The 112,830-nt window shown below is 63.5% G+C and carries 101 protein-coding genes and 3 pseudogenes (2 of these 104 cut by a window edge); 48 read left to right on the top strand and 56 right to left on the bottom strand.

Annotated features, from left to right (window positions below; all coding sequences use genetic code 11):
* The 4 genes in view from NCS67_RS20405 to NCS67_RS20390 are tightly spaced (at most 31 nt apart) and all read right to left on the bottom strand, a layout consistent with a single transcriptional unit that may run on beyond the window.
* Positions 1 to 1,792, bottom strand: partial view of a (Fe-S)-binding protein gene (locus NCS67_RS20405; RefSeq protein WP_175982382.1) — the 5' portion only. Its footprint begins 125 nt before the window's first position; 1,792 of the gene's 1,917 nt are visible here — the first part of the coding sequence; it begins with the start codon at positions 1,790 to 1,792; the stop codon falls past the left edge of the window.
* A gap of 14 nt (positions 1,793 to 1,806) precedes the next feature.
* Positions 1,807 to 3,870, bottom strand: coding sequence for an NADH:flavin oxidoreductase (locus tag NCS67_RS20400; protein WP_250436319.1), 2,064 nt, complete (start codon positions 3,868 to 3,870; stop codon positions 1,807 to 1,809).
* A gap of 28 nt (positions 3,871 to 3,898) precedes the next feature.
* A complete protein-coding gene (locus NCS67_RS20395; protein WP_008354152.1) occupies positions 3,899 to 4,429 on the bottom strand; it encodes a DUF5943 domain-containing protein in 531 nt (176 codons plus the stop codon).
* A 31-nt stretch (positions 4,430 to 4,460) separates the two neighbouring features.
* A complete protein-coding gene (locus tag NCS67_RS20390) occupies positions 4,461 to 5,432 on the bottom strand; it encodes a dipeptidase (RefSeq protein WP_008354153.1) in 972 nt (323 codons plus the stop codon).
* A gap of 409 nt (positions 5,433 to 5,841) precedes the next feature.
* On the opposite strand from NCS67_RS20390, the gene NCS67_RS20385 reads away from it, so the two are divergent.
* A complete protein-coding gene (locus NCS67_RS20385) occupies positions 5,842 to 6,837 on the top strand; it encodes a GlxA family transcriptional regulator (protein WP_008354155.1) in 996 nt (331 codons plus the stop codon).
* Positions 6,838 to 6,841: 4 nt separating this feature from the next.
* On the opposite strand, the gene NCS67_RS20380 is transcribed toward NCS67_RS20385, so the two are convergent.
* The gene (locus NCS67_RS20380) at positions 6,842 to 7,651 is read right to left on the bottom strand and encodes a GNAT family N-acetyltransferase (RefSeq protein WP_250436318.1); all 810 of its coding nucleotides are present in this window, start codon (positions 7,649 to 7,651) and stop codon (positions 6,842 to 6,844) included.
* 728 nt (positions 7,652 to 8,379) lie between these two features.
* Positions 8,380 to 9,576, bottom strand: coding sequence for a formaldehyde dehydrogenase, glutathione-independent (gene fdhA / locus NCS67_RS20375; protein ID WP_008354157.1), 1,197 nt, complete (start codon positions 9,574 to 9,576; stop codon positions 8,380 to 8,382).
* 227 nt (positions 9,577 to 9,803) lie between these two features.
* Between fdhA and betI the strand changes: the two genes are divergently transcribed.
* Genes betI through betA form a run of 3 tightly spaced genes read left to right on the top strand, consistent with a single transcriptional unit; the run spans position 9,804 to position 13,603 of the window.
* On the top strand, positions 9,804 to 10,391 hold the full coding sequence (gene betI / locus NCS67_RS20370) for a transcriptional regulator BetI (RefSeq protein WP_008354158.1): 588 nt from the start codon (positions 9,804 to 9,806) through the stop codon (positions 10,389 to 10,391).
* Between the two features lie 29 nt (positions 10,392 to 10,420).
* The gene (gene betB, locus NCS67_RS20365) at positions 10,421 to 11,890 is read left to right on the top strand and encodes a betaine-aldehyde dehydrogenase (RefSeq protein WP_175982380.1); all 1,470 of its coding nucleotides are present in this window, start codon (positions 10,421 to 10,423) and stop codon (positions 11,888 to 11,890) included.
* Positions 11,891 to 11,902: 12 nt separating this feature from the next.
* Positions 11,903 to 13,603 carry a choline dehydrogenase gene (betA, locus tag NCS67_RS20360; RefSeq protein WP_250436317.1) on the top strand — a complete coding sequence of 567 codons (1,701 nt, stop codon included), beginning with the start codon at positions 11,903 to 11,905 and terminating at the stop codon, positions 13,601 to 13,603.
* Between the two features lie 177 nt (positions 13,604 to 13,780).
* Here betA and NCS67_RS20355 read toward each other — a convergent pair whose 3' ends face one another.
* Genes NCS67_RS20355 through NCS67_RS20325 form a run of 7 tightly spaced genes read right to left on the bottom strand, consistent with a single transcriptional unit; the run spans position 13,781 to position 21,116 of the window.
* A complete protein-coding gene (locus tag NCS67_RS20355; RefSeq protein ID WP_008354170.1) occupies positions 13,781 to 14,047 on the bottom strand; it encodes a hypothetical protein in 267 nt (88 codons plus the stop codon).
* The gene (locus NCS67_RS20350; RefSeq protein ID WP_250436316.1) at positions 14,044 to 14,487 is read right to left on the bottom strand and encodes a dihydroneopterin aldolase; all 444 of its coding nucleotides are present in this window, start codon (positions 14,485 to 14,487) and stop codon (positions 14,044 to 14,046) included. Before NCS67_RS20350 ends, NCS67_RS20355 begins: the two co-directional genes overlap by 4 nt.
* Positions 14,484 to 15,137 (bottom strand): sarcosine oxidase subunit gamma, encoded by a 654-nt coding sequence (locus NCS67_RS20345; RefSeq protein WP_250436315.1) that lies wholly within the window; start codon positions 15,135 to 15,137, stop codon positions 14,484 to 14,486. The genes NCS67_RS20350 and NCS67_RS20345 overlap by 4 nt, the downstream gene beginning before the upstream one ends.
* On the bottom strand, positions 15,127 to 18,129 hold the full coding sequence (locus NCS67_RS20340; RefSeq protein WP_008354174.1) for a sarcosine oxidase subunit alpha family protein: 3,003 nt from the start codon (positions 18,127 to 18,129) through the stop codon (positions 15,127 to 15,129). The genes NCS67_RS20345 and NCS67_RS20340 overlap by 11 nt, the downstream gene beginning before the upstream one ends.
* Positions 18,126 to 18,425 (bottom strand): sarcosine oxidase subunit delta, encoded by a 300-nt coding sequence (locus NCS67_RS20335; RefSeq protein ID WP_175982376.1) that lies wholly within the window; start codon positions 18,423 to 18,425, stop codon positions 18,126 to 18,128. The genes NCS67_RS20340 and NCS67_RS20335 overlap by 4 nt, the downstream gene beginning before the upstream one ends.
* A gap of 20 nt (positions 18,426 to 18,445) precedes the next feature.
* Entirely contained in the window at positions 18,446 to 19,690 is a 1,245-nt protein-coding gene (locus NCS67_RS20330) for a sarcosine oxidase subunit beta family protein (RefSeq protein WP_008354176.1), read from the bottom strand.
* Between the two features lie 31 nt (positions 19,691 to 19,721).
* Entirely contained in the window at positions 19,722 to 21,116 is a 1,395-nt protein-coding gene (locus NCS67_RS20325) for an L-serine ammonia-lyase (RefSeq protein ID WP_008354177.1), read from the bottom strand.
* Between the two features lie 367 nt (positions 21,117 to 21,483).
* Here NCS67_RS20325 and NCS67_RS20320 point away from each other — a divergent pair, with 367 nt between their 5' ends.
* The 3 genes from NCS67_RS20320 (at position 21,484) to NCS67_RS20310 (ending at position 23,838) form a co-directional block, all read left to right on the top strand.
* Positions 21,484 to 21,798 carry a hypothetical protein gene (locus tag NCS67_RS20320; RefSeq protein ID WP_033535841.1) on the top strand — a complete coding sequence of 105 codons (315 nt, stop codon included), beginning with the start codon at positions 21,484 to 21,486 and terminating at the stop codon, positions 21,796 to 21,798.
* A gap of 137 nt (positions 21,799 to 21,935) precedes the next feature.
* A complete protein-coding gene (locus NCS67_RS20315) occupies positions 21,936 to 23,024 on the top strand; it encodes a GlxA family transcriptional regulator (protein ID WP_175982375.1) in 1,089 nt (362 codons plus the stop codon).
* Positions 23,025 to 23,073: 49 nt separating this feature from the next.
* Positions 23,074 to 23,838, top strand: a complete 765-nt coding sequence (locus NCS67_RS20310; RefSeq protein WP_008354180.1) for a class II aldolase/adducin family protein — start codon at positions 23,074 to 23,076, stop codon at positions 23,836 to 23,838.
* Positions 23,839 to 23,868: 30 nt separating this feature from the next.
* Here the strand turns inward: NCS67_RS20310 and NCS67_RS20305 are convergent, their stop codons facing one another.
* The 7 genes from NCS67_RS20305 to NCS67_RS20275 form a co-directional block, all read right to left on the bottom strand.
* Positions 23,869 to 24,804: a choline ABC transporter substrate-binding protein gene (locus NCS67_RS20305; protein ID WP_250436314.1), complete on the bottom strand. Its 936-nt coding sequence runs from the start codon at positions 24,802 to 24,804 to the stop codon at positions 23,869 to 23,871.
* Between the two features lie 94 nt (positions 24,805 to 24,898).
* Positions 24,899 to 25,891 carry a GlxA family transcriptional regulator gene (locus NCS67_RS20300; protein ID WP_008354182.1) on the bottom strand — a complete coding sequence of 331 codons (993 nt, stop codon included), beginning with the start codon at positions 25,889 to 25,891 and terminating at the stop codon, positions 24,899 to 24,901.
* Positions 25,892 to 25,906: 15 nt separating this feature from the next.
* Complete coding sequence (gene choW, locus NCS67_RS20295; protein WP_008354184.1) at positions 25,907 to 26,809, bottom strand: choline ABC transporter permease subunit; 903 nt, start codon at positions 26,807 to 26,809, stop codon at positions 25,907 to 25,909.
* On the bottom strand, positions 26,802 to 27,980 hold the full coding sequence (locus tag NCS67_RS20290) for a quaternary amine ABC transporter ATP-binding protein (RefSeq protein WP_008354185.1): 1,179 nt from the start codon (positions 27,978 to 27,980) through the stop codon (positions 26,802 to 26,804). The genes choW and NCS67_RS20290 overlap by 8 nt, the downstream gene beginning before the upstream one ends.
* A gap of 456 nt (positions 27,981 to 28,436) precedes the next feature.
* Complete coding sequence (locus tag NCS67_RS20285; protein WP_008354186.1) at positions 28,437 to 28,589, bottom strand: hypothetical protein; 153 nt, start codon at positions 28,587 to 28,589, stop codon at positions 28,437 to 28,439.
* A gap of 252 nt (positions 28,590 to 28,841) precedes the next feature.
* The gene (locus NCS67_RS20280) at positions 28,842 to 29,819 is read right to left on the bottom strand and encodes a hypothetical protein (RefSeq protein ID WP_250436313.1); all 978 of its coding nucleotides are present in this window, start codon (positions 29,817 to 29,819) and stop codon (positions 28,842 to 28,844) included.
* Positions 29,820 to 30,009: 190 nt separating this feature from the next.
* Positions 30,010 to 30,693: an MgtC/SapB family protein gene (locus tag NCS67_RS20275; RefSeq protein WP_008354188.1), complete on the bottom strand. Its 684-nt coding sequence runs from the start codon at positions 30,691 to 30,693 to the stop codon at positions 30,010 to 30,012.
* Positions 30,694 to 30,817: 124 nt separating this feature from the next.
* Between NCS67_RS20275 and NCS67_RS20270 the strand changes: the two genes are divergently transcribed.
* Complete coding sequence (locus tag NCS67_RS20270) at positions 30,818 to 31,930, top strand: AGE family epimerase/isomerase (protein WP_250436311.1); 1,113 nt, start codon at positions 30,818 to 30,820, stop codon at positions 31,928 to 31,930.
* A 6-nt stretch (positions 31,931 to 31,936) separates the two neighbouring features.
* Here the strand turns inward: NCS67_RS20270 and NCS67_RS20265 are convergent, their stop codons facing one another.
* A complete protein-coding gene (locus NCS67_RS20265; RefSeq protein ID WP_008354190.1) occupies positions 31,937 to 33,478 on the bottom strand; it encodes a methyl-accepting chemotaxis protein in 1,542 nt (513 codons plus the stop codon).
* A 271-nt stretch (positions 33,479 to 33,749) separates the two neighbouring features.
* Here NCS67_RS20265 and NCS67_RS20260 point away from each other — a divergent pair, with 271 nt between their 5' ends.
* Positions 33,750 to 34,190 (top strand): PaaI family thioesterase, encoded by a 441-nt coding sequence (locus NCS67_RS20260; RefSeq protein WP_008354191.1) that lies wholly within the window; start codon positions 33,750 to 33,752, stop codon positions 34,188 to 34,190.
* 72 nt (positions 34,191 to 34,262) lie between these two features.
* On the opposite strand, the gene NCS67_RS20255 is transcribed toward NCS67_RS20260, so the two are convergent.
* The 6 genes from NCS67_RS20255 to NCS67_RS20230 are packed head-to-tail and all read right to left on the bottom strand — an operon-like array spanning position 34,263 to position 39,472.
* Positions 34,263 to 35,111: an ureidoglycolate lyase gene (locus tag NCS67_RS20255; protein WP_175982371.1), complete on the bottom strand. Its 849-nt coding sequence runs from the start codon at positions 35,109 to 35,111 to the stop codon at positions 34,263 to 34,265.
* Positions 35,112 to 35,152: 41 nt separating this feature from the next.
* Complete coding sequence (locus NCS67_RS20250; protein WP_250436309.1) at positions 35,153 to 35,896, bottom strand: SDR family oxidoreductase; 744 nt, start codon at positions 35,894 to 35,896, stop codon at positions 35,153 to 35,155.
* A 43-nt stretch (positions 35,897 to 35,939) separates the two neighbouring features.
* Positions 35,940 to 36,785 (bottom strand): amidohydrolase family protein, encoded by an 846-nt coding sequence (locus NCS67_RS20245; protein ID WP_175982390.1) that lies wholly within the window; start codon positions 36,783 to 36,785, stop codon positions 35,940 to 35,942.
* Between the two features lie 8 nt (positions 36,786 to 36,793).
* Positions 36,794 to 37,843, bottom strand: coding sequence for an aldo/keto reductase (locus tag NCS67_RS20240; protein WP_250436307.1), 1,050 nt, complete (start codon positions 37,841 to 37,843; stop codon positions 36,794 to 36,796).
* Between the two features lie 34 nt (positions 37,844 to 37,877).
* Positions 37,878 to 39,146 carry a UxaA family hydrolase gene (locus NCS67_RS20235; protein WP_175982369.1) on the bottom strand — a complete coding sequence of 423 codons (1,269 nt, stop codon included), beginning with the start codon at positions 39,144 to 39,146 and terminating at the stop codon, positions 37,878 to 37,880.
* Positions 39,147 to 39,154: 8 nt separating this feature from the next.
* A complete protein-coding gene (locus NCS67_RS20230; RefSeq protein ID WP_250436304.1) occupies positions 39,155 to 39,472 on the bottom strand; it encodes a UxaA family hydrolase in 318 nt (105 codons plus the stop codon).
* 211 nt (positions 39,473 to 39,683) lie between these two features.
* Here NCS67_RS20230 and NCS67_RS20225 point away from each other — a divergent pair, with 211 nt between their 5' ends.
* Positions 39,684 to 40,481, top strand: a complete 798-nt coding sequence (locus NCS67_RS20225; RefSeq protein ID WP_502801866.1) for an IclR family transcriptional regulator — start codon at positions 39,684 to 39,686, stop codon at positions 40,479 to 40,481.
* A gap of 93 nt (positions 40,482 to 40,574) precedes the next feature.
* Complete coding sequence (locus NCS67_RS20220) at positions 40,575 to 41,120, top strand: hypothetical protein (protein WP_008354201.1); 546 nt, start codon at positions 40,575 to 40,577, stop codon at positions 41,118 to 41,120.
* On the opposite strand, the gene NCS67_RS20215 is transcribed toward NCS67_RS20220, so the two are convergent.
* Positions 41,117 to 43,516 (bottom strand): GNAT family N-acetyltransferase, encoded by a 2,400-nt coding sequence (locus tag NCS67_RS20215; protein WP_239295341.1) that lies wholly within the window; start codon positions 43,514 to 43,516, stop codon positions 41,117 to 41,119. The genes NCS67_RS20220 and NCS67_RS20215 overlap by 4 nt on opposite strands.
* A gap of 333 nt (positions 43,517 to 43,849) precedes the next feature.
* Here NCS67_RS20215 and parA point away from each other — a divergent pair, with 333 nt between their 5' ends.
* From parA to NCS67_RS20205, 3 genes and pseudogenes are all read left to right on the top strand, one after another.
* Positions 43,850 to 44,512: a ParA family partition ATPase gene (gene parA / locus NCS67_RS20210; protein ID WP_175982366.1), complete on the top strand. Its 663-nt coding sequence runs from the start codon at positions 43,850 to 43,852 to the stop codon at positions 44,510 to 44,512.
* A 24-nt stretch (positions 44,513 to 44,536) separates the two neighbouring features.
* Positions 44,537 to 44,642: pseudogene (locus tag NCS67_RS32100) on the top strand (ParB/RepB/Spo0J family partition protein); the annotation flags it as partial.
* A gap of 77 nt (positions 44,643 to 44,719) precedes the next feature.
* A pseudogene (locus tag NCS67_RS20205) lies at positions 44,720 to 45,601 on the top strand (ParB/RepB/Spo0J family partition protein); the annotation flags it as partial.
* A 77-nt stretch (positions 45,602 to 45,678) separates the two neighbouring features.
* Here the strand turns inward: NCS67_RS20205 and NCS67_RS20200 are convergent.
* Entirely contained in the window at positions 45,679 to 47,025 is a 1,347-nt protein-coding gene (locus tag NCS67_RS20200; RefSeq protein WP_008354205.1) for a replication initiation protein, read from the bottom strand.
* Between the two features lie 1,741 nt (positions 47,026 to 48,766).
* On the opposite strand from NCS67_RS20200, the gene NCS67_RS20195 reads away from it, so the two are divergent.
* On the top strand, positions 48,767 to 49,966 hold the full coding sequence (locus NCS67_RS20195; protein ID WP_250436303.1) for a DNA-binding protein: 1,200 nt from the start codon (positions 48,767 to 48,769) through the stop codon (positions 49,964 to 49,966).
* Between the two features lie 24 nt (positions 49,967 to 49,990).
* Here NCS67_RS20195 and NCS67_RS20190 read toward each other — a convergent pair whose 3' ends face one another.
* A complete protein-coding gene (locus tag NCS67_RS20190; protein WP_250436301.1) occupies positions 49,991 to 51,019 on the bottom strand; it encodes a tyrosine-type recombinase/integrase in 1,029 nt (342 codons plus the stop codon).
* A gap of 186 nt (positions 51,020 to 51,205) precedes the next feature.
* Here NCS67_RS20190 and NCS67_RS20185 point away from each other — a divergent pair, with 186 nt between their 5' ends.
* Positions 51,206 to 52,630 (top strand): DUF2252 domain-containing protein, encoded by a 1,425-nt coding sequence (locus NCS67_RS20185; RefSeq protein WP_250436300.1) that lies wholly within the window; start codon positions 51,206 to 51,208, stop codon positions 52,628 to 52,630.
* 65 nt (positions 52,631 to 52,695) lie between these two features.
* On the opposite strand, the gene NCS67_RS20180 is transcribed toward NCS67_RS20185, so the two are convergent.
* A complete protein-coding gene (locus NCS67_RS20180) occupies positions 52,696 to 53,052 on the bottom strand; it encodes a DUF2471 family protein (protein ID WP_250436299.1) in 357 nt (118 codons plus the stop codon).
* Positions 53,053 to 53,316: 264 nt separating this feature from the next.
* On the opposite strand from NCS67_RS20180, the gene NCS67_RS20175 reads away from it, so the two are divergent.
* Positions 53,317 to 53,505, top strand: coding sequence for a CsbD family protein (locus tag NCS67_RS20175; protein ID WP_008354211.1), 189 nt, complete (start codon positions 53,317 to 53,319; stop codon positions 53,503 to 53,505).
* Between the two features lie 131 nt (positions 53,506 to 53,636).
* On the opposite strand, the gene NCS67_RS20170 is transcribed toward NCS67_RS20175, so the two are convergent.
* Positions 53,637 to 54,239: a helix-turn-helix domain-containing protein gene (locus NCS67_RS20170; RefSeq protein ID WP_250436298.1), complete on the bottom strand. Its 603-nt coding sequence runs from the start codon at positions 54,237 to 54,239 to the stop codon at positions 53,637 to 53,639.
* Positions 54,240 to 54,394: 155 nt separating this feature from the next.
* Between NCS67_RS20170 and NCS67_RS20165 the strand changes: the two genes are divergently transcribed.
* On the top strand, positions 54,395 to 55,597 hold the full coding sequence (locus tag NCS67_RS20165; RefSeq protein ID WP_250436297.1) for a glycine C-acetyltransferase: 1,203 nt from the start codon (positions 54,395 to 54,397) through the stop codon (positions 55,595 to 55,597).
* Positions 55,598 to 55,666: 69 nt separating this feature from the next.
* Positions 55,667 to 56,704, top strand: a complete 1,038-nt coding sequence (gene tdh, locus NCS67_RS20160) for an L-threonine 3-dehydrogenase (RefSeq protein WP_008354214.1) — start codon at positions 55,667 to 55,669, stop codon at positions 56,702 to 56,704.
* A gap of 10 nt (positions 56,705 to 56,714) precedes the next feature.
* Here the strand turns inward: tdh and NCS67_RS20155 are convergent, their stop codons facing one another.
* A complete protein-coding gene (locus NCS67_RS20155; protein ID WP_034472270.1) occupies positions 56,715 to 57,353 on the bottom strand; it encodes a YceI family protein in 639 nt (212 codons plus the stop codon).
* Between the two features lie 180 nt (positions 57,354 to 57,533).
* Here NCS67_RS20155 and NCS67_RS20150 point away from each other — a divergent pair, with 180 nt between their 5' ends.
* Entirely contained in the window at positions 57,534 to 58,052 is a 519-nt protein-coding gene (locus NCS67_RS20150; protein ID WP_250436296.1) for a hypothetical protein, read from the top strand.
* Positions 58,053 to 58,396: 344 nt separating this feature from the next.
* Positions 58,397 to 58,888: a phosphate-starvation-inducible PsiE family protein gene (locus tag NCS67_RS20145; protein ID WP_008354218.1), complete on the top strand. Its 492-nt coding sequence runs from the start codon at positions 58,397 to 58,399 to the stop codon at positions 58,886 to 58,888.
* A 33-nt stretch (positions 58,889 to 58,921) separates the two neighbouring features.
* On the opposite strand, the gene NCS67_RS20140 is transcribed toward NCS67_RS20145, so the two are convergent.
* Both NCS67_RS20140 and NCS67_RS20135 read right to left on the bottom strand, forming a co-directional pair.
* A complete protein-coding gene (locus tag NCS67_RS20140; protein WP_008354219.1) occupies positions 58,922 to 59,164 on the bottom strand; it encodes a hypothetical protein in 243 nt (80 codons plus the stop codon).
* Between the two features lie 214 nt (positions 59,165 to 59,378).
* A complete protein-coding gene (locus tag NCS67_RS20135; protein WP_033535848.1) occupies positions 59,379 to 60,272 on the bottom strand; it encodes a LysR substrate-binding domain-containing protein in 894 nt (297 codons plus the stop codon).
* Between the two features lie 132 nt (positions 60,273 to 60,404).
* On the opposite strand from NCS67_RS20135, the gene NCS67_RS20130 reads away from it, so the two are divergent.
* The 4 genes from NCS67_RS20130 (at position 60,405) to NCS67_RS20115 (ending at position 65,711) form a co-directional block, all read left to right on the top strand.
* Positions 60,405 to 61,586: a M20 aminoacylase family protein gene (locus NCS67_RS20130; protein WP_008354221.1), complete on the top strand. Its 1,182-nt coding sequence runs from the start codon at positions 60,405 to 60,407 to the stop codon at positions 61,584 to 61,586.
* A gap of 16 nt (positions 61,587 to 61,602) precedes the next feature.
* Positions 61,603 to 62,919 carry an MFS transporter gene (locus NCS67_RS20125; protein ID WP_034472267.1) on the top strand — a complete coding sequence of 439 codons (1,317 nt, stop codon included), beginning with the start codon at positions 61,603 to 61,605 and terminating at the stop codon, positions 62,917 to 62,919.
* A 142-nt stretch (positions 62,920 to 63,061) separates the two neighbouring features.
* Positions 63,062 to 64,777, top strand: coding sequence for an IlvD/Edd family dehydratase (locus tag NCS67_RS20120; RefSeq protein ID WP_008354222.1), 1,716 nt, complete (start codon positions 63,062 to 63,064; stop codon positions 64,775 to 64,777).
* Positions 64,778 to 64,790: 13 nt separating this feature from the next.
* The gene (locus tag NCS67_RS20115) at positions 64,791 to 65,711 is read left to right on the top strand and encodes a dihydrodipicolinate synthase family protein (RefSeq protein WP_008354223.1); all 921 of its coding nucleotides are present in this window, start codon (positions 64,791 to 64,793) and stop codon (positions 65,709 to 65,711) included.
* Between the two features lies 1 nt (position 65,712).
* On the opposite strand, the gene NCS67_RS20110 is transcribed toward NCS67_RS20115, so the two are convergent.
* A complete protein-coding gene (locus NCS67_RS20110; RefSeq protein WP_175982358.1) occupies positions 65,713 to 66,699 on the bottom strand; it encodes a bifunctional helix-turn-helix transcriptional regulator/GNAT family N-acetyltransferase in 987 nt (328 codons plus the stop codon).
* Between the two features lie 351 nt (positions 66,700 to 67,050).
* On the bottom strand, positions 67,051 to 67,440 hold the full coding sequence (locus tag NCS67_RS20105; protein ID WP_175982357.1) for a hypothetical protein: 390 nt from the start codon (positions 67,438 to 67,440) through the stop codon (positions 67,051 to 67,053).
* Positions 67,441 to 67,638: 198 nt separating this feature from the next.
* Here NCS67_RS20105 and NCS67_RS20100 point away from each other — a divergent pair, with 198 nt between their 5' ends.
* From NCS67_RS20100 to NCS67_RS20085, 4 genes are all read left to right on the top strand, one after another.
* Positions 67,639 to 68,301, top strand: coding sequence for a response regulator (locus tag NCS67_RS20100; RefSeq protein WP_008354227.1), 663 nt, complete (start codon positions 67,639 to 67,641; stop codon positions 68,299 to 68,301).
* Positions 68,298 to 69,677 (top strand): ATP-binding protein, encoded by a 1,380-nt coding sequence (locus NCS67_RS20095; RefSeq protein ID WP_008354229.1) that lies wholly within the window; start codon positions 68,298 to 68,300, stop codon positions 69,675 to 69,677. Before NCS67_RS20100 ends, NCS67_RS20095 begins: the two co-directional genes overlap by 4 nt.
* 78 nt (positions 69,678 to 69,755) lie before the next feature.
* Positions 69,756 to 69,980 carry a hypothetical protein gene (locus NCS67_RS20090; protein WP_239295342.1) on the top strand — a complete coding sequence of 75 codons (225 nt, stop codon included), beginning with the start codon at positions 69,756 to 69,758 and terminating at the stop codon, positions 69,978 to 69,980.
* Positions 69,981 to 70,041: 61 nt separating this feature from the next.
* Positions 70,042 to 71,088 (top strand): Gfo/Idh/MocA family protein, encoded by a 1,047-nt coding sequence (locus NCS67_RS20085; RefSeq protein ID WP_250436295.1) that lies wholly within the window; start codon positions 70,042 to 70,044, stop codon positions 71,086 to 71,088.
* 21 nt (positions 71,089 to 71,109) lie between these two features.
* Here the strand turns inward: NCS67_RS20085 and NCS67_RS20080 are convergent, their stop codons facing one another.
* Complete coding sequence (locus NCS67_RS20080; RefSeq protein WP_250436294.1) at positions 71,110 to 71,964, bottom strand: class I SAM-dependent methyltransferase; 855 nt, start codon at positions 71,962 to 71,964, stop codon at positions 71,110 to 71,112.
* A 153-nt stretch (positions 71,965 to 72,117) separates the two neighbouring features.
* Here NCS67_RS20080 and NCS67_RS20075 point away from each other — a divergent pair, with 153 nt between their 5' ends.
* A complete protein-coding gene (locus tag NCS67_RS20075; protein ID WP_250436292.1) occupies positions 72,118 to 73,131 on the top strand; it encodes an AraC family transcriptional regulator in 1,014 nt (337 codons plus the stop codon).
* Between the two features lie 36 nt (positions 73,132 to 73,167).
* The gene (locus NCS67_RS20070; RefSeq protein WP_250436290.1) at positions 73,168 to 74,052 is read left to right on the top strand and encodes a bifunctional helix-turn-helix transcriptional regulator/GNAT family N-acetyltransferase; all 885 of its coding nucleotides are present in this window, start codon (positions 73,168 to 73,170) and stop codon (positions 74,050 to 74,052) included.
* Here NCS67_RS20070 and NCS67_RS20065 read toward each other — a convergent pair.
* A complete protein-coding gene (locus tag NCS67_RS20065; RefSeq protein ID WP_250436288.1) occupies positions 74,003 to 74,962 on the bottom strand; it encodes a LysR family transcriptional regulator in 960 nt (319 codons plus the stop codon). The genes NCS67_RS20070 and NCS67_RS20065 overlap by 50 nt on opposite strands.
* Before the next feature lie 99 nt (positions 74,963 to 75,061).
* Positions 75,062 to 76,471 (bottom strand): MFS transporter, encoded by a 1,410-nt coding sequence (locus NCS67_RS20060; protein ID WP_008354237.1) that lies wholly within the window; start codon positions 76,469 to 76,471, stop codon positions 75,062 to 75,064.
* A gap of 267 nt (positions 76,472 to 76,738) precedes the next feature.
* On the opposite strand from NCS67_RS20060, the gene NCS67_RS20055 reads away from it, so the two are divergent.
* Both NCS67_RS20055 and NCS67_RS20050 read left to right on the top strand, forming a co-directional pair.
* The gene (locus NCS67_RS20055) at positions 76,739 to 77,506 is read left to right on the top strand and encodes an IclR family transcriptional regulator domain-containing protein (RefSeq protein ID WP_008354238.1); all 768 of its coding nucleotides are present in this window, start codon (positions 76,739 to 76,741) and stop codon (positions 77,504 to 77,506) included.
* A gap of 236 nt (positions 77,507 to 77,742) precedes the next feature.
* On the top strand, positions 77,743 to 77,886 hold the full coding sequence (locus tag NCS67_RS20050; protein ID WP_160172899.1) for a hypothetical protein: 144 nt from the start codon (positions 77,743 to 77,745) through the stop codon (positions 77,884 to 77,886).
* Positions 77,887 to 77,897: 11 nt separating this feature from the next.
* On the opposite strand, the gene NCS67_RS20045 is transcribed toward NCS67_RS20050, so the two are convergent.
* Both NCS67_RS20045 and NCS67_RS20040 read right to left on the bottom strand, forming a co-directional pair.
* Entirely contained in the window at positions 77,898 to 78,569 is a 672-nt protein-coding gene (locus NCS67_RS20045) for a hypothetical protein (protein WP_250436279.1), read from the bottom strand.
* Positions 78,569 to 79,051: a glycoside hydrolase family 108 protein gene (locus NCS67_RS20040; protein WP_008354240.1), complete on the bottom strand. Its 483-nt coding sequence runs from the start codon at positions 79,049 to 79,051 to the stop codon at positions 78,569 to 78,571. The genes NCS67_RS20045 and NCS67_RS20040 overlap by 1 nt, the downstream gene beginning before the upstream one ends.
* Positions 79,052 to 79,452: 401 nt before the next feature.
* Here NCS67_RS20040 and NCS67_RS20035 point away from each other — a divergent pair, with 401 nt between their 5' ends.
* The 3 genes from NCS67_RS20035 to NCS67_RS20025 are packed head-to-tail and all read left to right on the top strand — an operon-like array spanning position 79,453 to position 82,031.
* Positions 79,453 to 79,839 carry a tellurite resistance TerB family protein gene (locus tag NCS67_RS20035; protein WP_250436278.1) on the top strand — a complete coding sequence of 129 codons (387 nt, stop codon included), beginning with the start codon at positions 79,453 to 79,455 and terminating at the stop codon, positions 79,837 to 79,839.
* Positions 79,840 to 79,869: 30 nt separating this feature from the next.
* Positions 79,870 to 80,457 carry a universal stress protein gene (locus NCS67_RS20030; protein WP_250436277.1) on the top strand — a complete coding sequence of 196 codons (588 nt, stop codon included), beginning with the start codon at positions 79,870 to 79,872 and terminating at the stop codon, positions 80,455 to 80,457.
* Positions 80,415 to 82,031, top strand: a complete 1,617-nt coding sequence (locus tag NCS67_RS20025; RefSeq protein WP_250436276.1) for an alkaline phosphatase D family protein — start codon at positions 80,415 to 80,417, stop codon at positions 82,029 to 82,031. The genes NCS67_RS20030 and NCS67_RS20025 overlap by 43 nt, the downstream gene beginning before the upstream one ends.
* A gap of 7 nt (positions 82,032 to 82,038) precedes the next feature.
* Here the strand turns inward: NCS67_RS20025 and wrbA are convergent, their stop codons facing one another.
* A complete protein-coding gene (wrbA, locus tag NCS67_RS20020) occupies positions 82,039 to 82,641 on the bottom strand; it encodes an NAD(P)H:quinone oxidoreductase (protein ID WP_008354244.1) in 603 nt (200 codons plus the stop codon).
* Positions 82,642 to 82,800: 159 nt separating this feature from the next.
* Here wrbA and NCS67_RS20015 point away from each other — a divergent pair, with 159 nt between their 5' ends.
* Together NCS67_RS20015 and NCS67_RS20010 are read left to right on the top strand one after the other, a co-directional pair.
* On the top strand, positions 82,801 to 83,439 hold the full coding sequence (locus tag NCS67_RS20015) for a LysE family translocator (protein WP_250436275.1): 639 nt from the start codon (positions 82,801 to 82,803) through the stop codon (positions 83,437 to 83,439).
* A gap of 88 nt (positions 83,440 to 83,527) precedes the next feature.
* Complete coding sequence (locus tag NCS67_RS20010) at positions 83,528 to 84,814, top strand: FUSC family protein (RefSeq protein ID WP_250436274.1); 1,287 nt, start codon at positions 83,528 to 83,530, stop codon at positions 84,812 to 84,814.
* A 1-nt stretch (position 84,815) separates the two neighbouring features.
* On the opposite strand, the gene zwf is transcribed toward NCS67_RS20010, so the two are convergent.
* The 5 genes from zwf to NCS67_RS19985 all read right to left on the bottom strand — a co-directional run bounded on the left by zwf (position 84,816) and on the right by NCS67_RS19985 (position 90,669).
* The gene (gene zwf / locus NCS67_RS20005; RefSeq protein ID WP_033535836.1) at positions 84,816 to 86,291 is read right to left on the bottom strand and encodes a glucose-6-phosphate dehydrogenase; all 1,476 of its coding nucleotides are present in this window, start codon (positions 86,289 to 86,291) and stop codon (positions 84,816 to 84,818) included.
* 174 nt (positions 86,292 to 86,465) lie between these two features.
* Positions 86,466 to 87,365: a LysR family transcriptional regulator gene (locus tag NCS67_RS20000; protein ID WP_008354248.1), complete on the bottom strand. Its 900-nt coding sequence runs from the start codon at positions 87,363 to 87,365 to the stop codon at positions 86,466 to 86,468.
* Positions 87,366 to 87,434: 69 nt separating this feature from the next.
* Positions 87,435 to 89,519, bottom strand: coding sequence for a 2Fe-2S iron-sulfur cluster-binding protein (locus NCS67_RS19995; protein WP_250436273.1), 2,085 nt, complete (start codon positions 89,517 to 89,519; stop codon positions 87,435 to 87,437).
* 61 nt (positions 89,520 to 89,580) lie between these two features.
* Entirely contained in the window at positions 89,581 to 90,210 is a 630-nt protein-coding gene (locus NCS67_RS19990) for a glutathione S-transferase family protein (RefSeq protein WP_250436272.1), read from the bottom strand.
* A 156-nt stretch (positions 90,211 to 90,366) separates the two neighbouring features.
* Complete coding sequence (locus tag NCS67_RS19985) at positions 90,367 to 90,669, bottom strand: hypothetical protein (RefSeq protein WP_008354251.1); 303 nt, start codon at positions 90,667 to 90,669, stop codon at positions 90,367 to 90,369.
* A 276-nt stretch (positions 90,670 to 90,945) separates the two neighbouring features.
* On the opposite strand from NCS67_RS19985, the gene NCS67_RS19980 reads away from it, so the two are divergent.
* On the top strand, positions 90,946 to 92,934 hold the full coding sequence (locus tag NCS67_RS19980; protein ID WP_008354253.1) for an AI-2E family transporter: 1,989 nt from the start codon (positions 90,946 to 90,948) through the stop codon (positions 92,932 to 92,934).
* Here NCS67_RS19980 and NCS67_RS19975 read toward each other — a convergent pair.
* From NCS67_RS19975 to NCS67_RS19960, 4 genes and pseudogenes are all read right to left on the bottom strand, one after another.
* Positions 92,931 to 93,164 (bottom strand): hypothetical protein, encoded by a 234-nt coding sequence (locus NCS67_RS19975; RefSeq protein WP_008354254.1) that lies wholly within the window; start codon positions 93,162 to 93,164, stop codon positions 92,931 to 92,933. The two genes, NCS67_RS19980 and NCS67_RS19975, sit on opposite strands and share 4 nt — an antisense overlap.
* A gap of 44 nt (positions 93,165 to 93,208) precedes the next feature.
* Positions 93,209 to 94,768, bottom strand: a pseudogene (locus NCS67_RS19970) (methyl-accepting chemotaxis protein).
* Positions 94,769 to 94,922: 154 nt separating this feature from the next.
* Positions 94,923 to 95,717, bottom strand: coding sequence for a 3-hydroxybutyrate dehydrogenase (locus NCS67_RS19965; protein WP_008354256.1), 795 nt, complete (start codon positions 95,715 to 95,717; stop codon positions 94,923 to 94,925).
* Between the two features lie 745 nt (positions 95,718 to 96,462).
* Positions 96,463 to 97,863 carry a GntP family permease gene (locus NCS67_RS19960; RefSeq protein ID WP_008354257.1) on the bottom strand — a complete coding sequence of 467 codons (1,401 nt, stop codon included), beginning with the start codon at positions 97,861 to 97,863 and terminating at the stop codon, positions 96,463 to 96,465.
* Positions 97,864 to 98,170: 307 nt separating this feature from the next.
* Between NCS67_RS19960 and NCS67_RS19955 the strand changes: the two genes are divergently transcribed.
* Positions 98,171 to 99,625, top strand: coding sequence for a sigma-54 interaction domain-containing protein (locus NCS67_RS19955; protein WP_008354258.1), 1,455 nt, complete (start codon positions 98,171 to 98,173; stop codon positions 99,623 to 99,625).
* A 93-nt stretch (positions 99,626 to 99,718) separates the two neighbouring features.
* Complete coding sequence (locus NCS67_RS19950) at positions 99,719 to 99,985, top strand: hypothetical protein (RefSeq protein WP_008354259.1); 267 nt, start codon at positions 99,719 to 99,721, stop codon at positions 99,983 to 99,985.
* 4 nt (positions 99,986 to 99,989) lie between these two features.
* Here NCS67_RS19950 and NCS67_RS19945 read toward each other — a convergent pair whose 3' ends face one another.
* Both NCS67_RS19945 and NCS67_RS19940 read right to left on the bottom strand, forming a co-directional pair.
* The gene (locus tag NCS67_RS19945; RefSeq protein WP_250436271.1) at positions 99,990 to 100,559 is read right to left on the bottom strand and encodes a lipocalin family protein; all 570 of its coding nucleotides are present in this window, start codon (positions 100,557 to 100,559) and stop codon (positions 99,990 to 99,992) included.
* A 646-nt stretch (positions 100,560 to 101,205) separates the two neighbouring features.
* Positions 101,206 to 101,445, bottom strand: a complete 240-nt coding sequence (locus NCS67_RS19940) for a DUF4148 domain-containing protein (RefSeq protein ID WP_250436270.1) — start codon at positions 101,443 to 101,445, stop codon at positions 101,206 to 101,208.
* 499 nt (positions 101,446 to 101,944) lie between these two features.
* Here NCS67_RS19940 and NCS67_RS19935 point away from each other — a divergent pair, with 499 nt between their 5' ends.
* Positions 101,945 to 102,496, top strand: a complete 552-nt coding sequence (locus tag NCS67_RS19935) for an NADPH-dependent FMN reductase (protein ID WP_008354262.1) — start codon at positions 101,945 to 101,947, stop codon at positions 102,494 to 102,496.
* A gap of 65 nt (positions 102,497 to 102,561) precedes the next feature.
* Here the strand turns inward: NCS67_RS19935 and NCS67_RS19930 are convergent, their stop codons facing one another.
* Entirely contained in the window at positions 102,562 to 103,923 is a 1,362-nt protein-coding gene (locus NCS67_RS19930) for a hypothetical protein (protein WP_250436268.1), read from the bottom strand.
* Between the two features lie 178 nt (positions 103,924 to 104,101).
* Positions 104,102 to 106,360, bottom strand: a complete 2,259-nt coding sequence (locus NCS67_RS19925) for a hybrid sensor histidine kinase/response regulator family protein (protein ID WP_502801869.1) — start codon at positions 106,358 to 106,360, stop codon at positions 104,102 to 104,104.
* Between the two features lie 785 nt (positions 106,361 to 107,145).
* Between NCS67_RS19925 and NCS67_RS19920 the strand changes: the two genes are divergently transcribed.
* The 6 genes from NCS67_RS19920 to shc form a co-directional block, all read left to right on the top strand.
* The gene (locus NCS67_RS19920) at positions 107,146 to 107,514 is read left to right on the top strand and encodes a response regulator (RefSeq protein ID WP_008354266.1); all 369 of its coding nucleotides are present in this window, start codon (positions 107,146 to 107,148) and stop codon (positions 107,512 to 107,514) included.
* Positions 107,507 to 108,130, top strand: a complete 624-nt coding sequence (locus tag NCS67_RS19915) for a chemotaxis protein CheC (RefSeq protein WP_008354267.1) — start codon at positions 107,507 to 107,509, stop codon at positions 108,128 to 108,130. The genes NCS67_RS19920 and NCS67_RS19915 overlap by 8 nt, the downstream gene beginning before the upstream one ends.
* 3 nt (positions 108,131 to 108,133) lie before the next feature.
* Complete coding sequence (locus tag NCS67_RS19910) at positions 108,134 to 109,075, top strand: sensor domain-containing diguanylate cyclase (RefSeq protein ID WP_008354268.1); 942 nt, start codon at positions 108,134 to 108,136, stop codon at positions 109,073 to 109,075.
* 248 nt (positions 109,076 to 109,323) lie between these two features.
* Complete coding sequence (hpnD, locus tag NCS67_RS19905; RefSeq protein ID WP_250436266.1) at positions 109,324 to 110,172, top strand: presqualene diphosphate synthase HpnD; 849 nt, start codon at positions 109,324 to 109,326, stop codon at positions 110,170 to 110,172.
* Positions 110,172 to 111,446 (top strand): hydroxysqualene dehydroxylase HpnE, encoded by a 1,275-nt coding sequence (gene hpnE, locus NCS67_RS19900; RefSeq protein WP_008354270.1) that lies wholly within the window; start codon positions 110,172 to 110,174, stop codon positions 111,444 to 111,446. Before hpnD ends, hpnE begins: the two co-directional genes overlap by 1 nt.
* On the top strand, positions 111,446 to 112,830 hold the 5' portion of the coding sequence (gene shc / locus NCS67_RS19895) for a squalene--hopene cyclase (protein ID WP_008354271.1). Its footprint extends 595 nt past the window's final position; only the first 1,385 of its 1,980 coding nucleotides appear in the window; it begins with the start codon at positions 111,446 to 111,448; its stop codon lies off the right edge, out of view. Before hpnE ends, shc begins: the two co-directional genes overlap by 1 nt.

Here is a 112,830-nt window from a genome sequence, read left to right as displayed (position 1 = left end):
TCGCATCCGCGATGCGGATATCGGGAATGCGCTGCTTGCCGGGGATATCCGTCAGCGGCGCACCGCCGCCACCGCCGCAGCAACGCGCGCGCATGCCATGACGCTCCATCTCGACGACCTTGATGCCAATGGTCTTCAGCAACTTGCGCGGCGCTTCCGTCTCGCCGTTGTAGCGGCCGAGATAGCACGGATCGTGGTACGTGATTTTCTTGTCCGCGAGCACGGCGGCGGCCTTCGGCGTGAGCTTGCCGCTCGCGACGAGCTCCGCCATGAACGCCGTGTGATGCTGCACTTCGTAGTAGCCGCCAAGCGCGCGATATTCGTTGCGCAAGCTATGCAGCACATGCGGATCGGCCGTGACGATGCGACGGAACTGGTATTGCGACAGCGTGTTCATCAGCTTCGATGCGCATTGCTGGAACGTGGCTTCGTCGCCGAGACGCCGCGCCGTGTCGCCCGTATCCGTTTCGACGCCGCCGAGCACCGCGTAATCGACGCCCGCCTTGTTCATCACTTTGGCGAGCGCGCGCAGCGTGCGCTGATAGCGCATGTCGAATGCGCCTTCGCCGGCGATCAGCAGAACATCGACAGGGCGTCCCGGCTGCGCGACCTGCACTTGCAAATCCACCGACCAGTCGTAGCGCGCGCCGATATCGAAACCGTTCTGACTGCCGGTCTCGCGCAGGTTCGCGAGCGTGATCGGGCCTTTGCCGGGCACATCGCCTTCGACGAGCGTTTGATTGCGGCGCATGTCGACGATCGCATCGACGTGCTCGATCAGCATCGGGCACTCCTGCACGCACGCGCGGCACGTCGTACACGACCAGATCGTGTCCGCTTCGATCATCTGCGAGATGAGCGGCTTGGCCGGACCGCCGGAATGCCTGCCGACGGGAATGCCGGGTGTCGGGCTACCCGCGTATTGCGAGTCCGATCCGCCGACCATGCCGACGACCAGATCCTGAATCAGCTTCTTCGGATTCAACGGCTGACCCGATGCGAACGCGGGACACGCGGCCTCGCACTTGCCGCACTGCACGCAGGCATCGAAGCTCAACAACTGATTCCAGCGAAACTCGACCGGCTTGCCGACGCCATATTCCTTCGCATCGAGCACGGGCTTCTTGAGCGCCGTCGGCGGCACGACTTCGCGTTCGTTCTCGTCCTTCGCGTGAAAACGCTCCTGACGCGGATGAAAGGCGAGATGCAGCAGACCCGCCATCGCGTGCTTCATCGGGCCGCCTTGCGCCGCGCCGAAGGTCATCGTGTACGCGCCCGCCGCGATCAGCAACGCGACGATGATCGCGAGCGCGCCGGACATCCACGATGCAGGCAGCAGCATGAACAACGCGAGACCGAGCGCGAACGAACCGAGCAGCAACGGCAGGCTGTCCCACGGTCCATGCGACAGACGCGCGGGCACGTCCTTCGCGCGACGCCGCTTGTACACGAACATCGCACCGACGAACATGATGATCGCCGCGAGGAAGATCGCGCGGTCGAGCCACACCGAATAGATCGCGAGACCGTAGTTGATGAAGACGAGCGCCATCGCGAGGATCGCGCCACCCGCGGTCGCGACGTGCGTCTTCGCGATATATGGATCGCGCGCCACGACATGATGCAGATCGACGAAATAGCGCTTCGGAATGGTCAGCAGATTCGCCCATCCATAGGCGCCGGCCGTCGTCGCGCGGCCTTCGCGCCAGTACGCTGCGCGCTTGAGCAAGGCGAACGCGAGGCCCGCCATCGAAAGCCACAACAGCGCGGTGATGACAAACACGGGGTTCATCGTCGAATACCTCGTCAGAAGTCTTTGCAGAGGCGCAGCGAATCGTAGATCGCGCTGTGGATGTTGTGCATCGAGATGCAGTCGCCGACGCGGAACAACAGGAAGCGTCCGTTGCCGAGCTCTTCGCTCAACGACGGCTGCGGTAGCGATGCGAACAGCGTGTGCACGTCGATCTGTCCGCGATTGAGCGACTCGGGCTTGAGCTTCCAGTAGAGCGCGTCGTTCGGCGTGATGCCGTTCTCGATCACGACCTGATCCACCGCGCGCTCTTCCTGCTCTTCCGTGTACTCGTTGCGGATCACGGCGATCTTCTTGCCGTTTTCCTCGTAGACCTTGTCGAGCCAGTAGTTAGGCGTATGAATGACGCCTTGCGCATAGAGACGGCGATAGAAGATCGGGAACGTGGTGCCGCCGGTGTCGTCGGCGACTTTGACATCGGGCGTGACGATCTCGACGTTATTGCCGCGCGACGCGATGAAGTCCGCTACGCCCGCGCCCGCATGAGTCGATACGCCGTCGTAGACGAGCACGTTCTTGCCCGGCTCGACCTTGCCCGAAAGAATGTCCCACGAACTCACGGCGAGACCTTCTTCGACGCCCCACGCAGGAACCTGTTCGGTGAACGACGAACCGCCCGTCGCGAGCACGACGATGTCCGGCTTTTCGGCCATGATCATCTTCTCGTCGGCGGCGACACCGAGACGGCGATCGACGCCGAGGCGCTTCGTTTCCATGTCGAACCAGCGCACGATGCCGGCCATTTGCTCGCGCTGCGGCGCTTTCGCGGCGAGCATGATCTGACCGCCGACATAATCGTTCTTCTCGAACAGCACGACATCATGACCACGCGAACGCGCGACGCGCGCCGCTTCGAGACCGGCAGGCCCCGCGCCGACCACGACAACCTTGCGCTTCGGCCCGCGCGTCTTTTCGATGACGTGCGGCATCGTCTGTTCGCGCGATGTCGCGGCGTTCTGCACGCACAAAACGTCGAGACCGTTGTACTGGCGATCGATGCAGTAGTTCGCGCCGACGCACTGCTTGATTTCGTCTTCGCGGCCATCGCGAATCTTGATGACCATATGCGGATCGGCGATCTGCGCGCGCGTCATGCCAACGAGATCGACCATGCCGTTTGCAAGCAGACGCTCGGCCTGTCCTGCATCGCGAATGCTTTGCGCATGCATGATCGGCAGCTTCACGACCGACTTGATGCCCGCGGCGAGATGCACGAACGGCTCGGGCGGCAGCGCCATCGGCGGCATGCAGTTGGCGAGCGTGTTGTGCGTATCCGCGCCCGAACCGATCACGCCGACATAATCGATGAGGCCGCTTTCGGACATCGCCTGCGCGATCTCCTTGAGGTTCTCGTGCGAGAGACCGTCTTCATGAAATTCGTCGCCGCACATGCGCAGGCCGACGCAGAAATCCGCGCCCACTTCTTCACGCACGGCCTTCAGCACTTCCATCCCGAAGCGCAGACGATTCTCCAACGAACCGCCCCATTCATCGGTACGGAAGTTGGTGCGCGGGCTCCAGAACTGATCGATCAAATGCTGATGCGCCGCCGAGATCTCGATGCCGTCCATGCCTGCATCCTTCACGCGCCTCGCGGCCGCCGCGAAGTCCTGGATGATGCGCTTGATCTCTTCCACTTCGATGATCTTCGCGTTGCCGCGATGCACCGGCTCGCGCACGCCCGACGGCGACATCAGATGCGGCCAGTGCTCGCCGTGCCATGCGGAGCGGCGGCCCATGTGCGTCGCCTGAATCATGATGAACGCGCCATGACGATGCATGGCTTCGGCGAGACGCGAGAGCGGATCGATGACCTTGTCGGTCGCGAGGTTCACCGACTTCCACCAGCCTTGCGGACTGTCGATCGACACCGGGCTCGAACCGCCGCACACGGCGAGGCCGACGCCGCCCTTCGCTTTCTCCTCGTAATAGCGGATATAGCGGTCGCCGGGCAGACCGCCCGGTTCGGCATAGACCTCCGCGTGCGCGGTGCTGACGATGCGGTTGCGCAACGTGAGCTTGTTGAGCTGAAGAGGCTTGAAAAGGTTCGGGTAACGCATCGCGATCGACCTCGGAGTTGAGCTTTGCTTACAGCGGCGACACTTCAAATACGCAATGCGAATGGCCTTCCGCCGCGCATTGGGTTTCGATCGACTTCGAGCGCGGACCTTTCTTCGCACTGTCGGGAGCCGTGTCGTTCACCCAGTCCATCGCGCCCGCGAACCAGCCCGCGAACATGTAGCAGAGCTTGCCCTCTTTGCCGGGCTGCGCGAGCACGAACGACGAGTTATGCAGATGAATGCGCGCATGCGATGTCGCAGGATCGGCTTCGACGATCGTGAAGAGTCCCCATCCACGTTGCGACAGGCGCTTCAGGTAATGCTCGAAGCACGCCATGCCGCTGATGCCGTGCTTCTCGGCTTCCTTGTCGCACCAGTGATACGCGGACTTGTAGCCGGCCTTGTAGAGAATCTCGGCATACGTATCGCGGCCGAGCGCTTCTTCGACGGCGACGTGATTGTTCGTGAAGAAGTGGCGCGGCACGTAGAGCATCGGCAGCGCGTCGGTGGTCCAGACGCCGGTTTGCGGATCGACATCGATAGGCAGTTGCGGTTGCATCGCGGGGTTCCTGTTTATTTGTCGTTGACGGTCAGACGTTCCAGACTTCGCCGAAGAAGCGCATCCAGTTTTCGCCCATCACTTTCTTGATGCGCGATTCGCTCCAGCCGGCCTTTTCCATTGCAGCGGTGAGGTTCGGGAATTCGCCGATCGTGCGAATGCCTTCCGGATTCACGACCTTGCCGAAGTTCGTCAGGCGGCGATAACGGCCCTTGTCGTGCGTGATCCAGTCGAAGAATTCGGTGCTATAGCCTTGCGTGAAGTCCGTGCCGATACCGACGTTGTCTTCGCCGATGACATCGATGGTGTATTCGATCGCTTCGAGATAGTCATCGACCGTTGCATCCGGGCCTTTCTTGAGGAACGGCGAGAACATCGTCACGCCGACGAAGCCGCCCGCATCGACGATCTCGCGCAGTTGATCGTCGCTCTTGTTGCGCGGATGATCCTTGAGTCCCGACGGACAGCAGTGCGAGTACGTGACGGGCTTCTTCGAGCAGGCGATCGCATCGGAAGACGTCTTTGCGCCGACGTGCGAGAGATCGACCATAATGCCGACGCGATTCATCTCGTGAATCACTTCCTTGCCATAACCCGACAGACCGCCGTCCGGTTCATAGCAACCCGTGCCGACGAGGTTCTGTGTGTTGTAGCAAAGCTGGACCACGTTCACGCCCAGCTCCTTGAACACTTCGATATAGCCGAGGTTGTCCTCGAACGCATACGAGTTCTGGAAGCCGAAGATGATGCCGGTCTTGTTTTCCTTCTTTGCGCGCAGGATGTCGTCGGTCGTGCGGACGAGCGTGAGAATTTCGCTGTATTCGCGGATCTGCTGCTTCATTTCCGCGATGTTGTCGATGGTCTTCTGGAAGTCTTCCCACACCGACACGGTGCAGTTCACGGCGGTGACGCCGCCCTTTCTCATGTCTTCGAACACGGAGCGCTCGAACTTCGAGATGTTAAGTCCGTCGATGATGATGCTGTCGTTGTGGAGGGTGCTCATCGTGGTGTGCTCCGTGTCGCCTGAGAGGTGGGGGTCGTTCGACGTCGCTTTCGTCGTTGCGTCTATTCTTGACTTTCGCCCTGCCGGTCAATTTACGAATTCAGACGTGTTCTTTACCTTTTCCGACATGCGCGTCTGTTTTCGACAAGTGGCGAATTCCTTTTCGGTGTAGCAAATTTTTGTGTGGGCTGTTGCACTGCATCGGAACGATCGTGCGCTGCTGCAGTGCATGTCTTGCGGCGCGTGGCCCCGCGTCAGTGCGAGCGCGCAGCGGAGCATGCGCGATGCCCTTCATCGATCAGGGTTTAGCCTGATGGCATGGTAGTTGCACTCGCAACCAAAATTGCAAGCGTGGTAAGCGCCGCGCATGACGGCGCCACTCAATAGATTCCAAGGAATCAGTTCTCACATGTCCTCCGATCGCACGGCGTCGCTGTCACACTTCGCGTTCATGCCGCTTCCCAACTTCACGATGATCGCGTTCACCAATGCGATCGAAGTCCTGCGCATGGCGAACTACTTGACGGGGCAGCCGTTGTATCGCTGGTCGATCGTGAGTCCGGAGGGCGGGCCGGTGACGGCGAGCAACGGGCTTTCCGTCGATACCGGTCCGGTGGAATGCGTCGGGCAGCCCGACATCGTGTTCGTGGTCGGCGGCATCGACGTGCAGCGTGCGACTACGCCCGCGCATCTTTCTGCCTTGCGCCGTTTCGCGCGCACGGGCAGCGTGCTCGGCTCGCTTTGCACCGGCACGTATGCATTGGCGCGCGCGGGCTTGCTCGCCGGCTATGCGTGCGCGATTCACTGGGAAAACATGTCGGCGCTTAAAGAAGAGTTTCCCGACACGCGCTTTCTCAAAGAGCTGTTCGTGGTCGATCGCGATCGCGTGACGTGTACGGGCGGCGTCGCGCCGCTCGACATGATGCTGAACTTGATCGCGGCACGCGTCGGCACGGCGCGGGTGACACAGATCGCGGAGCAGTTCATCGTCGAGCATGTGCGCGATACGAGCGCGCAGCAGCGGATGCCGCTCGTCGCGCGTCTGGGGTCCGCGAACAAGTCGCTCTTCGAAGTCATCTCGCTGATGGAGAACAACATCGAAGAGCCGTTGTCGCGCGAGGAACTGGCGCGGCTCGCGGGCATGTCGCAACGGCAACTGCAGCGGCTATTCCGCGAACATCTCGGCATGACGCCGACGCATTACTATCTGACGTTGCGCTTGCGGCGCGCGCGTGAATTGCTGCTGCAGACCGACATGTCGATCATGCACATCACGATGGCGTGCGGTTTTCAGTCGGCGTGTCATTTCTCGAAGAGCTATCGCGATGCGTTCGGCACGGCGCCGACGCGCGAGCGGCGCAAGCAGGTGCCGCCGCTGGCTGCCGTTCCCGCGATGGTGGCCTGAGCGTTCAGATCGCCATGTGAAGGCGCGTTTCGCAGACTTCGCATCCGCCGAGTCTTTCGGTGCGGAACACGCCGTCCAGTGCAAAGCCGAGCGCCTTGTAGAAGCGCAGGCCGTGCACGTTTTCTTCGAGCGCCCAGAGCGTCATTTCCCGATAGCCTTCGCTTGCCGCGGCGTTGATCGCTTCATCGATCAGCATTCTTCCCGCGCCCTGGCGCCAGTGTGCCGGGTCGATATAGATGGCTTCGATTTCGGCATCCGTTCTGCCTTTGTCGTTATCGCGTGACGGGCCCCATGCGATCCATCCGAGCATGATGTCGTCGCGTTCGGCGAGCATTATGCGGGGCATGCCGCGCGCGATCAGCTCGGACCAGAGGGCACGGCGTTTCGGAATGGAAAGCGAATTGAGGTATTCGGCGGGGAAGATGGAACGATAGGCGGCCTGCCAGGCCTTCACGTGGATGCGCGCGATTTCCGCAGCATCGGAGGGGGCCGCCAGGCGGAAGGAAAGCGCGGTTCGGAGGTAATCGGCCTTCATGCGTCCTAGTATGACGCGGTTTTCTTGCTTTTTGCCTTGTGGTTTTCGCTTGGTTCGGGTTTTGCCGGATGCCGGTTTCTTCCGGGAGCCGGTTTGGCTTGGCGTGGGTTTCGCCGGAGCCCGGGTTGGGTTGGCTTGGCTTGGTTTCGCCGGATCCCGGGTTGGGTTGGCTTGGCTTGGTTTCGCCGGAGCCCGGGTTGGGTTGGCTTGGCTTGGTTTCGCCGGAGCCCGTTTTCGCGTCGGTCTATTAGCACTGCCCCTGTGCGGGGCGGCACTCACTTTCTTTGCTGCTGCAAAGAAAGTAAGCAAAGAAAGCAGCTTCCGATACGCCCGCGGTCACACGCAATTTGGGTAGTCCTCTCGTCGTTCGTGGGCTGCCTAAGGAGTGCCCTCATAGGCCCCATCGGGCTCGGCTCGCGCACGGTCTGCCACATCGCATCACACACGAAACTGGTTCAGCACCAAATAGCTCCAGCCCGCTCCGCGGCCGACCGGTCCATCGGGGATGCATGTGCTTCTCTACTAACGTCTCAATCTCGCTGCACTTGCCGCACGTTGGTTTCCCTTGCATACCGGGCGGCAGCGCGTAGCGCTGTGCCGAAGCTCTTTCGTGCTGAACCAGTGTCCTCAGCGTTTTCGGGCGGCAGACCGTGCGCGAGCCACGCCCGATTAGGTGTTTGAGGGCACTCTTTAGGCGAGTGCCGCCTGTGACGAGAGGACTACCCAAATTGCGTGTGACCGCGGGCCTGAAAAGCTGCTTTCTTTGCTTACTTTCTTTGCAGCAGCAAAGAAAGTGAGTGCCGCCCCGCACAGGGGCAACGCTAATAGACCGCCACGAAAACGGGATCCGGCGAAAAGAAACGAAACGCCAAACCCAGCTTGGCAGCGGCAAAGAAAGTAGGTGCCGCCCCGCACGGGGGCAGTGCTAATAGACCGACGCGATAACGGGATCCGGCAACAACAAGAAAACCGAAGGCCCCCAACCCGCGGGGGGCAAAAACAAAGGCTCAAGCCGCCTTCAACAACCCATGCGGATCGATAACAAACTTCCTCGGCGCTCCGCCATCAAACTTCCGATACCCATCCGGCGCTTCATCGAGCGAAACCACCGTCACATTGACGATATCGGCAATCGGCAACCGATCCCACAAAATCGCCTGCATCAGATTGCGGTTGTACTTCATGACCGGCGTCTGCCCCGTATGGAACGAATGCGACTTCGCCCAGCCCAGCCCGAAGCGAATGCTCAAACTCCCCTTCCTCGCCGCAGCATCGACCGCACCGGGATCGTCAGTCACGTAAAGACCCGGAATCCCGATCGCGCCCGCCGCCTTCGTAATCTCCATCAGCGAATTGAGCACCGTCGCGGGCGCTTCGTGACCGGCATCGCTGCCGTGACCGTGCGCTTCGAAACCCACGCAATCGACCGCGCAATCCACTTCCGGCTTGCCGAGAATCTGCTCGATCTGCTCGCCGAGCGTCGCATCCTTCGACAGGTTGATCGTCTCGAAGCCCATCGCGCGCGCATGCGCAAGACGCTCCTCGTTCATGTCGCCGACGATCGTGCAAGCCGCGCCCAGCAAGCGCGCCGACGCAGCCGCCGCCATCCCGACCGGCCCCGCGCCCGCGATATACACCGTCGAGCCCGGCCCCACGCCCGCCATCACCGCGCCGTGGTAACCCGTCGGAAGAATGTCGGAGAGGCAAGTCAGATCGCGGATCTTGGACATCGCCTGCGCTTTGTCGGGAAACTTCAGCAGATTGAAGTCCGCGTACGGCACCATCACGTATTCCGCCTGACCGCCGATCCAGCCGCCCATGTCGACATAGCCATACGCGCCGCCCGCACGCGACGGATTCACGTTCAGGCACACGCCCGTATGCTGCGCCTTGCACGTCGGACAACGGCCGCACGCGACGTTGAATGGCACCGAAACCAGATCGCCGATGGCAAGCGTCTCGACATCGCGCCCCACTTCGATCACTTCGCCCGTAATCTCATGGCCGAGCACGAGGCCGACTTCCGCTGTCGTGCGGCCGCGCACCATGTGCTGATCCGAGCCGCAAATGTTCGTGCTGACGACCCTCAGAATGACGCCGTGGCCGATGTCCCGCCCGCGTGGATCGACCATCTTCGGATAGTCGATGGATTGCACTTCGACCTTGCCCTGCCCCAGATACACGACGCCGCGATTGCTGCTCATTGATCGTCTCCTTGTTTCGTGGACGGCATGCGCGAACCATCCGACCGATGACCGCGCCCGTGCAACGAGGGTAGCGCTCTCGCGACGCCGCGACTCGCACTCAATGCGACGCACGTTTGACTGAAACCGACATCGCGCGCAGAAATCCTTTCGACCCGGTTTTTATTGATTGACCGTTCAAAATAAAAAAAATAGTATCGGCGCACATCGTCAGTCACGAAAAGACCATGCCCAAGCTCGGAATGCGCGATATCCGCCGCGCGCAACTCATCGACGCCACGTTGCATACCATCGACCAATCTGGACTTTCCGGCGCGACGCTCGCTTCGGTCGCGCAGCGCGCGAGCACGTCGACGGGCATCGTCAGCCATTACTTCGGCGACAAGGACGGTCTGCTCGAAGCCACGATGCGCCATGTGCTGCGCTCGCTATGGCAAGGCACGTCGCGCCGCCGCAAAGCCGCGAAGCCCGATCCGCGATCGAAACTGCGCGCGGTCGTCGCGGCGAATTTCGATGTCGAACAGGTGAACGGGCCCGTCATGAAAACCTGGCTCGCGTTCTGGTCGGAAAGCATGCACAAGCCGGAATTGCGCCGGCTGCAGCGCGTGAACACGCGGCGTCTGCATTCGAACCTGTGCGCGGATTTCGCGCGTGCCTTGACGAAGCCCGCCGCGCGCCGCGCCGCAAGCGGCCTCGCCGCGCTGATCGACGGCCTGTGGCTGCGCGGCGCGCTGGCCGGCGAGCCGTTCGACACGAAGGGCGCGCTGCGGCTCGCTTACGAATACATCGACCTCGTGCTGGAAGCGCACGGCTGATTAATCACATTCAAGGAAAGGAGCGCGACATGTCCGCATTCGGAGAGCAACGGCTTTATATCGGCGGCGAATACGTCGATGCGACAAGCGGCGAAACCTTCGACACGCTCGATCCCGCTACCGGCGAAACGCTCGCGCGCGTGCAGCGGGCGTCGCAGGCGGATATCGATCGCGCGGTGAAATCGGCGCGCGAAGGCCAGCGCGAATGGGCCGCGATGACCGCGATGCAGCGCTCGCGCATCCTGCGCCGCGCGGTCGATCTGCTGCGCGCGCGCAACGACGAACTCGCCGCGATCGAAACACGCGATACCGGCAAGCCGATCGCGGAGACGCGCGCCGTCGATATCGTCACGGGCGCGGATGTCATCGAGTATTACGCGGGGCTCGCGACGGCCATCGAAGGTGAGCAGATTCCGCTGCGCGAATCGTCGTTCGTTTATACGCGGCGCGAACCGATCGGCGTGTGCGCGGGCATCGGCGCGTGGAACTATCCGATTCAGATCGCGTGCTGGAAATCCGCGCCCGCGCTCGCGGCGGGCAACGCGATGATCTTCAAGCCGAGCGAAATCACGCCGCTGACTGCGTCGAAGCTCGCGGAAATCTATACGGAAGCGGGCGTGCCCGCGGGCGTCTTCAATGTCGTGCATGGCGACGGACGCGTCGGCGCGATGCTCGCGGAACATGCGGGCATCGAGAAGATATCGTTCACGGGCGGCGTCGAAACCGGCAAGAAAGTGATGGCGCGCGCGGGCGGATCGACGCTGAAGGAAGTGACGATGGAACTCGGCGGCAAGTCGCCGCTCATCGTATTCGACGACGCCAACCTCGAACGCGCCGCCGATATCGCAATGAGCGCGAACTTCTTCAGTTCCGGACAGGTATGCACGAACGGCACGCGCGTGTTCGTCGAACGCGGTGTCATCGGCAAGTTCGAAGCGCTCGTGATGGAGCGCGTGAAGCGCATTCGCATCGGCGCGCCCGATGATCCGCGGACGAATTTCGGGCCGCTCGCGAGCGCCGCGCAGTTGCAGAAGGTGCTGACGTATATCGAGAGCGGCAAGCGCGAAGGCGCGCGGCTCGTCGCGGGCGGTGGGCGCATGACCGACGGCGCATTCGCGCGCGGCCAGTACGTCGAGCCGACCGTGTTCGCTGATTGCCGCGATGACATGCGCATCGTGCGCGAAGAAATTTTCGGACCTGTGATGAGCATCCTCGCGTTCGATGACGAAGACGAAGTCATCGCGCGCGCCAACGATACCGACTACGGCCTCGCGGCGGGCGTCGTGACGGAGAACCTGTCGCGCGCGCATCGCGTGATTCATCGGCTCGAAGCGGGCATCTGCTGGATCAATACGTGGGGAGAGTCGCCGGCGGAAATGCCCGTCGGCGGATACAAGCAATCGGGCGTCGGGCGCGAAAACGGCATCGTCACGCTGAGCGCCTTTACGCGCATAAAGTCCGTGCAGGTCGAGCTCGGTCCCTATCAGCCTGTGTTTTAAGGAGCATGTGCGATGAGCGCGAACGAATACGATTACATCATCGTCGGTGCGGGATCGGCGGGCAACGTGCTCGCGTCGCGTCTCACGGAAGACGAAGACGTGACGGTGCTGCTGCTCGAAGCGGGCGGGCCGGATTATCGCTTCGACTTTCGCACGCAGATGCCTGCGGCGCTGGCTTATCCGCTGCAAGGGCGGCGATACAACTGGGCGTATGAAACCGAGCCCGAGCCGCATATGAACAACCGTCGGATGGAGTGCGGGCGCGGCAAGGGGCTGGGCGGATCGTCGCTGATCAACGGCATGTGTTATATCCGCGGCAATGCGCTCGATTACGACAACTGGGCGTCGATGCCCGGTCTCGAGAACTGGAGTTATCTCGACTGTCTGCCGTATTTCCGCAAAGCGGAGACGCGCGATATCGGACCGAATGCGTATCACGGCGGCGATGGTCCCGTGCATGTGACGACGAGCAAGCCCGGCAACAATCCGCTTTTCGCCGCGATGGTCGAGGCGGGCGTGCAGGCGGGTTATCCGCGTACCGAGGATCTCAACGGTTATCAGCAGGAAGGCTTCGGTCCGATGGATCGCACCGTGACCGCGAAGGGACGTCGTGCGAGCACGGCGCGCGGATATCTGGATCGCGCGAAGCATCGTGCCGGGTTGACCATCGTGACGCATGCGATCACGGATCGCGTGTTGTTCTCGGGTAAGCGGGCTATCGGCGTTGCTTATCTGCATGGCGGGCAGCGCGTGACGGCGCATGTGCGGCGCGAAGTGCTCGTGTGCAGCGGCGCGATTGCATCGCCTCAGTTGTTGCAGCGCTCGGGCGTCGGACGGTCTGACTGGCTGAACGAGTTGGAGATTCCTGTCGTGCATGATCTGCCGGGCGTCGGTGAGAACTTGCAGGATCATCTCGAGATGTACATGCAGTACGAATGCAAGGAGCCGGTGTCCTTATATCCGGCGTTGCAGTGGTGGAATCAGCCGGCGATCGGGCTCGAATGGATGCTGAACGGGACGGGCATCGGCGCGAGCAATCAGTTCGAAGCGGGCGGCTTCATCCGCACGCGCGACGAGGATCTTTGGCCGAACATCCAGTACCACTTTCTTCCGGTCGCGATCAATTACAACGGCTCGAATCCGATAAAGATGCATGGGTTCCAGGCGCATGTCGGATCGATGCGCTCGCCGAGTCGGGGGCGCGTGAAGCTCAAGTCGCGCGATCCGAACGCGCATCCGAGCATTCTTTTCAACTACATGGCCGATCCGCTCGACTGGCGTGAGTTTCGCGATGCCATTCGGATTACGCGCGAGATCATGCGGCAGCCGGCGCTCGCGCGATATCGCGGGCGGGAGTTGCATCCGTCGGATGATCTGCAAAGCGATGCGGAACTCGATGCGTTCGTGAGGGCGAAGGCGGAGACGGCTTTTCACCCTTCGTGCTCGTGCAAGATGGGTTATGACGATATGGCTGTCGTCGACGGCGAAGGACGCGTGCATGGGATGGAAGGATTGCGCGTCGTGGATGCGTCGATCATGCCGCAGATCACGACCGGGAATCTCAATGCGCCGACGATCATGTTGGCGGAGAAGATTGCGGATCGGATTAGAGGCGTTGCTGCGTTGGGGCGGGCGGAGACGGCTTATTTTGTGGCGCGGGGGAAACGGGCGCGGGAGGTGGTGGGGGCGAAGGGGGGGTTGGTGGGGGTTTGAGGTGGGAGCTCCGCTTGGGCGGAGGGGGCTAACGGGGGTTGTAGGTGTGTGGACACAAATCGGGTCTATCTCCGCGCATGCGGAGGAACCACTGCGGCACCCATGCCGCCATGTGGCACGCCAAGGTCTATCTCCGCGCACGGCTCGATCGTCGCATTCCTCCGCCCCCGCGGAGCTTCAACTCCCCCCAAACCTCCCCCTAGCCGCCTCCACCACCCTAACCACCGCCTCCGCGCTCAACCGCGCCGCCACGACCCTCACATACTCATGATGCCTGGCCTCTAACGGCGCATCGAGATACTGCGCATGCAGATACCGAATCAACGCAATCCGCCGATGCTTCAGCGCGATACTTCGATCCAGCAGCTTAAGCGCCGCATCCGCATCATGCTTCTTGCATGCACGTTCGGAGAGCTGCGCAGCCGAATCACGCGACGCGTTCATCGCCGGACTACAGCCGCATCCCACGCATCGACGCGCAACCGCCAAGCATCGAAATCCGCCCGACGCCAGTCGAGTTCAAGCCCAAGCCGCTTCGTGCCCTCACGAATCTTCGGCTTGTGCAGCACCAAAGTAAGCGCATCCAGCGCCGGCCACTCTTCGAACGACAACGCGGCGATCTCCACCGCGAGCGTCTCCAGCAAGCGCGTATGCGCCTTCCCTTCAAGAAACGCGCTCACCCGATTGCACCACGCCTCGTAATCAATGAGACCATCGTCCGATTCATGCGGCATGCCGCGATAACGCAGGCTCGCATCGATGCACACGGGCTGCGGCCCTTCATGCTCATGCTCATACAAGCCGACGCGCGTCTCCACGATCAACTCATCGACGATCACACGCCAGCCCAGGCCACCCGCGGCAAGCGGTTCGAACGGCTTCATGAGAGCAACGGCGCGGCGGCGTCGAGCATCATCTTCACGAAGTAATCGGCGAAGCTGCGGCGCACGATTATCTCGAAGCGATCGCCGCCCAGCGGCACGAGCGTAAGCGATGCCTTGAAGTAATGGCTCTGCGCGCATTGCCCTTCGCCGAAAACCTTCGGATGCAGATCGAGCGGACAACCGCGCGAAAGCACGTCACGCGTCTTCGGTCCGTCGATTTCGAGCACCGTATAACCGCTGCCGATATCCACCGCCGCCGAGAACTGTCCGACGAACGCGTCGCGCAGTTTCGCTTCGAGCGGCGCGGGACGCGATGCATCGTGCGCCGTATCCGAATGCACGAGCCATTCATCGGGACCGAGCCACAGCATCGTATAACCGTTGCCGCGCGCAATAGTGTTCGCCTTCTCGGGCGGCGTGCAGCCGATCACGCCCTGCACCGCCTTCGCGAACGCCGGATCGCGCGTATCGCCACGCACGTTCACGAGTTCGAGGAACGGCCGCTCGGCCAGACGAAACGCTTTCGGCGAGCCCGACTGATGCGTCTTCATCAACGCATCCGCGCCGACGAGCGGAGACTCCTGCCACACGCCCTGTCCGCTGATTGCGCGATCGACGACCGTCGACGAACCTTTGATCTCATTCAACATGCTGACGTGCTCCTTCGCTGTCGTAGAACACCGAACTGGTGATTTTTGCGTTGACCCGCTTGCCGTTCGCGAGCGGAATCATGACCGATTCGCCGATCTTCTCCAGACCGCCCTTCACGACGGCCAACGCAATCGAGCGCTTCAAAATAGGGCTGTAATAGCTCGACGTGACGTGTCCGAGCATCGGCGCGGTATCGCCCTGAAACGGTCCCGCGACGATCTGCGCGCCTTCCGGCAGCACAAACGAAGGATCATCGGTGAGCAGGCCGACGAACTGCTTTCGCCCTTGTTTTGCAGTGTCCGAACGCGTGAGCGAGCGCTTGCCGATGAAGTCCTTCGACTTCGCGACAAGCCCGCCCATGCCGAGGTCGTAAGGCGTCATCGAGCCGTCCGTATCCTGTCCGACGATGATGTAGCCCTTCTCCGCGCGCAGCACGTGCATCGTTTCCGTGCCGTACGGCGTAATGTCGAATTCAGCGCCCGCGAGCATCAGCGCTTCCCACACCGCGCGTCCGACATTCGCGGGCACGTTCACTTCATACGCGAGCTCGCCCGAGAAGCTGATCCGCATCACGCGCGCCGATGCGCCCGCCACCGTGCCATCGCGATAGCTCATGAACGGGAACGCCGCGTTCGCGAAGTCGATGTCGTGACACACTTTCTGCAGCACCTTGCGGCTGTTCGGTCCGACGACCGCGAACGTCGCCCAGTGATCCGTCACCGATGCGAGACGCACGCGCATGTCGGGCCATTCGGTCTGCAGCCAGCGTTCGAGCCACGTCAGCACGCGCGCCGCGCCGCCGGTGGTCGTCGTCATCATGTAATGCTGTTCGCCGAGACGCACCGTGACGCCATCGTCGAAGATCATGCCGTTCTCGTCGAGCATCAGCCCGTAACGGCACTTGCCGACTTCGAGCTTGCTCCACGGATTCGTGTACATCCAGTTCAGGAGCTTCGCCGAATCGGGGCCTTGAATGTCGATCTTGCCGAGCGTCGATGCATCGAGAATGCCGACGCTCTGACGCACCGCGAGCGACTCGCGCGCGACCGCCGCGTGCATGTCCTCGCCCGCCTTCGGGTAGTACCAGGGACGCTTCCAGTTGCCCACATCCTCGAACATCGCGCCGTTCTCGACGTGCCATTCGTGGATCGCGGTCTTGCGCACCGGATCGAGAAACTCGCCCAGCTCGCGGCCCGCGAACGTGCCGAAAGTGACAGGGGTGTAATTCGGGCGGAACGTCGTCGTGCCGGTCTCGGGAATCGTCTTGCCCAAGGCTTGCGCGAGAATCGCCATGCCGTTGATGTTGCCGAGCTTGCCCTGATCGGTGCCGAAGCCCATCGCCGTATAACGCTTGACGTGCTCGACCGATTCGAAGCCTTCGCGCGCCGCAAGATAGATGTCGGCCGCCGACACGTCGTTCTGGAAGTCGACGAATTGCTTCGGACCGCGCGTCGACAATTCCTTGTTGCCGACGATCCACAGCGGCAACATCGGCGCTTCGACGATTTCAGCGACTTGCACGGCAGCCGGCTTCACGACGATATGACCCGCGGCGCGCGCCGCTTCCGCGCCCGCATCCGCGCCGAGGCGAATGCCGCGCGACAGCGAGAACTCGCCCGCGCATGCGCCGACGCTGCTCTCCAGTTGCATCGCCTTGCCCGGCACGAAGCACGCTTTCTCTTCGTGCCAGTGCGCCTTGCCGCCCGATTGCGCGAAGAGATGCAGCACGGGGCTCCAGCCCCCCGACATCGCGACGAGATCGCATGGCAAGTCTGTCTGCTTCTGACCGACCTGGCCTTTGTCGTACGAAGCCACTTCAACCGATGCAACCCGCAGCTTGCCGCGCGCAGCCGTGATGACCGCGTTGTTCAGCACGCGCACGCCGTAGCGTCGCGCGGCCGCGGGCAACGTGCCCTTCGATTCGGCCGGACGCGGATCGACGACGGTCACATCCGCGCCTGCCGCCTTCAGATCGAGCGCGCATTGATATGCGTCGTCGTTGTTGGTGAACACAACGGCGTTGCGGCCCGGCATCACCGCATAGCGATGCAGATACGTCGACACCGCCGACGCCAGCATGATGCCCGGCAGATCGTTGTTGCCGAAAACGATCGGGCGCTCGTGCGCGCCGGTCGCGAGCACGACGCGTTTCGCGCGCACTTTCCACATCAGTTCGCGCGTGCCGCTGCGGCGCGATACCGGCAGATGTTCCGTCAGACGCTGCGTGACCGTGACGAGGTTGTGATCCTGATAACCGAACGCCGTGCTGCGCGAAAGAACCTTCACATCGGGCATCTTGCGCAGTTCGCCTTCGATTTTCTGCACCCATTGCAGCGCGGGCTTGCCGTCGATCTCCGCGCGGCACGACAGAAGCGATCCGCCGAGTTCGCGCTGATCGTCGACGAGAATCACGCGCGCGCCCGACAAACCCGCCGCATGCGCCGCCGCGAGACCCGAAGGTCCGCCGCCGATCACGAGCACGTCGCAATGCGCGAAGCACTTGTCGTAGCGATCGGCGTCGAGTTGCTTCGGCGCTTCGCCGAGACCCGCTGCATCGCGAATCACTTCCTCGTATTTCGGCCACAACTTGCGCGGCCACATGAACGTCTTGTAGTAGAAGCCTGCGGGAATGAAGCGCGCGATCTTCTGATTGACCGCCATGCGATCGTTTTCGATGTTCGGCTTCGCGTTCACGCTCTGCGCGACGAGCCCTTGATACAGCTCGACTTCGGTAGCGCGCGCATTCGGGACGGTGTACGCGCCGGTTTCGAGTTGCACGATTGCGTTCGGCTCTTCGACGCCCGCCGTGATGATCCCGCGCGGACGGTGATACTTCCAGCTGCGCGCGACGAAGCGCTCGCCGTTCGCGAGCAGCGCGGACGCGAGCGTATCGCCTTCGAAGCCCTGATACGTCTTGCCGTTGAACGTGAAGGTGACGGGAATCGCACGATTGATGCGCCCGCCCATGCCAAGTCGGTCTTTCTGGCTCATTTCGACGTGCCTCCGTTGTCATGCATCACAGCCAGCGGACGGTCGAACGTCTCGTAGCCTTGAATTTCATATGAAACCGTATCGCGCTGCACTTTGAACCAGCGGCGGCAGCCTTGCGCATGATTCCATTGCTCGCGATGCACGCCGCGCGGATTCTTGCGCATGAAGAGGTAGTCGCCCCACTCGCGGTCGGAGAGCTTTTCGGTGTCGAGCGGGCGCGCGATATCCGCTTCGCCGCCGCAGGAAAATTCGGTTTCGGCGCGCGGCCCGCACCAGGGGCATTCGATCAGCAACATGTTTTTCGCTCCTAATGCGATTAGTGGGCCACGGCAGCCGCGCCGTGTTCGTCGATCAGATGACCGGTATAGAAACGATCGAGCGAGAACGGCGCGTTCAGCGGATGCGGCTCGTCCTTCGCGATCGTGTGCGCGTAGGCCCAACCCGAACCCGGCGTCGCCTTGAAGCCGCCCGTGCCCCATCCGCAGTTGAAGTACAGACCCTTCACGTCGGTCTTGGAGATGATCGGGCACGCATCCGGCGATACGTCGACGATGCCGCCCCACTGACGATTCATCCGCACGCGCGAGAACACGGGGAACATCTCGACGATCGCTTCCAGCGTGCCTTCTATGATGTGAAAGCTGCCGCGCTGACCGAAGCCCGTGTATTGATCGACGCCCGCGCCGATCACGAGGTCGCCCTTGTCGGACTGGCTGATGTACGCATGCACCGCGTTCGACATCACGACCGTGTTCACGACCGGCTTGATCGGCTCCGACACGAGCGCCTGCAACGGATGGCTTTCGAGCGGCAGGCGCACGCCGGCCATGTCGGCGAGCGTCGTCGTGTTGCCCGCCGTGACAACCGCGACCTTCTTCGCCTTGATGAAGCCCTTCGTCGTATCGACGCCCGTCACCTGACTGCCGTCGCGGCGAATGCCCACGACCTGGCAGTTCTGGATGATGTCGACGCCCGCGCGATCCGCGCCGCGCGCGAAGCCCCACGCGACCGCATCGTGACGCGCGACGCCGCCGCGACGCTGAATCGACGCGCCCAGCACCGGATAGCGGCTGTTGAGATTGATCGTCGGCTCGATTTCCTTGATCTGCTGCGGCGTGAGGAACTCGGCATCGACGCCGTTGAGACGGTTCGCGTTCACGCGGCGCTCGGTATCGCGCACGTCCTGCAGCGTATGCGCGAGATTCATCACCCCGCGCTGCGAGAACATCACGTTGTAGTTGAGGTCTTGCGAGAGGCCCTCCCACAGCTTCATCGCTTTTTCGTACAACGCCGCCGATTCATCCCACAGATAGTTCGAGCGCACGATGGTCGTGTTGCGCGCGGTATTGCCGCCGCCGATCCAGCCCTTCTCGAGAATCGCGACGTTCGTGATGCCGTGCTCCTTCGCGAGGTAATACGCGGTCGCGAGACCATGACCGCCGCCGCCGACGATCACCACGTCGTACTCGCGCTTCGGCTCGGGACTTCGCCACTGGCGCTCCCAGTTCTCGTGATACGACATGCCGTTGCGTAAGAGGCTGAAGATGGAATAGCGGCTCATGGTGTTTCTCTTCCTTCGTGGGGTCCTGAATTCAGCATTCGATGACGTTCACGGCGAGGCCACCGCGCGACGTCTCCTTGTATTTCGTCTTCATGTCCGCGCCGGTTTCGCGCATCGTCTTGATGACCGAATCGAGCGACACGTAATGCTTGCCGTCGCCCTTCATCGCCATGCGCGCGGCGTTGATCGCCTTGATCGCGCCCATCGCATTGCGCTCGATGCACGGAATCTGCACGAGGCCGCCAACGGGGTCGCACGTCATGCCGAGGTTGTGTTCCATGCCGATTTCCGCGGCGTTTTCGACTTGCGCGGGCGTGCCGCCCATGACGGCGGCGAGCGCGGCGGCGGCCATCGAACAGGCGACGCCGACTTCGCCCTGGCAACCCACTTCCGCGCCCGAGATCGACGCCGTTTCCTTGTAGATGATGCCGATGGCCGCGGCTGTCAGAAGGAAGCGCACGATGCCGTCATCGTTCGAGCCGTGCATGAACTTCACGTAGTAATGCAGCACGGCGGGAATCACGCCGGCCGCGCCATTGGTCGGCGCGGTGACGACGCGGCCGCCCGCCGCGTTCTCTTCGTTGACGGCCATCGCGTAGAGATTGACCCAGTCGAGCATCGACAGCGGGTCGCGCAGCGACTCTTCCGAGCGCGACCGCAGCGACGCGGACAGATCGGCGGCGCGGCGCTTGACTTGCATCGGACCGGGCAGCTCGCCGCGCTCCTTGCAGCCGCGCTCCACGCACGCGGCCATCACGCGCCACACCGCGAGCATGCCTTCGCGGACTTCGGATTCGCTGCGATTCGCGCATTCGTTTTGCATGGTCACGTCGGCGATAGACAGACCTGTCTCCTGACAGACGCGCATGAGATCGTCGCCGGTGCGAAACGGATACGGCACCGTATTGGCCGCGCGCAAGCCGTTCACGCGATCGCCTTCGCGATTCACGACGAAGCCGCCGCCGACCGAGTAATACTCCTTCTCGACGAGAAGCTGGCCGTTCTCGTCGAACGCCTGAAAGCGCATGCCGTTCGGATGCACGATGCTCGATCCCGGCGCGCCCGGCATCAGCTTGCGATAGAAGCCGATATGCTCGCGCTCCTCGAACATCACATCGTGCTTGCCGAGCAGCTTCAGGCGCTTCGTCGCGCGGATTTCCGCGAGACGCGGCGCGATGACGTCCGGATCGATGAGATCGGGCAGATTCCCTTCGAGGCCGAGCAGCACGGCCTTGTCGGTGCCGTGGCCTTTGCCGGTCGCGCCGAGCGAGCCGAACAGCTCGGCGCGCACGCGCGTGACGAAGGCGAGCAGATTGGCGTCTTCGATATGCGACGCGAAGCGGCACGCCGCGATCATCGGCCCGACGGTATGCGAACTCGACGGTCCGATGCCGATCTTGAACAGATCGAAGACGCTGACGTTCATTGGCGTGTCCCTTGGGTTGGCGAGATGTTCCGGTATGGCGCTCATTGCACCAAACCCAGAAAAGACCCGATAGAACAAAAACGCCATCGAAATGGGATCGCGGCGTCAGCGCCGTTTTTCGCGCGTGGACGACGTCGGATTTCCGATGATTTCAGGCCCGGCGACGCAAGCGCGACGGCGCGTAACAGAGCATTTCGCGCCCGGCGCGTTTTTGCGCATCTTGTTGCACATCCCGCATTTTTGAGACTGGTCCGAAGCGTCGCGCCGACAGGCATCGGTATATTCCCTAGGTCTTGAGGTGAGCCACGCCTACAGGCTTCGGATCACTCGTCCTTTCCGCCTTTTCTTGCTTATCCGGTTTGCATCGATGGAAACTCACGCCTTACCCGACCAGTTCTTCAAATCCTGGATTCTCGCTTTCCTTATCAGCGTGGCTGTCGTCGGCACGCTTCAGGCAGTCGATCTGCTCGCCGTCGATCGCGTGCTCACGCGTCAGGTGCCCGTCTGGATCGCGCTGATGCTGCTCTGCTCGATCGATCCCGCCCTGCGCTACTTCGGCGTGTTGAAGGCCGAAGTCGAACAGCGTTGGGCCGATTACACGATCGCGAGCGTGCTCGGCCGCGCGGCGGGCGCGCTCATCGGCGGCGCTTTCGCCTGGGGCTTCGCGGTGCTCGGCGGCTGAAGCGCACCGCTTCGATTCATGGTTATTTGCGCGGCCGGCGTCACACGACGCCGGCCGCGTTCCATTTCTGACGCACGCCCGATGCTCGCGGCCGAGTGATATGCTCGCTGGATAACGTCCAGCCGCATGTCTCCCGCATGAACGCCGCAGAATCTCTTCCGCCGTCGTCTGTCGACGGTCAATCGAAATCGCGCATCCGCTTCGGCATCATCCTGCTGCCGAATTTCACGCTGACCGCGTTCTCCGGTTTCGTCGATCTGCTGCGCCTTTCCGCCGATGAAGGCGATTTCAGCCGACCGGTGCGCTGCTCGTGGAGCGTGATCGGCGAGACGCTCGCGCCCGTTCGCGCGAGTTGCGGCATACAGATCACGCCGTGGGAAACCTACGATCAGGCCGAGCCTTTCGATTACGTCGTCGTCGTCGGCGGCCTGCTGCATTCCGGCCCCGCGACGAGCGATGCGACGCTGCAGTTCATCCGCCGCGCGGCTGCCTCGAATGCAACGCTCGTCGGCATGTGCACCGGCGTGTTCTCGCTGATGCGCGCGGGCGTGCTCGAAGGCCATCGCATCTGCGTGAGCTGGTTTCATTATTGGGACTTCGTCGAGCGATTCCCGCACGCGGATGAGCAATCGCTCGTTGCGGACCGGCTCTTTGTCATCGACAGAAGGCGCATTACGTGTTCGGGCGGGCGCGCATCGATCGATGTCGCCGCCGCCATTCTGCTGCGTCACTTCGAAACGGCGACGGTGCAAAAGGCGCTGCGCATCCTGCTCGTCGATGACATGCAGAAGGGCAACGCGCCGCAGCCGCATCCGCCGGGTCTCGCGCCCGCGACGCATCCGAAAGTAAAACGTGCGATCCTGCTGATGGAGCAGCACGTCGGCCGTTCGCTTACGCTCGATGAACTCGCGCACAAGCTCGATCTTTCGACGCGGCAACTCGAACGGTTATTCAAGGCGGAGACGGGCAAGGCGCCGCAGGCGTATGCGAAGCAGGTGCGGCTGCGCACGGCGGCGTGGCTGCTGACGAGTTCGGACAAGACGGTCGCCGATATCGCATCGAGTTGCGGCTTTTCCGACGCATCGCATCTGGGCCGCGAATTCCGCAAGCAATTCGGCCTGCCGCCGATGATGTATCGCGAGCAGGGCGGCGCGCCGGATGCGCCGGATGCAAATCACGCAATGGACTACGACGAAACTTTCCCGGGCCGCGCGCAGGCAATCTAGCAGGATCTGAATACGTTTTCCGCGGCTCATCAAACCAAGGAGGAACGGCATGGAGACTCACGGATACTCGCAGGAAGAATGGAAAGTGCGCTGTGATCTCGCGGCGCTGTATCGCGTGATCGGGCATTTTCGCTGGACCGACATGATCTTCACGCACATCAGCGCGCGCGTGCCGGGCACCGATCATCACTTTCTGATCAACCGTTATGGCGTGCTTTTCGACGAGATGCGCGCATCGGATCTCGTGAAGATCGATCATGAAGGGCGGCCGGTCGAAGCGGGCGCACGCGATGATCCCGCGCGATATCTCGTGAATCCGGCGGGCTTCACGATTCACTCCGCGATTCACATGGCACGGCCCGATGTGTTTTGCGTCGTGCATACGCATACGGCGGCGGGCGCGGCGGTATCGGCGCAAAAACAGGGCTTATTGCCGATCAGTCAGCATGCGTTGAAGTATTACGGACATATCGCGTATCACGACTATGAAGGCATTGCGCTGGACCTCGCGGAGCGCGATCGCCTCGTCAACGATCTCGGCTCGCATAACGCGATGATCCTGAAGAATCACGGGTTATTGTCGTGCGGAAAGTCCATTCCGGAAGCGTTCCAGGAAATGTACTTTCTTGAACGCGCTTGCGAGATTCAGATTCGCGCGCTGGCGGGCAATGCGGAATTGAATCTGCCGTCGCAGAGGGTTTGCGAGTTGACTGCAGAGCAATATCGGCGCGATGAAGCCGATGGAATCATGGCGTTGCAGTGGCAAGCGGCGTTGAGAATGATCGAAGGCGCGAAGCCGGATTATCGGACCTGACGCGCCTTCGTTGAATCACTGCGTCAGTTTTCAGTTGCCGGCGACATACGCCTTCACTGCCGGCAACCCATCCTTCCCGTCGAACGTCTTTACGCCCGCAAGCCATTTATCGAGCACCGCCGGATTCGCCTTCAGCCATTCGCGCGCCGCCTTGTTCGCATCCGTCTTGTTCATGATCGGCAGCATCACGTGGTTCTCGATATCCGTCGTGAACTGCAGGTTGGACACGAGCTTCGCGACATTCGGACAGCGCGTGTCGTAATCCGTCGGCGTGACGGTCAGCACTTTTGCTTCGCCGTAGTTCGGCCCGAAGACATCGTCGCCGCCCGCGAGATAGTCGATCTTCATCTGCACGTTCATCGGATGCGGCTCCCAGCCGAGGAACACGATCGGCTTCTTGTCGCGAATCGCGCGATTCACTTCCACGAGCATGCCCGCCTCGCTCGATTCCACGAGCTTGAACTTGCCGAGCCCGTACAGGTTGTTGTCGATCATCTTCTTGATGAGCGCATTGCCGTCGTTGCCCGGCTCGATGCCGTAGATCTTGCCGTCGAGCTTGTCGTAGTTCTTCGCGATGTCGCTGAAGTTCTTGATGCCCGCCTGATACGCATAATCCGGCACCGCGAGCGTGTACTTCGCGCCCGTCAAGTTCGGCGTCGGCAAGACCTTCACTTGATTCGCTTTCCTGAACGAATCGATCATCGGGTCCATCGTCGGCGACCAGTAGCCGAGGAACACGTCGATCTGCTTGCTCTTCACGCCCGCGAACGTGATCGGCACGGACGCGATCGTCTTCGTCGGGTTGTAGCCCAAGCCCTGAAGAACGGTCGATGCAAGTCCGGTGGTCGCGGCGATATCCGTCCAGCCGACATCCGCAAAGCGCACGTTCCTGCACGCGGCAGGCTCGGCTGCATACGCTCCCGACAAACCAGATAGCAAAGCTGCCGCGATCCACAATCGTTTCATCGATCTCTCTCCGAAGTTATTTTCAAGGCATGACGCGGCCCGCACGCGAGGCTTTCATACGAAGCCCGCGCGGCCAAAAAAGAAAAAGAAAAAGTCAGGCCGATAATCGCCGCTCGACGCTCGGCGCATGTCCGAACTGCGCGCGATACGCCTTGCTGAAGTGACACGGCGAATGGAAGCCGCAGATGCTCGTCACGCGCGCGATCGACGCATCGGTGTTGCGCAACAGTTCGCGTGCGCGACGCAATCGCAACGTCAGGTAGTAATGCGTCGGCGATACGTTGAGGAACATCTTGAACATGCGCTGCAAATGCCGCTGCGACAGATGCACGAGCCGCGCGAGTTCTTCGAGCGACAACGGCTCTTCGATGTTCGCCTCCATCAGCCGCACCACTTCGACGAGTTCCGCACGCGAGAAGCCGACGCGCGCATCGACGGGAATGTGCTGATAATCCGTCGATCCACGAATACGCTCGACGATGAACTGCTCCGACACCTGCGCCGCATGCGCCTGCCCGAGCCGCATGCCGACGAGATTGAGCATCAGGTCGAGCGGCGCGGTGCCGCCCGTGCACGTCAGGCGGTCGCGATCGATCACGAAGAGCTCGTCGGCGAAGCGCACATGCGGAAAGCGCTTGTTGACCGGCGACATGTCTTCCCAGTGCAGCGTGCAGCGATAACCATCGAGCAGTTTCGCCGCGAGCAGCGCATACGGCCCGGTGCAGATTCCGCCGAGCGGAATGCCCGCTTCATGCGCGCGCTGCAGAAGACCGATCACCTTGTCGTCGACATAATCGGCGACATGCCAGCCCGCGCAGACGATCAGCACGTCGGGCATGCCGGCTTCGTCGAGCGTCATCGTCGGCTTGATGGTGATGCCGTTGCTCGCACGCGCGGGCTCGCCGTCCGGCGTGATGATCGACCAGCTGTAGTGCTGCGCGCGGCCGACGTAATTGGCCATGCGCAGCACCTCGACCGCGCTCGTGAACGCGATCATCGAGAAGTTCGGCAGCGTGAGAAAGCCGAAGCGCGAAAGACTGGACAACGGTGATTCGGTACCCGCCGGAACGATCGCGTCGCGCTTCATGGGTCGTGTGCCTTGTTAGCCTTGTTGCGCCGCCGGCTCGCGGCGCACTTTCATCACGCTCTTCAGACCGGCGAAGAGCGGGGCGCGTGCCATGCCGGGCGCTCGTCCGAAGCTCTCGGTGATGCGGTCGAGGATGATCGCCAGCAACACCACCGACAAGCCGCTCTCGAAACCAAGCCCGATATCCAGACGCTGAATCGATGCGAGCACGTCGTTGCCGAGACCGCCCGCGCCGACCATCGACGCGATGATGACCATCGACAGCGCCATCATGATCGTCTGGTTCACGCCGGTCATGATCGACGGCAGCGCGTTCGGAATCTGCACCTTGTAGAGCAGCTGGAACGGCGTGCAGCCGAATGCCTGGCCGGCTTCGACGATCTCGCGATTCACCTGCTTGATGCCGAGCGCGGTGAGGCGCACGGCCGGCGGCATCGCGAAGATGACGGTTGCGAGAATCCCCGGCACGCGGCCGAGACCGAACAGCATCGCGGCCGGAATCAGGTAGACGAAGGCGGGCATCGTCTGCATCAGATCGAGCACCGGGCGCACGCCCATTTCGACGTACTTGCTCTTCGACGTCCAGATGCCGAGCGGAATGCCGAGCAGCAAGCTGATGAACGTCGAGGACAGCGTGAGGCCGAGCGTGATGACCATCTGATCCCAGAAGTTCGTCGCGTAGATCAGCAACAGCGACGCGAGGACGAACACGGCGAATCGCCAGCCCACTCGCCACAAGCCGATGCCGACGAAGATCGCCATGAGCGCCCACATCGGAATGGCCTGCAGGCCGTGCTCGACGGCCGCAGCGAATGTTTCGATGACCTTGCCGATGGAGTCGAAGGTCTTCGCGTCGTGATCGAGGAGATAGTGGACGCCGTGGTCCACCCAACTGCCAAGCGGGATGATTTCAGACATGGGAACCTCGATGGTGCGTAAGGACCTTCAGGACATTGGTCTTGTTGATCGAACCGCAGTACGAACCGTCCGCTTCGACGACCGGCAGCGGGGCGGGACTTGCGACCACGCGATTCACGACCTCGTCGAGCGCGACGTGACGCTCGATGCATTCGATCGGATTGATGCGCGGCGCGGCGTTGCCGTTCGCATCACGTCCGACGAAACCGCGGATGCGGCGCTCGGCGTCGAGCACGAACGCGTAGTCGGCGCTGCCGTTGAGCGTCGCCGCGACGCTCGATGCGTCGATTTGCGGCGAATGTTTGATGAGCGGCACGTCGTCGGTCTGCATCAGATCGCCGGCCGTGAGATAGCGGCTCGTGTCTATGCCTTCGAAGAACGCTTCCACGTAGTCGTCCGCGGGATTCGTGATGATTTCCTGCGGCGTGCCGATCTGCACCACGCGGCCGCCTTCCATGATCGCTATGCGCGTGCCGATGCGCATCGCCTCTTCGAGATCGTGCGACACGAACAGGATCGTGCGGCGCTGCTCGCGTTGCAGATCGAGCAGCACGTTCTGCATTTCCTTGCGCTTCAGCGGATCGAGCGCGGAGAACGCTTCGTCCATGATCATCAGCGAAGGATTCACGGCAAGCGCGCGGGCGAGACCCACGCGCTGCTGCATGCCGCCCGATAGTTGCGCAGGTAACTTTTGGGCGAACGGAGCCAGGCCGACCTGCTCCAGCACGGTCATGGCGCGCGCTTCGCGCTCCTTCTTGCCGACGCCCGCGACCTCGAGGCCGAATGCGGCGTTGGAAAGAACCGTGCGCTGCGGCATCAGCGCGAAGGACTGAAACACCATGCTCATGTCCTTGCGCCGCAGGGACGTGAGTTCGGAGCGCGGCACGGCGGCCACGTCGCGGCCATCGATCAGCACCTTGCCCGCCGTCGGCTCGACCAGCCGGTTGATGAGCCGGATCAGCGTGGATTTGCCCGAGCCGGAAAGGCCCATAAGCACGAAAATCTCACCTTCCTTGACGTCAAAGGAGACGTTATGGACGCCGACGATCTGTCCGGTGCGCTTGAAAACCTCTTCCTTCGTCGCACCACCGGCCAGCATGTCCAGCGCCTGTTTGGGACTGTTGCCGAAAACCTTGCACAGTCCTTCGACTACCACCTTGGGGGAATTCATCGAATATCTCCTGGCGTGTGCGGACGTGCGTCCGCGCTGTGCATACATAGTTGCCAGAAAAAAGTCACATCAGCCGACTATTTGCGACAACCACATGTGGAAATACGACACCGGAATAAGCGCGAAAGTGCCAGCGGTCGATCGAATCCTTGCTGGATAAGGGTTTGCGGGAAGCGCAGCGAACGATCTTGCGATTTTCGGCATGTCGCGCATGAACAAGTCGCGAAGCCTTTTTGCGATGCAGGCGGCTTGCGAACCGCGCGTCAGCAATACGAAAGAAAGAAAAGACTGGCGTCGCGCAGGAAGCGCGAAGAAGGATGCGTCCGGCACGAAGCCGAAGCGATGTGGAATTGCTAGAAAAACTACATAAAACGGAAGAACTGGCGGGCGGGTCGTACGGTTCGTGCCGTCGTAAGTTGCTGGTGTTGTGTTTCCCGCGCCGCCGTCAGCTGCGCATTACAGGCGGAAGCCGAAAGCCGTGCCGCGCGCCTTGCGCTGACGCTCGGATTCACGGAAACGCGCTTGATACGAGTAGTCTTTGTCCATCGGCAGGTGGGCCGATTCGAACATCGAAGCAAATTTTTGCAGCAGGGCGAAGAGGTAGCTCATGACTGACTCCGGTTAGTTACAGAGGGTTTTCCCTTAGAGAGGATTATAGGGTTGTCCCTAACCGATTTCTAGTGCAATGCAACATTTCGTGGCAAGAAACTTGGTAGTTTTTCTACATTCTTACCGGTTTGCCGTCTCCTTGAAACGGGGACGGATCTGCGAAGCCCGTACGACGGCATTCCGATCCGAGGACGAGCGGCTGCGCGACACGCCGCCGCAGAACGGCGTGTCGCGCGAATCTGACAGCGGGAATCAGTGCGCCGAGGAAGTGGCGCGATGGTGCGCGTGACGCGTGTGCTTTTTCGGCGCGGGATCGGGCGTCGCGGCGCTGATCGGCCGAACCGGTGATGCGTCCGTCAGGTCGGGAGGACGGCGCACGCTGACATTGGCGGAATCGGTATCGAAGAGCGACGCGAGCGTCGCCTGCTGGTTGAGCATCAGTTGCTCGGTGCGGTCCTGCTGCAGCTTGCTATCGTGGTTCATGCGCAGCAGTACGGCCGTTTGCGCGATGCCCGTCGCCACCGTGACGAGCATCACGCAGACGATGATCGTCAGCATCGTCTTCATGCGGCGCGCGTGGGCGGCCGTCGAAGTGCGCTGCTCCGCGATCACCGCATAGAGCGCGTCGATGGTGTCCGCGAACGCCGTGGCGCGGGCGCGGTCCAGTTCGGGCGCGGCGGCATCGCGGATGCCGGGCTGCGCGAACGGCGCCGCTTCGTTGCGGTCGCCGCGAGCCCCGCGATCGCGGGCGATGAGCGCTGAAGCGAGCGCGGCGAGCGATGGCGCCGCATTCTCCGGCGCAACCGACGTGCTGATGCTCGCCGATCGCGTCGTCACCGCGGCCATCGCGCCGGTTTTCGCGGCTGGTTGGCTCGCGTCCGGCGGCGGGGCATCGATGAGAGGGGAATCGTCCCCGAAGAGGCCCTGCTCCGGCGCAACCGATGTCACGCCGCCACGCGCCGCCCTTTTCGCGACGACGGATTCCGGCGCGTTCCCGCCATTCGATTGCACGGCCGCGAGAAACACTTCTGGCAGTTCGAAACCTTCGAACGTGCCTTGGCGGATATCGGTGTTCATCGCCTGAAGTTGCGCGCGCTCGGCGTCTTCGGCGAACAGATCGAGCGTTTCGCCCGCACGCGCGCCTTCGCTCAGTTGTGCGAGACGCTGCGCGGAACGTGCGGCGCGAGCGAGTTTCTTTTCCGTGTCGGCGCTGGTCTGCGGCGCCCGCATCTCATGCTTTTGCGTTGCGCGCCGGCGGCGGGACGAGGCGTCGGCGTCTCTCTTTACTGCGGAATCTGACATAGGTTCGAAAGGCGGCTGCCCGAACCGGCGTGCAAGGCGCACCGGCGCATCGGCGATTATTTCGAGAGGCCGCATTGTCGCATGGCTGCGCGTGCAAACCCGCATCCCGAAGGCGATTTCAGGCGGCATCGTCCTCACGAAACTCGCGCACGACGTCGAGTTGACGCAAACGATCGCAAATCGCGCGATATTCCACCGCAGATGCACGCGACAGTTCGACTCGCACCTCGTCGAGATCGGGCGAATCATCGCTTTGCTGCACGACGAACTGCTTCACGCGCACGCTGCCGGGCCCGAGCGCCTCGTGCAGCGCATGAAAACTGAGCGCGCCGCGATCGACGAGCATCGTCAGTTGACGGCGCTGCTTCACGCTGATGAAGCGGCGTTCGAGCGGCTTGATCCCCGCCAGAATGATGAGGATGATCGCCGTCGCCGCGATCGACGCCGTATAGAGCCCGCCGCCGACCGCGAGGCCAATGGCCGCGACCGACCAGAGGCTCGCCGCGGTCGTCAGGCCGCGCACGATCTCGCCGCGCAGCAGAATCGAGCCCGCGCCGAGAAAGCCGATGCCCGACACGACCTGCGCCGCGACCCGCGACGGATCGAGCACGACGTGGTCGTACTTCAGCGCATCCTCGAAACCGTAAGCCGACACGATCATGATGAGCGCCGAGCCGACGCACACGAGCATGTGCGTGCGCAGTCCCGCCGCCCACGAAAGCCGCTCGCGCTCGAAGCCGATCACGCTGCCGAGCGCCGCGGCCATCATGAGCCGCGACACGAGTTCGATATTTCCTATCATGTTCTCGTCCTCCTCTCGGTGAGTCGCCCGCGAATGCGTCGCGCTGCGGGCCGGTTTTGCTATCCTTTCCCGTTGCGTAGGCGCCTCACGGCCGCGCATCCCCCGAAACAATAAGAGTCGTCCTATGCAGGATCAGCAACCAAACGCATCGCCGGCGATGCAATCGGCGAACCCGGAATCCGCCGCGCCATTGCGCGCGCATTACGCGAACATCGTGCTGCCCATCTGGCGCGGTCCGGGCTTCAACGCGGCGCTCGGGCTCGCCTATGAAGCCGTCGAGCCGGGGGATCACGCGCCGCTGCCGCCGAAGCGCTATCGGGCGATGGCCTGCGCGCGCCAGCTATTCGTGTTCTCGGAAGCCGGCGATCTCGCGCACGCCGCGACGCTGTTCGAATCGCTACGTCACTATTTTCAGGACAAACGCAACGGCGGATGGTTCTACAGCGTGGACGCGAGCGGCGCGCCGCTGGAGCGTCAAAAGGATCTCTACACCCATGCGTTCGTCGTTTTCGCGTGCGCGCATTACGCGAAGAAAAGCGGTTCCGCCGATGCTTTCACGCTGCTCGATGAAACGTCGCGGCTCGTCGAGGCGCGCTTTTCGAGCGGCGGCGATCTGCTGAACGCGGTGCTTGCCGAGGATTTCGGCGCGACCATCGAGACGCCGCTGCAAAATCCGCTGATGCATCTCGCCGAAGCGTGGCTCGCGGCGCGCGAAGCGACCGGCGAGCCCGCCTACGACAAGCGTCTCGCGCAGCTCGCGAAATCCGTCGCGGATGCGTTCGTGCACGAGCCGAGCGGCTCGATCGCCGAATTGCCGATGGGCACGGCGGGCAACCGGCTGGAGCCGGGCCATCAGTTCGAGTGGTATTTTCTGGCGCTGGGCAGCGGTCACGCCGCATTCGAAGCGGCGGGGCTGAACGAACGGCTCGCGCGCGCGTTCGACTTCGCGCAGCGGCACGGCGTGGACGAGCAGACGGGCGGCGTTCATGCCGCCATCGACGAAACCGGGCGCGTGATCGACGGGACGCAGCGCATCTGGGCGCAGACGGAATATCTGCGCGCGCTGGCGACGCGCGGCGACGCCGTCGGTCCGCAAATCGAGCGGTTTCGCGCGCGCTTCCTGCACGAAACCGGCTGGGTGGAATGCCGCTCGGCGACGGGCGAGATCAGCCGCGCCGAGATGCCGTCGACGACGCCGTATCACCTCGCGACGTCGTACGCGGCCTTGCCTCTTTGAGCGAACTCAGACGAGCTGAAACACCGAAACCGCAGCCTTCAGTTGCCGCGTCTGCTCATGCAGCGACGACGCGGCAGCCGCAGCCTGCTCGACGAGCGCCGCGTTCTGCTGCGTCATCTCGTCCATCTGCGTGACCGCCTGATTCACTTGCTCGATGCCCACGCTCTGCTCGAGCGACGACGCGCTGATCTCCGCCATCATCTGCGTGACGCGTGAAATCGACGCCGACACTTCGCGCATCGCCGTGCCCGCGCGCTCGACGAGCACCGAGCCGTCGCTCACCTGCGCGACCGACTCGCCAATCAGTTCCTTGATTTCCTTCGCCGATTGCGCCGAACGCTGCGCGAGACCGCGCACTTCGCCCGCGACGACCGCGAATCCACGGCCCTGCTCGCCCGCGCGCGCCGCTTCGACAGCCGCGTTCAACGCGAGGATGTTGGTCTGGAACGCGATGCCATCGATGACCGAGATGATTTCCGCGATCTTGTCCGAGCTCGACGCAATGCCACGCATCTTCTCGACGACATCGTCGACCACGCTCGCGCCGCGCGACGTCGCGTTGAGCGCTTCGCCCGCGAGCGTGTTGGCCTCGCGCGCGTGCTCGGCGTTCTGGCGCACCGTCGCGGTCAGCTCTTCCATGCTCGATGCGGTTTCTTCGAGCGACGCCGCCTGATTCTCCGTGCGCGCGGACAAATCCGCGTTGCCACTCGCGATTTCATCGGCGCCGAGGTTGATCGAATCCGACGTTGCGCGCACCGTTTTCACCGTGTTCGCGACGCTTGCCTGCATCGTCGCGAGGCCCGCGAACAGACGGCCGATTTCGTTCGTGCCGCGATCTTCGATACGCTCGTCGAGACGGCCGTTCGCGATGCGCTCGAAATGGCGGCCCGCTTGTTCCAGCGGCTCGATCACGGCACGGCGCAGCGCGACGTGCACGAGCGCGATGCCCGCGACCAGCGTCACCAGAATCGCGATGCCGACCGCGCGGAACCACGCGTAGCGCGTGTCGATCGACGACAGATAGCCGCGGCCCGCTTCATCGCCGAAATCGACGAACTTCTGCTGTTCCGCGAGATAGCGATCCTGGAAGCCTTGCGTCGGCTGGTCGAGGAACGCCTGGAGATTGCCCGCGTCGAGATACTGCACGAGCTCGCTCAGCGCCTTCGAATACTCCGCGTATTTGGCCTGCAGCGCGCTCATGCGCGCCGTGTTTTCATCGCCGGTCTTCGGCGCGTTCAGGAACGCCGTGAACGACTTGTCCGCCGCCGCGATCTGCTCGCGCGCGTGCTGGACGATTTCCGTCGGCTCGCTTCCGCCGCGCACCATGCGCGTGCCCGCGCGCGACAGGTTGATGCGCGCATCCATCAGATGCTGGGTGGTCTTGTTGACCGCGTTGACCTGCTTGAGCGCGATGTTGGACAGACTGCCGACATCGTCATGCGTGCGCGACAGGGACCAGAAACCGAGCCCTTCGGTCACCAGTTGAAAGAGACAGAACACCACCAGAACGGCGAGCAAACCCGATGAAACCTTGATCTTTCCGAACATCACTAGCACCCACACTTTCCGAATTAAGGCCCGCCGATGCGGGGACACTGCGGGTTTACGGCAGTCGGGCGACAAAGCTTGAATCGTTTGCCGCAGCGGCTTGTCTATGCGAATGCAGGGAACGCGCCGCTTCGGCGAATCGTCATCGGAGAGCGCGCGTGCCGCCCGAAACGCACCATTGCACAATTTTTGCGTGACTTCCTTGCAGTGCGCGCGATCGCTTCCTATTGTCTTTGCAGGACGGCACCGAACCCACCCAAGGAGTGTCCGAATGGCCGAAATTGTCGATATCGCGCGCGGTGCGCTGAATGCGCAACCGTTCAGCGCCTTGCTCGGAACAAAACTGATGCAGGTCGATTCAGCGAGTCTCACGCTGTGTCTGACGATCAGGGACGAGCTAAGGCAACAACACGGCTTCGTACACGGCGGGGTGGTGAGTTATCTCGTGGACAACGCCCTGACCTTCGCGGGCGCGCTGCGGCTCGGGCCGAAGGTCGTCACCGGCGAATACAAGATCAACTATCTGCGCCCGGCCGTCTCCGGAACGCTGATGGCGCGTGCTCGCGTCGTCCATGCCGGCATGACGCAGGCAACCTGCCAGTGCGACGTGTTCGTCACCGATGGCGGCGCCGAGCGGCTCGTCGCGGTCGCGCAGGGCACGATCACGCGCATCTCCGAAGGCGTTGCGGCGGAGCCGGTCTATCACGCCTGAACTTTTCAAATCCCGTCGTCCGAAACAAAAAACCTCGCCGCGGCGAGGTTTTTTGTCGTTGCTGCGGGCCGATTACTGCGCCGCGACGGTCTTCTGCGTCTGCTCGCCGAGACCCTGAATGCCGAGCTTCATCGTCTGGCCGGCCTTCAGGAAGACCGGGTTCGGCTTCACGCCCATGCCGACGCCCGGCGGCGTGCCCGTCGAGATGACATCGCCCGGCTGCAGGCTCATCACCTTCGACAGATACGCGACCAGTTGCGCGACCGTGAAGACCATGGTCTTCGTGTTGCCGTTCTGATAGCGTTTGCCGTCGACTTCGAGCCACAGATCGAGCTTCTGCGGATCCGCGACTTCGTCCTTCGTGACGAGCCACGGACCGATCGGGCCGAACGTGTCGAAGCCCTTGCCCTTGTCCCATTGCGTGCCGTGTTCGAGCTGCCATTCGCGCTCGGAAACGTCGTTGATCACGCAATAGCCCGCGACGTAATCGAGCGCGTTGGCTTCATCGACATACTTCGCTTCCTTGCCGATGACCACGCCGAGCTCGACTTCCCAATCGGTCTTCACCGAGTTGCGCGGGATTTCGACGTCGTCGTTCGGGCCGCAGATCGCGCTCGTCCATTTGTTGAAGATGACCGGCTCGGTCGGCACCGGCAGATTCGATTCGGCGGCGTGATCCGCGTAGTTCAGGCCGATGCACACGAACTTGCCGACGCGCCCCACGCACGGTCCAATGCGCGGATTGCCGTCGACGACCGGCAGCGTCGCCGGATCGGTCGCGCGCAATTTGGCCAGGCCCGCTTCGGTCAGCGTCGCGCCGGCGATGTCATCGACGACCTTCGACAAGTCGCGAATCTGGCCTTCGGCGTCCAAGAGACCCGGTTTTTCCTGACCCTTGGGGCCGTAACGAAGCAGCTTCATCTGATGTGATCCTCCTGGTTCCAAATAACGTGAGCGGTCGGTCAGTTCGACCAGCCGCCGTCGATGATGTGAATCTGTCCCGTCGTGAACGACGATTCGTCCGAGCCGAGATAAAGCGCGAGCGCCGCGATTTCTTCGGCGCGGCCGACGCGTCCCATCGGCTGGCGCGCGACGAACGCGGCCTGCACCTGATCGACGCTCGCGCCCTGCGCCTTCGCCTGCTCCGCGATGCGGTCCTTGAGCGACGGCGATTCCACCGTGCCCGGACAGATCGCGTTGCAGCGAATGCCGCGCGTGACGAAATCGGCGGCGACGGATTTCGTGAGGCCGATCACCGCCGCCTTCGACGCGCCGTACACGAAGCGGTTCGGCACGCCCTTCACGCTCGATGCCGCCGACGACATGTTGATGATCGAGCCGCCGCCTTTTTCCAGCATCTTCGGCAGGAACGCGCGAATCGTCCGATACATCGCCTTCGCGTTCAGATCGAAGGCGAAGTCCCAGTCTTCCTCGCTCGCCTCCAGAATCGAGCCGGCGTGCACATAGCCCGCGCAGTTGAAGAGCACGTCGATCGCGCCGATCTCGCCGGCCAGCGCGTTGATCGCCTGCGGGTCGCGCACATCGAGCTTGCGCGCTTCGAAGGGCTTGCCTTCGAGCGATTGCGTGCGGATGTCGGTGGCGATCACGCGCGCGCCCTGTGCCGCGAACAGTTCGGCGGTCGCGAGCCCGATGCCTTGCCCCGCCGCCGTGATCAGCGCGGTCTTGCCTGCCAGTCTTTGTACCATCTACTGCTCCAGTCGGAAGTGTTTTTGAGACATGCCGGGTATATCAGCCGTTTCTTAGGCGATAGAAGGCGCGGGCGTTCGCGCCGAAAATCGCGTCCTGCTGCGCCTTTTCGAGATGTGACGTGAGATTGCGCGCCGTGTCGTGCCACGCCGCGTAGCTGCCATTCATGTCGAGCACGGGCCAGTCGCTACCCCACATCAGCCGTGCATATCCGAAATGTTCGAGCAGATGCGCGACGTAGGGTTTCAGCGTTTCGTCGGTCCAGTTCGGGTTCGCTTCGGTCGCGAGTCCGGACAATTTGCAATGCAGCTTTTGCGGCAGTTTCGCGAGTTGCGCGATGCCATCGGCCCACGGTTGCCAGCCCACGTCGATGCCGTCGCGGATCGGCGGCTTCGCGCCATGATCGACGACGATTCTTAGTTCTGGATATCGCTCGACGAACTTCACGAGCGACGGCACATGCCGCGCGAAGATCAGCGCGTCGAAGGCGAGATCGAGATCGATCAGACGCTCGATCGCGTCCTTGCGCGGCGCGTGCTCGATCCACGTATCGTCGGGCAAGTCCTGAAGCATCGGGCGCACGGCCTTGAACTTCGGCTCGCGCGCGAGTTCGTCGATGATCGCCGCGGCATCGGCCGAATCGAGCGGCACCCAGCCGACGACGCCCGCGATCGAATCGTCGCTGCGCGCGAGATCGAGCAGATAGCGCGTTTCGTCGACCGTCGGCGCGGCCTGCACGACAACCGTTTTCTGAACGCCGGCCGCCTTGCGCAGCGGCGCGAGATCGTCGGGACCGAACACCCGATACAGTGGCTTCATGTCGGGCGTGAGCCAGCCATAGTCGCCGCGCGCGGGATCCCAATAGTGTTGATGCGCGTCGATGTTCACATTCGATGTCATCGCGGCACCGGTGCATTCGCATGAAGCAGACCTTCCGCGCGCAACGCGTCCCACAGCGCGGACGGAACCGGCGTCGCGAACGATGCAGCGTTCTCGCGCACTTCGACCGGCGTGCGCGCGCCCATCAGAACCGTGGCCACAACTTTATGCGCATAAGGAAACTGGATGGCCGCCGTCGACAGCGCAACGCCATGCGCGCGACATACGCGTTCCAGCTTGCCGACGCGCTCGACGACGTCCTTCGGCGCATCGCCGTAATTGAACTTGAGATCGCCATGCGCGTTGGCATCGAGACCACGCGCGAGAATGCCCGAGTTGAACGCGCCACCCAGCAAAATACTCACGCCGCGCTTCTCGCATTCGGGCAATAAATCATCGAGCGTGTTTTGCTCGAGCAGTGTGTAGCGGCCGGCGAGCAGCGCACAGTCGATGTCGAATTCGGCCATCGCTTCCATCACTGCCGCGCCTTCGTTCACGCCGAGGCCGACCGCTTTCACGCCGCGCGATTGCTTCAATTCTTCGAGCGCGCGGAAGCCGCCTGCATCGGTCAGTTGCTTCCAGTAGTGCGCGTTCTTGTCGCCGTGCGTCACGCGGCCGATATCGTGGATCAGCACGATATCGATATCGGTCATGCCGAGCCGCATCTGACTGTCTTCGAATGAACGAAGGATGCCGTCGTAGGTGTAGTCGTAAATCGCCTGAAACGGCAGCGGCGCGGCCCAGCCTTCCCTGCCGTCGTCGGGCGTCGTGCGCGGCACGAAGCGGCGGCCGACTTTCGTCGACAGCACGAAATCGCCGCGCGGATAACGCCGCAATGCATCGCCGAGCCGATGCTCCGCTTTCGTGTGGCCGTAGTGCGGCGCCGTGTCGAAGAAGCGGATGCCCGCCTGCCACGCGGCATCGACGGTCGCGCGCGCCTCGTCTTCCGTCAGCTCGTGATACAGACCGCCGAGCGGCGCGGTGCCGAGCGACAACGCGGTGACTTCCAGCGACGTGCGGCCAATCCTGCGTCGACGTGAAACTGCCTCTTGCGCTTCTGCGGTCATCTGCAAACCCCGAATGATTTAGAGATGGCGAAACTCAAGCCGCCACAGTAACGCGTCGCGCGGCGCTCGGCAAACACGCGGGGCCGACCGGCTCGAAGGTTTTGTAAGTCAGGATGAACTCCTGATGCCCGAGCGCCTCCGACTTCGACGCCGCGCCCGCCGCCACCGCAACGGTCACGTCGACGATCTCGCGGCCCACCTCGTCGAGCGTCGCGCGGCCCTCGAGGATGCGGCCCGCGTCGACGTCCATGTCGCCGGACAGATTGCGATACGTCGACGGATTCGCGCAGACCTTGATGACGGGCGATATCGCCGAGCCGACGACCGAGCCGCGCCCCGTCGTGAAGAGAATGACGTGACAGCCGCACGCAATCAGCTCGCCGATCTCCGCGTTGTCGCTGATATTCGGAAAGCCGAAGCGCGGCTCGCCATCGGGCACGACATCGAGCAGATAGAGACCGCCGGTCGGCGGAATATCGCCCGGCTTGATGATGCCGACGATCGGCGACGCCCCGCTCTTCGAATATGCGCCGAGCGATTTCTCTTCCTGCGTCGTCAGCCCGCCGTCCGCGTTGCCGACCGAGAACGAGCCGTGGCCCATCGTCGTGTAATAGCGCGCGGCCTTTTGCACGCATTCGACGATGGCATCGCCCAGTTCGGCCCGCGCCGCGCGCCGCTTCATGTGGAATTCGCAGCCGACCAACTCGCCCGTTTCCTCGAAGATGCACGACGCGCCTTGATCGATGAAAGCATCGAACGCGCGCCCCACGGCCGGATTCGCCGTGATGCCGCTGGTGCCGTCCGAGCCGCCGCAGATCGTCCCGACGATCAGTTCGTCGAGCGCCATCGGCACTTTCTGTTGAGCCGCGAGCGTCGCGCGCGCCTCGCGCACCCAGTCGAGACCGTTCTGGATCGTGCTGCGCGTGCCGCCTTTTTCCTGAATCGTGAGCACGGCGGCGGGACGGCCGCTCGCGCGCACGACATCGGCGAGATAGTGCTTGTTCATGCTCTCGCAGCCGAGCGACACGAACAGCACCGCACCGACGTTCGGATGCGTGCAGATGCGCTCCAGCATCTTTTCGGCGTAGCTATTGGGATAGCAGCCCGGAAAGCCGATCAGATGCACGGGCGGTTCGACTTGCGGATCGAAGGAATCGAAATCATCGAACGATGGACGGAAGTGCGCGACGATCTCGCGCGCAACGTGATGCGCGCATTCGACGAGATACGCCACCGCGACGACATTGCGGATGCCTTTGCGGCCATCCGCCCGGAGATAGCCCTGCAGTGCGGAAGTGTCCATGGAAGTGTTCAGTGCTGCACGTAGGCGTGTGCGGCGTCGTGCGTGTAAGTGGGTAGGTAGTCGCTTTCCAGGTTGTGCGTATGCAGATGCTCGCCGCGCGCGACATCGACGCTTACGTGGCCGATGATCGCGCCATAACGCAGTACCTTTTCGTCCTTCGACAACGCGCGCCGCGCGATCTTGTGCGCAAGCTCGATGGTCGTCGCGAGCGTGACAGACTCGCCTTCGATCATTAGCGTCTCGCCAGCGGGCAGGCGCGCGGCGGCGATCAGGCAGTTGTCTTCCGGACTGAGAAGAATCAGGCGCGGGTCGGTGGTTTCTTGCATCGTCGATCTCAGAAGGAGGATTGCGCCGAACGTCCAAAGCAAGTCGCCGCGGGAAAACGTGGATGCAACGATTCATCAGTGAACGTAATATTCATAGACGCACCAGTCGAAGTCAACAATGACGCAACCCGGATCGATCAGTGATTTCCCTAGCCGGCGCATGCGAATGGGATCGCGCTCCCTGACGGAAGGCTTAAACTCGCGCGAATTCATGAACCAACTCAGACAGCACATGGACGTGGAAGACAACGACGCCGATCGTTATCGCGCGCCCGCGCTCGATAAAGGGCTCGATATTCTCGAATTGCTTTCGGAACAAAAGTCGGGCCTCACGCGTGCGGAAATCACGAAGATGCTCGGGCGCAACGCGAGTGAGATGTATCGGATGCTGGAGCGGCTGGTCGCGCGGCAGTACGTTGTGCGCTCGCCCGAAGGCGATCGTTATTCGTTGAGCCTGAAGCTGTATGCGCTCGCGCATCGGCATCCGCCGATGAATCGGCTCATCGCCGAGGCGCTTCCGGCGATGCAGCGATTCGCAGATGCAGCCGAGCAATCCGTGCATCTCGTCGTCTACGATCGCGGAAATTTGCTCGTCATCGCGCAAGTGGACGGTCCCGGCACGTGGGGCATTTCAGTGCGGCTCGGCTCGCGCGTCGGGTTGATCGACACGGGCTCCGGCCGCGTCATGCTCGCGTTTCAGACCGACGAACAGCGCGAACACATGCTCGCCGAGCATACGAAGGTCAAAGGCGAACTCGCGGTCGATCGCGCCGTGCTCGACGCCGACTACCGGCGAGTTCGCGAACTCGGCTATTCGCAAAAGGATAGCCAGCAGACTTTCGGCGTGACGGACGTGACGTATCCGCTGCTCGGGCCGTCCGGCCAGGCGATCGCCGCCCTCACCTGCCCGTACCTGCGGCGCATCGACGATTACGTGGCGCCGTCGATCGAAGACGTCACGTCCTTGCTGAAAAATGCAGCCGCGTCGCTTTCGATGACGCACGACTGAATGGCGCACGCTTCGCGCGTTAGAATGGCGGCCCTCTCAAAAAGACGGCGCGCCGCGATGGCGTGCCGCCGTATCCAATCCGACGCATTCCCGATGGCGAAACTCCTTTCCGACTCCGAATTCCTCCGCTTCACCGAACTGCAGCAAAAACAGGCGAACTTCACGATCACATCCGAAGAAGCCGACGAACTGCGCGAGATTGTCGCCCGCGCGCAAAAGAAACGCGACGATCGCGCGGCCGCGATGCAGGCGATCGAAACGTATATCGCGCAGTTCGACATCACGCCCGACGAGCTTTTTTCGGCCGAGCAGATCGGCGATGCGGCACGGACATTCGGCCTGATTCCCGCCGCGAAGAAGGAGCGCACGCTGCCGCCGCAACTGACGTACAACGGCAAGCCGTATCAGTGGACGTCGCGCGCGCTGCCCGACGACATTCGCGTGCCGCTCTTCGATGCGTTCACGTCGGGGCAATCGGTGAAGCCGTTCATCGCGACGTTGAAGGACACGTCGCGCTGCGCGTTGACAATCGCGCGCCTCGAAAAGGAAACGGGCAGTTTGTACGCCGAAGCATTGCTCGACGAGCTTTCGCTGTCGCGCGCGCAGATCGACGACGCGCTCGCCAAATTCGCGGCTTAATCGCCGCGCGGCTGTGACGGCGCATCGCACAGCCGCATCCTGAAACCGACGACGCCCGGGTCGTCGGTCTTCGTCACTTCGAAGCCGGTGTTGCGTGCGAGCGCGATCATGCCGGCGTTCTCGCGCAACGCCTCGCCGACCATCCAGCGGGTGCCGCGCTGTCTCGCGTAGTCGATGATGCGCGACAGCAGCAGCGAGCCCAATCCCCTGCCCTTCATATCCGAGCGCGCGGCGACGGCGAATTCCGCGGTCTCGTTGTCCGGATCGGCGATCGCGCGCGCGACACCGAGCGTCTCGCCCGTGCCGTCACCGTTCGCTCGCGTGACGATCAGCGCCATTTCGCGGTCGTAGTCGATTTGCGTCATGCGCGCGAGTTGCGAATGATCGAAGTTACGGACAGCGCCAAAGAAGCGCAGGCGCAAATCCTCGGCGGTATTGGCCGCGACGAACGCCGCGTGCGCTTCTTCGTCTTCGGGACGAATCGGCCTCACGGTGACGCGCATGCCGCGCCAGTCGAGCGTCTCTTCGAGGCAGCGTGGATACGGCACGATCGCCAGCGGCTTGCGATGCGCGCCGAGCGTGAGTTGCGGTTCGTGAACGGCGACTGAATCGCGCGTCACGCGCAACGTGAGACGCAGCGCAACGATTTCTTCGATATAGCAAACGAGTTGCGATAACGCCGTCAGCGCATTGAGCAGCGACTCGGCGGGCAGTTCGCGCGAACGCGGCGAGCGCATGACGAGATCGCGCGAAAGCACGGGATTGAGCGGCGGCAAGGCAAACTCGTGAAGTGCGTCGGCAAGGCCGAGCGCGCCTTCGGCCTTGAATTCGAATACCGGACCGAACACGCGATGGTTGAGCAGGCGCGTCTGAATTTCGACGGCATCGCTCGTAAGCGAGTCGGGCGGCCCCGGTTTCACCGAGATGCCGAAACGAGCGAATACGCGCGCCGCACGTTCGCCATTCAATTCGGCGATGCCGTTTGCGAGCGCCGTGCGAATCTCGTTGTGCGCGGCGTCGATGTCTTCGGGAATATTCGCGGGGAGGCCGTCGGGCGTTTGCATCAAGAGTTCGCGGCCCTGCCGGAAATCGACGAGCCGGGCAAAACCGCGCGCCAGCCGATGCGGCGTCGTGTGCACGGGAATGCCGTTCGCGTGCAACTCGTCGCGCGTGGCGGCATCGACACAGCCGAAAAAGCACGCGAGCAATCCGCGATAAGCGTGACGTCGCTCGGCAATCAACGTGCGGGCGACTTCGGCGACGGGCGCGCTATGCGTCGGCGCATGCACGACGAACACTGTGCCGGTCTCGCGATGCGATGCGAGCGCTTCGAGCGCCGCGCCGAAATCCGCGGGCGTGGCGTCGTCGCCGAGAAGAAGAGGATTGCCCGCGCGAGCGCGAGGCAGCGCGGCGGCGACGGCGTCGCGCGCGGCGATCGGCCATTGCGCGAGGTCGTCGCCGGCTGCGCCAAAGGCGTCCTGGGCAAGTGCTGCGACGCCGCGGTCGCTTGTGATGACAGTTGCGACATCGCTTGTCGCGACGCGGCCGATGCCCAAGGTCTCGATCTCATCGAGCAGATCATCGAGCGAATCGACGCGGACGAGTCCGGCACGGCGGAAGGCCGCGCCGTAGAGGCGGTCGAAAGGGTCGTCGCGACCCGTGCGCAGCACGAGCACCGGTTTGTTTCGCGCGGCGGCGCGCGCGGCGGACATGAATTTGCGCGCCGACCGAACCGTTTCGATGGCGAGCAGAATCGCACGCGTCGATGCATCGCTTGCAAGGAAATCGAGGATGTCGCCGGAATCGACGTCGGCTTCATCCCCGAGCGCGACGATTCGCGAGAAGCCGAGTCCGCGAGCACGCGCCCATCCCAGTACGCCGTTCGTCAGCGCGTTCGATCCCGACACCCACGCGACGCCGCCCGATTTGACACTGCATGCGGGGGCGCCGAGACATGCGCCGATTGCCGGCGTGACGACGCCGAGACTGGCAGGTCCGATCACGCGCACGAGAAAAGGCCGGGCGGCGGCGAGCGTACGAACGGTCCATTCGTCGGCGTCCGCTGCGGAAGACTCTCCGCGTTGCTTCGCTTCGCCGACGATCACGACGGCTTTCGTTCCGCGTCGGCCGAGGCGCTCGATGAGGTCCGGCCAAGTGTGCGGTCGCGTGCAAATCACGGCAACGTTCGGCGCTTCCGGTAACGCGTCGACGTCGCGGTACACGGTTTCGCCGGTCAGCGAGTCGTATTTTGGATTGACTGGCCAAAGAGAGCCTGTGAAGCCAGCGCATTGCACACGCGCCCAGACCATCTCGCCGATGCTGCCCGCACGCGAGGAAGCGCCCACGACAGCGATCGACTTCGGCGCGAACAGGGTGTCCAGGTTGCGAACAGTCATGGAGGCTCCGGCGTAGGCGCAGTTGTGTCAGCGCCTAGGATAGGCGATTTCGTTTTGCAGGTGAGGACTGGCGTCCAGGCGACCGAGGGAGTGCGACTTTATGCGCATAAAGGCGAGGCGGCGGTGCTTGTAAGACCCGCCTCGCCTAGGATGGCGGCGGCTTTAGGCGCATAAAGTCGGGCACTTCCGACGCCGGCGCCGCCGGCCGGACAAGGACTTTATGCGCATAAACCTCGGCCGAACGGCTAACGCGAGTCAGTTGTTGCGGAATATCACTGGAAAAACAACAACGACAATGTAGAATTCAACGGACTTCAAAATACGGAGTGGAACGTGGCGGCGGAAATCATAGCGATCACGCAACAAAAGGGCGGCGTCGGCAAAAGCACGATTGCGATGCATCTCGGTGCGGCCTTTCACGAAAAGAAGAAGCGTGTGCTCGTAGTCGACGCCGATGGTCAGAACACGCTGATCCATTGGTCAAGCGCCGCATCGGATGACGCAAGCGGCATCCCGTTTCCAGTCGTCAATCTCTCCGAGGCCGGCGGGCAGATTCATCGGGAAATCAAGAAGTTCGTCAACGACTACGACATCATCGTCGTGGATTGCCCGCCGTCGATCACCGAGAAGGTATCTGGCGTCGTGTTGCTGGCGGCGAGCGTCGCGGTGATTCCGACTTCGTCATCGCCGGCGGACTATTGGTCGAGCGTCGGCCTTGTCAAGCTCGTTCAGCAAGCGCAGGTGATGAACGAAGATCTGCGCGCCGTCTTTCTGCTCAACAAGACCGAAGAAAAGCGCATGCTCACGCGCGAACTCAAGGTTGCGCTCGAAGAGCTCGGCTTTCCCTTATTGAAAACGCAGATCCCAACGCGCGAGTGTTACAAGCAGGCGATGGCGCTTGGACAGACCGTGCTTCAAATGAGCGATCGCGGCTCGCGCCTCGCAGCGGCGGAAATCCGCTCGGTCGCGGACGAGATCCTCGACATGCTCTCCTGACTTTATGCGCATAAAGGACCCTGAATGAAACCGTCCCAATTTGCCAAGGGCTTCAAGGCTCGGCCCGACACGACGAGCAGCGAGAAGCGCACTGCGCTGGATCGCCTGAATGCGATCGATGGCATCGTCGACATTCAACATGTGGGGCAGGCCGCCGCGAACGGCCGATCGAGCGCCTTCGTGGCCGACGAGCCGGGCGACATCAACGCCGGACCTGAGTCCGATGAATATCGTGCGTGGCGCCGTGCAAACCGCTACACGGCCGGACAGATAATCGAGTTGCCGCTCAAGTCGATCAAGCCCAGCCCGTTCAACCCGCGCCATTTCTATCTGAAGACGTCAATCGCGGAATTGGCCGTCAATCTGGCGAAGCAGGGCCAGCAACAGGCGATTCACGTCATTCCCGATTACGAGAATCCGGGAACGTTCTTCGTCAGCGATGGCGGCCGGCGCGTGCGAGCACTGAAAGAGGCAAACAAGGAAACCGTGAAGGCGGTGGTCGTCGATCTGCCGATCGGCATTCAGAGCTACAAGCTCGGTTATGACCTGAACGTTCAGCGCGACTCGCAGACTGTTTTCGACAACGCCGTGGTCTGGCGACGCTTTCTCGACGAACAGCATTTCCAGAGCCAGCGCGAACTGGCGGATCACCTCGGGCTGGACGAATCGACGATCGCCGTCGCTTTGTCGATCGCGAAGCTTCCTGAGAACGTCATGCACGAGATGGTTGCGCGGCCGGACCGATTCGGCTCGAACATGGCCTATCAGATCGTGCGCTATCACGCCGCGCGCGGCACCGACGCCACGCTGCGGCTGATCAACAAGATCACGTCGGATGACCTGAGCACGCGGCAGGTCGCCGATATCGTCAAGGGCCGCGCGAACGCTCAGGAAGCGCCGAAGACGCCTGGCCGGCAACGCTATGCGCAGCGCCTCGAAATCAAGCTGGACGGCGTCGCAGTCGGCGATCTGAAGTCATACGGCGAAGATCGTCTCGAGTTGCGTTTGCGCGGCTTGTCGCGCGAGAAGCGCGATGAGCTGCTGCATCAGATCGAACTGATGCTTCAGCCTGTCGAGACCAAGAAGTAAATGCACACGATGGCCGCCGAGATCATGGACCGGCGGCCATTTTCGAATTGGGACGTTTTCGGTTGCCCGCGGAGACTTTAGCGCGATTGACTGAGCGTAAATGCCAGCAAGTCGCCATCGGTCGGCTCGCCCCACGTCTTTCGCGCCAGCCAGTCGAAGAAGGATGTTTCCGCCAGCTTCGAATCCAGTCCGCGCTTGCGCCAGTCGTCGCGCATGTGGGCACCGAGCCCCGGCAAAACGTCTTCCTCGAAGGATTGACGCGCGACCTCCCGTTCTTCCTCACCTTGCTCGTCGTACAGCACGCGCGCTTCCTTGCGGCGGTACGCCGAGAATTCGCTCAACAAGCGGGCTTTGAGATCGTCGGCGGCAGCCGGCGTGCGGGAGGCCGTACCGCTCGTTGCCGGAGGCAGCGCTTCTACCGGTGGCGCGTAGCCCTTTTTGAGCGCGTCCTTGAAAAGCGCCGCGCCGCTGCGAACCGGCGGCAAAGTCGTGCTGCGCATGCGCTGTTCGGTCATCTGCAACGCCGCGCGGATGCGGTTTTCCTCGCTGTCGGCATACAGCGTCTGCGCGTCCTTGAGCGGAATGCCAATCTTCACCATCCGATCCACCAACGTGCTGTCGAAGACGTTCGGATGTTCGTCCAGCGCGAGCATCGGCTGCTTTTGTTCGGTCACGCGGAACTGAATCTCAGCCACGCGGCGCCCTTCGCGGTGTTCCACCAGTTCGACGAAGATATTGGTCACCGCATTCACCTCGGCGATTGCGGGCCGCAGATAATCGCGTTTGAAGTATTTGTATTCGCGCTTGGCTTCGTCGCCGGCTTCGGTATCGGGCGTTCCTGAAAGAATAGGCCGCCACCATTCCCACGTCTCGCGCATCGTCAGATGGCTGGGATTCGTGAGATAGCGAACGCAAATTTCATAGAGTGCGAGGCCGGCGCTGCTGCGCAACTGACTCTGGAATTGCAGGCTCAGGCGCGCATACTGCACAGGATCCAGCAGCTTCTTTTTGATTTTCGGCGCGAATGAAAATTCGACCCAGACGCGGCGCGTCGTCGGATCTTCGAGGATTTCGGCGTCGGCGATCAGCGTCGAGATGCCCCACTTGCGACCCGGCTTCTGACTCGATGTGCCGGTGCTCCATTCGACCTGCACCGACACCATGCGACGCAAATGCTCCTTCACGAGCGCAGTGTCGTTCGAGTCGAACGCCGAATTTGCGACGATATCCGACAGCAGCGCGCGATACGTGTCACCGGAGTCGTCGGCTTGTTGAGCAACGGCTAGCAGCACATTGAACAACTTTCTGGTGAGCAGCGTGATCTTGCCGCTTTTCGGCTGAATCGCAATGGCCTCGACTGCCTTGCGCAGTTCCGCCGAACTGGGGCTGACGACATCGGTTTTCTTTGCGCGCTTGGTGGCCATGAAATGGTCAAGATCGATATTGCGAGCAAGGATACCGATTGGGGTGAAGCCCGTCTATAGGGACACCCTCACCACACAGGGGTGATGGCCAGACAGACAGCACGGCTCACTGCGGTGCGCTCCCGAAAACACTCACCGCTCACCGATCGAGGGTATCTTTTAGCTGTAGTGTCCACGCGGGTAAACGGATTGCGACGGTTTTTCGGCGCCATCCGGGAGCTCAAGCAGTCTCCCGAATAGGCTCACCTTAAAAATTTTTCGGCTCGTTGAACGACGTGTGGCGCGGCAGAGACAGCCGAAAGTCCGTCCTTCTCCGCTTCGGCCGCGCATCGGTGCGGTGCAAAGTTATAACGGCGCGCACTCACTTCAAAAGATCGGCATCGACAGGTCCCGAAAAGTCTCACCTCACCGAGTTTTCTTCAACCCGATCGCCCCCGTTCAGCCCCGTTCTACGGGCTTCGCGCCGCCTATGGCCCCCCGAAAACTATCACTTTTGACCTGCTGCACCTCATATCGCCTGTCCCGCAAATGCTCACCCTGCTGCGTCCTGCAAAGCCTCACCTTTTTTCCGTCGTCGCTCAAAAATGGGGCTCTCCCAGGCACTTATCTCGCTTTCGTCACAAAACGTGAAGAAGGTGGCTCCCGTAAATCCTCACCGACGGTTTCTTGGCACTATCCCGCACCGACGCTCGTAGCTCCCGCATTCCCTCACCATACGGTGTTTCCGCTAAACGCAACGACAGACCATCCTGGTCTATCCACTTGTTTCTAATATGTTTTTTCATGCGCGCGATTTCTCATCTAGTGCAGCGACAGTTCTCGTACAGCGCGCGTGATCCCGGATCTCCTCACCATGCGAGGCGCATGACAGGGAAGATGGACTGAAAAAAGCAGGCGCAGACACTCCTGGAAAGGCTCACCTTAGACGCTCTCACCGGCCCTGCGAGCCCATCCAAGAAGAGACTACGGCTGCACCGAGACGTGCATCTTCCATTTCGCTCCCGGAAAAGCTCACCTCAGGCGTCGGCAGATGAAAATTTCAGCGAAAAGTAGCCTTCGCCCCCGAAAACGCTCACCTTTCTCTCGGGAATTACCCTGAAAACCCTCACCGATCGGTAAGCTTTACCCGAATCGACTCCAAAATAGTGCGATTCGCATGCTCCCGAAAATTCTCACCAAACGAAGCCGACAGACCAGGGGGGCGCCCTCGGAAATCAACGCGTTAGCGTGCGCGTGCCCCCGAATAAACTCACCCATCATTTTGGAGCCTCCCCGAACCCGCTCACGATTCTTCCCGAGAGCCCTCACCGATCATCCCGAAGCCCGTCACCGTTCGCTCCCGCAGAGTTTCACCATAGTTCCCGTACAATCTCACCTGACGTCCGGCAAAGCCTTATCCGATAAGGGTTCTGGCTGGCGTTAACGATGTTAACAAGGTTCAAAGGTGTTAACTTCTAATACTCTCTAGCGGTGCAGTGTTTTGCACGCAGTAATTAGAAAAACGAAAAGCTGCGTGAAACAGACACCCATGGCGCGTATGGGACTAAAATCCGCGACAAATCATCGACTTGCAGGGGTATCTTCAGGATGTTTCACGACGGGGGACATGTGTACCATGCCAAGTTGTCGAAAACGGCCTAAATGCTCTGTTATCGACGTTGGTGTCAATGATCGAACGAAAAACATAACGATCAACACGTAAAACGTTATGATCATCATGTTGAACTGCTAGATTTTCGCCATGGATCAATCTACTCGCGACACGCTGCGCCAAGAAATCGAAGCGATGCGCGCCACCGGCGCACGGCGGCAAGACCTCTCTCAACACGCCTGCAAGCGACTCTTCTTCGACCTGGGCGTTCGGCCCTCGGTTACGACTGTCCGCGAACTGACTCAAACCGGCAGCGCAAGCGACATCCCCAAGGACATCGAGGCGTTCTGGGCCGGTCTGCGTTCGACGTTGCGCGTTCGCATCGACGCTGGGGCGATGCCGGAATCATTGCAGGAACGTGCCGGCGAACTGCTGGCGGCTTTATATGACGAGGCTCAAACGGTCGCGCGTGCCGCCCTTAACGAGGAAAAGGCCCGTCTGGACATGGTCATCCAGGCCGCGCAAGCCCAGGCTCGCGATGCCGATATTCGTCGCGAGGCGATCGAGCGGGCTCAGCAGCGTGCCGAGGCGCGCGCCGAAGCAGGCGCTGCTCAGATCGCGGCGCTGGAAGCCGAATTGAAGACGCTGCGCAGTCAAGGCACAGACGCTCAGGCGGGCTTGCGCGAAGTCATCGCCCGATGGGAGAAGGAGAACGAGACGCTCTCGGCGCGTCTGCAGCAGGAGCAGGACGCTGCGGCACGGCTGCGCGACCGCATCGACGAGCTTCAAAACGAGCTGCGCCACAGCACCGAGCACTACGCTCAGCAGATCAAGGACGCGGTCAAGGAGGCCGAACGGCGCGTGCATCCGATGCTCGTCGAACTCGACTCCCTGCGCGGCATGGCCGCCACCTATCAGACCAGCGCACGCGAAGCGAGTCAGAAGGAATTCGATTTCATTCAACAACTTAGCGCAGCCCGAAGCCGCGCCGACCGGCTCGAGTCGCAAGTGCGGGCGCAGTCCGACGAAATCGATGCGCTAGTTCTCGAGCGCGATGCACGGCGGGTTCAATCCGGTGCGAGCGCGGAAGTCGGCGCGTTGATCGCGTCGCTGGCGGCGCAGGGGCGCCTCACTTCCGCCGAGATCGCCCGCCTCGGCACGCAGATTGACGCGCACGTCGCCGCGCCAACTTCCTGTCCGGCGTGCGAGGCTGGCGAACCGGAACTGCAGCGCCACGAAGACGAATACGAGCTTTCCTGCCCGAACTGCGAGCGCACCTCCGGGGCCACGGCATCGAAGCTTGCGGCCGTCGACGAATTTATCCGGTCGGCGCGCGTCAGCACCTCGTAATCGCGCGTGGAGTGAGCGCCGGCGTCAAAGGTGAGGGTTTTCGGGATCGTCGACGGACATGTGCCGTTCCCCGTCGGCGCGCGCGTGAGCAATGTCACGCTCCCGTATTTGCTCACCCATCCATTCTTGCCAGGCACGATGCAGCCGGTGAACCGAGATCGTCTGCTGCAATCCGAGCCACTGGCCGACGCGATCGGGGTCCGTGCCATCCTCGAACAACTCCGCCGCGTACGTGTTGCGCAAGGTCTGCGGACTTGCGCGCGCGACGCGCGATGCCGCTATCCCGGATGCGGCCACGACGGCGTCGATCGCGCGCAGCATCGTCGCCTTGTGCATGGAGCGTCCCGTCGGTGCTGCCGGGAATAGCAATTCGCCTGCAAGGCCAGCCGTCTTGCGCTCGCTGATCCAGTTGTCGAGCAGTTCGACCGCGAACGGAGCGAGCCGCGCCTGCCGGATCAGCAGCGGATTCGACGCGTCGACGGTCACGTAAGGCGCGCCGGCCGCGTAGCAATCGACGGTCAATTGCGCCGCTTCGCCCGTTTTCACGCCCGCGCCGAGAAAGACGGCGACCAACGCCCGGTCGCGCCGCTCGCGCCAGCGCTGCCCGGCCGGCAAGGCGCCGATCGGAGAAAACAGATGCGCGACGAGCAGCGCGCGCTCATCGTGGGTGAGAAAGCCCGTCGGCTCGTTGTCGCGTGCCTTGCGCCATGCCGCGTCGCCGTCCTGAGCGATGAAGCGCGCCGGATTCGTCGCCGCCGAGTCCACTTCCCGAACGTGATCCAGCACGCGCTCGATCAGCCGCAGATACCGCATGCGCTGCGGGCGTCGGATGTCCAGTTGCGCGACGAACTGTTCGATGACCGGACGTTGCACCGTATGCAGCGTCGCGCGTTTGGTGGCCAGCCACTCGAGAAAATTTCCCCATTGCGCGCGATACACATCGGCCGATGACGCCCTGAACGATTGCTGGGCGAGCCATGCATCGAACGCGGCGTGCGGGTCCGCCTGCCAGTCGGCGCGCTGTTGGTCGAAGAGATCGGAAGTGTTCGGCATATTGTTCGAAGGCGCGTTGCGCGCTGTATTGCACTGCGCACAGGGTCGGGCTTCGGGCGGGCGACGTCAAGCGCGTGTGTCCGCCAAAGTGTCGATAACTGTCTTGGCGGGCGTGCGTTTCGTCGACTACTGTCGTCTATACGGCTTCCTTCCATCCACGAACACAAGAGCAAAAAGGAGCGAGCGATGCCCCAGCAATCCTGGCAGGAACGTCGCGCGAATGGACGCGCCAGGCGCGAACGCACACCGCGGGCCGCGCAAGAGGCGATCGGCGATGCCGATCGCGATCCCATCGAGCTTTTGCGGACAAGCAGCAAAGGCCGCGTCGATGCGCTGATTCCCTTGCGTTACGGCCGCATGCTCGTTTCGCCGTTCACGTTTTATCGCGGCAGCGCGATCCTTCAGGCGCACGACCTGGCCGGCACACCGGACAGCGGCATCGCCATTCAGATCTGCGGCGACTGTCATCTTTCCAACTTTGGCGGCTTCGCAACGCCGGAGCGCGCGCTCATTTTCGATCTCAACGACTTCGACGAAACCGCGCCCGGTCCGTGGGAATGGGATTTGAAACGGTTGGTCGCGAGCTTCACGATCGCCGGCCGGCATCTCGGCCACGGCGATCTGGCTGCGGACGAGTTCGCGTTTGTCGCCGCGCGCAGTTATCAGACGCATCTGCGCGAGTACGCTGAAATGAGCGTGCTCGATCTCTGGTACGAGCGCATCACCTTCGATCGCATGTACCAGGCCGTGCAGAGCGAAGACGCGCGGCGGCGCATCAAGCGCGGCATCGAACGGGCTTCGCGCCGCACGCACGAAACGATGCTGCCGAAACTCGCCGACCGAACCGGCGACACGTGGCGCATTCGCGATGCGCCGCCTGCCGTGTTTCACATCCACGGCAAGAGCACGCTGATCGATAAGAACGACGGCTGGATGACGCTCAAAGCCAGTCGTGAAGATGCGCTCGCGACGCTCGTGCGCGATTATGTCGCGACGCTTACGCCGGAGCGCGCGAGATTGCTGTCGCAATTCAGCCTGCAGGATGTCGCGTTCAAGGTGGTCGGCGTGGGCAGCGTCGGCACGCGCTGCCTCGTTTTGCTGCTCACGGATCATCACGACAAGCCGCTTTTCCTGCAGATGAAGGAGGCATCGACGTCGGTCGTCGCGAGATTCACGAAACATGCGAAGCACGCCGACGATATCAAACACGACGGGCACCGCGTCGTTCACGGACAACGTCTGATGCAGGCCGCCACGGACCCGTTTCTCGGCTGGGCGACCGGACCGCTCGGGCGCACGCTCTACATCCGCCAGTTACGCGACATGAAAATTTCCGCAGAACTCGATACTTTCAGCGACGACGTCTTTCGCGAGTACGCCGTGCTTTGCGGCTGGGCGCTTGCCCGCGCGCACGCGAAGTCCGGCGGATGCGCGCCGGAAATCTCGGGCTACCTGGGCAACAGCGATCGAATGGCCGAAGTTCTAGTGCGCTACGGTCGCGCCTACGCGGATCAGGTGGAAAAGGACTACGAGGTGTTTCGCGTTGCGTGCCGGGACGGCAAGCTCGAATCGCGTTCGGATGCGGACATCGCGGCGGAGTTCGCGCCGTGAAACGATCCGCTGCGCGATGACATGAACCGGGGCACGCGGGTTCAGTCGCGTGCCGCGGGGATGCGTCAATGCGCGGCGCTGACTGCTCGTGGCCGATCCTGTCGCGATGCGCGCTCGTAGGCGTCTACGGCGAAGGCGAAAACGGCGGGCAAGGCATCCGAGGATGCAACGTCGACGACGTCATCGGTTTCGGGGAAATGAAAGTGATCGGGACGCGCGAACAGCTCGCGCAAGGCGGCTTCGTGTCGTCCCGCGAATCCGAGGTCCGCGACGGCCTCCGCCTCGATGGCATGCAACAGCCGCCAAGTCAGCGGCACTCCTTTATCGATGTAACGCCCCGCGATCTGACGCGTGATGCGCTCGAGGTCATGCACAGCGCGGGCGAACTGCCTTCTGCTCAGATTTTCACCATTCGACTCCATGATCCACCCCTTCCAGCCGGTCTTATTGTACTGTACAAATATACAGTACTTGTTGCAATGAAAATAGCGTCGCGCGAGTCGAACCGGCTGTATGTGCGATTCCGCCTACGTGCGTTTCAGACATGCGCGGCTATGCGCGCCTGCCGACAAAGCGCATCGTTCAACCGTGCTTGGGAAACTCCTGAGCGGAACGCGCAGGCAGTTTCTGCGTTCGTTCGACGGCACCGCGCGGCCAACAGCGCTGCAAACCACGGGAGAACTGACATGAACAAGGATCAAGCCGAAGGCGTTGGCAAGCAGGTCAAGGGAAAGATCAACGAGGGCGTCGGCAAAATGACGGGGGACACGGCTCAGGAAGCCAAGGGCGACATGCAGCAAGCAGCCGGCAAGGTCCAGAAAGGCGTGGGCGATGCACGCGAGGATCTGAAGGACAGCGTGAAAAAGAACCCGTAAGACGGGCCAACCGGCGCCGCGACTCCGGCGCCGCTTTGAGCGGGACGTGCTCGATGCGCGTCCCGTTTTAATTGGCGGGCGCACGGCGGCGCGCCGACTTTATGCGCAAAAAGTTCCGGACGCTCAGCGCATCAGCCGTGGATGACGACGAGCAACGCCTTGGCCTCCGCGCGCCCGACATTCCGGATCGCGTGCGCCTCGTCCGCGGCATACCGCGCGGTTTCCCCCGCCTTCAGACGACGCGTCGCACCCGACGCATCGACCTCAATGGAACCGTTCAGCACTGTGAGATGCTCGCGCGTTCCCGGTTCGTGCGCATTCGACGTGAGCGCGGCGCCCGATTGCAGGGTAAGTTCGTACCACTCGAACTTGCCGGCGAGTTCAATCGGTCCCCACACGCGCAACTGATAGCCGCCGTTGTCTCCACTCAGGGTCGGTATTTCATGCAGCCCCGAAACGCGGATCGCTTCGGCGGGCCTTTGCTGCGCGAACAATTGGTCGAGGCTGATGCCGAGCGCATTGGTCAGTCGCCACGCGACGGCGATCGTCGGATTGGCCTTGTCGCGCTCGATCTCCGACAGCATCGACTTCGACACGCCGGCCGCGCGCGACAGATCGTCGAGGGTCAGCTTCCGTTCGCTGCGCAAGCGTTGAATGATCTCTCCGACGCGCGGCGGTGTTGCGCCTGCGCCCGCGAGATCGCCTGCTTTTCCCTCTGAACCCGTGCTTGCCATGAATCGACCAATCCCGTAAAGTGTTCGGCATATCGGAAATGCGTTCGAAATATCGAACGTGTCCGATGCGATGGATGCACTATAACAGGGCTAAGGATGGCGCGCGCGAGTCACGAGGCGCGGATTGCATTGGCAGGCCCAGAACAAGGATTGCGATGAAAGACCGATATCTCTCCCATTTGCGTTCGACGCTCGACGAAATTCGCGCTGCGGGGTTCTACAAGACGGAGCGCGTCATCGCGAGTCCGCAGTCGTCGGACATTCGGCTCGCGAACGGCGCGGCGGTGCTTAACTTCTGCGCGAACAACTACCTGGGTCTCGCGGACGATCGCCGGCTCATCGAGGCCGCGAAGGACGGACTGGACGCCGATGGTTTCGGCATGGCGTCCGTGCGTTTCATCTGCGGCACGCAGACCGTGCACAAGGAACTCGAACAGGCAATCGCGCGTTTTCTCGAAACGGACGACGCCATTCTTTATTCGAGTTGCTTCGATGCAAACGGCGGCCTCTTCGAAACGCTGCTGACCGAAGAAGACGCGATCATCAGCGACGAACTGAATCACGCCAGCATCATCGACGGCGTGCGGCTCTCGAAGGCCCGGCGTCTGCGCTATAAGAACAACGACCTCGCCGATCTGGAAGCGCGTCTTCAGGAAGCCGATGCAGCCGGCGCACGCTTCAAGCTGATCGCGACCGACGGGGTTTTTTCGATGGACGGCATCATTGCCAACCTTTCCGGCATCTGCGATCTCGCTGACCGTTACGGTGCGCTCGTCATGGTCGACGATTCCCACGCCGTCGGCTTCATCGGCGAGAACGGGCGCGGAACCCCGGAGCACTGCGGCGTGCTCGATCGCATCGACATCATTACCGGCACGCTCGGCAAGGCGCTTGGCGGCGCGTCAGGCGGCTATGTCGCCGCGCATAAGGAAGTCATCGATTTGCTGCGTCAGCGCAGCCGGCCGTATCTTTTCTCGAACACGTTGGCACCGAACATCGCCGCGGCATCGCTGAAAGTGCTTGAACTGCTCGCAAGCGACGAAGGCGCGACGTTGCGCCGGCGCGTCCGCGAGAACGGGGCGCACTTCCGCAAGGCGATGTCCGCGCTCGGCTTCGATCTTGTCCCCGGTGAACATCCGATCATTCCGGTCATGCTCGGCGACGCTCAACTCGCGTCCAAGATGGCTGATGCGCTGCTCGACGAAGGCGTCTATGTGATTGGCTTTTCCTACCCTGTGGTGCCGAAAGGACGCGCGCGCATCCGGACGCAGATGAGCGCGGCACACACGCCGGAACAGATCGATCGCGCAGTCGATGCGTTCGCTCGCGTCGGCCGATCCCTCGGCGTCATCGGCTGACTTTATGCGCATAAAGGCCCGCGACCTTCGAAGCAGCATCATCAAGACCAAACGCCAGGATCAAACGCAATGAAAGCCCTCGCCAAACTCGAACGCGCACCCGGCCTCACCCTGACGCGCGTGAAGCGACCCGAAGTCGGTCACAACGACGTTCTCATCCGCATCCGCAAGACGGCGATCTGCGGCACCGACATCCACATCTGGAAATGGGACGAATGGGCGCAGAAGACGATTCCGGTGCCGATGCATGTCGGTCACGAGTACGTCGGCGAGATCGTGGAGATGGGACAGGAAGTACGCGGCTTCGCCATCGGCGATCGCGTGTCGGGCGAAGGCCATATCACATGCGGTTTTTGTCGTAACTGCCGCGCGGGCCGTCGTCACCTGTGCCGCAACACGGTCGGCGTGGGCGTGAATCGTGAAGGCGCATTTGCGGAGTTTCTCGTGATCCCGGCGTTCAACGCGTTCAAGATTCCGCCTGACATTTCCGACGATCTCGCTGCGATCTTCGATCCGTTCGGCAACGCGACGCACACCGCCCTTTCATTCAATCTCGTCGGCGAGGATGTGCTGATTACCGGCGCCGGGCCGATCGGCGTGATGGCTGCGGCGATCGCGCGGCACGTCGGTGCGCGCAACGTCGTCATCACCGATGTGAACGACTATCGGCTCGAACTTGCCCGCAAGATGGGCGCGACGCGCGCGGTCAACGTGGCGAACGAAAACCTGCGCGACGTGATGAGCGAACTCGGCATGACCGAAGGATTCGACGTGGGCCTTGAAATGTCCGGCGTGCCGAGCGCATTCACGGCGATGCTCGAATCGATGAATCACGGCGGCAAGGTCGCACTGCTCGGCATTCCGCCGGCGCAGACCGCCATCGACTGGAATCAGGTGATTTTCAAGGGACTCGAAATCAAGGGCATCTACGGACGCGAGATGTTCGAGACCTGGTACAAGATGGTCGCGATGCTGCAAAGCGGCCTCGATCTCTCCCCGATCCTCACGCACACGTTTCCCGTCGACGACTATCAGCGCGCATTCGACACGATGCTCTCCGGCAACAGCGGCAAGGTCGTGCTCGACTGGACCGCCGTCGCGGCCTGAGCGGCACGCATCACGGCGCGTTGTCCGCAGACGCCTTCGAAAATTCGGCCTGAATGGCGACGTGCACATCGTCGCCGACGGCCGGATACCACGTCGTCAGTCCGAACTGAGCGCGGCTGAAATGTCCGTCGGCGGAGAAGCCCAGCGTTTCCTGCTTCGTGAGCGGATTGACCGCGTGTCCGTTGAACGTCACGTTGAGCGTGACCGGCTTCGTCGTGCCGCGTATCGTCAGATCGCCCGTCAATATGCCCTTGTCTTCGCCGGTGCGTTGAAACGCCGTGCTGACGAAAACGATGTCCGGATAACGCGCGCCATCGAACATGTCCGGCCCTTTCAGCATGCGATCGAGCAGCGGCACATTGGTGTTGACGCTGGACGCGTCGATTCGCGCGCGTACCGAGCTTCCGGACATTCCGTCCGCGTTCCAGTCGAGTTGCGCCGTGGTCTTATCGAATCGGATGACGAAGCGCGAGTAGTGGAAATGATCGACGTCGAAACTCACGTTCCAGTGATGCGGATCGAGCTGATAACGTCCTGCCGGCACGCTCGATTCACTCGACGAAACGTGATGCGTCACGACCTGAAGCGGCGTGCACGCCGTCAATGCGATCGCCGCGAGAAAAAGAACGAGACGCTTATAAGCCTTCATCGCGCATTGCCTCGAAAACAAAAATAGAACGTCGACAAGTTTCGCCGAGATCATCCGAACGCGCGCAAGCCGTCACGGACTTTTCGTCAGCACACACGAAAATGTCGCGATCGGGTAGAGTTCGCCTCGACCTACATCTCAAAAAAGCGGCGCCACCGTACGCGCGTTGGCGGATAAAACATGTGCACATGGCTGTCCCGATTCCGAACGTTTCGCGCGCACTTGTCGGCGGTTGCCGCGCTCGTCGCGCTGGGCTGGACGCCCGCCGCGCACGCAAGCTGGTGCGGCGACGGTCTCTGGCTCGACGCGATGGTCGCTTCGCATCACTTTCATCCGGACAAGGACTTCGAGCAATTCAATCCGGGCATCGGCGTGGAATGCTGGGTCGCGCCGCAATGGGCGGTGACAGGCGGCTACTTTCGCAATTCGCTGTCGAAGCCGTCGTTCTACGGCGGCGGCGTGTGGGGACCGGACTTCCTTCACTGGAATTACATCAGGCTCGCAGTCATGGCCGGGCTCATCTCCGGCTACGACTACGGCAGCTACGGCCTCGGCCATAACCATACGGTCGGTCCGGTTGCCGCGCCGCTCATCATGCTGGAATACAAGCGCGTCGGCGCGAACATCATCCTGATTCCGCCGATCCCTTCGAGCGATCTTCCGTTCACGCTTGGGTTCATGCTCAGAATGCGATTCTGAACATCGTGCGGGCTTTGTGGTTTGTGACGTACTCCCGAGCTCCAGACGACTGAACGAGAATCCAGCTAACGCCTTCGCGGCCGAGGCAAACCGGCGACGCTGTCAGGCGCGCCGCGCATGCGTTCATTACACCAGCGTTGGCGGCCCAACGATTGCTGAGGGGTGCGATGTGACGCATCGTGCACAGCAGACGAGAGAAAAGAATCAGCACGTAGACGAAAGAAAACGCCGCACGCATGGCTCATCGTCATAGGCCCGGCTTTGGCTCGCTACGCGATGTCGGCGTCACTCCGTGCCCGAGTCTCTCTGCGACCCCATCCATGAGCAAGCCAACCCAGATTCGCATGAAGCTCGACGAATATCGGCTGCAATGGCGCGTGCTGACCTTCTACGAGCGCTTCGAGCAGATCATCGCCCACATCCTGAGCGTCGTGATCTCGGTGATCATCGTCGTATCGCTGTGGCAGTTGATTCGGGCGGTCATAGCGCTGACGCTGTCGGGGGCGCTCGATCCGCTGGATCATGCGATCTTTCAGGCGGTTTTCGGCATGGTGATGACGTTGTTGATCGCGATGGAATTCAAGCATTCGATCACTCGCGTCATGTTAAGACGCGATCACATCGTGCAGGTCAAGACAGTGCTTCTCGTGGCGATGCTCGCGATAGCGCGCAAGTTCATCATCCTTGACCCTGCCACGGACCCGGGCCGCATTGCCGCACTGGCGGCCGCGCTGATCGCGCTCGGCAGCGTCTACTGGCTAATGCGGCAACGCGACGATCCCGTCGATGCGGCGATTGCAGAGCGCGCCGCGCGGGATCGCGAAAAGCGCGATTGATATTCTGTTGGCGTGCTGCCGATGCTTTCAGCGTCAATCTGGCAGCACGAACTCGGTACGCATGTCTTCGATCACCTTCTCGACGTGATGTACATAGTCCGCACCGAGGTCGTTGAGCGGCACGATGTTCCAGTTGCGGCCGGATGCGTCGGGCGGATGCCGCTCTGGCAGCGGTATGCGCACGCGCAAGGCTCCCGGCGCGTCAGCGGAGATTTTGGCCATGCGGCTTTGCAGTTCGTCGCGAATCTGCTCAGGGGTTCGAACGGTTTTCGGCATGGGTCTGCCTCCTTCGCTTGCACGTCTGGATCGTGACTGGTTGGGCGCAGACGTTGGACGCATGCACCGACGCCTCTTTGAAGTTTAGTCGCTAATTCGGATAGGCATCGACTGATGCAATGATCGTCCAGAAAAAGTGAGTGCATTCCTCCTCACAGCCCCGATTCTCGCTGTCTATTCCACGAATCCGGAATCTTCTTGAAGCGCACCTGCCTCACTGTCCCCGCGCCGCGTGCCGCAAGCACTCCAGCATCAACGTCGCAGCGGGCGTCAGCGGACTGTCCCTGCGCGTCACGATTCGCACCGACACGGCAGGCAACGGATCAACGATAGGAAAGATCGCGAGCCCTTCGCCGACCCATGGATGTTCCAGCAAGGCGGCGGGCATCGCGGCGAGCGCATCCGAGCCACGCAACAACCCGTGCGCGATGATGAAGCTCGGACATTCGATCACGCGTTTGGGCACCATCAGACCGCGCTCGGCGTACGAATCGAGCAGCGCCTGCGTCGAACTTTCCGGCGACGGATTCAGCAGCCACTCCGCATCCGACAACTCCGCGAGCGACGTGCAGTGCCGCAACGGATGATCTGCGCGCCCGACGATCGCCGAGCGGCTCTCGTACAGCTCGATGTGATCGAACTCCGGCGCGAGATGTTCGGGCACGACGACCGCCACGACGAAGTCCAGCGAACCATCGCGCAGACGCGGCATCGCGACGCCCGGAAAGCCTTCGATGAAACTCACGCGCGCGTCCGGCATCTGCTTGCGAAACGCGCGATACGCCTGCGGCAATATCGATAGCGCGGCAGTCGGCGTGACGGCCGCGCTCACGCTGCCCGCGCCGGCGCCTTTCATCTGCGCGATGTCGTCTTCCGCGCGGCGCATTTCGCTGACGATCAGATGCGCCCGCACGCGCAACTGCTGCCCGAACGCCGTCAGTTGCACGCCGCGCGCTGTGCGCAACACGAGCGGTACGCCCAGATCCTGTTCCAGTTCCTTGATCGCCTTAGTCAGCGCCGCTTGCGACAAATGAAGGCTGCGCGCCGCCGCGCGAATGCTGCCTTGCTCGGCGGTCGTCAGGAAAGCGCGCAACTGATGATATTTCATGCTCATGGCCGACATCCTAGGGTTATCGCCGACAACTAATAGTCATCACGCAATAAATTTACCGTCTTTTGGTTTGCTTATCGGCTTTATATGCTTGGCACACATCGAATCGCATCGAGCAAGGAGCGTGATATGTTGTCAGTCGAGCCCGTCATCCCCGGCATTGCCGCCATCGCATCCGAATTCGTCGATGTGCGCCGGCGCATTCACGCGCATCCGGAACTTGCGTATGAGGAAACGCAAACCAGCGATCTCGTCGCGGGATTGCTCGCGCAATGGGGCTACGAAGTGCATCGCGGGCTGGGCAAGACGGGCGTCGTCGGCGTGTTGACGGAAGGCGAGGGCGGCAAGCGCATCGCACTGCGCGCCGACATGGACGCGTTGCCGATCGAGGAAGCCACCGGCCTGCCGTATTCCAGCAAACACGCGCGCACGATGCACGCATGCGGCCACGACGGCCACACCGCGATGCTTCTGTGCGCCGCGCGCCATCTCGCCGAAAGCCGCCAGTTCTCGGGCACGCTGATCGTGATTTTCCAGCCCGCCGAGGAAGGCGAGGCGGGCGCGCGCGCGATGATCGAAGACGGTCTCTTCGAAAAATTCCCGTGCGACGCCGTGTTCGGCCTGCACAACATGCCCGGCCTGCCCGCGGGCGACATGTTCTTCACGCCGGGTCCGGGCATGGCGTCGTCGGATCGGGTGAACATCACCGTGCGCGGCGTCGGCGGACATGGCGCGATGCCGCACGTCGCATGCGATCCGATGCCCGCGGTCGCATCGATCATGCTCGGTCTCAACAGCATCGTCGCGCGCGAAGTGGATGCGCAGAAATCCGCGGTCGTCACCGTCGGCAGCGTGCAGGCGGGCGAGGCGTGCAACGTGATCCCCGAGACCGCGCTGATGAAGCTCTCCGTGCGCGCGCTCGACGCGGGCGTGCGCAAGCAGCTTCAGGAGCGCATCACCGCGCTCGTGAACGCGCAGGCATTGGCGTTCGGCTGCACGGCCGACATCGACTACGAACTCGGCTATCCGGTGCTCGTGAATCACGCGGAACCGACCGCCTTCGCCACCGATGTCGCGACAAAAATGCTCGGCGCGCAACGCGTCGATCCGGCCGCGCGTCCGCTGATGGGCAGCGAAGACTTCGCCTTCATGCTCGAAGCGTGCCCCGGCACGTATGCGTGGATCGGCAACGGCATCGGCTCGAAGGGCGGCTGCATGGTGCACAACCCCGGCTACGATTTCAACGACGACATCCTCGCGATCGGCGCGAGCTACTGGGTGCGCCTGGCCGAAGCCTGGCTCGCCGACTGATCCTTCGGAATCCATCATGAACGCACCTACCTTTGCCAGCGCGCCGGCGAATCCTTCGATGCAAACCAGCCGCGCGGCGCGCACGCGGCTCGTCCTGGCGGCGGCGGTCGGCAACGCGCTCGAGTTCTACGACTTCATCGTCTATGCGTTCTTCGCGCTGACCATCGGCAAGCTGTTCTTTCCGGTGGACGATCCGGTCGGCCAGTTGCTGCTTGCGGTGGCGAGCTTCGGCGTCGGGTTCTTCACGCGGCCGATCGGCGGCTTGCTGATTGGCATGTACGCCGATCGCGCCGGCCGCAAGAAGGCGATGCTCCTCACGCTCGGGCTGATGGCGCTCGGCACCGCGATGATCGCCGTCGCGCCGACTTACGCGCAAGCGGGCATCGCCGCGCCGATCATTCTCGTGATCGCACGGCTGATTCAAGGCTTCTCGGCGGGCGGCGAAGTCGGCGCATCGACGACGCTGTTGCTCGAACAGGCGCCCGCGAACCGGCGCGGCTTCTATGCATCGTGGCAGTTCTCGAGCCAGGGACTTTCGGCGCTCGCCGGCGCGTTGACCGGCGTCGCGCTCACGGCGACGCTCACGACCGCGCAACTCGAAAGCTGGGGCTGGCGCGTGCCGTTCTTCATCGGCACGGCGATCGTGCCCGTCGGCTGGTGGCTGCGTCGCACGATGGAAGAAGCGCCGCCGCAAAACGTCGCCGCCGCGCCCAAGGCACCGAAGATTCCGCTTGTCACCGTGCTGCGCGAACATGGCCGCGCGGTGCTCAACGGCCTCGGCCTGACGATCGGCGGCACGTCGGCGCACTTCATCATCGTGTTCTATCTGTCGATCTACGGCGTGAAGACGCTCGGCCTGCCGAGCTGGACGTCGATGCTTTCGGGCTGCGTGTCGGGCGCGATTCTCTTTATCGTCGCGCCGATAGGTGGCTATCTGTCGGACCGCATCGGCCGCAACAAGCTCGCGCAGACGACGCGCATCCTGCTGATGCTCGCGATCTGGCCGGCCTTCGCGCTGCTGAACAAATCGCCGAACGCGACGACGCTGCTCGCGGTCGTCACCGTCCTCTCTATCGTGCATTCGCTCAACGTCGGTCCGACCGGCGCGATGCTCGGCGAGCTGTTCCCGCGTTCGGTGCGCGCGACGGGCGCGGCCATCGTCTACAGCATCGGCGTGGCGATCTTCGGCGGCTTCGCGCAGTTCTTCGTGACGTCGCTCATCGTCATTACGAAGAGCGTGATGGCGCCCGCGTGGTACGTGATCGGTTGCGGCGTGCTCTCCGTGATCGCGGTGGCGTGCATGCGCGAAAGGTCGCAGGAAATGCTCGACTGATCGTCAAATCTTGCGCTGCACGCGCGCCGGATGCGTATGCGAGGTGTATAACTCGACGTGTCCGGGTTTCTGAAAAGGCCGCCCGCGCGGCCTTTTTTACTGGATCCCACACTATGAAGAAAGCGCGATAAAGGGGACTTCCATGCGCAAGAAGCTACGCTCGCAAAGCTGGTTCGGCGGCAACGATAAAGACGCGTTCATCCATCGTTCGTGGATGAAGAACCAGGGCATACCTCACGATCAGTTCGATGGCCGGCCGGTCATCGGCATCTGCAATACATGGTCGGAACTCACGCCGTGCAACGCGCATTTTCGCGAGCTCGCGGAATACGTGAAGCGCGGCGTGCGCGAGGCGGGCGGCTTTCCGCTGGAGTTTCCGGTGATGTCGCTCGGCGAATCGAATCTGCGGCCAACAGCCATGTTGTTCCGCAATCTCGCGTCGATGGACGTCGAAGAATCCATACGCGGCAATCCGATCGATGGCGTCATTCTGCTCGTCGGCTGCGACAAGACCACGCCCGCCTTGCTGATGGGCGCGGCGTCGTGCAATCTGCCCGCGCTCGCGGTGTCGGGCGGACCGATGTTGAACGGCCGCTTTCGCGGCGGCACCATCGGCTCGGGCACGGGCGTCTGGCAGATGTCGGAGGAAGTGCGCGCGGGCACGATGACGCAGGAAGAATTCGTCGAAGCCGAATCGTGCATGAACCGGTCGCGCGGCCATTGCATGACGATGGGCACCGCATCCACGATGGCCTCGATGGTCGAATCGCTCGGCATGGGCTTGCCGCACAATGCCGCGATTCCCGCCGTCGATGCGCGCCGTCAGGTGCTCGCGCACATGGCCGGACGACGCATCGTCGATATGGTCAAGGACGATCTCACGATGGACAAGATCCTCACGCGCGAAGCCTTCGAGAACGCGATCCGCACGAACGCGGCGATCGGCGGATCGACGAATGCGGTCGTGCATCTGATCGCGCTGGCGAAGCGTATCGGCGTGGAGCTCACGCTCGAAGACTGGGAACTCGGCAGCAAGGTGCCTTGCCTCGTGAATCTGCAGCCATCGGGCGAGTATCTGATGGAAGACTTCTATTACGCGGGCGGCTTGCCCGCGGTGTTGCGTCAGCTCGGCGAGCAAGGCTTGCTGCATCGCGATGCGCTCACGGTGAACGGCCGCACGATCTGGGACAACGTCAGCGACGCGCAGAACTACGACGAGAAGGTCATCACGCGGTTCGAGAAGCCGTTCAAGCCGCACGCGGGCATCGCGGTGCTGAAGGGCAATCTCGCACCGAACGGCGCGGTCATCAAGCCATCGGCGGCGACGCAATCGTTGCTGAAGCATCGCGGGCGCGCGGTCGTATTCGAAAACGTCGAAGAGTTGCACGCGAAGGTCGACGACGATTCGCTCGATATCGACGAGCACTGCATCATGGTCCTGAAGGGCGCGGGGCCGAAGGGTTACCCCGGCTTCGCGGAAGTCGGCAACATGCCGCTGCCGAAAAAGGTGCTGCAAAAAGGCATCACCGATATGGTCCGCATCTCCGATGGCCGCATGAGCGGCACCGCCTACGGCGCGGTCGTGCTGCATGTGTCGCCGGAAGCGGCGGCGGGCGGTCCGCTCGCGCTCGTGCAGACCGGCGACATGATCGAACTGGACGTCGAAGCGCGGCGTCTGCATCTCGAAGTATCGGACGAAGAACTGGCGAAGCGCCGCGCCGCATGGCAGGCGCCCGAATTGCCGAAGCGCGGTTATTACCGCTTGTATGTCGAGCATGTCTTGCAGGCGGATCAGGGCGCGGACCTGGACTTTCTCGTCGGTTCGAGCGGCGCGCCCGTGCCGCGCGATTCGCATTGAGCGGAGGCAATCGATGACGAACCTGCAAACGCCGCCGCCCGGCATGTGGCCGGTGCTGTACGCCTATTTCGATGCGCTGAACCGCCTCGACCACGACGCCACGCGCAAGCAGATCGACGCGACCCTCGCGGCGGGCGCGCCGGCGATCGTCACGCTCGGTCTCGCGACGGAAGTGCATCGCCTGTCGGAAGACGAGAAGCGCACGATGATCGACGTATGCGCCGCGCATATCGCCGGTCGCGTGCCGCTCGCGGTCACGATCACCGGCGACAGCGTCGATGCACAAGTCGCGCTCGCAAGCCATGCGCTCGAACGCGGCGCGTCGTGGTTGATCCTTCAACCGCCGTCCAAACGCGGCGAGCCGGAAGCGTTCTACTACGACTTCTTCGCGTCGGTGCTCGAACGGACCGGCGCGAATGCGGGCATTCAGAACGCGCCGGAATATCTGGGCGTGGGTTTGTCGGCGGAATCGATTGCCGCGCTCGCTGCCGAGCGGCCGAACTTCCGTTTGCTGAAGGGCGAGGGCCCGGCCGTGACGATCCGCGCGACCATCGAACGATTGCGCGCGCTCGAACAGACGCTCGCGGTGTTCAACGGGCGCGGTGGCCAGGAACTCGTGGACAACTTGCGTGCGGGCTGCGATGGCCTGATCGTCGCGCCCGACGCGTTCGATCGTCAGGCCGCCATTTACGACGCGTTCGCCGAAGGCCGCGAGGACGATGCCGAATCGCTGTATGCGGAGACGCTGCCGGAAATCGTCTTCGTGATGCAGTCCCTGGAAACGCTCACCTGTTACGGCAAGCGCATCGCGGCGTGGCGCATGGGCTTCGACGTGCAGCACGATCGCGGCGCGCGTCCGACGCCGTTCGGCATCGAATGCGCGCGCCGTTTCGCGCAACGACTAGGGCCGACATCGCGCGTCTTGCGCCGATGAATCAGCGCGCCGCGTGCCGCGTGAAGCGCTGCTCGATCACGGATGTGCCCCATTGCGTGCCTTCGGCTTCATCGCTCAACGTGAATCCGAACGATTCGTACAAGTGCCGCGCGGCGTCCAGGCTCTTGAAGGTCCAGAGATACGTTTCGTCGTAGTGCGCGTCGACGAAGCTCATCGCGCGCGCCATCAATTGCCTGCCTATGCCGCTGCCCCGCAACGAATCGTCGACGATGAACCAGCGCAGATGCGCGACGCGCGTGGTGAGATCGCCATCGATCGCGAGCGAGCCGAGCGTGCGCTCGCCTTCCATCACGAGCCACAACGCGCGGCCTTCGACCGGCAGACTCTCCGCGAATGCGGCCAATTCCGTCGCGACCCTGCGCTCGAAGAACACGCCGAAGCCCGCGTGATGCGCGTAGAAACGCGCGTGCAGGCTCGCCACATCGCCGATGCAGCCGGGCCGGTATCCCTCGACGATGCGCGCGCTTTCCGTATGCGCGGCATGCGGCGTCCTGTGATCGATCTTGTGTTCGTGACCGTGGGCGAGCGCATCGGCGTAGAGCGCGAGCGAGCGCACGAGCGTCTGCTGATCTTCGGGCACCATGCGGCGCAGCGCGTCGGAAACCTGATCGGTCGCGAACTTGTCGATCTTTCTGCGCAGCTTCTGTCCGTTCGCCGTGAGATACAGCTCGGACGAACGCGCGTCTTCGCTCGATGTCTGCCGCGTGACAAGCCCCGCCGCTTCGAGCCGCGCGATCTGCCGGCTGGCGTTGGATTTGTCGAGCCGCAGAATTTGCGCGATGTCGCGCGCCTGAATGCCGGGCGTCGCCCCGATCTCGATGATCGCGTGAACCGCCGAAGGCGCGAGTCCGCTGTCGGCCAGCGTGTTGCGCATGAAGCCCAGTTCGCGCACGAGCTTGCGCGAGAATTCGCGCAGTTCGAGAATGGTTTTGTCGCGCGATTGAACGGGTGTGTCGATGAAGTCCATGTCCTCTCCATCGGTTGCGAGGCGCAACCAAATGCCTCTAATTTAGTTGCGATCTGCAACTTTCGCAAGAAAAATCGCGCTCCCGAAAAGCCTCACCTTTAGCCGCGATGGCGCGCCAATTCGCTCGCGCGCCGCGGTTCCGCCACGCGCAGCAACACGATTGCGATGCCGCCCCACGCGAACTCGCACACGCGCCGCGCACGAAACAGCCGGGGATGCTTAGGTAAGCGAACGAATGGACATTGAAATGCGAGCGAAAGCAATGTGTAGTGCGAGACGCGGTAAATATTCGCGGACAAAAAAAACCCGGCTCATGAGCCGGGTCGAAGGAGGTCGGGCGCGATTCCGAGGTCACGCCCGACCGCGTGGCACTCTGCTGGACGCCGCTGCGTGGGGACACGCGTGCGCGGCGCTCGACCGTGAGCCGTCGGGATGAAGCTCCACATGGAGCTGCACGAGCCAGGCACCGGGACAGGTTCCGTCGATGACGAATCTGTCGGTGGTCCAGGCGATGCGCCTTGCGGCTCTGGCCGCATCGAATTCGAGCTTGGCGATGCGTCGCACGATGAAGACGATGCCTGCCGCGCTCCCGAGCGTCGCGAGACGCATCGTCGTGGTTTCGAGCGCATGCACATGGCCCGTGCAACCGCAGACCGCGAGCCACGCCGCATCCGATGCCGCGACGCACAATGCGATCAGCACGGCGTTCGCACGCAGGGAAACGACAGTGGACGCTCGCATCGGCATCTCCGGGGCCGCACGGCCGCGAATCGGCGCGCTCGACGTATAGTGCGTGGACAAACCTTATGCGATGCTTAAGCCGCCGGCGCCGCAAGGCGTTATCGGGGACATAATGTGCGGCTGCGCGCAAAGCTTAAGTGGCGCTTAAGCATGCAAGCCGGACAATCGGCGGCGACCTGTTGAGCCTGGAGAAAGCGCATGCGCCTGTTATTGGTGGAGGACGACGAGATGATCGCGGAGACCGTGCTCGCCGCGTTGCGCCGCGCCGGTTACACGGTGGATTGGGCGCAGGACGGACGGGCCGCGGAGCTGTCGCTCGGCAACGGCGTGTACGACCTCGTGCTGCTGGACCTGAACCTGCCCAAGCGCGACGGCCTCGACGTGCTCGCCACGTATCGCAAGAACGGCGGCGACGCGCCCGTGATGATCCTGACGGCGCGCGATGCCGTTGATGACCGCATCCGCGGCCTCGACGCCGGCGCGGACGACTATCTGATGAAGCCCTTCGATCTCGACGAGCTCGCGGCTCGCGTCCGCGCATTGTTGAGACGCCGCACCGGGCACAAGCATCCGGTGTACTCGCACGGCGAGCTGACGCTCAATCCGGCCGCGCACGAGGCGACCAAGGGCGGCGTCGCGCTCAATCTCGTGCCGCGCGAGTTCGCGCTGCTGCAGGCGCTGATCGAAGAGCCGTCGCGCGTATTTCGCCGCCCCGAGCTCGAAGAAAAACTGTACGGCTGGGGCGAGGAAGTGGGCAGCAACGCGATCGAAGTCCACGTTCACAGCTTGCGGCGCAAGATCGGCGCGGATGAGATCGTGACGGTGCGCGGCGTCGGTTATCGATTGAAGAGGATCGGATGACAACGATCCGCCGATGGCTGCTCGGCTGGCTCATCTGCAGCCTTGGCATCGCGTGCCTGATTGCGGGCGTCGGCATATTCGACGCCGCGCGCCTCGAAGCCGGCGAACTCTTCGACTACGAACTGCGCACCGTCGCGCTCTCGCTGCCGCATAACATCACCGCCGACGACGTTGCAGAGGGCCGCAATCCCGAACTGCACGGCATCGCGGACGACCGGCTCGTCATCGACATCTGGGATCGGACGGGCCGCCTCATCTATCACTCGCCGCGCGAGCCCGCGTTGCCGCGTTTCGGCGACGGTTTCGAATCGGCGGAGCGGGAAGGGTATCGCTGGCGCGCGTTCGGCGTCGCGCAGCCGGATCGCTTCGTGCAGGTCGCGCAGCCTTATTTCATCCGCGACGATCTCGCCATGGCGCTCGCATTGCGCACGATCTGGCCGCTCGCATTGCTGATTCCGGTGATCGTCGTGATCGTGCTTCTCGTCGTCGCGCGCGGGCTTTCGCCGGTGCGCTGGCTGTCGCAATCGCTCGTCGCGCGCTCGCCGGAATCGCTCGAGCCCGTCGTCTTCCACAAGCCGATGCCCGATGAGCTGCGTCCTCTCGTCGATGCGTTGAATGGCCTGCTCGCGCGTCTCTCGGAGGCATCGCAGGCGCAGCGCACGTTCGTCGCCGATGCCGCGCACGAACTGCGCACGCCGCTCACCGCGCTCAAGCTGCAAATCCAGGGCGCAATCGGCGATGGCTCGCTTCAGGTCGATGCCGCGACGCTCGCGAAGATCGACGGCCGGTTGAATCGCCTCATCCATCTCGCGCAGCAGCTACTCAGCATGGCGCGCGAAGACGCCGCGCGCGAAGCGGCCATCGCGCCGATGAGCCTGCGCACGCTCTGCGAACTCCGCGTGAGCGATTTCTCGTTGCTGGCCGAAGCACGATCGATCGACCTCGGCCTGGAACTCGAACATGCGCTGGACGATCACGATCCGTTCACGATCATGGGCGACACGCACGCGCTCGCCGTCCTCGTGAACAACCTGCTCGATAACGCGATCCGTCACACGCCGCACGGTGGGCGCGTCGACGTGACCTTGCGGCGCCAAGCGGATGGCATCGCGCTCACCGTGCTGGACTCCGGCCCCGGCATTCCGCCGGACGAGATCGATCGCGTATGCGACCGCTTTTATCGTTGCGTCGGGACGTCGGGACACGGCAGCGGGCTCGGTCTCGCGATCGCGCTGCGCGTCGCGCAACGGCATCACGCGACGCTCGACGTCAGGAACCGCGATGACGCGAGCGGTCTGATCGTCGCGGTGCGCGGCTTGTGTCCGGTTGCGTCGGCGGCGCGCGCGAAGGATGTCGTCAGCGGAATGCATGCCTGAATGAAACCGCAAGAAGCGGGGCGTCGTGCGCTCGCCGCGCGGCGAAGCTGCTCGTTTCATCTTTCATGGCGGTCTGTCATGAAGACACTCGTTCTTCTATGCGCTTGTCTCGCGTGGACCGGCGCCGCGCTTGCAACGGACGCAGCGGAAGCGCCCGTTGCGGCTTCGTCCGCCGCACCGGAACCGAAGACCTTGAAGGAACGTCTCGGCGACAAGGCCAGCGACGATCAACGCGTGGACAATTGCCACGTCCCGGCGGACCGGCGCGGCACGAAAGTTCGTCCCGACAAGTGCATGCCTTGAAGCACGCGATTGTGTTACCTTTGACGTGGTGAACCATTTGGTACAAATTCAGGAGCCCGCCTTGTCATCCACTCAAGCATCGTCCGTCCTGCGCCTCGGCATTCTCGGTGGCGCGAACATCGCCAGACAATTCACGCGTGACGTGAGACCGAGCGAGCGCGTGCGCGTCGTCGCGGTCGCGAGCCGCAGCGACGAGAATGCGCAAGCCTTCGCGCAAGCAAACGGCATCGAAAAATGGTTCGGCAGCTACGACGCGCTGCTTGCGAGCCCGGACATCGACGCGGTTTACATTCCGCTGCCGAACAGCCTGCATGCCGAATGGGCGATCAAGGCCGCGGATCACGGCAAGCACATCCTGTGCGAGAAGCCGCTCGCGCTCGATCGCGACGACGCCGCGCGCATGTTCGAGGCCGCCGATCGCAACGGCGTGCTGCTGCTCGAAGCGTTCCCATACTATTTCCAGCCGCAGACCGCGACGATGATGGCGCTAATCGGCGAAGGCGCGATCGGCGACGTGCGCGCGATTCAGGCGAACTTCGGCTTCACCGTCGGCAATCCCGGCGCAAACATCCGCATGAAGCCCGAGCTCGGCGGCGGCGCGCTGCTCGATGCGGGGAGTTATCCACTGAGCCTCATTCGTCTCGTGATGGGCAGCGCGCCGCAACGCGTCGATGCAATCGCGACATGGGCCGACAGCAACGTCGACATCAGCCTCATGGCGACGCTCATCTACGCCGATGGCCGCCGCGCGCAAGTCTCGTGCTCGATGGATGCGGCGAATCATCGGCACGCGACGATCATCGGCACGCAGGGCACGATCGACACCGAATATCTGAATCACACGAGCGCGCAGACGGCGGGCGATCAATACGGCTATCTGCCGAGCCAGATGCGCGTGCGTCGCGGCATTCCGAATTCGGTGCCGTTCGAGACGGTCGAGTCGGACACCGGAAGCGGCTTCTTCTTCGCGGCGGAAAGCTTCGCGCGCATGGTCGCAACGCACGATGCCGCCGCCATCGAGTACTACGCGCAAGTGAGTCTCGACAATGCCGCGACGCTCGCCGCGATCATCGCAAGCGCGCGCAGCGGCAAGCCCGTCACGCTGTGATTCGCGCGCGAGCGCATCTCGTCAACGCCTGACGATCACCACTTCCATGTATTCGCTCGGCACGACGAGCGAAGACGGTCCCGCAACATTGCAGCGTTCGAGCAGGCCGCCGATCTCGCGTTCGAGATCGGCCTGCTTCGCTGCATCGAGCGCCGCGAACGCGCGATGCACGGGCCCGTAGAAATCGCGGAACACCTGTATCCAGTGCGCCGGCGATTCATAGCGCATGTTGAAGTACTTGCGTACGCAACGAATATCAGCTGCCTCGGCGCCGAAGAGCGCGACGAGATGCGGCTCGGTGCCCCAAAGCGCGGGCGATTGCAGCCCCGCGGGCGGCGGCACGTAAGCGCCGATGGTCTTGAACAACCGGCCGATGAAACCCTCGGGCGTCCAGTTCGCCATGCCGATGCGTCCGCCGCTTTTCGCCACGCGCAGCATTTCGCTCGCCGAGCGCCTGTGATCCGGCGTGAACATCGCGCCGAATGTCGACAGCACCACATCGAAGCTGCCGTCGTCGAAGGGCAGGTTCTCGGCATCGGCGACCTCGAAGTCGATCGCGAGTCCTTCGGCTTGCGCGCGCGCACGGCCTTTTTCGAGCAGCGCCGGAACGTAATCGGTCGACGTCACGCGGGCAAAACGTCGCGCAGCGGCGAGCGTCGCATTGCCGTTGCCGGCGGCCATATCGAGCACGCGCTCGCCGGCGCGCACATCGATCGATTCGGCAAGCATCTCGCCGACGATCTGCAATGTCGTGCCGATCACCGCGAAGTCGCCACTCGCCCAGGTGGCTTGCTGGCGGGCCTTGATCGCGGCGAAATCGGGTTGCTGTGATTTGGCCGGCTCGTCGCAGACCGCGGATGTATTCAACGCATGCATGGTTCGTTCTCCAGTTCCGGATGATGTGTCGAGCGTCGCCCTGATAGCGGGCAGATGCAGTATCCCGTTACCATCGCTTCGACGCCTGTCCGCAAGTCGCCGCGAATTGTCCGTTCGTCCGCTTTGCGATGCTTACGATCACCGGGAGACGCCATGAGTCTCGACATCCTGTCCGACGTGCTGCGCACCGTGCGCTTGCGCGGCGCGCTGTTCTTTCACGTGAGCGGCAATCGAAGCTGGGCGGCCGAAGCGCCGCCCGCGCGCGACATCGCGAGCATCGTCATGCCGGATTGCGAGCATGTGATGGAGTATCACGTTGTGACGCACGGCAACTGCTGGGGCGCGCTCGTCGGCGAAGCGCCGGTGCGTCTTGCGAGCGGCGACATCATCGTGTTTCCGCACGGCGACGCGCATGTGATTTCGAGCGCGCCGGGCATTCGCGCCGAAGCGGATATCGATCCGTTCTCGATGAAGATCGATCAGCTGCCCTTCACGCTGACCTACGACGCGGTCGAGGCGCGCAACAATCGACGCCCCGACGACGCGTATGAAACGATGCTCGTATGCGGCTTTCTCGGCTGCGATCTGCGTCCGTTCAATCCGCTGATCGCGACGTTGCCGCGCCTCTTGCATCTGAAGGAATCGGGCGCGCAGGGCTGGATTAATCACTTCATGCAGCAGGCCGTCGTCGAATCGCGTCACAAGCGGCCGGGCGGCGAAGCGATGCTCGAACGCATGAGCGAGATGATGTTCGTCGATGCCGTGCGCCGTTACGTCGATGTACTGCCCGATGAAAGCCGCGGCTGGCTCGCGGGCCTGCGCGACCGATTCGTCGGGCGCGCGCTCGCCGTCATGCACGATGCGCCCGCGCACGAGTGGACCGTCGAAGAACTGGGCGAGCGCGTGGGCCTCTCGCGTTCGGCGTTGCACGAGCGCTTCAGCGAGATCATCGGCTTGCCGCCGATGCAGTACCTCGTCAACTGGCGCATGCAGGTCGCGGCCGGACTGCTGCGCAACACGAACGCGACGATCGCAGCGGTCGCGCAGGACGTCGGCTATGCATCCGAAGCGGCGTTCATTCGTGCGTTCAAGCGCCTCGTCGGCAAGCCGCCCGCGACGTGGCGCCGGGAGAAAACGCGCGTGGAAGCCGAGACGCAAGCACATTGATTGACGCCGGGCGATTCTCTGACTAGAGTCAGAGATATGAACCCGACCGACATCAGCCAGATTCGCAGCTTCAATCGCACCGTTGCCGAGGGCATCGGCGCGCTCAACGAGCATTTTCTCGGGCGCGGCCGTCCGATGGGCGAATCACGGCTCATCTGGGAAATCGGTGCGCAGGGCGTCGATCTTCGCGTGTTGCGCGAGCGTCTCGGTCTCGATTCGGGTTACGTGAGCCGCACGCTCGCCGCGCTGCAGCGACAAGGTCTCGTCGCGGTCGAGTCTCGTCCCGATGACCGCCGCGTGCGCCGCGCGAGCCTCACCGATGCGGGCTGCGCCGAACGTGAAGAACTCGAAAGGTTATCGGACGCGGTCGCGGGGGGCATGCTCGCGCCGCTGAACGATGCGCAGCGCAAGCGGCTGATCGCGGCGATGGCCGAAGTCGAGCGCTTGCTGCAACCTTCGCTGATGCGCTTCGCGATCGAAGACCCGACGAGCGAGGATGCGCAATGGTGCATCGACCAATACTTCGCGGAGTTGAACGCGCGCTTCGAAGCGGGCTTCGATCCGTCCGTCAGCCTGTCCGCCGATGCGCGCGAATTGACGGCGCCGCAGGGCGCGCTGATCGTTGCGAGGCTGCGCGGCGCGGCGATAGGCTGCGTCGCGCTCAAGTTCCACGGCGCGTCGCCGGCCGAGTTGAAGCGCATGTGGGTGAGCGCCGGCGCGCGCGGACTCGGCGTCGGACGTCGGCTGCTCGAAGAGGCCGAACGGCTCGCGTCGAAGAACGGAGCGAAAGCCGTGCGTCTGGAGACGAACAAGGCGCTCGGGGAAGCGATCGGCCTGTATCGGCGATCCGGCTATGTCGAGGTCGCGCCGTTCAGCGACGAGGCTTACGCGCATCACTGGTTCGAGAAGAGTTTGCGTTGACGCCTCCCGTCAGCGCGATGACGAGATCGAGAAACGCGCGCGTCTTCGCCGGCGGATGATGCCGCGACGGATAAAACGCATACAGCGGAAAGCGCTCGTCGGGCCAGTCGGGGAAGAGGTCGATGAGCTTGGCATCGGCGATCAGATGTTCGTGACCCAGCAGCAGAATCTGCGCGACGCCATAGCCTGAGAGCAGCGTGCTCAGCATCGTGCCGGGATCGTTGAGCGTGAGACGGCCGTGCGTTTCCACCGTGATGCGCTTCTTCTTGCGATGAAACTCCCACGCGAACGGCCGTCCCGTTTCGGGATCGCGAAACTCGATGCACGTATGCGTGCCGTCTGCGAGCGCCTGCGGGGTAGCGGGCGTGCCGCATCGCTTGATATACGACGGCGCGGCGACGGTCCGCACCGGCGTATCGAGCAGCTTGCGCGCGACGAGACTCGAATCGCGCGGCTCGCCGAAGCGCACGGCGAGATCGAAACCATCCGCGATCATGTCGCCGAGACGGTCGCTCGTGATGAGTTCGAGTTGCAGATCGGGATGCGCCTTCAGAAACGCGTCGAGCTTCGGGCCGAGCAGAAGCCGCGAGAAGATCGGATCGACGTTCACGCGCAAGCGGCCGCGCACCGCCGTCGCGCCTTCGGATGCCGTGGCCGCCGCTTCCTCCAGTCCCGCGAGATGCGGCATGACGTGCTCGAAGAAGCGCCGGCCATCGTCGGTGAGCGAAACGCTGCGCGTCGTGCGATCGAAAAGACGAATCTTCAGACGCGCTTCGAGACGCGCGATCGCGCGGCACACGCCGGGCTGCGACATGCCGAGCCGATCGCTCGCCGCGGCGAACGTGCCTGCATCGACGATCGCAGCGAACACGCTGATGCCGTTGAGGATGCGTTCGTTGAAGCCGGCCATTCATGCCTCCGCGTCATGGGTGAGAAGGCATTCATGTTATCGCGTCACGCAAAAAAACGGGCCCCGAAGGGCCCGGAAGATCACTCCAACACGGTCAACTCATGCGTGGTGCGCTTTCGCGACCTTGTCCACGGAGATCGAATCGGCGCGCAGGCGCTCGTATTCCTGCTGGCTCATCGGCACGGCGTCCTTCTTGCCGAGATCGCTCAGGCGGATGCGATACGTCTCACGCGCCGAGTAAGCCGCGATCGCCGCGATGATCGTCACGCCGAAGGCAATGGCGCCGACCGTCAGCGGAATGTTGTCCGACCCCGGCGGCGCAACGGCCGCGAAGAGTGCGGGCAACAGCGCGGTGATCGTCGTGCCGATGTTCTGCGAGATCGCCATCGCCGAAACGCGCGAACGGGTCGGGAAGAGTTCCGGATAGAAGCTCGGGAAGATCGCGTTATAGCCTTGATACACGACACCCCACATCAGCAGCGACATCAGGAACGCGAGCGGCACGCTATGGATGCTGATCGCGTAGAGATACGCGAAGGCCAGCAGACCGGAGATGAGCGAGCCGCCGATCATCATCGGGCGACGGCCGATCTTGTCCGACAGATTGCCGACGAACGGAATCACCAGCACCGCGACGATGTTGCCGACGACCGGAATCCACAGATACACGCTCTTGTGGAAGCCGATGCCGTAGGAAGACTGCACCGCATACGCCGCACCGAAGATCGTCGCGACCACGGGAATCACGTTCATCAGCGCCATGCAGACGACGCGGATCATGTCGGGCGTGCTGTTGGCGAACGCTTCCTTGATCGGCGACTTCGGCACACCGCCATGCGATTCCTCGGACGTGAACGCGGGCGTCTCATGCACTTCCTTACGGATGATGTAGCCCGCGACCAGCACGAAGGCCGACAGCAGGAACGGCACACGCCAGCCCCACGAGTTGAACATGTCTTCCGGCATGAACGTGGCGAGCGGCAGGAACACGGCGGCCGCGAGAATCTGGCCGGCCTGCACGCCTTGCAGCGTGAAGCTCGCGTAGTAGCCGCGTCGGCCGAACGGCGCGTGCTCGAGAATCATCGAGCTCGCACCGGAGATTTCACCGGCCACCGCGAAGCCTTGAAGCAGGCGCAACACGACGAGCAGCGCGGGCGCGGCCATGCCGATCTGGTGATACGTCGGCAGCAGGCCGACAGCCATCGTCGAGATACCCATCAGGAACATGCAGACGAGCAGCACGTTCTTGCGGCCGTGCGTATCGCCCAGATGACCGAGCACGAATGCGCCGATGGGACGCGCCACGTAGCCGACGCCGTAGGTCGCGAGCGACGCGATGATCGCCACCTTCGGATTGCCCGACGGGAAGAACAACTGCGGGAAAATGAGTGCAGCAGCCTGGGCGTAAATGAAGAAGTCGTAATACTCCAGCGCCGAGCCGATCCAGCCGCTCGCGGTCGCTTTTTTCGCCTGGCGGCCGCCGTGCGCGTCTTCCTTAGGGCTAGCCATAGAGATGTCTCCGAACAATGGGTTTATGGAGTTGAGCCTGGAATCTGGCCGAGCGGCGGAGCGTTTTGGTTTGTCGCAATACGCGCGCTCTGAAAGTGATTGGAGAATAAAAGCGCAACCCCTTTCGATCAACGATTTATGATAAATTTTGCGCGATTATCGCACGCGCGTGTCCGATAATCGATCACTTTGGGGGTTAGCACTAGCAATTGACTTTGATGGAGCGCCGAAACATCGGCCCATCCATAACTAAACAAGCATGCAAGCATGACTAAACCGGAACTCGACAAGCGCGACTGGATCGCCGGACTGGAGAAGGGACTGGCGATCCTCGAAGCCTTCGACGATCAGCACGCGCGCATGACGCCGACGCAAGCCGCGGCGCGCACCGGCCTCACGCGCACGGCGGCGCGGCGTTATCTGCTGACGCTTGCGCATCTCGGTTACGTGCAGACCGACGGCAAGCTCTTCAATCTCACGCCGCGCGTGCTGCGCATGGGCTGGTCGTATTTCGAGTCGGCGCGGCTGCCGCGGATTGTGCAGCCTTATCTGCAGCAATTGAGCGCGCTGATTCACGAGTCGGTGTATGTCAGCGTGCTCGATGACTGGGACCTCGTGATCATCGCGCGCAATGGTTCGACGCGCGTGATGACGACCGGCTTCGTGCTCGGCGCGCGCGTGCCGGCCGCGCTGATGTCGGGCGGCATCGCAATGCTCGCGTATATGGACGAGGCATCGGTGCGCGGCTGGCTCGAAGCGACCGAGTTCAAGCCCTTCACGCCGCTCACGATCACGAACAAGGAAAAGCTATACGAGAAGATCAGGCAGGCGCGCGTGGATGGCTACGTCGCGATCGAGCAGCAATTGCAGATGGGCGTGCGCGGCATCGCGGTGCCGATGAAGAACCGGCACGGCGAAGTGGTCGCGGCGTTGTCGGCGAACATGCCGATCGGAAAGGAAACCGCCGAGGCAGCGCTTGCCCGCGTGCTGCCGCCGTTGCAGGAGACGGCGTTGTCGATGTTGAACGTGATCTGACCGCGGCGAGATCGCGCAAAGGTGAGGGTTTTCGGGAATGCGTGTCGAATGGCGCTCGCAGCCCTTGTTTAAAGGTAATTTCTGAATCGCCTATGACGCAAAGGTGAGCGTTTTCGGGATCAGACCGCATCATCCTCACTTTTACCTAATTCCCCAGCTCCACATTCCCCCCACGGTTGCAGCGACCAGCGTTCGCAACGTCAACCGGATATCGACACAAGGAAAGGGGAATCGACATGACTCAGTTCGACGCGAAACGGCTTCTCAGTCTGTCGGCAGCAACGGTCGCCACCGCGCTTTCACTCGGAGTCGGCTCAGCGCCGGTTTATGCGCAGACATCGCCGGTCAACATGCGCGTTGCACGACCAACTGAGCTCTGACACGATGACGCTCACGACGCGCCCGTGAAGATCGGGCCTTGCCCGCCCGGCACGAATGCGCGATGCGCGCTATCGCCGTTCGCGCCCGGCGCGGGCGCCGGATCGCGCAACGTCACCGCCGTTTCGGGCGTGATCGGCACGCTCGGTTGCGCGAGCAGTTCGGTCTTGCGCATCGAGCCCGCCGACGTCCCGAAGTAATACCCGATGATGCTGATCCACGCGGTCCCGAGCGCGCCGACCACGACGTTCACGAGATCGCGATTCGCCTCGGGCAACGCGCGCAACGCCATCAGCAGCAGAATGCCGAAGAAGCCGCCGGTCACGGCCATCGCGAGGAACTTGGGCACCCAGTCCCTGTTCGCGATGCCCATTGCGCGCGCATCGGCGCGGTCGCCCGCCGAGATGCGCGCCATGTCCGCTTCGAACGACAGACGCGCCTGCGCCGCCGCCACCACGAGTTGTTGCAACTGCAACGAGTTCGCGTTTTCGGCCTGGCTGATCTTGTCGAGCGCGGCGGGATCGTTGAGCGCGGTCGCGACGATATCCGGATCGTTAGGCGTCCCGAGCGCATGGGAGATGATCGCGGCCGCCGTGCTGACGCCAAGGCCGACGGGCCCGCCGATGAGACCCGCGAGAAGAGGCGCCTTCGCGCCGATGGTTGCCGCCACTTTCGACCAGTCCATCATGCTGCTCCCAAAAGAAGATTCGTCGCCATGCGCTCGGTCCAGCCGCGGCTGAACGTCGGCCATGCGTGCAGGCCCTTCAGATAGCGCAATCGATACGCGATGAAGCGCAGGACGAAGCGCATCGGATCGGCGGCTTTCACGGCATCGACGGTATCGGGGCCGAACTTGCCGTCTTCCTTTGCGCCCGATGCCTTCTGCATCCACAGCACGACGAGCCCGCCGTTGTAGTTGGCATCGAAGATCTGGAACGCGACGCGCGGATCGAATTCGTCGAGATGCAGCGGGTCCCAGTACTTCTGCTTCGCGATTCGCTTCGCGAGATCGAGCGGCAAGTCCTTCATCGCGCCCGCATAGCCATAGCCGCGTGCGACGCGCGCCGTCACGCCCCACATCGTTTCGCCGCCCGGGTCGGCCGGATGGAATGAGTAGCCGCCTTCGCTGCCGATCAGCGCTTCGAAGGCGTCGTCGAAGCTGTTCATGTCGATCTCCTTGGCGCCTGCGCGTGCCGCCGGAACCATCGTCGCGGCGCCGGAAGAAACGGGCCGGCGCGCGAGGCGTCGGCCCGGTCGCGTCAAACAGTGGCAGGCAGTCATGACGCGACGGCAGGCCTTATGCATCCGCCATGCCAGTCGGTGCATCGCGCGCGCGAAAGCCTTGTGTGGCAAGGCGCACAGAACGGGAGTAGCAGGCGCGCGGAGATGCGAACTGTCGTGCCAAGGCCAACGCTTTTTCGGCGCCGCTGTGCGGCTCGCGCAGACATCGCACGCTCATTCGACGCTCATTGTCCGCGCCTACGATGCAAGGCATCCGGGCGGCGCGGTCCTGATCGAAACCATCGCACTGCCTTTCATTGACGACGTTTCATCGAAGGAGAAATGCCATGCGCCACTATCCATCGGACAGTCCTCGCGCGGCCGCGCGCATCGTCGTGATGTCGCTGATCGCGGACGGGCATATCGGCAGCGCGGAAATCGAAGCGCTCGAACGGCGCGGCTTCTATGCGCGGCTCGGGCTTCATGCGGGCGAGTTGCACGACGTCGTGCGCGAGGTTTGCGAGGATCTCACGCGATGCTCGTATCTCACATGGGACGACGTGTGCCGCGTCGACCCGCATGTCGTGCATCAGCTCGCGCAGGAAGTATCCGACGAGCGCGTGCGACGCGATGTGCTCACGCTGTGTGAATCGGCGGTGGTCGCGGATGGCGTCATGAGTTGCACGGAAGCCGCCGTGATCGATGCAGTGAAGCGCGCGTGGCGCATGCACTGAACCGCGCGAAACTCAACCGGAGACGACATCATGCAACAACACGTTCTCGTCGCAGTGGGACCGGATGGCAGCCATGCAGCGCTTGCGCTCGGCATCGCGCGGGCCCGCGAATGTAACGCGCGCCTCACGGCGCTTCATGTCGTGGACCGCGCGCCGTTCTGGGCGATATCGTCCGCGCAATACGACTTCGGCGCGGCGCTCGCGCAGGTCGACGAACTCGCGCGCGAAGTCGAGAAGCGCACGCTTCAGGCGATACGCGCATCGAGCATCAACGGCATGTGCGTGACGATGGACCTGCCGGGCGGCACGACGCTCGCGCGCACGATCGCGCAGGCGGCGCGCGAGTTCGACGCGGATCTCATCGTGATAGGCCGCACGAAAGCCACGCACTGGCGTTTCTGGGAAGAACGCGTGGCCGATGCCGTGAGCCGCCACAGCAATCGCCGCGTGCTGATCGCATCGAACCGCGCGGGTAATGAAGCGAGCGTTGAAACAAAAGCGACACCGTTACGCTTTACCATCGTCGATTCGACGCAGCGCACAACCCCATCATTCAGTTCGAGAGGAAGCTCGCCATGCCGGATCGCATCATCAAACCGTCCCGACGCACCTTGCTGAAGGGCCTCGTTTCCGGCACGGGCCTCGCCCTGACAGGCGCGGGTCTCGCCGATGCCCTCGCGCAAGGCGTCGCGCCCGCCGTCGTCGCCGCCGACAAGTTGCGTCCGCAACTACCCAGCGGCGTGATGAGCGGCGACGTCACCGCGACGAGCGGCATCGTCTGGAGCCGCACGGACCGGCCCGCGCGCATGATCGTCGAGTATTCGACGAGCGAAAGCTTCAGGACGATTCAACGGCGCATCGGACCGGCCGCGCTCGAAAGCAGCGGTTTCACGGCGCGCGTCGATCTGACCGGCCTGCCGCCCGGCGCCGATGTGTTCTATCGCGTGCGCTTCGCCGATCTCGTCGATGGCAAAGCCTACAGCGAGCCGGTGACGGGACGTCTGCGCACGGCATCGATCGAAGCGGAGAAGCCGATCTGCTTCGTATTTTCCGGCGATGAAGCGGGGCAGGGCTGGGGCATCAACGAGCGCTTCGGCGGCTATCGCATCTATGAAGCGATGCGTCGCGAAGCGCCGGATTTCTTCATCCATCAGGGCGATCAGATCTATGCGGACAGCGTGATCGAACCGGAAGTGAAGCTGCCCGACGGCACGATGTGGACGAACATCGTGACCGAAGGGAAGTCGCATGTCGCGCAGACGCTCGACGACTATCGCGCGGCGTTCGCCTATAACCAGCTCGATAAAAACAAGCGCCGCTTCGCAGCCGAAGTGCCGTTCCTCGTGCAATGGGACGATCACGAAGTGCGCAACAACTGGTATCCGGGACAAGTGATCGGCGAAGCGGAGAAGCGTTATCAGACGCGTTCGATCAACCTGCTCGAAGCGCGCGCGAAGCAGGCGATGTTCGAGTACAACCCGTATCGCATCAATCAGCTCGATCCGGAACAGGTGTATCGCGGCTTTCAGTTCGGGCCGCTGCTCGATGTGTTCATGCTCGACGAGCGTTCGTATCGCGGCGCGAACTCGCCGAACACGCAAACGCGTCTCGACGCGGATTCGGCATTTCTCGGCTCGCAGCAGACCGCGTGGCTGAAGGCATCGCTCAAGGCATCGCGCGCGACGTGGAAGGTGATTGCGAGCGACATGCCGATCTCGCTCGTCGTGCCCGATGCGAACCCCGATGTGCCCAAAGGCACCTTCGAGGCATGGGCCAACGCGGACAACGGCGCGCCGTCCGGCCGCGAACTGGAGCTTGCCGACATCCTGCGCTTCATTAAGCAGGAAGACATCAGGAACGTCGTGTGGATTACGGCGGACGTGCACTACGCGCAGGCGACGCACTACGATCCGTCGCGCGCGAAGTTCACGGAGTTCAAGCCGTTCTGGGAATTCGTCGGCGGGCCGATCAACGCGGGCACGTTCGGCCCGAACGATCTCGACATGACGTTCGGTCCCGAACTGCGCTATGTCAGCGTGCCGAAGGACAATCCGCAGAACCGTTCGCCCGCGGCCATGCAGCAGTTCTATGGCCGCGCGAAGATCGATCCCGCGAGCCGCGCGCTGACGGTCTCGCTGCACGACCTCAACGGCAAGTCGCTGTACGAAGTGAAGCTCGACGTCGAGGCGTGAGCGTCGCTTAAGCGGCGAGCTTCGCAGCCAGCTCGGCGACGTGCTTGCCCTGATAACGCGCGATATCGAGTTCGTTCTGCGATGGCTGACGGCTGCCGTCAGACGAAGCGAGCGTCGTCGCGCCGTAGGGCGTGCCGCCGGACACCTCGCTCATGTTCGTGAGTCCCGCGCACGCATACGGCACGCCGACGATCACCATGCCGTGATGCAGCAGCGTCGTATGGAACGATGTGATCGTGGTTTCCTGTCCGCCGTGTTGCGAAGCCGTCGATGAAAACACGCTGCCGATCTTGCCGACGAGCGCGCCTTTCACCCAGAGCCCGCCCGTCTGATCGAGAAACGTGCGCATCTGGCCGGCCATGTTGCCGAAGCGCGTCGGCGTGCCGAAGATGATCGCGTCGTAGTCGGCGAGTTCGTCGACGGTCGCGACCGGCGCCTGCTGATCGAGCTTCACGCCGATCTTCGCGGCCTGATCGGCGGGAATCGTTTCGGGCACGCGTTTGAGCGTGACTTCCGTGCCCGCGACGCCGCGCGCGCCTTCGGCTATCGCTTGCGCCATCGTTTCCACGTGGCCGTACATCGAATAATAGAGAACCAGTACTTTCGCCATGATGTGTCCTTGTGAGAGGGGCTTGTGCGCATTCAAAGATAGCACCGGCGAGTGCGTGCGCAAGGAACTGGCCTGCCCGCAAAAATGCGAAGCGTTCATGGACGCGCGCGTCTGCCTTCGACGACACTGCCCGAAACCCGAACCGGAGACGCACACGCCATGAACGGCCACGCCTTGCTCAGCGCGAATCTGCTCATCGCTTATTCGGCGTATTTCGTCGGCACCGCGAGTCCCGGGCCGAGCAATCTCGCGATCATGTCGATCGCGAGCACGTCCGGGCGGCGCGCGGCCTTCGCGTTCGCGGCGGGCGTGATGTCCGGCTCCTTCTTCTGGGCGATGCTCGCCGCGCTCGGCCTCTCCGCCGCGCTGACGGCGTACTCGGGCTTTCTCGTCGGCGTGAAGATCTGCGGCGGGCTGTATCTGTTGTGGCTCGCGTTCAAGTCGGGACGCGCGGCGTTGAAGCCGCCGCTGCGCGCTTCGTCGGCGGATGCGCAAGGGCAGAGCGCGCGCAGGCTCTACGCGCGCGGCGCACTTCTGCATCTCACGAATCCGAAAGCGATTCTCGTGTGGATGTCCGTGGCGGCGCTCGGATCGTCGGCGGGGGAAGGGCCGGGACACATGCTCGTCGTCGTCGCGGGGTGCCTCTGCATCGGCGTATGCGTGTTCGGCGGCTATGCCGCGCTCTTCTCGATGGCCTCCGCGCGGCGCATGTACAAACGCATCCAGCGCGGCCTCGATGCATGTCTCGCGCTCGTGTTCGGCGCGGCGGGCCTGCGTCTGCTCACTTCGCACGTGTAGCGGATTTGCCGCACTTTCGCGGTTCGGCTTTGCATCCGGACGATCGGCGGCTACGCTCAAGCCAGACGTCCGAACAATCGCGAGAACGATGCCGACCGACGATTCTTCCCGAAGCGCCCGCCCGATCCCGCACGAAACCGCCGCAGCCGCGTTCGTCCACATCGTCCGCGACGCCTTCGCCGCGCTCGGGCGCGAACTCGTCGCGATCAGGCCGACGCCCGCCCGTGCGCTCTTCGCCACGCAGGCGATGCTTTCCGTCGGACTTGCCGTCGCGCTCGCCTACGCTTTCCATTTGAGCAACATCTGGTGGGCCGCGATCAGCGGCTTCGCGGTGATGCAGTCGAAATTCTCGGCGTGCGCGCAACGCGGCGTGCATCGCGTGGTCGGGACGATCGCCGGCGCGCTGATCGGCGCGGTCGCCGGGCCGATCATCGGCGACGTGCCGTGGCTCTTCGTGCCGCTGCTCGGGGCGATCGTCGGGATGTCGGTGTATCGGGCGCTCGTTTCCGATGCGGGCTACGCGTGGGTGCTCGGCGGCGTGACCTCGCTCATGGTCACGTTCGAGGCGCATCGGCTCGAATCCGCGGCGGCGACGGCGTCGTTTGCGCTCTTGCGCGTCGCCGAAGTGATGGTCGGGACGGCCGCGTGCGTGGCCGTGTCGGCGCTTGTGCATGCGGGCGTGCAGCACTATCGCAAGTCGCGCGGCGCGCCGCCGGTGCCGCGCGCGCAGGCGGCATCCACCGTGGATCGCGTCGATGGCGTCAACGCGCAAACCGTCACCGTCATTCCTTCCGATGCCGCCCGCGCCGTGCAGGCGCTCGACGCGACGCACCTCGCGCGCGCCGAGCAGACCGCGCTCGCGATGCGCAAGCGGCTCGCGTGGCAAGGCGCATGGTCGGTGATGATCCTCGCGGCGATCGCGTATGCGTGGAATCTGCCCGGCTTCGCGCAGGCGATGGTGACGGCGGTTGCCGTGCTGATCTTGCCGACATCGGCGCTCGGCAAGCCGACGCGAAAGCCGATCGCCGAGCGCATGATTCAGCGTTTCATCGGCTGTCTGCTGGCGGGCGCGGCGAGTCTCGCGCTGTTGCCGCTACTCGGCGACAACGCGGTCGCCTGCATGATCGCGCTATGCGTGGGCGTGTGGATCGGCTGTCATGTGCAGACGGGCACGCAGGGCGCGAGCTATGTCGGACGGCAGTTCAGCATCGCGTTCATCATGGTGTTCGTGCAGGACCACCATTGGTCGTCGGACCCGATGCCCGCGCTGATGCGGCTCGAAGGCATTCTCGCGGGCATCGTGGTGTTGTCCGCGGTGATGGCCGCGGGCGCGGCGTGGGCCTCGAAACGGGGGCCGCACGCCGCGATGCGGTGAATCAGGCTTCTTCCGCCCAGGCGAGATTCTCGCGCGCCATCAACGCGCTCGAAGCGGCCGGGCCGAACGTTCCCGCCGTATAACCGCGCGGACGGTCGCCGAGTTCCTTCCAGCCGTTGAGAATCGGCTCCACCCAGGTCCATGCGGCTTCCAGTTCGTCGCGCCGCATGAAGTGCGTGAGGCGGCCGCGAATCACGTCGATGAGCAAGCGCTCGTACGCTTCCGCGCGCCGCTGCGTCATGGCCTGCTGCAGGTCGAGATTGAGCGTGACGGGCTGCATGTGCATGCCGCTGCCGGGTTCCTTCGCCATCATCTGGAGTTGGATCGATTCTTCCGGCTGCAGCGTGATCGTCAGGCGGTTGCCGTAATGACGCGGGCCTTCGGGGATGATCGAGAACGGCAGGTCCGCGAAGTCGATGACGATCTCCGAGCGGCGATTCTGCATGCGCTTGCCCGTGCGCAGGAAGAACGGCACGTTGGCCCAGCGCCAGTTGTTGATATGCGCGCGCAGCGCCACGAAGGTTTCCGCGCGGCTGTCGGCGGGCACGTTCTGCTCTTCGAGATAACCCTTCACCGCCTCGCCGCCGACCGCGCCCGCCGTGTACTGGCCGCGCACGGTGTCGCGTGCGATATCGGCGACGGTCATCGGCCGCAGCGACTTCAGCACCTTCAGCTTTTCGTCGCGCACGGCGTCCGGATCGAGCGAGACGGGCGGCTCCATCGCGACAATGCAAAGCAATTGCAGCAAGTGGTTCTGCACCATGTCGCGCAATGCGCCGGTGTGATCGTAGAAGCCCGCGCGGCTGCCGACGCCCACCGTCTCCGACACCGTGATCTGCACGCTCTTGATGTACGGCGCCTGCCACAGCGGGCCGAAGATCGCGTTGCCGAAGCGCAGCACCATCAGGTTCTGCACGGTTTCCTTGCCGAGATAATGGTCGATGCGATAGATCTGCTCTTCCTTAAAGTGCTTGCCGACCGCATCGTTGATCGCGCGCGCCGATGCGAGATCGTGGCCGAGCGGCTTTTCAAGCACGACGCGGGCGTTTTCGTCGAGAATGCCGGCGTTATCGAGGTTGGTGCAGATCGTCACGAACAGTTCCGGCGACGTCGACAGATACAGCACGCGCTGCGAGCCAGGACGCACGGCCTGTGCGAGACGCTCGAAATCGCCGGGATTCTCGACGTCGATGCGCACGTAATCGAAGAGCGCGAGAAATTTGTCCCACGACTGGGCATCGAAAACCTTGGAATCGATGAAAGGGCGCGCCTGCTCTTCCATGAAATTCTTGAGGTAATCCTCGCGCGTCCAGTCCTTGCGGCCGATGGCGAGAATGCGCGTGTCCGCGGGCAGGTTGCAGTGCGTGTGCGCCATGTAGAGCGCCGGCAGCAGCTTGCGCGCCGCCAGGTCTCCGCCGCCGCCGAAGATGATCATGTCGAGCGGGCGTTCATTCACGGGAGAAGTTGGATTCGTCATGGTGCGTGAGCCGGTAAGGGTTCAGATAAGCCGAAAGCGCGGCGATCGAAGCGATCGTTCGAGACAGCTATGTTGCATGTTTTGCCGGCATTTTGCACGGCAGTCGTGCTAACGGCCGTTCGATTCGGCGAGCGATGGACGATTTGTCACCGAAGACGTGTTTGTTTAACGCGCTCAGCGCAACGATTCGTTCGCGCGCAGCGTCGTCACGGCGAGGTCGAGAAATGCGCGGACTTTCTGCGTGACGTGACGCCCTTCGCGATGCACGAGATGGATCGGCAGGGGCGGCGTCTCGAACTCCGGCAGCACGATTGCGAGACGCCCGTCGGCAACGTGTTGCGCGATCTGATACGACAGGAGCCGCGCGATGCCGAAATCCGCGAGCGCGGCGGCGATGGCCGAGTCGTTGGTGGTCGTCGTCAGGCGAGGATGCGAGCGCACGAGAAACTGCCGCTCGCCGTCGGAGAGACGCCATTCCGGGGGCGTCGACGAACCCGTCGACGCAATCACGACATGCTCCGCGAGATCGTCCGGATGACGTGGCGTGCCGTGCTTCGCGAGATAAGCGGGCGAGGCGCACAGCACGCGCCGCACGCGCCCGACGTTGATCGCCTGCAACGACGAGTCCGGCAATTGCGCGATCCGCACCGCCACGTCGATGCCTTCATCGACGAGATTCACCACGCGATCGACGAACCAGCAGCTTGCGTCCGCTTCGGGATAACGGCCCAGATAATCGAGGACGATCGGCGTGACGTGCAGGCGGCCGAACATCACCGGCGCGGTGATCGAAAGCAGTCCGCGCGGCGAGGAATGCGTGCCGGTCGCGGAAAGTTCGGCGTTATCGATTTCGCCGAGAATGCGGCGGCAGTCCTCGAAATAGCCGCTGCCGGCGTCGGTGAGACGCACGACGCGTGTGGTGCGCGTGAGCAGGCGCACGCCGAGATGTTCTTCGAGTTCCGTCACGACGCGGCTCACGACCGACGGCGACACGTCGAGCTTGCGCGCCGCCGATGCGAAGCCGCCGGTTTCGACCACCGTGACGAAGGTCGTCATTGCCTGTAAACGGTCCATGGGAAAGCACGAGACATGCAGGCTTGAGATGCCGTGCATTCTCACGGATATGCGCGCGGGGCACAATCGTTACAGATCGAGTTCGAGCGTGTCTCCTTCGGCGGCGGGCATCGCGCAGCAGATCAGCGCTTCGTCATCGCCGACATGAAACGCCGGCTCGCTTTCATACGACACCGCGCCTTTCGCGATGCGCGTCCGGCATGTGCCGCAAGTGCCGCCGCGGCAGTTGAACTCGGGCGACAGACCGCTCGCTTCGGCGAGTTCCAGCAAGGTGCCGCTGCCCGGCTGCCATTGCGCGCTCGCGCCCGACTTCAGGAATTCGATCTTCACGGGCTCGGTCGCGGCGGGACGCATCGGCTTGACGTCGGCGCCGCGATCCGCCGTGCGCTTGAGCGCCGATGGACCGAACGCTTCCGCATGCACGCGCGCATCGGCGACATTGAGCGCGCGCAGGCCATCGTAGATCGACTGCATGAACGCGCCCGGCCCGCACAGATAGAAGTCGTAGTCGTTGAAGGGCAGACGGCTCGTCAGCAGATCGATGTCGATGCGCCCGGACACGTCGTAATCGCGGTCCATTTGCGCGCCGTTCGTGTCGCTGAGCACGCGGATCACGGTCACCGCGCCGCCCGCGCTCTGCGCGAGCGCATCGATTTCGCGCGAGAACGCGCGGCTCGCGAGCGAATGCGCCGACACGATCATCCACACCGGCCGCACGCGGCGCTTCCTCAAGCCTTCGTAGACGATGTGCCGCAACATCGCGAGCATCGGCGTGATGCCGACGCCCGCCGCCATCAGCACGGCGGGACGCTGCTCGAACGGATCGATCGTGAAGTCTCCGGCGGGCGCGCGCGCCTCGATGACGTCGCCCGCTTTCAGCGTGTCGTGCAGATGTGCCGACACGCGCCCGTCGCGCTTCACGCTGATGCGATACACGCCGTCCGACGGCGCGACCGACAGCGTGTACGTGCGAATCTGCGGTTTCGCCTCGCCCGGCAGCGTCACGCGGATCGGCAGATGCTGACCGGCCTTGTGCGGAACGATGCCCGCGCCATCGGCGGGTTCGAGATGGAACGAGCGGATCGCATCGCTTTCATCGACGATTCTGCTCACGCGAAACGCGCGCCACACGTTCGCGAGCGTGGCCGCCTTCAGGCGCTCGGCCACTTGCGTCCAGTCGCCGGTCATCAGCGAATTGGGCGATGCGCCGTCGCTGCGCGCTTTCCATCGCAAGGGCAGCGCCTCGGCGCGATACACGATGCGGCGCGGCGTGAAGCGCCACAGCCGTTCCGCGCCCTGAAATGCGGCGGTTTCGGGCGAGTCGAGCAGCACTTCCGCGTCGCCCGCGAGCTGCAGCATGTCGCCGGTTTCGAAGTCCGCGAACACGAGCCCCGCGCGAGCGTTCACGAGAATGTTGCCGAGCGTGTTGAAGAAGAGATTGCCGGCGAAATCCGGAATCGTGAGCGAGCCGTCGTCCGACAGACGCACGAAACCCGGTTTGCCGCCGCGATGCGACACGTCCACTTGCCGATGCCCGTCCTCGCGATCGAAATACGACGCGACGAAGAACGTATCCGCGTTCGCGACCATCGCTTTTGCGCGCGGCGAAAGGGCGTCGGATTCGAGCGGCTCGACCGGCGACGGCAAGGAAGCATCGCGCACGAACTCGAAATCGCGCAACTGGATGTACTGCGGGCAATTGCCGAAGCTCTGTTCGACGGCCACGTCGAACGCGAGGTTCGCGCCATCGCGATGAATCACGCCGTTCATGCGATTGCGGCGGCGCGTGTGCATTTCGATGCCGAGCAGGCCGATCGACGCGCCATCGTGCATGCCGGCGTCGGCGGGATCGAGCGGATCGCGGGCGGGGCTCATCGACAGCGTTTTGGCATCGGTCGCGTGCATGAAGCCGGGATGCCCGGCGAGCAGCGTCGCCCACGGATCGCCGCGTTCATCGACGGAACCGGCCACGATGAACGGCAGTTGCCCGAAGAACTGGCGATGCTGATCCGGCATGTAATCGCGCACGACGCGCCGGCCGACGCCGTCCATGCGCTCGTCGACGCCGAAAGCCTTCTGAATGGCGAGTTCGCCGCGATGCCACGGCGAGGGCGTGGCGACCTGTTTGACATTGCCAAGCGCGGAAGCGGACATGATCGTATGCCTCTTCGATTCGGGCGCGGCGGCACGGCGCGAGCCGGCCGCCGCGCTCACTTTACGCCGCGAGACCCGCGGCCGTCTTTTGGAACGGAACGAAACCCTTCAGCGCTTCGACGCGCTTCAGCCACGCGTTCACGTTCGCGTAGGCGGAAAGGTCGACGTTGCCTTCGGGCGCGCTCGAGATATAGCTGTAGAGCGCGACATCCGCGATGGTCGGGTGCGCGGCGGCGGTCTCGTCGATATCGGCGATCCAGTCGCGATTCGCCAGTTCCGCGTCGAGCACCTTGAGGACGTTGTGCGCGCGGGCGATGACTTCGTTCGCGTCGAACTTCGCGCCGAACACGGTGATGAGACGCGCGGCGGCGGGACCGAACGCGATCTGCCCGGCCGCGACGGAGAGCCAGCGCTGCACGGCGGCGGCTTCGGCGGGCGTTTCGGGCAGCCACTTCGTGTTGCCGGCTTTTTTCGCGAGATAGACGAGGATCGCGTTCGAATCGGCGATGACCGTGCCGCCATCGACGAGCACGGGAATCTGGCCGAAGCGGTTCAGCTTCAGATAGTCGGGCGTCTTGTGCGCGGCGGCGGCGAGATCGACGAACGCTTCTTCGTGTTCGACGCCCAGCAGATTCAGGAAGAGACGCGCGCGGTGCGAGTGCCCGGACAGCGGATGGTGATAGATCTTCACGGCAGATTCCCTGATTCGGTTGATGGCCGGGAGACGTCCCGTCCTGTGAATCGAGTATCGGTTCTTGCCGCGATGAGGAGAATCCCGTCGATTTTCAAATCACCATTCTCGAAACGAGAATGGTGAGCGCGCTTTCGGTGCGCGGACCCACGTCATTTATTCGCCGCGCGGCACGTTCGCCTTGTTGCCGGCGAGCGGCGAACCGTATCCGCCGCTGTTGGCGTTGTTCGGCAGGCCGTTGACGAGCTGCGCGCGCGGATCGCTCGGATTGAGATTGAGCTCGCCGGCCTGCGCGTTGCCGTGCGTCGGGTATTGACTGCCGAGCGGCGCGTTCGGCATGAGCTTGGTGCTGTTTTGCGGCGCGTACATGTCGGTTTCGGCGCTCGGATGAAGCTGCGCGAACGCCGATGTGACGGCGAATGCTGATATGACTACGACTGAAGCGCGGATCGCGTTCATGGCGGACTCCAATGCAGAGCGTGATTCAGTGTAGTCCGCGCGCCGGTGCATTGGCCGATCACCCTTCTTACAACCAGACCAGCGTTTGTTCCGGCGCGCTCGCTCCCGTATTGCCTCACCATTGAACCGATCGCAGCCGAATTTGAATCCCGGAGGCGCTCACCTTATTCGCGGCGAACGGCTTATCGACGGCACGCGTCTTGCATAATGCAACGTTGCTCCGGCCTGCGCACTGGCCGTTCCACGCCGACCACACACTAAAAGCGAGCCGTTTCCATGCCGCAAGCACCCGGGCCGCGCCGGCCACCCGCGAAGATCCTGCCGCCGGAAGCGCCCGGCGTGCGCGCGTTGGCGTCGCTCGTGACAGGCGTCATCGTCATTTGCGCGCTGTACTTCGGCCGCGCGGTGATGATCCCGATCATCCTCGCGATTCTGCTGAGCTTTCTGCTCGCGCCGTTCGTCGATTTCCTGCGGCGGCTGCGCTTCGGGCAAGTGCCTTCCGTGATCGTCGCCGTAGTGGTCGCGCTGTCGGTGCTGACGGCGGTCGGCGCGCTGATCGGCGCTCAGGTCGCGCAGCTCGCGGGCGATCTGCCGAAGTATCAGGTCGCCGTCGAGCGCAAGATCGATTCCGTGCAGAAGATGACCGTCGGCCGCGCCGATGAGTTTCTCGGCCGCGCATCGCGCGCGCTGAAGCGGATTTCGCCCGCGCGCGAGCAGGAGCCGAAGAACGAGGACAATCCGGCCGCTTCGCCGATCGACCAGCCGATGCCCGTCGAAGTGCACGAGCCCACGCCGACGCCGCTGGAACTCGCGCAGCGCTTTCTGTCGCCGATCATCAGTCCGCTGGAAACCACCGGCATCGTGCTCGTGGTCGCGGTGTTCATCCTGCTTCAGCGCGAAGATCTGCGCGACCGGCTGATACGGCTTTTCGGCTCGCGCGACCTGCATCGGGCGACGACCGCGATGGACGAAGCCGCGCGGCGCCTGTCGCGCTACTTCCTCGCGCAGCTCGGCATCAACGTGGGCGTGGGCATCGTCATTTCGATCGGGCTCGCGATCATCGGCGTGCCGGGCGCGCTGCTCTTCGGCGTGATGACCGCGCTTCTGCGCTTCGTGCCGTATGTCGGAACGTGGATCGCGGCGATCGTCGCGGTCGTGTTCGCGGCGGCCGTCGGTCCCGGCTGGGCGATGCTCGTGTGGACCATCGTGCTCTTCGGCGTGACGGACATCGTCGCGGGTCAAGTCGTCGAGCCGCTGCTGTACGGGCATAGCACGGGCCTGTCGCCGTTCGCGGTGATCGTCGCGGCGATTTTCTGGAGCTGGATCTGGGGGCCGATCGGCCTCGTGCTCTCGACGCCGCTCACGCTCTGCCTCGTGATTCTCGGCCGCCATGTCGATCGCCTCGAATTTCTCGACGTGCTGTTCGGCGACCGGCCCGCGCTCACGCCCGCCGAGAACTTCTATCAGCGCCTGCTCGCGAACGATCCCGACGAGGCGCTCGTGCAGGCCGAGACGTTGCTCAAGGAACGCTCTCTGATCGCGTATTACGACGATGTCGCGCTCGAAGGCTTGCGCTACGCGCATAACGACGTGCTGCGCGGCGTCGTCACGGCGGATCAGTTGCGGCGCATCAACGAGTCTGCGCTCGACATCATCGAAGGGCTGGAGGATGCGGAGGACACGGCCGTCACCGTCGCGCCGAAAGAGGACTTGCCCGCGAGTTTCGAATCGCCCGACGACGGGCCGCGCATCGCGCCCGAGACGCCGCCCGCGCGCTTCGATGCGCAGAAGGAAGGCCACACGGCGTCGGTGCTCTGCATCGCGGGGAGAAGCGAGCTCGACGATCTCGCGGCGACCATCGCCGTGCAGCTGTTTCGCAAGCACGGCCTGTACGCGGACCTCGCGGGCTACGAGCGCTTTTCGCGCGGACGCTTCGGCGAGGTCGATCTCGCCGGCGTGACGATCATCTGCGTCGTGTCGTTCGATGCCGCCGAGTCGCCGCCGTATCTGCGCAACCTGCTGCGGCGTCTGCATCAGCGCGCGCCGTCGGCGGAACTGATCGTCGGCTTGATCTTCCCCGAAAGTTCGCTGCAAGGCGAAGTGCTCGTGCGTACGAGTTCGGCGGCGGTGTCGTTCAGGGAGCTGGTCGAAGCGTGCGTGGCCGCCGCGCGCCGCCAGTCCGCCGACGGCGTGCCGTGGGCGGGCCTCAACGACGCCGGCGATGAAACCGCGCTGAACGGCCCGCGCGAGAACGTGGCGATTTAGCGGTTGCCGTCGAACAGATCGTTGAGCATGGTGTCGAAGGCGGCTTGCGCGTCTTCGAGTTCCTGAAGCGCGGCGTCGAAGGTCTGCAGCGCCATCTGCGAAGGCCGGCCGTCGCCTTCGGGCGGAAACTGCTTTTGCAGCGCCAGGAAAGCGGACTGAACCTGGCGCGTCGCGTTGACGATACGTTCCATCGCTCGCGCTTCTTCCGTGCGATTGTTCTCAGCGGTCATCGGAGACACTCCTCGTGGGCAATGTCCGATAGTACCAAGCGATCCTAAGCCTTCGCCACGGTAAAGAGGCGCACGGCTTCGTCGAGCACGACCGCGCGTTCCGCGAGGCGCTGCGCGGTGGCCGCCGCCTGCTCGACGAGCGCGGCGTTCTGCTGGGTCGAATCGTCGAGATGCGCGACCGCCTGATTCACCTGCGCGATGCCCTCGGCCTGCTCGCCGCTCGCCTTCGCGACTTCCATGATGATCGCCGATACGCGGTTCACCGCTTCGTCGATGGCGCGCATCTGGCTCGTCGTGCGCGCGACGAGGCTCGTGCCTTCCGCGATCTGCGCGACGCTCGTCGCGACGACGCCTTCGATTTCCTTCGCCGATGCCGCGCAGCGCTGCGCCAGATTGCGCACTTCGGTCGCGACGACCGCGAACGAGCGGCCCGCTTCGCCGGCGCGCGCCGCCTCGACGGCCGCGTTGAGCGCGAGGATGTTGGTCTGGAACGCGATGCCGTCGATGACATCGGTGATGTCCGCGATGCGCCGCGACGCCGCCGTGATGCCCGCCATCGTCTGCTCGACCTGGCTCGCGATGCGCCCGCCGTCGTCCGCCGCGGCCTGCGCTTCCTTGACGACTTCCAGCGCGCGCACGGTGGCGTCGGCGTTGCCTTGCACGGTCGTCGTGAGCTGATCCATCGTCGCGGCCGTCTGTTCGAGCGATGCCGCCTGCATCTCCGTGCGGCGCGACAAGTCCGTGTTGCCGCTCGAAATTTCGTTGGCGGCCTCGAGCATGCCGCCGATCTGGCCGCGCACGTCGAAGACGATCGCCGCGAGATTCGCCTTCAACTGCCCGAGCGCGCGCTGCACGTCGCCGAGATCGTCGTGACGCGCATCGGGCATGTCGGCGGTCAGATCGCCCGCGGCCATGCGCGCCGCGAAACCGGACATCGTGCGGACGGGCGCATCGACCTGACGCGAAAGCGCGAGCCAGCCCACGAAGCTCGCAACGGAACTCACGCCGAGCGCGATCCAGAAGGGCAGCGGCGGCACGCCGCGCCATCCTGCCAGCGCCGCGACCAGCATGCTGACGGGCACGGCGGCGAAAGCCGTGGCGAGACGCGAACTCACCGGCAGGTTCGCGAGCGCCGCGAGCTTGCCCGCGATGCCGTTCTTCACGAGCGCGCCGCGCACGAGGCGTCGCGACGCGTTGCCGGCCTTGATCTGCGCGTAGAGCGCGGTGGCGTCGCGGATTTCATCGCGCGTCGGCTTCACGCGCACGGAGAGATAGCCGACGACCTTGCCGTGGTCCATCACCGGCGTGACGTTCGCGCGCACCCATTAGTGATCGCCGTTCTTGCGGCGATTCTTAACGAGCGCGGTCCACGAGCGGCCGGCGCGCACGGTCGACCAGAGATCGGCGAACGCTTCGCGCGGCATGTCGGGATGCCGGATGAGGTTGTGCGGCTGGCCGACCAGCTCGTCGCGCGAGAAGCCCGACACCGACACGAAAGCCGGATTGCAGTACTGGATGTTGCCGGAAAGGTCGGTGGCGGAGACGAGCATCGCCGAGGCGGGGAATTCGAACTCTTGCTGGGTTACGGGCTGGTTATTGCGCATGATGTCCTTGATTCTTCTTCGCGTCGCGCGCCGCTTTTCGAAGGCGGCGCGCGTCTTATTACAAGGACATAACGGCGATTGGCCCCACAATCTTTAGGGGAATCCGACTGAAACGCTCAAGTGTGGCGATTTGTCGCCGATAGGGGCGCGTCAGTTACTGCGCGCTCCATCCGCCGTCGATTTGCAGCGCCGAGCCGCGCATTTCGCTGGCGGCATCGGAGCAGAGGAACACGGCCATATCGCCGATCTGCTGCGCCGTCACGAATTGCGCGGACGGCTGTTTGTCGCCGAGCAGCTTGGCGCGGGCCGCGTCCGGCGTGAGCGAGTCGCGCGCGGCGAGATCGTCGATCTGTTTCTGCACGAGCGGCGTGAGCACGAAGCCTGGGCAGATTGCGTTGACGGTCACGCCGGTGCGGGCGTTTTCGAGCGCGGCGACTTTGGTCAGGCCGAGAATGCCGTGTTTCGCGGCGACGTACGCCGATTTGCCCGCCGAGCCGACGAGCCCGTGCACCGACGCGATATTGATGACGCGGCCCCAGTTGCGCGCGCGCATTTGCGGCAGCGCGACGCGCATCGTGTGGAACGCCGAGCTGAGGTTAATCGCGATGATCGCGTCCCAGCGATCGACCGGGAATTCGTCGATGGTCGCGACGTGCTGGATGCCGGCGTTGTTGACGAGGACATCGACGGCGCCGAATTGCTCGTTTGCGAAGGCGATCATCGCTTCGATTTCTTCGGGCTTCGTCATGTCGGCGGGATGGTGGACCGCTTTCACGCCGGTGGCTTCGATCTGCTTCAGCGCGCCTTCGATATCGCCGAAACCGTTGAGCACGAGATTCGCGCCTGCCTGTGCGAGTGCCGTCGCGATGCCGAGGCCGATGCCGCTCGTCGAGCCGGTCACCAATGCCGTCTTGCCGGCGAGCGCTTTGTTCAATGCGGTTTGGGTCATATGCGGGTTTTTTCCTTCTTTCCGGGGTTTTGATCGGGTTCTGCGGAGTTTGGTGTGTTGGCTTGCTGTGCGTAAATTAGGGTTTTTTCTTTTTTTTCGCCGGATCCCGTGATCGTGTCGGTCTATTAGCACTGCCCCTGTGCGGGGCGGCACTCACTTTCTTTGCTGCTGCAAAGAAAGTAAGCAAAGAAAGCAGCTACTGATACGCCCGCGGTCACACGCAATTTGGGTAGTCCTCTCGTCCATCGTGGGCTGCCTAAAGAGTGCCCTCAAACACCTAATCGGGCTTGGCTCGCGCACGGTCTGTAACATCGCACCACATAACAAACTGGTTCAGCACGAAATAGCTCCAGCCCGCTTCGCGGCCGAACGGTCAATCGGGGATGCATGTGCTTCTCCACTAGCGCCTCCATCTCACGGCACTCGCCGCTCGCCGGTTTCCCTTGCATACCCGGCGGCAGCGCGTAGCGCTGTGCCGAAGCCATTTCGTGCTGAACCAGCGTTCTCAACGGTTTCGGGCGGCAGACCGTGCGCGAGCCAAGCCCGGTTAGTCCTTCGAGGGCACTCTTTAGGCGAGTGCCGCCTAGGACGAGAGGACTACCCAAATTGCGTGTGACCGCGGGCTTGAAAAGCTGCTTTCTTTGCCTACTTTCTTTGCAGCAGCAAAGAAAGTAGGTGCCGCCCCGCACAGGGGCAACGCTAATAGACCACTAAGAAAACGGGATCCGGCATAAACCGAAAAAAATCAAACAATTCCGGTCGCGTAATAAACTGCGATAACAAAGAACACAGCCAAAGTCTTGATGATGGTCACAGCGAAAATATCGCGATAAGACTCGCGATGCGTGAGCCCGGTCACGGCCAGAAGAGTGATAACAGCACCGTTATGCGGCAGCGTATCCATACCACCGGAGGCCATAGCCACAACGCGATGCAGCACTTCCAAAGGAATATGTGCAGCTTGAGCGCCAGCGATAAACGTATCCGACATGGCAGCAAGCGCGATACTCATCCCGCCGGAAGCAGACCCCGTAATCCCCGCGAGTGACGAAACGGAGATAGCCGCATTGACGAGCGGATTGGGAATGCTCTTGAGCGCATCGCTGACCACGAGAAACCCTGGCAAAGCCGCGATCACACCACCGAAGCCATATTCGGAAGCCGTGTTCATCGCCGCGAGGAGCGCCCCCGCAACGGCCGCCCGCGTCCCCACCGCGAACCGCTCCTTCACGCGCGAAAACGCGGTCAGCAGAACGAGCACGATGCCAAGCAGCAACGCACCTTCCACCGCCCAGATCGCGACGACGGTTTTGACAGCCGTCGTGACAGGCGCATGCACGCCCGGCAGCACTTCCGGCGGCACGGTATAGCTCGCGCCATACCACGTCGGAATCCACTTCGTCAGCGCGAAGTTGGCAACGCCGACGAGAATCAGCGGCGCGATCGCGAGCATCGGATTCGGCAGCGACGTCGATTCCACACGCTCCGGCTCATTCACGAGCGACGTGCCGTAGCCTTCGCCCTTGGCCATCGCCGAGCGCCGGCGCCATTCGAGAAACGCCAGGCCGACGACGATAATGAACAGCGAACCGATCACGCCCAGCCACGGCGCGGCCCAGCCAGTCGTCTTGAAGAACGTCGTCGGGATGATGTTCTGAATCTGCGGCGTGCCCGGCAGCGAATCCATCGTGAACGAGAAAGCGCCCAGCGCAATCGCGCCCGGCATCAGACGCTTCGGAATATTGCTCTGCCGATACATCTCAGCCGCGAACGGATACACCGCGAACACGACGACGAACAGCGACACGCCGCCATAGGTGAGCAACGCGCACACCGCGACGATCACCGCATTCACGCGCGACTTGCCGATGTATCGAATGGCTGCGGCGACGATCGACTCCGAGAATCCCGACAGCTCGATGACCTTGCCGAACACCGCGCCGAGCAGAAACACAGGAAAGTAGAGCTTCACGAAGCCGACCATCTTCTCCATGAAGATGCCGGAGAAAACGGGCGCGACGGCAGCGGGATCGGTGAGGAGGACGGCCGCGAGCGCGGCGATCGGCGCAAAAAGAATGACGCTGTAGCCGCGATAGGCGGCGAGCATCAGGAACGCCAGGGCGGCGAGCACGATGATGAACGACATTGAGTCTCCGTGATGGTTGTTCTTTGAAACTGTCAGCGCGCCTCTTCTGGAAGCGCTGCCGGCGCATGGATAACGCACCGCGCGTGCAAAATGCACTTTCCGTGCCAGTGTGCTGGAACTCAGGCGCGACAGGCATCAGGGGAAGATGACATCGCAAGGTTTCAGGAAAATGTCTCCGAAAGGAGACATCCTCGTCTATCGAAACAGCTGCATACAGCATTGAGAACTAGTGCAGATGCGGATAGCGGGCGCGTCTCCGGATTGAGATAGTCGTCTCGATATGGAGAAAACGGAGACTTTGGGCGCCATGCGCAACGACTGGATCAACGTGCCGGCGGACTACAGCGACGTGATGCGCCGCGCGATGGAGTCGCTTTTCAAGACCTTCGAGAATCTGAGCGAAGGCACCTTCATCGTCGACGCGGACGCGCGCGTCGTGTGGATCAACAAGCGCTACGCGGCGCGCTTCGGCTTCGACGATCCGCTCGACGCGATCGGACTCGACTGCGAAGCGGTGATTCCGAACAGCCTGATGCGCGAGGTCGTCGCGACCGGCAAGCCGATTCTGCTCGACGTGCTGGAAACGGATCGCGAGCCGCTCGTCGTCACGCGTCTGCCGCTAAAGGACGACTCCGGCGCGACGGTCGGCGCGATCGGCTTCGCGCTCTTCGACGAGATGAAGGCGCTCACGCCGCTGTTCGCGCATTACTCGCGCGTGCAGCAGGAACTGATCGCGACGCGCCAGTCGCTCGCGCAGGCGCGGCGCGCGAAGTATACGTTTTCGAGCTTCGTCGGCACGAGCCCGGTCAGTCTCGAAGTGAAACGTCAGGCGCGGCGCGCGGCGCTCGTCGATTCGCCCGTGCTTCTGCTCGGCGAAACCGGCACCGGCAAGGAACTGCTCGCCCATTCGATCCACGGCGCGTCGACGCGCGCGGGTAAGCCGCTCGTGACCGTCAACGTCGCGGCGATCCCCGACACGCTGCTCGAAGTCGAGTTCTTCGGCGCGGCGGCGGGCGCGTACACGGGCGCGGAGCGGAAAGGGCGCGTCGGCAAGTTCGAACTCGCCGATGGCGGCACGCTTTTCCTCGACGAAATCGGCGATATGCCGCTGCCGCTTCAGGGCAAGCTGCTGCGCGTGCTGCAGGACAAGGAGTTCGAGCCGCTCGGCTCGAATCGCATCGTGCGCGCGGATGTCCGCATCATCGCGGCGACCTCCGCCGATCTGCCCGCGCTCGTCGCGGCGGGACGCTTTCGCGCGGACCTGTTCTATCGGCTGAACGTGCTGACGATCCACGCGCCGCCGTTGCGCGACCGGCTCGCCGATATCGAAGCGCTCGCTTACGCGATCCTCGAAGACCTGTCCGCCGATACGCGGCCGGGGCACGTCGGCCATTTCGTGCTGCATAAAGATGGCCTGCAACTGCTCGAGGCGTATTCCTGGCCCGGCAATGTCCGCGAACTGCGCAACACGCTCGAACGCGCGTTGATGCTGTCCGAAACCGAGCACATCGACGCCCGCGCGCTCTCCGCGTTCATCGATGCGGGGCGAGTGGCGATCGCGGCGCAGGCCGAACCCGTCGCCCAGGAAGGCGACGAGCCGCCGAACGTGTCGTACGCCGACGCGATGGCCGATTTCGAGCGGCGCTTTCTCTCGGATGCGTTGCGCGCGAGCGGCGGTCGGGTCGCGGATGCGGCGGAGAAAATCGGCATCGGACGGGCGACGTTGTACAAGAAGATCGCGGCGCTCGGCATCGCCGTCTGACGCACTTTTGCGAACAGGCGAATTGTCGCGAAAGCTTCGCGTGGCATACTCCCGAAATCGAAAAATAACGACCAAGAATCAAAGGGGTAGCGGATGAAAAGCGCGACGGAACTCGGCAGAAAACTCGGCCTTTCGATCATGCTGGCGGGCAGCGCGTGGGCCCTCGCCGGATGCAGCAGCGCGCCGCCGCTTTTCTCCGCCGACGGACGTCCGACGCAACAGATTCAATGCCCCGCCTACGGCGGATGGCGCAATTGCACGGACAACGCGAAGGCGCTCTGTCCGAACGGCTACGACGTGCTTGGCCAGTCGACCGAGAACAATCAGAACTCGCTGCTCGTCGCTTGCAAGGCAAGCTGAAAAGTCAGCCTTGCTGCGTTTCGCGCAGCATCGTGACGTCGTAACCGAGCGCGCGCGTGCGCTCGATCAGCGTGCGACGCAACTCCGCCGAAGGCTTCGCCTCGCGCGTCAAAATCCACAGATAACGCCCGGTCGGTTCGCCGACGATGGACCACGTGTAATCGTCGGCGTGATCGAGAATCCAGTAGTCGCCGACATAGAACGGACCGAAGAACGACACCTTCAGCTTCGTCCCATTCGATCCGGGGACGATCTTCGCGCGTCCTTCCGCCGACCGGTACGGACCGCTCAGCCCGCCTTGCCTGCACGCGTTGACGACGGATACGAGCCCGTCCTCGCGACGCGCGTAGTTCGCCGTGACGGCTTCGGAATTGCGCTCGAAGCGATTTTCGTAACGCGCGAACTCGTGCCAGTGACCGAGATAGCGATCGATGTCGACGGCCTTCGACGGTTCGGGCACGTTGTCGTTGCCGCTTGGGCGCGCCCCGTTCGACGCGCATGCAGCCAGCGTCGCGACGCCGCCGATCAGAGCCAGCGCCGCAGCGCCGTATGCCCAAGGTCTTTTGATGGTCATGTTGCCGGGGTGGGTGAGAAGTACGAGGGCTGACAGAGCAGCAAGTGCCGTTCCGTCCGCCGAGTGGCTCCCGAATTTCCTCACCTCAAGGCGTATCCATGACGCGGGTAAATAACCGCGGGAAGCGCAAGTAGCTGTGCCGACTGGGTTTAATTCCTGGGCCGCGGCCTGACGACAAGGCCTTTTCCTGACTCCCGAATCTGCTCACCTTTAGCGGAGCGCGTCGCGTAGCCGAAGCCGGCGCGTTTCGAAACGATGACCGGGCGGCTCGAAGTACATGCCGCGCCGCATCGTGGTCAAGCAAGTCGAATGCGTTAAAGAACAACGGCTTGGGTGGTCCACTTAAGAATGTGACTGAGCTGCCGAATTGCTTCGCGATCCCGATGATCCGGCTATAAGTGAGGCGCGGCTGTATCGGCTGGCTCACCGTGGGGAGGCTCCCGAAACGTCTCACCTTTTTCCCTCGGAGCTCGCCATCATGCTGCCGGTCTTCGGTCTCATCATCGCGGGCTGCGCGTACTGAACGCGGCTTTGCTCTGACCGCGAAAAAAAGCCCGGCGCGGGGCACCGGGCGAACCACCTTCATTCCGACGGTGGAGGAGGGCCAGTTCAGACTGCTTCCTCTGATTATCGAAATCGCTGCTGTTCAGTGCGCGCTGGAGCCGTCGCGCACGCCGGCCTGAAGCTGTGCGTGTCGTTCCTGATAAGGACGCAATTGCGGATAGCTCAGCGCGTTGACCGCATCCAGATTGCCCGCGCGACGCGCGCTCTGTAGCTCCGTTTTCACTTCGGCGCGGGTCTTGCCCACAGGCGTCGATTGCGCAAAAGCGGGCGCGGTGGCGAGAAGCGCCGACAAAACGAGACCGCCGATCAATGAGCTTTTCATTTGAATCTCTTGGATGCGTGTGCGTCGGGGCCGACGCTTGAGAGGCAGTCTAGGAGGATTCCTATTGGACAAAAATACTGATTGAGCCAACACATTGTTGTTCAGAGTGGATGAATGCGGGCCCGCGATGGCAAGTAATAGCTCACTTAATACGGAGATTTTTACGCGATCAGCAAGGATGCGTTCTGATTCGTACGACCTTTTTGCGCGACTTGGGGCGCTTTGTTTCGTGGTTGAATCAGAAAATTATCGGAATCAAAGTTACTCTCGACTTATCCACAGAAACTGTGGATAACCATGGGGATAGCTCACTGTGAACCGCGTAGTGGCGCGGCGCGAGGTACATTGCTCGATTCATCGCAAAAATAGTCCCGATTGACTGCGCGCATGAAGACGGCCGACCCGCGAAGCGCCTATCATGTGCACGCGCGTCGTCGCGAGGACGGCGTTGTCCGGAACGCTTCATCCGCCTTTTCATACCTTTGACGGGGAAGATCTCATGGCCTTAAAGATCGCGGTGGTCGTCGGCAGTCTGCGACAGGGTTCGTTCAACAAGCAGCTCGCGCATGCGCTGGTGTCGCTCGCGCCGGGCGATTTCTCGTTCGAGTTTCTCGACATCGGCAGCCTGCCGCTGTACAGCCAGGACTACGACAGCGACTTTCCCGAAGCCGCGCGCACGTTCAAGCAGAAGATCGCCGAAGCAAACGGCCTCTTGATCGTCACGCCGGAATACAACCGCTCGATTCCCGGTGTGCTGAAGAACGCGCTCGACTGGGGCTCGCGTCCGTGGGGACAAAGCGCGTGGGGCGGCAAGCCGGGCGCGATCATCGGGACGTCGGTCGGGGCGATCGGCACGGCGATCGCGCAGTCGCATCTGCGCGGCGTGTGCGCGTACCTCGACATCGTGCTGATGAATCAGCCGGAGATGTACATCAAGCACGACGAAAAGCGCATCGACGAAAACGGCAATATCGTGAGCGAAGACACGCGCAAATATCTGCAGACGTTCATGGACAAGTACGTCGCATGGGTGCGGGATCGGGCGGCCTGAGCGCTCACCGTTCACACGAAAAAACGGCCCGCGCAAGCGGGCCGTTGTCGTGAGCGGCTCGGAACTCAGACGTGATGATGTCCCGTCACACGATCCCAGCCGTGACGAATCGCCGCCTTGAAGCGTTCCCACGTATCGCCTTCGGGGTGCTTGCTCTCCCAGTCGCGGCGCGTTTCGTATTCCATCTGATCGTCCCAGGTGCGGCTGCGGAATCGATCGTCGTTGCCGAGCGTCGCGCCGTAGCGATACGCGCCCTGATAGTCCTCGTAAGGCTCGCCCGTCGCCGAATACTTCGATGCGTAATCGGCGCGGAAGTCGTCTTCGTACTCCATGAATTCATTGGGCACGTTTTGCGGATTTCCGATGGGTCCGACCGGCCCGCCCGCCTGCGTTCCCGCCGAAGCGACAACCGGATCGGGCGACGATCCCGCCGCGCGCGCCGCGCCCGCCTGAGACGGCGTCGCGGGTTCGTCGAGCGGGCTCAGCGGTTCGACGGAGCGCCATTCGGACGCCGTGTCGGTACGCACGCCGGGCAACGGAGCGCGCTCGGGCGGCACCGCGCCGGTCGTGCGAAGCGGATCGCGGCCCGCGATGGCGTCGCGCTCCGATAGCGAATCGCCCGCGAGTTCGGTGCGCGCCGCGAGCGGATCGGCGCGCGTCCCGGCGAGCGAATCGGCGAGCGGATCGGCGCCGGTCGTCGCGTACGAATCCCGGCCCGTGACCGGGTCGCGACCGGCGAGCGGATCGCGGGCGGTGCGTTCGGCGTCGCTCGTCATCGACTGGGATTGGGACTGCGATTGCGACATGCCGCCGCGCGGCATCAGCGGATCGTCGGCGGGATCGCTGACGTAATCGCGCGGCGTCAGCGCGGCCGGATCGCCGACATCGGCGTGCGGATAAGCCCGCGCACGCGACGGCGTCTGGTCGGGATCGTTCACCGGCTCGCGTCCCGGCACCGCGCTGCCGCGTCCGAGGCCCAGTTCGTCGAGCACCGAATGATCGCGGTCATCGGCGGCCGCCGCGGACGTGCCGTGTTCGAGCGTCGTCCAGCTTGCCGCGCGTTCATCGATATCGATCGCGCCCTGATCGGACAGCGTCGCGCGCGCGATGTCGGCCTGCTCGACGCTCGGCGTTTCGACGGCGACGAGGATCGCACCGCGCCGCACGGCCTCGGAATAGTGCGCGACTTCCGGCGGCTGATCGCGTCCGCCGAAGAGCATGCTGAAGAAGCGCTCGATGTTGGCGAGCACGCCCGGCTCCTGATGCGTGACGGCATCGGGCATGTCGGACGGCGTGGCTGCATCGTCGCGCTTGGGATTGGCCTGCAGTTCGATATCCGCGCGCAGGAAGCCGGCGGCGATCAGGGCCGAGCGCGCGTCCTCGGCCTGCGCATAGGTGTCGAAAACTCCGATGACGGTGTGTCGCATGTACGCCTCCTGCGGATGGGCGAATTCCGAAAATCGGCGACGTCGGTCGCCGCGCATGTCGGCATTCACGCAACTCGCGTGCCGGATGCGCGTGAACCGGCGCGAGCGGCACGGCGCGGGAAAAGGAGCCGGCGCTTTTACAAACGCGCGTGCAAAAGTCGATTGCAGCGCGGGCGGTTCAGCGATCGACCGAACGCGCCGCGCGCAGATCGGAAGGCGTCGCGCCGTCGTGGATCGCGCGCAGGAGCGCGTCGAGCAGCGCGATGTCGAACGGCTTGGACAGCACGCGCGCGCCGACCTGCCGCGCGCGGTCGAGCTCTTCCGCGTAACCCGTGACGAGGATCACCGGAATGCGCGGGTGAAAGCGCTGCATCATTTCGGCGAGATCGATGCCGTTCATCTGCCCCGGCATGTGAATGTCGGAGAGCACGACATCGAACGGAAAACCGGCCGATGCGTCGGCGCGCGCGGCTTCGAGCATCGTGGCGGCGGCATCGGCGTTGAAGAGGTAGGTGACGTGGTGGCCCATCATCGTGAGCAGCGCTTCGGTGCCGGCGGCGACTTCCTCGTTGTCCTCGACGAGCAGCACGCGCAAGCCGTCCGCTTCCTGCGACGCCGCTTGTTCGTGCTTCGCGGCCGCGCCGGGCGCCGCCGCCGTCGCGCGCGGCAGGTACAGACGCACGGCGGTGCCCGCGCCGATCGCGCTGTCGATGGTCGCGAGCCCGCCCGCGCGCTCGCAGAACGCGAACACCTGCGGCAGGCCGAGGCCCGTGCCCATGCCTTTCGGCTTGGTCGTGAAAAGCGGTTCGAACGCGCGCCCGAGCACTTCGGCGCTCATGCCGAAGCCGTTGTCTTCGAGCGTGATCTGCACGAATTCGCCGGTGATCGGAAAGCCGTCCTCGTGGCGAAAGCGCACGTTGCCGGCGCGCACGGTGAAGGTGCCGCCGTTGGGCATCGCGTCGCGCGCGTTCACCGCGACGTTGATGAGCGCGAGCTCCAGTTCCGCCGGATCGACGCGGATCGCCCACACCTCCGGCGCGACTTCGACGCTGAGCGCCACCTTCGCACCGAGCGATGCGCGCAGCAACTCGCGCCCCGCCGGCACCCATTTGCCGATCGCGATGATCTCGCTGCGCAACGGCTGCTTGCGCGCGACGCCGAGCAGTTGCCGCGTGAGCGACTGGCCGCTTTTCAGCGCGCGTTCCATCGCCGTGAGTTCGCGATCGAGGCCGGGCGCGCCGCGCCGCCGCGCGATCTGCACGTTGGTCGAGACGATCATCAGCAGATTGTTGAAGTCGTGCGCGACGCTGCCGACGAGATTGCCGAGCGCCTCCATCTTGCGCGCCTGCCGATACGCCGATTCGATCGAGCGGCGCATCGACGCTTCGGCCTGCCAGCGCTCCCACGCTTCCTCTTCGGTCGCGAGGCGCCGCAACGACTGCGCGATTACGCCCCACAGCACGACGCACGGCGCGAAGATCGAGAGCGCGAGCACGCTCAGATGCTTCCACCATGCCGACCAGATCGTCGCGATCGGATAGCCGCTCGATACATAGGCCGGATACCCGCCGACGCGCCGGAACGCGACGATCTTCAGCTGATCGTCCAGCCCCGAAACCATCCTGACGACGCCGCTTCGGCCGCCCGCGCGGTACGCCTCGCGCAGCGGCGAGCTGGCCGCGAGCGCCATGCGATCGGCCGGGCGCGGCGGATACCACGCGAGCACTTCGCCGTCCGCGCGCGTCAGACCGAGCGACACGCTCGGGTTATCGCCGATCAGCTCGCGATAGAACGCGCTGAAATACGATGGGCGCAGCGCGATCGTCACCATGCCGTCGAACGCGCCCGCCGGCGTGCGCCGCGCGATCGCCGTGTTGAACACCTGCTCGCCGGCGACGCGGCCGACCATCACGCGCGAAATCCGCTGGCTCTGGCCGGCGCGCAGGCCGCCGAAATCGTCGCGCTCGGCAACGGAGATGTCGGGCGTCGGCCAGATGCGGCTCGTCGCGAGCAGCTTGCCGTCGGCGCCGAACACGGATGCCGCCGCAACTTGCTGATAGGAGCCGCTGATCGCCTTGAGGCGCTGATGGATCGTGGCGCTTTCTCGGCGGATCGCGGCGGCGTCGAGGCCGTCGAGCAGATCGACGATGCGCTCGTTGAGCGTCACGTTCAGATCGAAGACTTTCAGCGCGTGTTCTTCCGCGACGCGGGCGTTGCGCGCGACCAGATCGGAGGCGTCGGCGACGCGCGCGTGGTAATCGGTGTATGCGGTGATGGCGACGTACACGCACGGCAGCACGACCGCCGCGACCAGCAACGCATAGAGCGTGAGGCGCTGCGCGGCGAAGTTGCGCTCGGGCACCACCGGAAAAGGCGGTTCCTCCTGCCACGACTGCGCGGCGGGAACGGCGTCGGACTCCTCACGTTGCAGCGTCATTTTTGGCAGCGAATTGGAAAACTTACTCATGGCCCGTACCTTTCGTACGCGGTAGCGGGCGTGGACGGTGCAACCGCAACTAGGACGCACGAAGCATGCCGGATCGGCGCGATTCAGCCTTCCCGGCCGTCGAACGAAGCTTGCACGCGGCGCGCAGTTAGCGAGATTCTTGGAAGCGCAAACGTACACAAAAGCATGGACTGACAGCGCATCGGAACACATCGAGCAGAATTCACCCGTATCGAACCTTATTTCATCATATTAATTCTCGCTTGGCGCCTCATCGAGTTGCTTTGACATTCTGATAATCAGACAATGCAATCCTCCGATCCGAAACGCCGCTGAGAGCGTCGGCCGGGGAATACAAGCAGCCTCCCGGCGCGCGTCGGGGCGAAGTACCGCTTGCCCGGCAGATGCGGGCAGGCAGCGCGACCGAGCGAGGAGAAAAAGGCCAAGGTCCGGGATCTCCGGATCACGCACGGGGCAGGCAACATGACGCCGATCGAGAGCCAGCATCCATCGCGCACTGGGCGCGCGCTGATTACACAGCGCCCGCCCGCCGCGTGGCGCGCCGACGTCGACAGGCGACGCGCCTGGCTCATCGCCGCCGACCTGCATCACCGACAGCGCCCGCATTCCCGCCGGGCCCAAGGGCTCACGCCGGTTCTTCCGTGAACATCGCTATAAAGATCGCTGCGCGGATGCCGTAATCCATACGAGAGCCCGCCGTGTCCGTCGACACGACCGTTCTCCGCCCGAAAACAGCCTAAAAGATCCTGCCGACCATGCCGTTGCCGATTGTCATTGCCGATGATTCACTGCTCGCGCGCAAGGTGCTGACGCGCGCGCTGCCCCCGGACTGGGACGTCGAGATCTCCTACGCGACCAACGGGCGCGAGGCGCTCGAGCACTATCGGGCCGGCCGCGCCTCGGTGATGTTCCTCGATCTGACGATGCCCGACATGACGGGCTATCAGGTTCTCGACGCCTTGCAGCACGAAGATCTGAATACGTTCGTGATCGTCGTATCCGCCGATGTGCAGCCGATGGCCCAGGAACGCGTACGCGCGCTCGGCGCGATCGCCTTCCTGCCGAAGCCGGTGACGCCCGAAGCGCTGCGCCCCGTATTGAAGGAGTACGGTCTCCATGCTTGAAACCGCCCTCAACGAAGATCAGCGCGACGCGCTGCAGGAAGTGGCCAACATGGCGATGGGCCAGGCCGCGACGCGTCTTTCGAAGCTGCTCGGCACGTTCATCGAGCTGTCGGTGCCGCGCGTGCGCGTCGTGAGCGTGGCGGAGGCATCCGCGGCGCTTTCGGAGATGACCGGCATCACCGATACCGTCACCGCCGTGCGCCAGGGCTTCCGCTCGGACATCAAGGGCGAGGCGATCGTGCTCTGCAAGAGCGGCAGCGTCGATCAGCTGTGCGCGCTCGTCGACGATCCCTACACGAAGTCCACGTACACGACGACGACGCGCACCGAGCTCGTCTTCGATATCGCGACGGTGCTGATGGGCGCGTGCGTGTCGTGCATTCTCGACCGCCTCGGCCGTTCGCCGATTTTTTCGCCGCCCGGCATGCTCGGCTCGGACATCGGGCTCGACGAGGTCTTTCAGCCCGCGATGCTCGCGTGGAAGACGGCGCTCCTGCTCGAAGTGAATTTCGCGCTCGAAGACCACAGTTTTCGCGCGCATCTCGTGATGCTGATGGCCGAGGACGCGATCGCGCATCTGAGCGAAGCGCTCGATGCGCTGCTGTCGAGCCTCTGACGAATGGAAGACCTGCGCCATCTGCTGAGCGAGCTGGTGATCGAGCGTGTCGGATTCGGCATCTTCGTGCTCGATCGCGACCTCAACGTGCTGATGTGGAACCGCTTCATGCAGGACCACAGCGGCAAGACGGCCGAGCAAGTGATCGGCAAATCGATTTTCGCGAGCTTTCCGGAACTGCCGCGCGTGTGGTTCACGCGCAAGGTCGAAAGCGTGTTCCAGCTCGGGAGCTTCGCGTTCAGTTCGTGGGAGCAGCGCCCGTATCTCTTCAAGTTCGACCACGACCGGCCGATCACCGGCGGCGTCGATTACATGCAGCAGGACTGCACGTTCATGCCGCTCACGCTGGAGGGGGACGTGCGCGCCGTCTGCGTGACGATTTCCGACGTGACGCACGCGAGCATGATGCAGCGCGCCCGGGACGAAGCCGTCGCGAAACTGCAGGAATTCGCGGACCGCGACGGCTTGACCGGCATCGCGAACCGGCGCTATTTCGAGCTGCGATTGCGCGACGAATTCCAGCGCTGGCATCGCTACGGCGGCGAACTGTCGATGCTGCTCTTCGATCTCGACCATTTCAAACGCATCAACGACGATCGCGGCCACCTCGTCGGCGATACGGTCCTGCGCGTGATGGCCGAGCGCGTCGCCAAGGCCGTGCGCGTGCAGGACGTGTTCGGGCGTTTTGGCGGCGAGGAATTCGCGCTGCTCTTGCCGTGCACGAATTTCGACGACGCGATGATCGTCGCGGAGAAAGTGCGGAGGGAGATCGGCGAGACGCCCGTCGACGTGCAGAACGCGCGCGTGCCCGTGACGGCGAGCGTCGGCGTGGCGCGTGCGCGCACCGGCGTGACGTCGTCGTACGAAGCGCTCATCAACGAGGCGGATGCGGCGCTTTACACGGCCAAGCGCGAAGGGCGCAATCGCTCGGTGGGATTTGCCTGAAAACGCGCCTGAATCCGCCCCTGAAACCGCGCCCGATGCGCCGCGCCATGCCCCGCGCGGCTCCGGCGCAATCGGGCAAAGTATTGATATACTCTTTGCCGCTTCCGGCGCAGTCGCAGCCGGCTCGCGCCGGCTTTCTTCCTTGATCGTCCCGCTCAGCGCCAGGTGGTTCCGCGCGCGCCGGGCCGCGTCGGGTCCGGCGCCCGATCTCTTAATTTGCCCGTGGGGGCGCCACAGCGGAGTTCGTCTTGGCCGTTTCCAACATCATCGCTGACGATCCTGCCCCCGACGCCGCGAAAACGTCGTCGGGAAGCTCGTTTTATCTCGCGATGCGTATCCTTCCGGCTGCGCAGCGCGACGCGATGTACCAGATTTACGCGTTCTGCCGCGCGGTCGACGACATCGCCGACGAAGGCACGCTGCCGCGCCGCGAGCGCGCGCTCGCGCTCGACCAGTGGCGCGAGGACATCGATGCGTGCTACGCCGGCGCGCCGAAGAAATCGCTCGAAGCGCTCACGCAGCACATCCAGGCTTTCCGGCTTTCCCGCGACGACTTCCACGCCGTGATCGACGGCATGGCGATGGACGCCGCCGGCGATATCGTCGCACCCGACGAAGCCACGCTCGACCTCTATTGCGACCGCGTGGCGAGCGCCGTCGGCCGGCTGTCGGTGAGGATCTTCGGGATGCACGAGGACGCCGGCCGGCGGCTCGCGCATCATCTGGGGCGCGCGCTGCAACTCACCAACATCCTGCGCGACATCGACGAAGACGCCGAAATCGGCCGCGTGTATCTGCCGCGCGAGTTGCTCGCGCGCGAAGGCATTTCGACGAGCGATCCGGCGAGCATCGTCGGCGACGCACGCCTGCCGCGCGTGTGCGCCGTGCTGGCCGAGCGCGCGAAGGGCCACTACGCGCAGTCCGACGCGATCATGGCGGCTTCGCCGCGATCGCAGGTGCGCGCGCCGCGCATCATGTCGGCGGCGTATCGCACCGTGCTCGACGCCAATCTCAAACGCGGTTTCGACCTGCCGCGCACGCGCGTGCGGACGCCGCGCTCGCGCCTGCTGTGGATCGTGGCGCGCAATCTGATCTGATGTCCCGGCGGGTTTTCGTCGTCGGAGCGGGCATCGCCGGTCTTGCCGCCGCGGTCGAGGCGCAACGGCGCGGCGCGCGCGTCGTGCTGCTCGACGCCGCGCCTCACGCGGGCGGACGCTGCCGCTCTTTCTTCGATACGAAGCTCGGCGTCACGCTCGACAACGGCAATCATCTGCTGCTTTCGGGCTACCAATCGACGATGGCGTACCTGCGCGCGATCGGCGCAACCGATACGCTGATCGGCCCGACGCAGCCCGACTATCCTTTTTTCGATGTCGCGAGCGGCGACGCGTGGACGATCCGCATGTCGTCCGGACGCCTGCCGCGCTGGATCTTCGATGCCGACGCGCGCGTGCCCGGCACGCAGCCGGCCGACTACCTGCCGTTTCTGCCGCTCCTGTGGGCGAAACCGGGCCGCACGGTCGAAGAATGCGTGCGGCGCAAGGATCGCGTATGGAACCTGCTCGCGCGCCCGCTCTTGCGCGCGATGCTCAACGCCGATCCGTCCGAGGCGAGCGCGGAACTCGCGGCCGGCCTGCTGCGCGAAACCGTCGCGCAAGGCGGCCAGGCGTGCCGTCCGCTCATCGCGAGAAGCGGGTTGTCGCACGCGTTCGTCGAGCCCGCGCTGCGGCTCTTGCAGTACGGCGGCGCGGAGATCCGGCTCGGCTCGCGCGTCGCGGCCGTCGGGGTATCCGGCACGGATTCGACGGAGCGTGTAAGCTCGCTCGCTTTCGACGGCGCAGACCCGCTGACGCTCGCGCCCGGCGACGGCGTGGTGCTCGCCGTGCCGCCCGATGCGGCCCGGCGCCTCGTGCCGGGGTTGAGCGCGCCGGACGCATCGCGCGCGATCGTCACCGTGCATTTTGCCGTCGATGCACCCGTGGGCTTCGAGCCGCTGACGTGTCTCGTCAACGGCATGTCGGACCGGCTTTTCGCGGCCGACGGACGGCTCTCGGTCACGCTGTCGAGCGCCGGCCAATGGCTCGCGACGCCGCACGAAGAGCTCGCGCAGGCGGTCTGGCGCGAAGCGGCGAAGGCCGTGCGGATGCCCGCCGTGCCGACGCCGCCCTGGCAAGTCGTCGTCGATGAACATGCGACGTTTGCCGCCGTGCCGGCGCAGGAAGGCTTGCGGGCCGCCACGCGCACCCGCTGGCGCAATTTCACGCTCGCGGGCGACTGGACGGCGACCGGCCTGCCCGCGACGATCGAAGGCGCGATCCGCTCCGGCCAGAAGGCCGCGGATGCGCTGTTGAATCAATCGATGGAACGCTGATGAACGATTTATCCCTTTCGGCCGTGGGCGCGCAGGTTTCGGGCGCGCCGCTCGACGCCGCCGTCAACCACGCCACCGATGCGCTGCTCGCGGCGCAACATCCGGAAGGCTACTGGCTCTACGAACTCGAAGCGGACGCAACGATTCCCGCCGAATACGTGCTGCTCGTCCACTATCTCGGCGAGACCGCCGACGAAAAGCTCGAAGCGAAGATCGGCCGCTATCTGCGCCGCATTCAGCGCGAGGACGGCGGCTGGCCGCTTTTCACCGACGGCGCGATGGATGTCTCCGCGACCGTGAAGGCGTATTTCGCGCTGAAGATGATCGGCGATTCGCCCGACGCACCGCACATGGAGCGCGCCCGCGCAGCAATCCTCGCCGCGGGCGGCGCGGAGAAAGTGAACGTGTTCACCCGTATCCTGCTCGCGCTGTTCGGCGTCGTGTCGTGGCGCGCGGTGCCGATGATGCCCGTCGAGATCATGCGTCTGCCGATGTGGTTCCCGTTCCATCTGTCGAAGGTGTCGTACTGGGCGCGCACGGTGATCGTGCCGATGCTCGTGCTCAACGCCAAGCGCCCGCGCGCCCGCAATCCGCGCGGCGTGCGTATCGACGAAGTGTTCACGAACCCGCCGGTCAATACGGGGATGCCGTCGCGCGCCGGGCACCAGAGCCGCGGCTGGTTCGCCTTTTTCCGCGTGGTCGATTCGATTCTGCGCGTCGCCGATCCGCTTCTGCCGAAAGCCGGCCGCGAACGCGCGATCGATGAAGCCGTGCGTTTCGTCGACGAGCGGCTGAACGGCGAGGACGGCCTCGGCGCGATTTTCCCGGCGATGGCCAACTCGGTGATGATGTACGACGTGCTCGGCTATCCGCCCGAGCATCCGAACCGCGCGATCGCGCGCAAGTCGCTCGACAAGCTGCTCGTCATCGACCCAGCCGACGACGGCGAAGCGTATTGCCAGCCGTGTCTGTCGCCGGTGTGGGACACGTCGCTCGCGGCGCACGCGCTGCTCGAAACCGGCGTGCCGAAGGCGCGCGCGGCGGTCCGGCGCGGCCTCGACTGGTTGGTGCCGCTGCAGATTCTCGACGTGCGCGGCGACTGGGTTTCGCGCCGCCCGGACGTGCGGCCCGGCGGCTGGGCGTTCCAGTTCGCGAACCCGCACTATCCGGATGTCGACGACACCGCCGTCGTCGCGATGGCGATGGAACGCGCCGATCGCGAAAACGGCACGGCGCTGTACGGCGAGTCGATTGCGCGCGCGCGCGAATGGGTCGTCGGCATGCAGAGCAGCGACGGCGGCTGGGGCGCGTTCGAGCCCGAAAACACGCAGTTTTACCTGAACAACATCCCGTTCTCGGATCACGGCGCGCTGCTCGATCCGCC

It is taken from the genome of Caballeronia sp. ATUFL_F2_KS9A, from assembly GCF_023630765.1.
Classification (GTDB): Bacteria; Pseudomonadota; Gammaproteobacteria; order Burkholderiales; family Burkholderiaceae; genus Caballeronia; species Caballeronia zhejiangensis.
This window is presented reverse-complemented; position numbering and strand designations above follow the sequence as displayed.

Excerpts from the sequence above, each read along its gene's own strand:
- NCS67_RS20400 (WP_250436319.1), bottom strand. The coding sequence starts at position 3,870 with ATGCGTTACCCGAACCTTTTCAAGCCTCTTCAGCTCAACAAGCTCACG.
- NCS67_RS20395 (WP_008354152.1), bottom strand. The coding sequence starts at position 4,429 with ATGCAACCGCAACTGCCTATCGATGTCGATCCGCAAACCGGCGTCTGG.
- NCS67_RS20390 (WP_008354153.1), bottom strand. The coding sequence starts at position 5,432 with ATGAGCACCCTCCACAACGACAGCATCATCATCGACGGACTTAACATC.
- NCS67_RS20385 (WP_008354155.1), top strand. The coding sequence starts at position 5,842 with ATGTCCTCCGATCGCACGGCGTCGCTGTCACACTTCGCGTTCATGCCG.
- fdhA (WP_008354157.1), bottom strand. The coding sequence starts at position 9,576 with ATGAGCAGCAATCGCGGCGTCGTGTATCTGGGGCAGGGCAAGGTCGAA.
- betI (WP_008354158.1), top strand. The coding sequence starts at position 9,804 with ATGCCCAAGCTCGGAATGCGCGATATCCGCCGCGCGCAACTCATCGAC.
- betB (WP_175982380.1), top strand. The coding sequence starts at position 10,421 with ATGTCCGCATTCGGAGAGCAACGGCTTTATATCGGCGGCGAATACGTC.
- betA (WP_250436317.1), top strand. The coding sequence starts at position 11,903 with ATGAGCGCGAACGAATACGATTACATCATCGTCGGTGCGGGATCGGCG.
- NCS67_RS20355 (WP_008354170.1), bottom strand. The coding sequence starts at position 14,047 with ATGAACGCGTCGCGTGATTCGGCTGCGCAGCTCTCCGAACGTGCATGC.
- NCS67_RS20350 (WP_250436316.1), bottom strand. The coding sequence starts at position 14,487 with ATGAAGCCGTTCGAACCGCTTGCCGCGGGTGGCCTGGGCTGGCGTGTG.
- NCS67_RS20345 (WP_250436315.1), bottom strand. The coding sequence starts at position 15,137 with ATGTTGAATGAGATCAAAGGTTCGTCGACGGTCGTCGATCGCGCAATC.
- NCS67_RS20340 (WP_008354174.1), bottom strand. The coding sequence starts at position 18,129 with ATGAGCCAGAAAGACCGACTTGGCATGGGCGGGCGCATCAATCGTGCG.
- NCS67_RS20335 (WP_175982376.1), bottom strand. The coding sequence starts at position 18,425 with ATGTTGCTGATCGAATGCCCCTGGTGCGGGCCGCGCGCCGAAACCGAA.
- NCS67_RS20330 (WP_008354176.1), bottom strand. The coding sequence starts at position 19,690 with ATGAGCCGCTATTCCATCTTCAGCCTCTTACGCAACGGCATGTCGTAT.
- NCS67_RS20325 (WP_008354177.1), bottom strand. The coding sequence starts at position 21,116 with ATGAACGTCAGCGTCTTCGATCTGTTCAAGATCGGCATCGGACCGTCG.
- NCS67_RS20320 (WP_033535841.1), top strand. The coding sequence starts at position 21,484 with ATGGAAACTCACGCCTTACCCGACCAGTTCTTCAAATCCTGGATTCTC.
- NCS67_RS20315 (WP_175982375.1), top strand. The coding sequence starts at position 21,936 with ATGAACGCCGCAGAATCTCTTCCGCCGTCGTCTGTCGACGGTCAATCG.
- NCS67_RS20310 (WP_008354180.1), top strand. The coding sequence starts at position 23,074 with ATGGAGACTCACGGATACTCGCAGGAAGAATGGAAAGTGCGCTGTGAT.
- NCS67_RS20305 (WP_250436314.1), bottom strand. The coding sequence starts at position 24,804 with ATGAAACGATTGTGGATCGCGGCAGCTTTGCTATCTGGTTTGTCGGGA.
- NCS67_RS20300 (WP_008354182.1), bottom strand. The coding sequence starts at position 25,891 with ATGAAGCGCGACGCGATCGTTCCGGCGGGTACCGAATCACCGTTGTCC.
- choW (WP_008354184.1), bottom strand. The coding sequence starts at position 26,809 with ATGTCTGAAATCATCCCGCTTGGCAGTTGGGTGGACCACGGCGTCCAC.
- NCS67_RS20290 (WP_008354185.1), bottom strand. The coding sequence starts at position 27,980 with ATGAATTCCCCCAAGGTGGTAGTCGAAGGACTGTGCAAGGTTTTCGGC.
- NCS67_RS20285 (WP_008354186.1), bottom strand. The coding sequence starts at position 28,589 with ATGAGCTACCTCTTCGCCCTGCTGCAAAAATTTGCTTCGATGTTCGAA.
- NCS67_RS20280 (WP_250436313.1), bottom strand. The coding sequence starts at position 29,819 with ATGCGGGCGCCGCAGACCAGCGCCGACACGGAAAAGAAACTCGCTCGC.
- NCS67_RS20275 (WP_008354188.1), bottom strand. The coding sequence starts at position 30,693 with ATGATAGGAAATATCGAACTCGTGTCGCGGCTCATGATGGCCGCGGCG.
- NCS67_RS20270 (WP_250436311.1), top strand. The coding sequence starts at position 30,818 with ATGCAGGATCAGCAACCAAACGCATCGCCGGCGATGCAATCGGCGAAC.
- NCS67_RS20265 (WP_008354190.1), bottom strand. The coding sequence starts at position 33,478 with ATGTTCGGAAAGATCAAGGTTTCATCGGGTTTGCTCGCCGTTCTGGTG.
- NCS67_RS20260 (WP_008354191.1), top strand. The coding sequence starts at position 33,750 with ATGGCCGAAATTGTCGATATCGCGCGCGGTGCGCTGAATGCGCAACCG.
- NCS67_RS20255 (WP_175982371.1), bottom strand. The coding sequence starts at position 35,111 with ATGAAGCTGCTTCGTTACGGCCCCAAGGGTCAGGAAAAACCGGGTCTC.
- NCS67_RS20250 (WP_250436309.1), bottom strand. The coding sequence starts at position 35,896 with ATGGTACAAAGACTGGCAGGCAAGACCGCGCTGATCACGGCGGCGGGG.
- NCS67_RS20240 (WP_250436307.1), bottom strand. The coding sequence starts at position 37,843 with ATGACCGCAGAAGCGCAAGAGGCAGTTTCACGTCGACGCAGGATTGGC.
- NCS67_RS20235 (WP_175982369.1), bottom strand. The coding sequence starts at position 39,146 with ATGGACACTTCCGCACTGCAGGGCTATCTCCGGGCGGATGGCCGCAAA.
- NCS67_RS20230 (WP_250436304.1), bottom strand. The coding sequence starts at position 39,472 with ATGCAAGAAACCACCGACCCGCGCCTGATTCTTCTCAGTCCGGAAGAC.
- NCS67_RS20225 (WP_502801866.1), top strand. The coding sequence starts at position 39,684 with ATGAACCAACTCAGACAGCACATGGACGTGGAAGACAACGACGCCGAT.
- NCS67_RS20220 (WP_008354201.1), top strand. The coding sequence starts at position 40,575 with ATGGCGAAACTCCTTTCCGACTCCGAATTCCTCCGCTTCACCGAACTG.
- NCS67_RS20215 (WP_239295341.1), bottom strand. The coding sequence starts at position 43,516 with ATGACTGTTCGCAACCTGGACACCCTGTTCGCGCCGAAGTCGATCGCT.
- NCS67_RS20200 (WP_008354205.1), bottom strand. The coding sequence starts at position 47,025 with ATGGCCACCAAGCGCGCAAAGAAAACCGATGTCGTCAGCCCCAGTTCG.
- NCS67_RS20195 (WP_250436303.1), top strand. The coding sequence starts at position 48,767 with ATGGATCAATCTACTCGCGACACGCTGCGCCAAGAAATCGAAGCGATG.
- NCS67_RS20190 (WP_250436301.1), bottom strand. The coding sequence starts at position 51,019 with ATGCCGAACACTTCCGATCTCTTCGACCAACAGCGCGCCGACTGGCAG.
- NCS67_RS20185 (WP_250436300.1), top strand. The coding sequence starts at position 51,206 with ATGCCCCAGCAATCCTGGCAGGAACGTCGCGCGAATGGACGCGCCAGG.
- NCS67_RS20180 (WP_250436299.1), bottom strand. The coding sequence starts at position 53,052 with ATGGAGTCGAATGGTGAAAATCTGAGCAGAAGGCAGTTCGCCCGCGCT.
- NCS67_RS20175 (WP_008354211.1), top strand. The coding sequence starts at position 53,317 with ATGAACAAGGATCAAGCCGAAGGCGTTGGCAAGCAGGTCAAGGGAAAG.
- NCS67_RS20170 (WP_250436298.1), bottom strand. The coding sequence starts at position 54,239 with ATGGCAAGCACGGGTTCAGAGGGAAAAGCAGGCGATCTCGCGGGCGCA.
- NCS67_RS20165 (WP_250436297.1), top strand. The coding sequence starts at position 54,395 with ATGAAAGACCGATATCTCTCCCATTTGCGTTCGACGCTCGACGAAATT.
- tdh (WP_008354214.1), top strand. The coding sequence starts at position 55,667 with ATGAAAGCCCTCGCCAAACTCGAACGCGCACCCGGCCTCACCCTGACG.
- NCS67_RS20155 (WP_034472270.1), bottom strand. The coding sequence starts at position 57,353 with ATGAAGGCTTATAAGCGTCTCGTTCTTTTTCTCGCGGCGATCGCATTG.
- NCS67_RS20150 (WP_250436296.1), top strand. The coding sequence starts at position 57,534 with ATGTGCACATGGCTGTCCCGATTCCGAACGTTTCGCGCGCACTTGTCG.
- NCS67_RS20145 (WP_008354218.1), top strand. The coding sequence starts at position 58,397 with ATGAAGCTCGACGAATATCGGCTGCAATGGCGCGTGCTGACCTTCTAC.
- NCS67_RS20140 (WP_008354219.1), bottom strand. The coding sequence starts at position 59,164 with ATGCCGAAAACCGTTCGAACCCCTGAGCAGATTCGCGACGAACTGCAA.
- NCS67_RS20135 (WP_033535848.1), bottom strand. The coding sequence starts at position 60,272 with ATGAAATATCATCAGTTGCGCGCTTTCCTGACGACCGCCGAGCAAGGC.
- NCS67_RS20130 (WP_008354221.1), top strand. The coding sequence starts at position 60,405 with ATGTTGTCAGTCGAGCCCGTCATCCCCGGCATTGCCGCCATCGCATCC.
- NCS67_RS20125 (WP_034472267.1), top strand. The coding sequence starts at position 61,603 with ATGAACGCACCTACCTTTGCCAGCGCGCCGGCGAATCCTTCGATGCAA.
- NCS67_RS20120 (WP_008354222.1), top strand. The coding sequence starts at position 63,062 with ATGCGCAAGAAGCTACGCTCGCAAAGCTGGTTCGGCGGCAACGATAAA.
- NCS67_RS20115 (WP_008354223.1), top strand. The coding sequence starts at position 64,791 with ATGACGAACCTGCAAACGCCGCCGCCCGGCATGTGGCCGGTGCTGTAC.
- NCS67_RS20110 (WP_175982358.1), bottom strand. The coding sequence starts at position 66,699 with ATGGACTTCATCGACACACCCGTTCAATCGCGCGACAAAACCATTCTC.
- NCS67_RS20105 (WP_175982357.1), bottom strand. The coding sequence starts at position 67,440 with ATGCGAGCGTCCACTGTCGTTTCCCTGCGTGCGAACGCCGTGCTGATC.
- NCS67_RS20100 (WP_008354227.1), top strand. The coding sequence starts at position 67,639 with ATGCGCCTGTTATTGGTGGAGGACGACGAGATGATCGCGGAGACCGTG.
- NCS67_RS20095 (WP_008354229.1), top strand. The coding sequence starts at position 68,298 with ATGACAACGATCCGCCGATGGCTGCTCGGCTGGCTCATCTGCAGCCTT.
- NCS67_RS20090 (WP_239295342.1), top strand. The coding sequence starts at position 69,756 with ATGAAGACACTCGTTCTTCTATGCGCTTGTCTCGCGTGGACCGGCGCC.
- NCS67_RS20080 (WP_250436294.1), bottom strand. The coding sequence starts at position 71,964 with ATGCATGCGTTGAATACATCCGCGGTCTGCGACGAGCCGGCCAAATCA.
- NCS67_RS20075 (WP_250436292.1), top strand. The coding sequence starts at position 72,118 with ATGAGTCTCGACATCCTGTCCGACGTGCTGCGCACCGTGCGCTTGCGC.
- NCS67_RS20070 (WP_250436290.1), top strand. The coding sequence starts at position 73,168 with ATGAACCCGACCGACATCAGCCAGATTCGCAGCTTCAATCGCACCGTT.
- NCS67_RS20065 (WP_250436288.1), bottom strand. The coding sequence starts at position 74,962 with ATGGCCGGCTTCAACGAACGCATCCTCAACGGCATCAGCGTGTTCGCT.
- NCS67_RS20060 (WP_008354237.1), bottom strand. The coding sequence starts at position 76,471 with ATGGCTAGCCCTAAGGAAGACGCGCACGGCGGCCGCCAGGCGAAAAAA.
- NCS67_RS20055 (WP_008354238.1), top strand. The coding sequence starts at position 76,739 with ATGACTAAACCGGAACTCGACAAGCGCGACTGGATCGCCGGACTGGAG.
- NCS67_RS20050 (WP_160172899.1), top strand. The coding sequence starts at position 77,743 with ATGACTCAGTTCGACGCGAAACGGCTTCTCAGTCTGTCGGCAGCAACG.
- NCS67_RS20045 (WP_250436279.1), bottom strand. The coding sequence starts at position 78,569 with ATGGACTGGTCGAAAGTGGCGGCAACCATCGGCGCGAAGGCGCCTCTT.
- NCS67_RS20040 (WP_008354240.1), bottom strand. The coding sequence starts at position 79,051 with ATGAACAGCTTCGACGACGCCTTCGAAGCGCTGATCGGCAGCGAAGGC.
- NCS67_RS20035 (WP_250436278.1), top strand. The coding sequence starts at position 79,453 with ATGCGCCACTATCCATCGGACAGTCCTCGCGCGGCCGCGCGCATCGTC.
- NCS67_RS20030 (WP_250436277.1), top strand. The coding sequence starts at position 79,870 with ATGCAACAACACGTTCTCGTCGCAGTGGGACCGGATGGCAGCCATGCA.
- NCS67_RS20025 (WP_250436276.1), top strand. The coding sequence starts at position 80,415 with ATGCCGGATCGCATCATCAAACCGTCCCGACGCACCTTGCTGAAGGGC.
- wrbA (WP_008354244.1), bottom strand. The coding sequence starts at position 82,641 with ATGGCGAAAGTACTGGTTCTCTATTATTCGATGTACGGCCACGTGGAA.
- NCS67_RS20015 (WP_250436275.1), top strand. The coding sequence starts at position 82,801 with ATGAACGGCCACGCCTTGCTCAGCGCGAATCTGCTCATCGCTTATTCG.
- NCS67_RS20010 (WP_250436274.1), top strand. The coding sequence starts at position 83,528 with ATGCCGACCGACGATTCTTCCCGAAGCGCCCGCCCGATCCCGCACGAA.
- zwf (WP_033535836.1), bottom strand. The coding sequence starts at position 86,291 with ATGACGAATCCAACTTCTCCCGTGAATGAACGCCCGCTCGACATGATC.
- NCS67_RS20000 (WP_008354248.1), bottom strand. The coding sequence starts at position 87,365 with ATGGACCGTTTACAGGCAATGACGACCTTCGTCACGGTGGTCGAAACC.
- NCS67_RS19995 (WP_250436273.1), bottom strand. The coding sequence starts at position 89,519 with ATGTCCGCTTCCGCGCTTGGCAATGTCAAACAGGTCGCCACGCCCTCG.
- NCS67_RS19985 (WP_008354251.1), bottom strand. The coding sequence starts at position 90,669 with ATGAACGCGATCCGCGCTTCAGTCGTAGTCATATCAGCATTCGCCGTC.
- NCS67_RS19980 (WP_008354253.1), top strand. The coding sequence starts at position 90,946 with ATGCCGCAAGCACCCGGGCCGCGCCGGCCACCCGCGAAGATCCTGCCG.
- NCS67_RS19975 (WP_008354254.1), bottom strand. The coding sequence starts at position 93,164 with ATGACCGCTGAGAACAATCGCACGGAAGAAGCGCGAGCGATGGAACGT.
- NCS67_RS19965 (WP_008354256.1), bottom strand. The coding sequence starts at position 95,717 with ATGACCCAAACCGCATTGAACAAAGCGCTCGCCGGCAAGACGGCATTG.
- NCS67_RS19960 (WP_008354257.1), bottom strand. The coding sequence starts at position 97,863 with ATGTCGTTCATCATCGTGCTCGCCGCCCTGGCGTTCCTGATGCTCGCC.
- NCS67_RS19955 (WP_008354258.1), top strand. The coding sequence starts at position 98,171 with ATGCGCAACGACTGGATCAACGTGCCGGCGGACTACAGCGACGTGATG.
- NCS67_RS19950 (WP_008354259.1), top strand. The coding sequence starts at position 99,719 with ATGAAAAGCGCGACGGAACTCGGCAGAAAACTCGGCCTTTCGATCATG.
- NCS67_RS19945 (WP_250436271.1), bottom strand. The coding sequence starts at position 100,559 with ATGACCATCAAAAGACCTTGGGCATACGGCGCTGCGGCGCTGGCTCTG.
- NCS67_RS19940 (WP_250436270.1), bottom strand. The coding sequence starts at position 101,445 with ATGAAAAGCTCATTGATCGGCGGTCTCGTTTTGTCGGCGCTTCTCGCC.
- NCS67_RS19935 (WP_008354262.1), top strand. The coding sequence starts at position 101,945 with ATGGCCTTAAAGATCGCGGTGGTCGTCGGCAGTCTGCGACAGGGTTCG.
- NCS67_RS19930 (WP_250436268.1), bottom strand. The coding sequence starts at position 103,923 with ATGCGACACACCGTCATCGGAGTTTTCGACACCTATGCGCAGGCCGAG.
- NCS67_RS19925 (WP_502801869.1), bottom strand. The coding sequence starts at position 106,360 with ATGACGCTGCAACGTGAGGAGTCCGACGCCGTTCCCGCCGCGCAGTCG.
- NCS67_RS19920 (WP_008354266.1), top strand. The coding sequence starts at position 107,146 with ATGCCGTTGCCGATTGTCATTGCCGATGATTCACTGCTCGCGCGCAAG.
- NCS67_RS19915 (WP_008354267.1), top strand. The coding sequence starts at position 107,507 with ATGCTTGAAACCGCCCTCAACGAAGATCAGCGCGACGCGCTGCAGGAA.
- NCS67_RS19910 (WP_008354268.1), top strand. The coding sequence starts at position 108,134 with ATGGAAGACCTGCGCCATCTGCTGAGCGAGCTGGTGATCGAGCGTGTC.
- hpnE (WP_008354270.1), top strand. The coding sequence starts at position 110,172 with ATGTCCCGGCGGGTTTTCGTCGTCGGAGCGGGCATCGCCGGTCTTGCC.